At 71.5% G+C, this 112,355-nt stretch carries 104 protein-coding genes and 3 tRNA genes (1 of these 107 only partly in view); 39 read left to right on the forward strand and 68 right to left on the reverse strand.

Annotated features, from left to right (window positions below; genetic code table 11):
* Both QWJ90_RS09335 and gabT read right to left on the reverse strand, forming a co-directional pair.
* Nucleotides 1–745: the 5' portion of a flavin monoamine oxidase family protein gene (locus tag QWJ90_RS09335; protein ID WP_290107491.1), read on the reverse strand. The gene continues 614 nt to the left of window position 1, outside the view; the window shows 745 of its 1,359 coding nt (coding positions 1–745); the start codon lies at nt 743–745; its stop codon lies off the left edge, out of view.
* A 23-nt stretch (nt 746–768) separates the two neighbouring features.
* The gene (gene gabT / locus QWJ90_RS09340) at nt 769–2,124 is read right to left on the reverse strand and encodes a 4-aminobutyrate--2-oxoglutarate transaminase (RefSeq protein ID WP_290107492.1); all 1,356 of its coding nucleotides are present in this window, start codon (nt 2,122–2,124) and stop codon (nt 769–771) included.
* Nucleotides 2,125–2,208: 84 nt separating this feature from the next.
* Here gabT and QWJ90_RS09345 point away from each other — a divergent pair, with 84 nt between their 5' ends.
* Nucleotides 2,209–3,717: a PucR family transcriptional regulator gene (locus QWJ90_RS09345; protein WP_290107493.1), complete on the forward strand. Its 1,509-nt coding sequence runs from the start codon at nt 2,209–2,211 to the stop codon at nt 3,715–3,717.
* A 75-nt stretch (nt 3,718–3,792) separates the two neighbouring features.
* Nucleotides 3,793–4,977: an NAD(P)/FAD-dependent oxidoreductase gene (locus QWJ90_RS09350; RefSeq protein ID WP_290107494.1), complete on the forward strand. Its 1,185-nt coding sequence runs from the start codon at nt 3,793–3,795 to the stop codon at nt 4,975–4,977.
* 6 nt (nt 4,978–4,983) lie between these two features.
* Here QWJ90_RS09350 and QWJ90_RS09355 read toward each other — a convergent pair whose 3' ends face one another.
* The 3 genes from QWJ90_RS09355 to QWJ90_RS09365 all read right to left on the reverse strand — a co-directional run bounded on the left by QWJ90_RS09355 (nt 4,984) and on the right by QWJ90_RS09365 (nt 7,851).
* Nucleotides 4,984–6,291, reverse strand: coding sequence for a signal peptidase I (locus QWJ90_RS09355; RefSeq protein WP_290107496.1), 1,308 nt, complete (start codon nt 6,289–6,291; stop codon nt 4,984–4,986).
* A gap of 38 nt (nt 6,292–6,329) precedes the next feature.
* On the reverse strand, nt 6,330–6,941 hold the full coding sequence (locus QWJ90_RS09360; protein WP_290107498.1) for a hypothetical protein: 612 nt from the start codon (nt 6,939–6,941) through the stop codon (nt 6,330–6,332).
* A gap of 145 nt (nt 6,942–7,086) precedes the next feature.
* Nucleotides 7,087–7,851 carry a universal stress protein gene (locus QWJ90_RS09365; protein WP_290107499.1) on the reverse strand — a complete coding sequence of 255 codons (765 nt, stop codon included), beginning with the start codon at nt 7,849–7,851 and terminating at the stop codon, nt 7,087–7,089.
* A 94-nt stretch (nt 7,852–7,945) separates the two neighbouring features.
* On the opposite strand from QWJ90_RS09365, the gene QWJ90_RS09370 reads away from it, so the two are divergent.
* From QWJ90_RS09370 to QWJ90_RS09390, 5 genes are all read left to right on the forward strand, one after another.
* The gene (locus QWJ90_RS09370) at nt 7,946–9,592 is read left to right on the forward strand and encodes a GAF domain-containing sensor histidine kinase (RefSeq protein ID WP_290107500.1); all 1,647 of its coding nucleotides are present in this window, start codon (nt 7,946–7,948) and stop codon (nt 9,590–9,592) included.
* On the forward strand, nt 9,589–10,251 hold the full coding sequence (locus QWJ90_RS09375; protein WP_290107501.1) for a response regulator: 663 nt from the start codon (nt 9,589–9,591) through the stop codon (nt 10,249–10,251). Before QWJ90_RS09370 ends, QWJ90_RS09375 begins: the two co-directional genes overlap by 4 nt.
* Nucleotides 10,252–10,388: 137 nt before the next feature.
* Nucleotides 10,389–11,183, forward strand: coding sequence for a glycosyltransferase (locus QWJ90_RS09380; protein ID WP_290107502.1), 795 nt, complete (start codon nt 10,389–10,391; stop codon nt 11,181–11,183).
* Entirely contained in the window at nt 11,180–12,010 is an 831-nt protein-coding gene (locus QWJ90_RS09385) for an endonuclease/exonuclease/phosphatase family protein (protein WP_290107503.1), read from the forward strand. Before QWJ90_RS09380 ends, QWJ90_RS09385 begins: the two co-directional genes overlap by 4 nt.
* A complete protein-coding gene (locus QWJ90_RS09390) occupies nt 12,007–12,645 on the forward strand; it encodes a hypothetical protein (protein ID WP_290107504.1) in 639 nt (212 codons plus the stop codon). Before QWJ90_RS09385 ends, QWJ90_RS09390 begins: the two co-directional genes overlap by 4 nt.
* Here QWJ90_RS09390 and QWJ90_RS09395 read toward each other — a convergent pair.
* From QWJ90_RS09395 to QWJ90_RS09435, 9 genes are all read right to left on the reverse strand, one after another.
* Entirely contained in the window at nt 12,615–13,694 is a 1,080-nt protein-coding gene (locus tag QWJ90_RS09395) for a hypothetical protein (protein WP_290107505.1), read from the reverse strand. The genes QWJ90_RS09390 and QWJ90_RS09395 overlap by 31 nt on opposite strands.
* The gene (locus QWJ90_RS09400) at nt 13,691–14,509 is read right to left on the reverse strand and encodes a hemerythrin domain-containing protein (protein WP_290107506.1); all 819 of its coding nucleotides are present in this window, start codon (nt 14,507–14,509) and stop codon (nt 13,691–13,693) included. Before QWJ90_RS09400 ends, QWJ90_RS09395 begins: the two co-directional genes overlap by 4 nt.
* Before the next feature lie 95 nt (nt 14,510–14,604).
* Entirely contained in the window at nt 14,605–15,750 is a 1,146-nt protein-coding gene (locus QWJ90_RS09405) for a glutamate--cysteine ligase (RefSeq protein ID WP_290107618.1), read from the reverse strand.
* Between the two features lie 5 nt (nt 15,751–15,755).
* On the reverse strand, nt 15,756–17,195 hold the full coding sequence (locus QWJ90_RS09410; protein WP_290107507.1) for a M20/M25/M40 family metallo-hydrolase: 1,440 nt from the start codon (nt 17,193–17,195) through the stop codon (nt 15,756–15,758).
* 189 nt (nt 17,196–17,384) lie between these two features.
* Nucleotides 17,385–17,458 (reverse strand) — tRNA-Met (locus tag QWJ90_RS09415).
* A gap of 23 nt (nt 17,459–17,481) precedes the next feature.
* A tRNA-Thr gene (locus QWJ90_RS09420) sits at nt 17,482–17,553 on the reverse strand.
* Between the two features lie 82 nt (nt 17,554–17,635).
* Nucleotides 17,636–18,847 carry a M23 family metallopeptidase gene (locus QWJ90_RS09425; RefSeq protein ID WP_290107509.1) on the reverse strand — a complete coding sequence of 404 codons (1,212 nt, stop codon included), beginning with the start codon at nt 18,845–18,847 and terminating at the stop codon, nt 17,636–17,638.
* 206 nt (nt 18,848–19,053) lie between these two features.
* Nucleotides 19,054–19,845 carry an inositol monophosphatase family protein gene (locus QWJ90_RS09430; RefSeq protein ID WP_290107510.1) on the reverse strand — a complete coding sequence of 264 codons (792 nt, stop codon included), beginning with the start codon at nt 19,843–19,845 and terminating at the stop codon, nt 19,054–19,056.
* Nucleotides 19,846–19,972: 127 nt separating this feature from the next.
* Nucleotides 19,973–20,956, reverse strand: a complete 984-nt coding sequence (locus QWJ90_RS09435; protein WP_290107511.1) for a hypothetical protein — start codon at nt 20,954–20,956, stop codon at nt 19,973–19,975.
* A gap of 201 nt (nt 20,957–21,157) precedes the next feature.
* Here QWJ90_RS09435 and QWJ90_RS09440 point away from each other — a divergent pair.
* A tRNA-Tyr gene (locus QWJ90_RS09440) sits at nt 21,158–21,239 on the forward strand.
* 59 nt (nt 21,240–21,298) lie between these two features.
* On the opposite strand, the gene QWJ90_RS09445 is transcribed toward QWJ90_RS09440, so the two are convergent.
* On the reverse strand, nt 21,299–22,438 hold the full coding sequence (locus tag QWJ90_RS09445; RefSeq protein ID WP_290107512.1) for a glutathione-independent formaldehyde dehydrogenase: 1,140 nt from the start codon (nt 22,436–22,438) through the stop codon (nt 21,299–21,301).
* A gap of 346 nt (nt 22,439–22,784) precedes the next feature.
* On the opposite strand from QWJ90_RS09445, the gene treS reads away from it, so the two are divergent.
* The 3 genes from treS to glgB are packed head-to-tail and all read left to right on the forward strand — an operon-like array spanning nt 22,785 to nt 28,203.
* The gene (gene treS, locus QWJ90_RS09450; RefSeq protein ID WP_156243034.1) at nt 22,785–24,554 is read left to right on the forward strand and encodes a maltose alpha-D-glucosyltransferase; all 1,770 of its coding nucleotides are present in this window, start codon (nt 22,785–22,787) and stop codon (nt 24,552–24,554) included.
* Entirely contained in the window at nt 24,551–25,984 is a 1,434-nt protein-coding gene (locus QWJ90_RS09455) for a maltokinase N-terminal cap-like domain-containing protein (RefSeq protein ID WP_290107513.1), read from the forward strand. The genes treS and QWJ90_RS09455 overlap by 4 nt, the downstream gene beginning before the upstream one ends.
* Nucleotides 25,981–28,203: a 1,4-alpha-glucan branching protein GlgB gene (gene glgB / locus QWJ90_RS09460; RefSeq protein ID WP_290107514.1), complete on the forward strand. Its 2,223-nt coding sequence runs from the start codon at nt 25,981–25,983 to the stop codon at nt 28,201–28,203. Before QWJ90_RS09455 ends, glgB begins: the two co-directional genes overlap by 4 nt.
* A gap of 77 nt (nt 28,204–28,280) precedes the next feature.
* Here glgB and QWJ90_RS09465 read toward each other — a convergent pair whose 3' ends face one another.
* The 4 genes from QWJ90_RS09465 to QWJ90_RS09480 all read right to left on the reverse strand — a co-directional run bounded on the left by QWJ90_RS09465 (nt 28,281) and on the right by QWJ90_RS09480 (nt 31,736).
* Nucleotides 28,281–29,396: a PQQ-dependent sugar dehydrogenase gene (locus QWJ90_RS09465; RefSeq protein WP_290107516.1), complete on the reverse strand. Its 1,116-nt coding sequence runs from the start codon at nt 29,394–29,396 to the stop codon at nt 28,281–28,283.
* Between the two features lie 98 nt (nt 29,397–29,494).
* Nucleotides 29,495–30,943: an MFS transporter gene (locus QWJ90_RS09470; RefSeq protein WP_290107517.1), complete on the reverse strand. Its 1,449-nt coding sequence runs from the start codon at nt 30,941–30,943 to the stop codon at nt 29,495–29,497.
* Between the two features lie 206 nt (nt 30,944–31,149).
* A complete protein-coding gene (locus QWJ90_RS09475; protein ID WP_290107518.1) occupies nt 31,150–31,401 on the reverse strand; it encodes a hypothetical protein in 252 nt (83 codons plus the stop codon).
* Nucleotides 31,398–31,736, reverse strand: a complete 339-nt coding sequence (locus QWJ90_RS09480; protein ID WP_290107520.1) for a DUF7882 family protein — start codon at nt 31,734–31,736, stop codon at nt 31,398–31,400. Before QWJ90_RS09480 ends, QWJ90_RS09475 begins: the two co-directional genes overlap by 4 nt.
* A 133-nt stretch (nt 31,737–31,869) precedes the next feature.
* On the opposite strand from QWJ90_RS09480, the gene QWJ90_RS09485 reads away from it, so the two are divergent.
* Together QWJ90_RS09485 and QWJ90_RS09490 are read left to right on the forward strand one after the other, a co-directional pair.
* Nucleotides 31,870–32,439: a MarR family transcriptional regulator gene (locus QWJ90_RS09485; protein WP_290107521.1), complete on the forward strand. Its 570-nt coding sequence runs from the start codon at nt 31,870–31,872 to the stop codon at nt 32,437–32,439.
* A gap of 99 nt (nt 32,440–32,538) precedes the next feature.
* Nucleotides 32,539–33,561, forward strand: coding sequence for a zinc-dependent alcohol dehydrogenase family protein (locus QWJ90_RS09490; protein ID WP_290107522.1), 1,023 nt, complete (start codon nt 32,539–32,541; stop codon nt 33,559–33,561).
* Between the two features lie 34 nt (nt 33,562–33,595).
* Here QWJ90_RS09490 and QWJ90_RS09495 read toward each other — a convergent pair whose 3' ends face one another.
* The gene (locus QWJ90_RS09495; RefSeq protein WP_290107524.1) at nt 33,596–33,994 is read right to left on the reverse strand and encodes a DoxX family protein; all 399 of its coding nucleotides are present in this window, start codon (nt 33,992–33,994) and stop codon (nt 33,596–33,598) included.
* A complete protein-coding gene (locus QWJ90_RS09500) occupies nt 33,991–34,482 on the reverse strand; it encodes an FBP domain-containing protein (RefSeq protein WP_290107525.1) in 492 nt (163 codons plus the stop codon). Before QWJ90_RS09500 ends, QWJ90_RS09495 begins: the two co-directional genes overlap by 4 nt.
* 81 nt (nt 34,483–34,563) lie before the next feature.
* Between QWJ90_RS09500 and QWJ90_RS09505 the strand changes: the two genes are divergently transcribed.
* On the forward strand, nt 34,564–35,052 hold the full coding sequence (locus QWJ90_RS09505) for a YajQ family cyclic di-GMP-binding protein (RefSeq protein WP_290107527.1): 489 nt from the start codon (nt 34,564–34,566) through the stop codon (nt 35,050–35,052).
* A 29-nt stretch (nt 35,053–35,081) separates the two neighbouring features.
* Here the strand turns inward: QWJ90_RS09505 and QWJ90_RS09510 are convergent, their stop codons facing one another.
* Together QWJ90_RS09510 and QWJ90_RS09515 are read right to left on the reverse strand one after the other, a co-directional pair.
* Nucleotides 35,082–36,059, reverse strand: coding sequence for an acetylxylan esterase (locus QWJ90_RS09510; RefSeq protein ID WP_290107528.1), 978 nt, complete (start codon nt 36,057–36,059; stop codon nt 35,082–35,084).
* A 264-nt stretch (nt 36,060–36,323) separates the two neighbouring features.
* Complete coding sequence (locus QWJ90_RS09515; protein WP_290107529.1) at nt 36,324–36,608, reverse strand: hypothetical protein; 285 nt, start codon at nt 36,606–36,608, stop codon at nt 36,324–36,326.
* 237 nt (nt 36,609–36,845) lie between these two features.
* Here QWJ90_RS09515 and QWJ90_RS09520 point away from each other — a divergent pair, with 237 nt between their 5' ends.
* A complete protein-coding gene (locus QWJ90_RS09520; protein ID WP_290107530.1) occupies nt 36,846–38,489 on the forward strand; it encodes a DEAD/DEAH box helicase in 1,644 nt (547 codons plus the stop codon).
* A 456-nt stretch (nt 38,490–38,945) separates the two neighbouring features.
* Here QWJ90_RS09520 and QWJ90_RS09525 read toward each other — a convergent pair whose 3' ends face one another.
* Genes QWJ90_RS09525 through QWJ90_RS09540 form a run of 4 tightly spaced genes read right to left on the reverse strand, consistent with a single transcriptional unit; the run spans nt 38,946 to nt 42,832 of the window.
* Complete coding sequence (locus tag QWJ90_RS09525) at nt 38,946–40,319, reverse strand: FAD-dependent oxidoreductase (RefSeq protein ID WP_290107531.1); 1,374 nt, start codon at nt 40,317–40,319, stop codon at nt 38,946–38,948.
* Between the two features lie 34 nt (nt 40,320–40,353).
* Entirely contained in the window at nt 40,354–41,415 is a 1,062-nt protein-coding gene (locus QWJ90_RS09530; RefSeq protein WP_290107532.1) for a polyprenyl synthetase family protein, read from the reverse strand.
* 46 nt (nt 41,416–41,461) lie between these two features.
* On the reverse strand, nt 41,462–42,238 hold the full coding sequence (locus tag QWJ90_RS09535; protein WP_290107534.1) for a class I SAM-dependent methyltransferase: 777 nt from the start codon (nt 42,236–42,238) through the stop codon (nt 41,462–41,464).
* A 48-nt stretch (nt 42,239–42,286) separates the two neighbouring features.
* The gene (locus QWJ90_RS09540) at nt 42,287–42,832 is read right to left on the reverse strand and encodes a DUF402 domain-containing protein (protein ID WP_290107535.1); all 546 of its coding nucleotides are present in this window, start codon (nt 42,830–42,832) and stop codon (nt 42,287–42,289) included.
* Between the two features lie 58 nt (nt 42,833–42,890).
* On the opposite strand from QWJ90_RS09540, the gene QWJ90_RS09545 reads away from it, so the two are divergent.
* Nucleotides 42,891–44,147, forward strand: a complete 1,257-nt coding sequence (locus tag QWJ90_RS09545) for an isochorismate synthase (RefSeq protein WP_290107536.1) — start codon at nt 42,891–42,893, stop codon at nt 44,145–44,147.
* A gap of 27 nt (nt 44,148–44,174) precedes the next feature.
* On the opposite strand, the gene QWJ90_RS09550 is transcribed toward QWJ90_RS09545, so the two are convergent.
* The 5 genes from QWJ90_RS09550 to QWJ90_RS09570 all read right to left on the reverse strand — a co-directional run bounded on the left by QWJ90_RS09550 (nt 44,175) and on the right by QWJ90_RS09570 (nt 49,782).
* Nucleotides 44,175–45,425: an FAD-binding protein gene (locus QWJ90_RS09550; protein ID WP_290107538.1), complete on the reverse strand. Its 1,251-nt coding sequence runs from the start codon at nt 45,423–45,425 to the stop codon at nt 44,175–44,177.
* A gap of 51 nt (nt 45,426–45,476) precedes the next feature.
* Nucleotides 45,477–46,622, reverse strand: coding sequence for a glycerate kinase (locus QWJ90_RS09555; protein ID WP_290107539.1), 1,146 nt, complete (start codon nt 46,620–46,622; stop codon nt 45,477–45,479).
* Between the two features lie 71 nt (nt 46,623–46,693).
* Nucleotides 46,694–47,563 (reverse strand): polyphosphate kinase 2 family protein, encoded by an 870-nt coding sequence (locus QWJ90_RS09560; RefSeq protein ID WP_290107540.1) that lies wholly within the window; start codon nt 47,561–47,563, stop codon nt 46,694–46,696.
* A 91-nt stretch (nt 47,564–47,654) separates the two neighbouring features.
* A complete protein-coding gene (menD, locus tag QWJ90_RS09565) occupies nt 47,655–49,340 on the reverse strand; it encodes a 2-succinyl-5-enolpyruvyl-6-hydroxy-3-cyclohexene-1-carboxylic-acid synthase (protein ID WP_290107541.1) in 1,686 nt (561 codons plus the stop codon).
* Between the two features lies 1 nt (nt 49,341).
* The gene (locus tag QWJ90_RS09570) at nt 49,342–49,782 is read right to left on the reverse strand and encodes a PLD nuclease N-terminal domain-containing protein (protein WP_290107542.1); all 441 of its coding nucleotides are present in this window, start codon (nt 49,780–49,782) and stop codon (nt 49,342–49,344) included.
* A gap of 110 nt (nt 49,783–49,892) precedes the next feature.
* Between QWJ90_RS09570 and QWJ90_RS09575 the strand changes: the two genes are divergently transcribed.
* On the forward strand, nt 49,893–50,174 hold the full coding sequence (locus tag QWJ90_RS09575) for a DUF4229 domain-containing protein (protein WP_290107543.1): 282 nt from the start codon (nt 49,893–49,895) through the stop codon (nt 50,172–50,174).
* A 566-nt stretch (nt 50,175–50,740) separates the two neighbouring features.
* On the opposite strand, the gene QWJ90_RS09580 is transcribed toward QWJ90_RS09575, so the two are convergent.
* Genes QWJ90_RS09580 through QWJ90_RS09595 form a run of 4 tightly spaced genes read right to left on the reverse strand, consistent with a single transcriptional unit; the run spans nt 50,741 to nt 54,634 of the window.
* On the reverse strand, nt 50,741–51,694 hold the full coding sequence (locus QWJ90_RS09580; protein WP_290107544.1) for a 1,4-dihydroxy-2-naphthoate polyprenyltransferase: 954 nt from the start codon (nt 51,692–51,694) through the stop codon (nt 50,741–50,743).
* A 51-nt stretch (nt 51,695–51,745) separates the two neighbouring features.
* Nucleotides 51,746–52,870 carry an AMP-binding protein gene (locus QWJ90_RS09585; RefSeq protein ID WP_290107545.1) on the reverse strand — a complete coding sequence of 375 codons (1,125 nt, stop codon included), beginning with the start codon at nt 52,868–52,870 and terminating at the stop codon, nt 51,746–51,748.
* Nucleotides 52,871–52,898: 28 nt separating this feature from the next.
* Entirely contained in the window at nt 52,899–53,807 is a 909-nt protein-coding gene (locus QWJ90_RS09590) for a 1,4-dihydroxy-2-naphthoyl-CoA synthase (RefSeq protein WP_290107546.1), read from the reverse strand.
* 23 nt (nt 53,808–53,830) lie between these two features.
* Nucleotides 53,831–54,634 carry an LLM class F420-dependent oxidoreductase gene (locus tag QWJ90_RS09595; protein ID WP_290107547.1) on the reverse strand — a complete coding sequence of 268 codons (804 nt, stop codon included), beginning with the start codon at nt 54,632–54,634 and terminating at the stop codon, nt 53,831–53,833.
* Between the two features lie 112 nt (nt 54,635–54,746).
* On the opposite strand from QWJ90_RS09595, the gene QWJ90_RS09600 reads away from it, so the two are divergent.
* Nucleotides 54,747–55,760: an o-succinylbenzoate synthase gene (locus QWJ90_RS09600; protein WP_290107548.1), complete on the forward strand. Its 1,014-nt coding sequence runs from the start codon at nt 54,747–54,749 to the stop codon at nt 55,758–55,760.
* A gap of 7 nt (nt 55,761–55,767) precedes the next feature.
* On the opposite strand, the gene QWJ90_RS09605 is transcribed toward QWJ90_RS09600, so the two are convergent.
* Nucleotides 55,768–56,403: a TetR/AcrR family transcriptional regulator gene (locus QWJ90_RS09605; RefSeq protein WP_290107550.1), complete on the reverse strand. Its 636-nt coding sequence runs from the start codon at nt 56,401–56,403 to the stop codon at nt 55,768–55,770.
* 151 nt (nt 56,404–56,554) lie between these two features.
* Between QWJ90_RS09605 and QWJ90_RS09610 the strand changes: the two genes are divergently transcribed.
* The 4 genes from QWJ90_RS09610 (at nt 56,555) to QWJ90_RS09625 (ending at nt 63,321) form a co-directional block, all read left to right on the forward strand.
* Nucleotides 56,555–59,317: an MMPL family transporter gene (locus QWJ90_RS09610; RefSeq protein ID WP_290107551.1), complete on the forward strand. Its 2,763-nt coding sequence runs from the start codon at nt 56,555–56,557 to the stop codon at nt 59,315–59,317.
* Complete coding sequence (locus QWJ90_RS09615) at nt 59,314–61,890, forward strand: YhgE/Pip domain-containing protein (RefSeq protein WP_290107552.1); 2,577 nt, start codon at nt 59,314–59,316, stop codon at nt 61,888–61,890. Before QWJ90_RS09610 ends, QWJ90_RS09615 begins: the two co-directional genes overlap by 4 nt.
* A gap of 74 nt (nt 61,891–61,964) precedes the next feature.
* Nucleotides 61,965–62,408 carry a YdeI/OmpD-associated family protein gene (locus tag QWJ90_RS09620; protein ID WP_290107553.1) on the forward strand — a complete coding sequence of 148 codons (444 nt, stop codon included), beginning with the start codon at nt 61,965–61,967 and terminating at the stop codon, nt 62,406–62,408.
* 103 nt (nt 62,409–62,511) lie between these two features.
* Nucleotides 62,512–63,321 (forward strand): arginase family protein, encoded by an 810-nt coding sequence (locus QWJ90_RS09625; protein WP_290107554.1) that lies wholly within the window; start codon nt 62,512–62,514, stop codon nt 63,319–63,321.
* A 64-nt stretch (nt 63,322–63,385) separates the two neighbouring features.
* Here QWJ90_RS09625 and QWJ90_RS09630 read toward each other — a convergent pair whose 3' ends face one another.
* Nucleotides 63,386–64,384 (reverse strand): LacI family DNA-binding transcriptional regulator, encoded by a 999-nt coding sequence (locus QWJ90_RS09630; protein WP_290107555.1) that lies wholly within the window; start codon nt 64,382–64,384, stop codon nt 63,386–63,388.
* 140 nt (nt 64,385–64,524) lie between these two features.
* On the opposite strand from QWJ90_RS09630, the gene QWJ90_RS09635 reads away from it, so the two are divergent.
* A complete protein-coding gene (locus QWJ90_RS09635; protein ID WP_290107556.1) occupies nt 64,525–65,586 on the forward strand; it encodes a Gfo/Idh/MocA family oxidoreductase in 1,062 nt (353 codons plus the stop codon).
* On the forward strand, nt 65,583–66,389 hold the full coding sequence (locus tag QWJ90_RS09640; RefSeq protein ID WP_290107558.1) for a TIM barrel protein: 807 nt from the start codon (nt 65,583–65,585) through the stop codon (nt 66,387–66,389). The genes QWJ90_RS09635 and QWJ90_RS09640 overlap by 4 nt, the downstream gene beginning before the upstream one ends.
* 80 nt (nt 66,390–66,469) lie before the next feature.
* Here QWJ90_RS09640 and QWJ90_RS09645 read toward each other — a convergent pair whose 3' ends face one another.
* Genes QWJ90_RS09645 through QWJ90_RS09655 form a run of 3 tightly spaced genes read right to left on the reverse strand, consistent with a single transcriptional unit; the run spans nt 66,470 to nt 70,324 of the window.
* On the reverse strand, nt 66,470–68,515 hold the full coding sequence (locus QWJ90_RS09645) for a PTS fructose transporter subunit IIABC (protein WP_290107559.1): 2,046 nt from the start codon (nt 68,513–68,515) through the stop codon (nt 66,470–66,472).
* Between the two features lie 46 nt (nt 68,516–68,561).
* On the reverse strand, nt 68,562–69,548 hold the full coding sequence (locus QWJ90_RS09650; RefSeq protein ID WP_290107561.1) for a 1-phosphofructokinase family hexose kinase: 987 nt from the start codon (nt 69,546–69,548) through the stop codon (nt 68,562–68,564).
* Nucleotides 69,545–70,324, reverse strand: a complete 780-nt coding sequence (locus QWJ90_RS09655) for a DeoR/GlpR family DNA-binding transcription regulator (RefSeq protein WP_290107562.1) — start codon at nt 70,322–70,324, stop codon at nt 69,545–69,547. Before QWJ90_RS09655 ends, QWJ90_RS09650 begins: the two co-directional genes overlap by 4 nt.
* A 109-nt stretch (nt 70,325–70,433) precedes the next feature.
* Between QWJ90_RS09655 and QWJ90_RS09660 the strand changes: the two genes are divergently transcribed.
* Complete coding sequence (locus QWJ90_RS09660; RefSeq protein WP_290107564.1) at nt 70,434–71,876, forward strand: glycosyltransferase; 1,443 nt, start codon at nt 70,434–70,436, stop codon at nt 71,874–71,876.
* Here the strand turns inward: QWJ90_RS09660 and QWJ90_RS09665 are convergent.
* The 7 genes from QWJ90_RS09665 to QWJ90_RS09695 form a co-directional block, all read right to left on the reverse strand.
* On the reverse strand, nt 71,809–73,008 hold the full coding sequence (locus QWJ90_RS09665; protein WP_290107565.1) for an acyltransferase family protein: 1,200 nt from the start codon (nt 73,006–73,008) through the stop codon (nt 71,809–71,811). The genes QWJ90_RS09660 and QWJ90_RS09665 overlap by 68 nt on opposite strands.
* Nucleotides 73,009–73,043: 35 nt before the next feature.
* A complete protein-coding gene (ccsB, locus tag QWJ90_RS09670; protein ID WP_436836697.1) occupies nt 73,044–74,066 on the reverse strand; it encodes a c-type cytochrome biogenesis protein CcsB in 1,023 nt (340 codons plus the stop codon).
* A gap of 38 nt (nt 74,067–74,104) precedes the next feature.
* Nucleotides 74,105–75,796, reverse strand: coding sequence for a cytochrome c biogenesis protein ResB (resB, locus tag QWJ90_RS09675; protein ID WP_290107567.1), 1,692 nt, complete (start codon nt 75,794–75,796; stop codon nt 74,105–74,107).
* Nucleotides 75,793–76,578 (reverse strand): cytochrome c biogenesis CcdA family protein, encoded by a 786-nt coding sequence (locus QWJ90_RS09680; protein ID WP_290107568.1) that lies wholly within the window; start codon nt 76,576–76,578, stop codon nt 75,793–75,795. Before QWJ90_RS09680 ends, resB begins: the two co-directional genes overlap by 4 nt.
* 19 nt (nt 76,579–76,597) lie before the next feature.
* Nucleotides 76,598–77,233 (reverse strand): TlpA family protein disulfide reductase, encoded by a 636-nt coding sequence (locus tag QWJ90_RS09685; protein WP_290107569.1) that lies wholly within the window; start codon nt 77,231–77,233, stop codon nt 76,598–76,600.
* Nucleotides 77,234–77,316: 83 nt separating this feature from the next.
* Entirely contained in the window at nt 77,317–77,946 is a 630-nt protein-coding gene (locus QWJ90_RS09690; RefSeq protein ID WP_290107570.1) for a histidine phosphatase family protein, read from the reverse strand.
* A gap of 20 nt (nt 77,947–77,966) precedes the next feature.
* Entirely contained in the window at nt 77,967–78,635 is a 669-nt protein-coding gene (locus QWJ90_RS09695; protein ID WP_290107571.1) for a DedA family protein, read from the reverse strand.
* A gap of 147 nt (nt 78,636–78,782) precedes the next feature.
* On the opposite strand from QWJ90_RS09695, the gene aspS reads away from it, so the two are divergent.
* The gene (gene aspS, locus QWJ90_RS09700; protein WP_290107572.1) at nt 78,783–80,555 is read left to right on the forward strand and encodes an aspartate--tRNA ligase; all 1,773 of its coding nucleotides are present in this window, start codon (nt 78,783–78,785) and stop codon (nt 80,553–80,555) included.
* Nucleotides 80,556–80,614: 59 nt separating this feature from the next.
* On the opposite strand, the gene QWJ90_RS09705 is transcribed toward aspS, so the two are convergent.
* The 6 genes from QWJ90_RS09705 to QWJ90_RS09730 all read right to left on the reverse strand — a co-directional run bounded on the left by QWJ90_RS09705 (nt 80,615) and on the right by QWJ90_RS09730 (nt 82,496).
* Complete coding sequence (locus tag QWJ90_RS09705; protein ID WP_290107573.1) at nt 80,615–80,917, reverse strand: Dabb family protein; 303 nt, start codon at nt 80,915–80,917, stop codon at nt 80,615–80,617.
* 16 nt (nt 80,918–80,933) lie between these two features.
* On the reverse strand, nt 80,934–81,194 hold the full coding sequence (locus QWJ90_RS09710) for a glutaredoxin family protein (protein ID WP_290107574.1): 261 nt from the start codon (nt 81,192–81,194) through the stop codon (nt 80,934–80,936).
* A gap of 7 nt (nt 81,195–81,201) precedes the next feature.
* Entirely contained in the window at nt 81,202–81,495 is a 294-nt protein-coding gene (locus tag QWJ90_RS09715) for a rhodanese-like domain-containing protein (protein ID WP_290107575.1), read from the reverse strand.
* 71 nt (nt 81,496–81,566) lie between these two features.
* The gene (locus QWJ90_RS09720) at nt 81,567–81,665 is read right to left on the reverse strand and encodes a 30S ribosomal protein bS22 (protein ID WP_003792170.1); all 99 of its coding nucleotides are present in this window, start codon (nt 81,663–81,665) and stop codon (nt 81,567–81,569) included.
* A 136-nt stretch (nt 81,666–81,801) separates the two neighbouring features.
* Nucleotides 81,802–82,005, reverse strand: a complete 204-nt coding sequence (locus QWJ90_RS09725; RefSeq protein WP_156242965.1) for a helix-turn-helix domain-containing protein — start codon at nt 82,003–82,005, stop codon at nt 81,802–81,804.
* 74 nt (nt 82,006–82,079) lie between these two features.
* A complete protein-coding gene (locus QWJ90_RS09730; RefSeq protein WP_290107576.1) occupies nt 82,080–82,496 on the reverse strand; it encodes an ArsR/SmtB family transcription factor in 417 nt (138 codons plus the stop codon).
* Between the two features lie 68 nt (nt 82,497–82,564).
* Here QWJ90_RS09730 and QWJ90_RS09735 point away from each other — a divergent pair, with 68 nt between their 5' ends.
* Both QWJ90_RS09735 and QWJ90_RS09740 read left to right on the forward strand, forming a co-directional pair.
* Nucleotides 82,565–84,004 (forward strand): TrkH family potassium uptake protein, encoded by a 1,440-nt coding sequence (locus QWJ90_RS09735; RefSeq protein ID WP_290107578.1) that lies wholly within the window; start codon nt 82,565–82,567, stop codon nt 84,002–84,004.
* Nucleotides 83,997–84,668, forward strand: a complete 672-nt coding sequence (locus tag QWJ90_RS09740) for a potassium channel family protein (protein WP_290107579.1) — start codon at nt 83,997–83,999, stop codon at nt 84,666–84,668. The genes QWJ90_RS09735 and QWJ90_RS09740 overlap by 8 nt, the downstream gene beginning before the upstream one ends.
* Before the next feature lie 4 nt (nt 84,669–84,672).
* On the opposite strand, the gene proC is transcribed toward QWJ90_RS09740, so the two are convergent.
* Nucleotides 84,673–85,512 carry a pyrroline-5-carboxylate reductase gene (gene proC, locus QWJ90_RS09745; RefSeq protein WP_290107580.1) on the reverse strand — a complete coding sequence of 280 codons (840 nt, stop codon included), beginning with the start codon at nt 85,510–85,512 and terminating at the stop codon, nt 84,673–84,675.
* Between the two features lie 81 nt (nt 85,513–85,593).
* Here proC and QWJ90_RS09750 point away from each other — a divergent pair, with 81 nt between their 5' ends.
* From QWJ90_RS09750 to QWJ90_RS09760, 3 genes are read left to right on the forward strand one after another with little or no spacing between them, the layout of a single operon-like run.
* Nucleotides 85,594–86,559: a cation diffusion facilitator family transporter gene (locus QWJ90_RS09750; RefSeq protein WP_290107581.1), complete on the forward strand. Its 966-nt coding sequence runs from the start codon at nt 85,594–85,596 to the stop codon at nt 86,557–86,559.
* Between the two features lie 29 nt (nt 86,560–86,588).
* Entirely contained in the window at nt 86,589–87,512 is a 924-nt protein-coding gene (locus QWJ90_RS09755) for an LLM class F420-dependent oxidoreductase (protein ID WP_290107582.1), read from the forward strand.
* A gap of 23 nt (nt 87,513–87,535) precedes the next feature.
* On the forward strand, nt 87,536–87,826 hold the full coding sequence (locus QWJ90_RS09760) for a DUF4287 domain-containing protein (protein ID WP_290107583.1): 291 nt from the start codon (nt 87,536–87,538) through the stop codon (nt 87,824–87,826).
* A 56-nt stretch (nt 87,827–87,882) separates the two neighbouring features.
* Here QWJ90_RS09760 and QWJ90_RS09765 read toward each other — a convergent pair whose 3' ends face one another.
* A complete protein-coding gene (locus tag QWJ90_RS09765) occupies nt 87,883–88,314 on the reverse strand; it encodes a nucleoside deaminase (protein WP_290107620.1) in 432 nt (143 codons plus the stop codon).
* A 94-nt stretch (nt 88,315–88,408) separates the two neighbouring features.
* On the opposite strand from QWJ90_RS09765, the gene upp reads away from it, so the two are divergent.
* Entirely contained in the window at nt 88,409–89,041 is a 633-nt protein-coding gene (gene upp / locus QWJ90_RS09770) for a uracil phosphoribosyltransferase (protein ID WP_290107584.1), read from the forward strand.
* Between the two features lie 7 nt (nt 89,042–89,048).
* On the opposite strand, the gene QWJ90_RS09775 is transcribed toward upp, so the two are convergent.
* Nucleotides 89,049–89,825, reverse strand: coding sequence for a GNAT family N-acetyltransferase (locus QWJ90_RS09775; RefSeq protein ID WP_290107585.1), 777 nt, complete (start codon nt 89,823–89,825; stop codon nt 89,049–89,051).
* Nucleotides 89,822–93,373, reverse strand: coding sequence for a TM0106 family RecB-like putative nuclease (locus tag QWJ90_RS09780; protein WP_290107586.1), 3,552 nt, complete (start codon nt 93,371–93,373; stop codon nt 89,822–89,824). Before QWJ90_RS09780 ends, QWJ90_RS09775 begins: the two co-directional genes overlap by 4 nt.
* A gap of 97 nt (nt 93,374–93,470) precedes the next feature.
* Between QWJ90_RS09780 and QWJ90_RS09785 the strand changes: the two genes are divergently transcribed.
* Together QWJ90_RS09785 and QWJ90_RS09790 are read left to right on the forward strand one after the other, a co-directional pair.
* Nucleotides 93,471–94,292 carry an SMP-30/gluconolactonase/LRE family protein gene (locus tag QWJ90_RS09785; RefSeq protein ID WP_290107587.1) on the forward strand — a complete coding sequence of 274 codons (822 nt, stop codon included), beginning with the start codon at nt 93,471–93,473 and terminating at the stop codon, nt 94,290–94,292.
* 89 nt (nt 94,293–94,381) lie between these two features.
* Complete coding sequence (locus tag QWJ90_RS09790) at nt 94,382–96,439, forward strand: NAD(+) synthase (RefSeq protein ID WP_290107588.1); 2,058 nt, start codon at nt 94,382–94,384, stop codon at nt 96,437–96,439.
* Between the two features lie 68 nt (nt 96,440–96,507).
* Here QWJ90_RS09790 and QWJ90_RS09795 read toward each other — a convergent pair whose 3' ends face one another.
* On the reverse strand, nt 96,508–97,071 hold the full coding sequence (locus tag QWJ90_RS09795) for a hypothetical protein (RefSeq protein WP_290107589.1): 564 nt from the start codon (nt 97,069–97,071) through the stop codon (nt 96,508–96,510).
* 113 nt (nt 97,072–97,184) lie between these two features.
* On the opposite strand from QWJ90_RS09795, the gene QWJ90_RS09800 reads away from it, so the two are divergent.
* Entirely contained in the window at nt 97,185–98,630 is a 1,446-nt protein-coding gene (locus tag QWJ90_RS09800; RefSeq protein ID WP_290107590.1) for a lipase maturation factor family protein, read from the forward strand.
* Between the two features lie 10 nt (nt 98,631–98,640).
* Here QWJ90_RS09800 and QWJ90_RS09805 read toward each other — a convergent pair whose 3' ends face one another.
* On the reverse strand, nt 98,641–98,820 hold the full coding sequence (locus tag QWJ90_RS09805; protein WP_290107591.1) for a hypothetical protein: 180 nt from the start codon (nt 98,818–98,820) through the stop codon (nt 98,641–98,643).
* A gap of 127 nt (nt 98,821–98,947) precedes the next feature.
* Complete coding sequence (locus QWJ90_RS09810) at nt 98,948–101,284, reverse strand: HNH endonuclease signature motif containing protein (protein ID WP_290107592.1); 2,337 nt, start codon at nt 101,282–101,284, stop codon at nt 98,948–98,950.
* A 239-nt stretch (nt 101,285–101,523) separates the two neighbouring features.
* Between QWJ90_RS09810 and QWJ90_RS09815 the strand changes: the two genes are divergently transcribed.
* The 3 genes from QWJ90_RS09815 to QWJ90_RS09825 are packed head-to-tail and all read left to right on the forward strand — an operon-like array spanning nt 101,524 to nt 103,213.
* The gene (locus QWJ90_RS09815) at nt 101,524–102,471 is read left to right on the forward strand and encodes an aldo/keto reductase (protein WP_290107593.1); all 948 of its coding nucleotides are present in this window, start codon (nt 101,524–101,526) and stop codon (nt 102,469–102,471) included.
* A gap of 41 nt (nt 102,472–102,512) precedes the next feature.
* On the forward strand, nt 102,513–102,830 hold the full coding sequence (locus QWJ90_RS09820) for an ArsR/SmtB family transcription factor (RefSeq protein ID WP_290107594.1): 318 nt from the start codon (nt 102,513–102,515) through the stop codon (nt 102,828–102,830).
* Nucleotides 102,827–103,213 carry a VOC family protein gene (locus QWJ90_RS09825; RefSeq protein ID WP_290107595.1) on the forward strand — a complete coding sequence of 129 codons (387 nt, stop codon included), beginning with the start codon at nt 102,827–102,829 and terminating at the stop codon, nt 103,211–103,213. Before QWJ90_RS09820 ends, QWJ90_RS09825 begins: the two co-directional genes overlap by 4 nt.
* Before the next feature lie 45 nt (nt 103,214–103,258).
* On the opposite strand, the gene QWJ90_RS09830 is transcribed toward QWJ90_RS09825, so the two are convergent.
* From QWJ90_RS09830 to QWJ90_RS09860, 7 genes are all read right to left on the reverse strand, one after another.
* Nucleotides 103,259–106,252: an AAA family ATPase gene (locus tag QWJ90_RS09830; RefSeq protein WP_290107596.1), complete on the reverse strand. Its 2,994-nt coding sequence runs from the start codon at nt 106,250–106,252 to the stop codon at nt 103,259–103,261.
* Nucleotides 106,249–107,406, reverse strand: a complete 1,158-nt coding sequence (locus tag QWJ90_RS09835) for an exonuclease SbcCD subunit D (RefSeq protein WP_290107597.1) — start codon at nt 107,404–107,406, stop codon at nt 106,249–106,251. Before QWJ90_RS09835 ends, QWJ90_RS09830 begins: the two co-directional genes overlap by 4 nt.
* Before the next feature lie 69 nt (nt 107,407–107,475).
* Nucleotides 107,476–107,868 (reverse strand): nitroreductase family deazaflavin-dependent oxidoreductase, encoded by a 393-nt coding sequence (locus tag QWJ90_RS09840; protein WP_290107598.1) that lies wholly within the window; start codon nt 107,866–107,868, stop codon nt 107,476–107,478.
* Between the two features lie 257 nt (nt 107,869–108,125).
* A complete protein-coding gene (locus tag QWJ90_RS09845; protein ID WP_290107599.1) occupies nt 108,126–109,097 on the reverse strand; it encodes an SDR family oxidoreductase in 972 nt (323 codons plus the stop codon).
* A 39-nt stretch (nt 109,098–109,136) separates the two neighbouring features.
* Nucleotides 109,137–109,574 (reverse strand): pyrimidine dimer DNA glycosylase/endonuclease V, encoded by a 438-nt coding sequence (locus tag QWJ90_RS09850; protein WP_290107600.1) that lies wholly within the window; start codon nt 109,572–109,574, stop codon nt 109,137–109,139.
* A 13-nt stretch (nt 109,575–109,587) separates the two neighbouring features.
* Nucleotides 109,588–109,878 (reverse strand): GNAT family N-acetyltransferase, encoded by a 291-nt coding sequence (locus tag QWJ90_RS09855; RefSeq protein ID WP_290107601.1) that lies wholly within the window; start codon nt 109,876–109,878, stop codon nt 109,588–109,590.
* A 63-nt stretch (nt 109,879–109,941) separates the two neighbouring features.
* The gene (locus tag QWJ90_RS09860) at nt 109,942–110,547 is read right to left on the reverse strand and encodes a TetR/AcrR family transcriptional regulator (RefSeq protein WP_290107602.1); all 606 of its coding nucleotides are present in this window, start codon (nt 110,545–110,547) and stop codon (nt 109,942–109,944) included.
* Nucleotides 110,548–110,636: 89 nt separating this feature from the next.
* On the opposite strand from QWJ90_RS09860, the gene QWJ90_RS09865 reads away from it, so the two are divergent.
* Entirely contained in the window at nt 110,637–111,962 is a 1,326-nt protein-coding gene (locus tag QWJ90_RS09865) for a glycosyltransferase (RefSeq protein WP_290107603.1), read from the forward strand.
* Nucleotides 111,963–112,355: the final 393 nt, after the last annotated feature.

Raw genomic sequence — 112,355 nt, forward strand, 5'->3', positions numbered from 1 at the left:
CCTCCGCCACCACGCCCTCCGCACCCCAGCGCAGCGTGCGCACCGGAGCATCGAGGTGCACGTCGTCGCCGAGGCGCTCGGCGAGGAGCTGCGGCACCTGCTGCAGGCCGCCGACGACCCGCTTGTCGAGGATGAAGTCGGCATCGACGAGGTTGGAGAAGCTGCCGGCGCTCGCCGCCATGTGCAGCGCCTGCAGGGTGGAGAACGCGTGCGCAGGCTTGGTGAGCATGGCGCCGGCGATGAAGAGCGCGATATTGTCGCGCGCCTCCTGGTCATCCGTCTCACGCGCGAGCCAGCCCTCGAAGGAGATCGTGTCGAGCTCCTCCGCGTCGGGGTGCGACCAGGGGTGAGCCGGGTCGATCTCGGCGGTCATCCGGTCGAGCTTCTCGATGAGCTCGACCATGATCTTCTCGGTGGCGGGGGCGACAGGGAAGATCTCGCCCGTGAAGCGGGTGAGCTCGCCGTCGGGGCCGATGTAGACGCTCTCACCCTCGCGGTAGCGGCTGTAGGTCTCGAGCCCCAGCTCGGCGATCGTCTCCTTCAGCGCGTCCTGGTCGGGCGACACCCACTGGCCGCCGATTTCGAGGGTGGCGCCGTCGACGACGTCGGTCCACAGTCGCCCGCCGACGCGGTCGCGCGCCTCGAGGACGGCGACCGACAGCCCGGCCTTCTTCAGCTCGTTCGCCGCGGTGGTGCCGGCGGCGCCCGCACCCACGATGACGACGTCGCGTGTGATCTCGGTCATGTCGTGCTCCTTCGTCGAGGGGATCAGGCCGCGGCGAGCGCGTCGGCGACGACGGACAGGCCCTCGGCCAGCAGCTCGTCGCCGATGGAGAGCGGCGGGAGGAAGCGGATGACGTTGCCGAACGTGCCGCAGGTCAGCACGATCACGCCGGCGGCGATGGCCGCCTTCGCGACGGCGCCGGTGAGGGCGGCGTCGGGCTCGCCGGTGGCGGGGTCGACGAACTCCACCGCGACCATCGCGCCGATGCCGCGGACGTCGCCGATGCGCGGGTCGCGCGCCTGCAGCTCGCCGAAGCGGCCGGTGATGAGCGCGCCGATCTCGCGCGCGCGCTCGACGAGACCGTCGTTCTCGAACGCGTCGATGGCGGCGAGCGCGGCGGCGCAGGCGATCGGGTTGCCGCCGTACGTGCCGCCCAGGCCGCCAGCGTGCGAGGCGTCCATGATCTCAGCGCGGCCGGTCACGGCCGCGAGCGGCAGGCCCGCGGCGATGCCCTTCGCCGTCGTGATGAGGTCGGGGACGATGCCGAAGTGCTCGCTGGCGAACATCGCGCCGGTGCGACCGAAGCCCGTCTGCACCTCGTCGGCGATGAAGACGACGCCGTTCGCGCGGCACCAGTCGACGAGGGCGGGGAGATAGCCCTCAGCGGGGACGATGAAACCGCCCTCACCCTGGACGGGCTCGATGATGACGGCGGCGAGGTTGTCGGCGCCGATCTGCTTCTCGATCTGCTGGATGGCGCGCTTGGCGGCCTCTGCACCGGTGAGACCGTCGCGGTAGGGGTACGAAGCCGGCGCGCGGTAGACCTCGGGGGCGAACGGACCGAAGCCGCTCTTGTACGGCATGGACTTGGCGGTGAGCGCCATGGTCAGGTTCGTGCGGCCGTGGTAGCCGTGGTCGAAGGCGACGACGGCCGAGCGACCGGTGTGCTTGCGGGCGATCTTGACCGCGTTCTCGACGGCCTCCGCGCCGGAGTTGAACAGGGCCGACTTCTTGGCGTGGTCGCCGGGGGTCAGGCGGTTCAGCGCCTCCGCGACGGCGACGTAGGACTCGTACGGCGAGACCATGAAGCAGGTGTGCGTGAACGCGGCCACCTGCGCCTGCACGGCCTCGACGACCCTGGGGTGCGCGTTGCCGACCGTGGTCACGGCGATGCCCGAGCCGAGGTCGATGAGCGAGTTGCCGTCGGCGTCGACGACCACACCGCCGCCGGCCGCGACCGCGGAGATCGGCGCGGTGTGACCCACGCCTGCAGCGACGGCCTCGGCCTTGCGGTCCAGCAGCTCCTGCGAGCGCGGTCCGGGGATCGAGGTGACGAGGCGGCGCTCCTGCGGCAGGGCCGGTCCGCCGACAGCGGTGGTGGCGAGGGAAGTGGTGCTCATGCGGCGAGCGTACGACCGGGCGCCTGACGCCTGCATTCGCCGTTCTGTACACTTTCGCCCGTCGCGCTATACGCTCTGTACACGATGTCTGAGTCCGCGCCAACGTCTCCCACCCTCCGCGCTCTGCTGTCCCGCGCGGACCTCGGCCTGCGCCTCGCCCCCGGAGAGCGGCCGCCCGCCGCCATCGAGCAGCCCATCCGCTGGGTGCACAGCTCGGACCTCGCCGACCCCACCCCGTTCCTCGCCGAGGAGATGGTGATCCTGACCACCGGCACGCAGTTCTCGGGCGACGAGCGCGAGCAGTACGAGGAGTACGTGCGGCGGCTGGCGCACCGCGGCGTCGTCGCGCTCGGATTCGGCACCGAGGTGGCGCGCGCGGGCATCCCCGAGGCCCTCGCCCAGGCGTGCGAGGAGTACGTCGTCCCCCTGTTCGAGGTGCCCTACCGCACTCCCTTCATCGCCGTCGCGCGCGCGGTCGCCGAGGCCATCGCCGCGGCGGCATATGCCCGCCGCACGTGGGCGCTGTCGGCCCAGCGCGCGGTCGCGCTGGCCGCGCTGCGGCGGGACGGCCTGGGCTCGGCGGTCTCGGAGCTGTCCCGCCAGCTGGGCGTCTGGGCGGGGCTGTTCGACTCCGCCGGCGCGCTCGTCCGCGCTTCAGGTGCCCTCGAGGGCGAGATCGCCGACCGCGTGCAGAGCGAATGCGAGGTGATGCTCGCGCGCGGGGCGAGCGCCGCCGGCGTGGTCCGTGTCGAGGAGCGCTCGGTCACCCTGCAGACGCTCGGCCCAGGCGGGAGCCTCCGCGGCGTGCTCGCCGTGGCGGCGGAGGGGCTCGACGAGGAGGCGCGCAGCGTCGTCACGGCCGTGGTCGCCATGACCGGGTTCGCCCTCGAGCAGAACGAGGCGCTCGCTCGTGCCCGCGGCACCCTGCGCGCGGGGGTGGTGCGCGCGCTGCTCACCGGTGACACGGCTCTGGCCAGTGAGATCGCCGACGCCACATGGGGTGGATTTCCCGCCGACCCGGTGGTGGTGGGTCTCACGAGCGATGCGCCGGATGCCCTCGTGGCGTTCCTCGAGCTGCGCGCCGGCCGCGAGCACGGCAGCTTCTTCTTCGGGCCCGATGCGTCCGGCGGCATCGCACTCGTGCAGTCCGCCGCGGCGCCGCTCGCGTTGGATGAGCTCGCGGAGCGCTTCGACGTCGCCATCGGACTCTCGGAGCCGACGGCGCTGGCGGCGTTCGCCCCCGCGCTCGAGGAGGCCCGGATCGCTCGCGACCGCGGTGCCGGCGTGGTCCGGTTCGGCGACGTCGCGTCGGCGGGCGTGCTCAGCACGCTCTCCCCCGACGCGGGGAGCGTCGCGCGAACGGTCCTCCTGCCCATCGCGAGGCACGATGAGACGCACGGCACCGCCATCCTCGACACACTGCGCGTCTGGCTGCTGCACGACGCGCGATTCGACGACGCCGCCCGCGCGCTCGGGGTGCATCGGCACACCGTCCGGACGCGCGTGCGGCTCGCAGAGCGCCTGCTCGATCGCGACCTGCAGTCGTTCGCGGCGCGGGCGGAGATCTGGGTCGCGCTGCTCGCGGCGCGCTGAGCGTCGCCACTAGGTCGGATGGCGCCGCTCCGCAAGCCCGCGCCCGTCGGCGCGAGGTCGTCCTAGGGTGCCCGCATGGACATCCCCAGGCATGATGTGGTGGTCATCGGCGCCGGCAACGGCGGCGTCTCGGCCGCGGCTCGGCTTCTGAAGCGCGGCTCCCGCGACGTGGCGATCGTGGAGCCCGCACAGGAGCACGTGTACAAGCCCCTGCAGAACTACGTGGGGGCGGGGCTCGCCAGGCCCTCCGCGCTCACGCGCCCGCAGGCGAAGGTCATGCCGAAGGGTGCGCACTGGTATCGCGCCGCCGCTGAGCGCATCGACGCCGTACGGCACGAGGTCGTGCTGTCGGACGGGAGCATCATCCGCGGCGGCGACATCGTCATCGCCTGCGGGGCACCGACCGATTGGGACGCCCTGCCGGGCGCGCGGGAGGCGCTCGCGAACGGCCCCGCCTGCTCCACCTTCGAGTCCTCCCTGCTGGAGCAGACGTGGGAGCGGATCTCGGCGCTCACGGCGGGCACCGCCGTCTTCACGTTCCACGAGCAGCCGGCGTCGGGGCGGGAGACCGCCCTGAAGCCGCTCTTCCTCGCGTGCGACCACTGGCGCCGGCGCGGGGTGCTGGAGGCGATCGACGTCATCCTGGTGCACGACGGCGAGGGCCTGCATCCGGTGGCGGAGATCGAGTCCGCCGTCCGTCGCGAGCTGCAGCGGTACGGCGTCACCCTGCGACTGCGCACCCGGGTCGAGCGGATCGAGGGCGGCGAGATCACACTGTCGGGGCCGGATGGCGCGGCGACGATGCGACCGGACCTGCTGCATCTGCTGCCGCCGTACGCCGGCCATCCTCTGGTTCGCTCGTCCGGACTCGACGCTCCCGACACCGACGGCTTCGTCGCGGTGGACCGGGAGACGCTGCAGCACCGCACGCACCCGCACCTCTGGGCGATCGGCGATGCGGCGGACCTCGACGACGCGCGCACGGGCGGCGCGCTGCGTCATCAGACTCAGACCCTGGTCGAGAACATCCAGCGCCGCCGCACCGGGCGAGCGCTGTCGCACTACGACGGGTACACCGTCGCGCCGATCACCACGTCGCGCCGCTCTCTCGTGTTCGGCGAGTACGACGCGCGTACGCGCCGCGCCGTGAGCACCATCCCGCTGCTCGACACGTTCGCGCCGCGGCCCTGGTGGTACGTGCTCGACCGCTATCTGCTGCCGCAGCTGTACTGGCACGGCATCGTGAAGGGGCGGCTCTGAGAAGAGCTACGGCGCCGTGATGAGGTAGCGGCTCGCGCTGATGGATCCGTTGAAGGAGACGAGGCGGCCGGTGAGCGTCGCGGTGTTCGCGGTGATCGAACCGTCCGCGAGGACCGTGCCGCGCAGCGTGCTCGTGTTCAGCGTCGCGCCCCCGCGGATGCGCCAGTAGACGTTGGCCGCGCTCGCACCGTTGGCGAGCACGACGTTGGTGTTGTTCGCCACCGTGAGACTGCTTCCGATGAAGACGAACCGCGCGCTCGAGTCGCCACCGGCGTCGAGGGTGATCGTGCCCGAGGCGCTGAGGGCACCTGCGGAGTAAGTGCCCGGTGTCACGCGCCCGGTGAGGGAGTTGGCGCGCGGGGCAGCGGGGCGCGCTTCAAGCGACGTCGCGAGGGTGCGCGCGTCTGTCATGGCGTTCCGGGCGGCAGCGGTGTTCTTCTCGATCGCCCCGTGGCTGTCGGGGAAGGAGACGTTCGTGACGTTGGTCCCCGGCGTCGTGCCGATATCGCCGGCGATCTGCGTGAAGGTCAGCCAGCCGTCCGTCACGCTGTTGGCTGCGAGCAGCGAGAACGGCGCGAGGCGACCGGGCGCGATCGCCGGGAGAGCTGCGGCGTGCCACGACGCGGCGGTGCCGGTGCGGGTCGAGAAGGCGGCGTACGCGTGCACGGATGGAGACGCGCTTCCCGCTGCCACGGCGGCGAGCGCGAGCACGGCCACCGTCGCCTGACCCGGACGGCGGGGGCCAGGGGACGGCGGGACGGCGAGACCGACGGCGACCAGGGTCGCGAGCAGCCATGCCGCGAGAGCAGGCAGGTCGTGGCCCATCCAGTAGACCGGCGAGCCGATGAAGGGGACGAGCAGGCGACCCGCACCGCGGACATCCGCTTCGATGCGCACGCCCGAGTCGCGGTCGGCGTTCGCGTCGCCCTGCGTGACGAAGCCGTCGTCGCGCACCTCGGTGATGCGGTGCACCTTGACGACGGGCTGGTCTTCGACGCTCACGGTGTCGAAGGCGATGACCATGCCCTCGCCGTAGGTCTCACCCTCGGGGACATCCGAGACGAGTACGACGTCGCCGGGAGAGACCGTCGGCTCCATCGAGCCGCTCAGGATGACCATGGGCCGCCAGCCGAGGAGCAGCGGCAGCACGGCGACGACGATCAGGGTCGCCATCACGAGGAGGTAGCCCCGCGAGACCAGCATCAGCGCGAAGCGCGGCCAGCCGTCCCGCCCGAGGACACCGGCCAGCCGACGAGGAGCGGTGCGCTCCTCAGCGGCTGAGCCGATGTTCTGCGCGGGGACGGTCGTGGCCATGTGCTCGCCTCGCGGCTCTCCTCCTCGGAAGGGACGAATCAGTTGTCGGTGGTCTGCAGCTCCCACACCACGTCCAGGCCGGTGCGCGCGCCCTGCAGCGCGTCGATCTCAGCCTGGGTCATGCCTGTGGTGTCGAAAGTCCACGTTGCGCGGTAGGTGCGCGACTCCCCGGGCGTTCCGGTCGTGTCCCACGAGTTCGCCCCCGAAGCCCAGTCGGTGTCCGCCGTCGCGAGCTGGGCGAGCGTGCCCGTGGCGCCGTCCGCCTCCGGAATGAACCCGGTGCAGTCGTTGAACGTGCCTCCGGTCCCGGACTCGATTGTGATCTGGATGCGGTTCTCCAGTCCGCGGTCGGCGAGCAGGTCCTCAACGTAGGTCCGCACCTCACCGGGCACGTTGGAGTTGGAGGTCACGACGATGCACTTGGAGCCGGTGTCGCCGGGAACCATGTTCTCGACGGTGACGGCCGCGGCACCGCGGTCGTCATCGCTCAGGGCGACGCGTCCGGTGCTCCAGGAGTTGCCCGAGTTCTCGGTGCGAGCGGAGAACGCGGCGTAGGAGCTCTGCCACACGAGACCGCCGGCCAGCAGGACCGAGACGGGGACGACGGCGAGGGCGGCGATGGCGCGGTTGCGCCGAGGGGAAGCGGACATGGCGGTGCCTTTCACATGTGGCTGGAATGCCGGAGGGGGTGGTGGGTGACGCTTCAGCGTCAAGAGGTCTGAGCGGATGATCCCGCTCGGTAGTTGAAAGATATGGGAATCAGAAGCAGCGGAACAGGGACCAAGGTCCCGTGGATCACGTCGGCGGGAGAAGCAGCACGGGCGCGGTCGCGTTCATGAGAACCGCGTGCGTGACGGTGCCGATCGGCGCTCCGGAGGCCGCTCGAGAGGCGCGCCCCAGGACCACCAGCTCCTTGTCGAGGGCCGCGTCCAGCAGGGCGTCCGCTGCAGCACTCGCGAGCACGCGGCGCCGCACGACCAGGTCTGTGTCATGCCCGGCGAGCTCCTGCTCGGCCGCATCCAGGCCATCCGTGCAGTGCCCGGTGCACCCGCCGTGCACGAGCGTGAGAGGCGCGCCGTTGCGACGGGCTTCGGCGAGCGCCCCGGTCGCGACGACGGGCGCGGACTCCGGGCGTCCGATGCCGACCACGATCCCGCGACGGAAACCCAGGTCGAAGTCGGGGATCACGGCGACCGCGCAGGGTGCCGTCATCGCGAGCTGGACGCTCAGGGCGCCGCTCACCCGCCCGCGGACGAGGCCCGTCTTGTCGGTGCCGATAACGAGGGTGTCCTCGGCACGAGCCGCAGCGCTGAGCACTTGCCAGACGCGGCCCTCAAGGCGCAGCGACTCGATGGCGAGGTCGGGATCCTCGGCGCGGATGAATCGCCGAGCCTCGGCGAGGACCGCCTCGCCTGCCTCGCGCTCGTGCGCGACGTGCACGACGACCAGGGGCGCGCGGTCGTCGCGGCTGCGCGCGGTGGCCCACCGCAGGGCGGCACGGCTCGGGGCGGAGCCGTCGACGCCGACGATGCGGCGCGGGAAGGAGTCGATGTTCTTCATGGTGTGGTGCCACTCTCGCGCCACGGCGATCTTGTCAATAGGGTCCAAGGTCCCGTGAGGTCGGGATACCGTCATGCGCAGAGGGGGTGATCTGGTGTCGGGGGACCTGGATTTCATCGATCAGCCGCGATCCGAACTCGAGCGGTCGCTGTCGGAGCTGATGCAGCACGCGCAGCACGTGCTGCAGACCGAGAGCCGCTTGCGAGGACTGCTGCAGGCGTATCGCTCCGTCATGGAGTCGCTCGACATCGACGATGTCCTGCGGCGGATCGCGGGCGCGGCCGTCTCGCTCATCGACGCCCGCGAAGGTGCCATTGCGGTCTTCGACGAGCACGGCGGCGTCGAGCGCGTGCTGGGGCGCGACTCCGAGAGCGAGCTGGTCGCGACTCTCCAGCGCGGCGACCTCGCACCGCTCGCGTGGATCGAGCGCGACCCTCGGCATGCGGGTGTGCCGCTGGGCGACGGCGGGGCCTTCCTCGCCGTGCCGGTCCGCTCGCACGGTGACGCGTACGGCGCGCTCTACCTGCTCGCGCGGGGTGAGTGCTCGTTCTCCCGCGAGGACGAGGAGCTCGTCACCGCGCTCGCCGGGACGGCGGGCATCGCTCTGGAGAACGCGCGCCTGTATGAGGAGTCCCGGCGGCGGGTGCGCTGGAGCGCAGCCCTCGCGGAGGTCTCGTCGGCGCTGCTGTCGGAAGACGTCTCCGACAGCATCGGCGTCGTCGCCGCCCGCGTGGGCACCGTGGTGTCCGCCGACCTCGTAAGCGTGGTCATCCCCGACCCCGACTCCGACCAGCTCCTCATCCACACCGCCCGCGGCGCCGGCGCCGAGCGCTTCGAGGGACGTCGCTATGAGCGGGAGGCATCGCTCGTAGACCGATCGCTCCGCGGCGGTCAGGTCATCCTCGCGACCGCCAGCACGGCGTCGGTCTCCGTCGAGGCGGAGATGGGTCCGACGATGGCGCTGCCCGTCGTCGTCACGGGCGAGGCGGTCTGCGCGCTGACGCTCAGCCGCGCGGCCGGCAGTACGGCCTTCACCGCGCTCGACGCGGACATGGCCGCGGAGTTCGCCACCCAGGTGGGGATCTCCATCGAGCTCACGCGTGCCCGAGCCGACCGGCACCGGCTGGAGCTGGCGGACGAGCGCGGTCGGATCGCCCGCGACCTGCACGACCACGTCATCCAGCGCCTGTTCGGCACCGGCCTGTCGCTTCAGGCGCTCGCCGCGCGATTCCCTCGGGCGGAGACGGACCTCCTGGAGCAGGTCGACACGATCGACGCCGCGATCGGTGAGATCCGCACCGCGGTGTTTGCACTGACCGCACGCCCTCGCGCGGCGACCGGCACGACCCGGCACCGGATCCTCGACGTCGTCGGTGAGCTGGCCGACGCGCTGCCGTCGAGCCCGCAGTTGACCTTCCGCGGACCGATCGATCTGCTCCTCACCGGTGCCGTCGCCGACGACGCGGTGGCGGCCGTACGCGAATGCCTCGCCAATGTCGCCCGGCACGCGCAGGCGGGGTCGGTGTCGGTCGACGTCGCCGCCGAGGGCGACGAGGTGCGCGTCGAGGTCGTCGACGACGGGATCGGTGTCCCGGCGGACGCGACCCGCAGCAGCGGCACGGGCAACCTCGAGGACCGTGCTCGCCGTCGCGGCGGCGACTTCGCGCTGACCCCGCGGGATGGCGGTGGCACGCGAGCCGTCTGGCGCGCGTTGCTCTCGGGAGAGAGGGGCCGCGCATGACCCGCGTGTTCCTGGTCGACGACCACGAGATCGTCCGCAACGGCGTGGCCGCCCTTGTCGACGCGCAACCCGATCTCGAGGTCGTGGGCGAGGCGGGGACGGTGCAGCAGGCGCTCGCGCGCGTGCCCGCGACGTCGCCCGACGTCGTCGTGCTCGACCTGCGACTGCCCGACGGAGACGGGATCGAGCTGTGCCGCGCCATCCGATCGGCCCAGCCGCAGATCCGCTGCCTCATGCTGACGGGCCATGACGACGACGCTGCCACCGTCGCCGCGGTGCTGGCGGGCGCGTCCGGATACGAGCTGAAGAGCATTCGCGGCCACAACCTGACCGGTGCCATCCGCCGTGTCGCCAGCGGTGAATCGCTCGTGCCACGGCGGGTCGCCGAGCGCGTCGTCGCGGCCATGGCGAGCGCGCCGGTGCAGGAGGACGCACCGGGCGCTGTCCCTGTGGCCGACCTCACCCTGCGTGAGCGGCAGGTGCTGCGCGCGATCGGCGAGGGCCTGACCAATCGGCAGATCGGCGAACGCCTGGGCCTCGCGGAGAAGACGGTGAAGAACTACGTCTCGGGGCTGCTGGCGAAGCTCGGCATGGAGCGCCGCACGCAGGCGGCGGTCTACGCGACGTCGGCAGGTGCCGCCGGGCGTGGGGGGCTGTGACGCCGCCCGCTCGGTCGCACCGCGGTCGCGCTACTCGTGCGAGGCGTCCCGATTGCGCGAAGCCGAGGGCCTGGCAAGGGCTGGAACGCGGGGACCGACCGAGGTAGGACTGAAGGACACCCCCGATCGGAGAACCCGTGCCGTCAGCCGCCCCTCACTCCCCCGCCGGCGACGCCCGCGTCTCGGTCGTCATCCCCGTGAAGGACGACGCACCGCTGCTGCGCCGATGCCTGCAGGCGCTGGCCGCCCAGACCCGCGTGCCCGACGAGATCGTCGTCGTCGACAACGCGTCGCGCGACACCAGCGCGTCCGTGGCGCGGGAGGCGGGAGCACGCGTCGTCGTCTGCGCCATGCCGGGAATCCCGGCCGCGGCCGCAACGGGGTACGACGCCGCCAACGGCGACGTCATCCTCCGCCTCGACGCCGACTGCGTCCCGCCGTCCGACTGGGTCGAGGCGATGACGCGGGCGTTCGGTGACCCCGCGGTCGTCGCGGTCACCGGAGCCGCGCGCTTCATCGACGGCCCGCCCGCACTGCGCGCTCCCCTCCTCGCCGCGTACCTCGGGTCGTACACCGCGGTGAGCGCGCTCGCGCTCGGCCACCGTCCGCTGTTCGGGTCGAACATGGGCTTTCGTCGGGACGCGTGGCGTCGCGTGTCTGCGCGCGTGCACCGCGACGACCCGGAGATCCACGACGACTTCGATCTCTCCTTCCACCTCGGCGAGCATCACCGCATCCGCCGCGTCGCCCATCCGGCCGTGGGGATGTCGATGCGGCCCTTCCGCGACCGTCGCGACTTCCTCCTCCGGCGCGTGCCGCGCGGGTTCCGGACCGTCTTCCGCCACTGGCCCGACGACCTGCCACCCGTCCGCTGCACGCGGCGAGCGCTGCGCGCGGCGCGGCGGCGAGCGCGGATCGGAGCATCGACGTGACCACGCCGCTCATCGGACCGCGGGCGGCACCCGATCTCGCGGTGATGACCTTCAACATCAGAAGGCCGATGGATGGCCGGCTCACCTCGCGCGCGGATCGCTGGAGCCACCGTCTCCCCGCTCTCCAGACGCTTCTGCGCGCCGAGCGTCCGGCGCTCGTCGGTGTCCAGGAGGCGCTCCCCCGCACGGGCGAAGCGGTCCGGGCTGCGCTCGGCGACGGGTATCGCCTCCTCGGGCGCGGCCGCAACGCGAAGGGGCAGGGCGAGGGTGTGCCGGTCGTGTACGACTCCGAGCGTCTGGAAGCCGAGTCGTGGTCGCAGGAGGCGCTGTCCGACCTGCCGCACACCGCGGGGTCGATCGGCTGGGGCAACCGCATCCCGCGCGTGCTCGTCGCCGCGATCTTCCGCGATGTCGCGACCTCCGCCCGGTTCCTCGCCGTCAACACCCACCTCGACGTCTTCTCCGCGCGGTCACGTGCGCGGGCGGCCCGTGCCATCCGCGAGCGCATCGCCGCGCAGCCGCTTCCCGCCCTCGTGATGGGGGACATGAACGCTCCGGAGGACTCGCCCGCGATCGCGGCTCTGCTCGAGAACGGCCGCCTCGTCGACGCGTGGCGCAGCGCGGCCCTCCGCCTCACTCCGGCCTGGGGCACGTACGGCGCGTACCGCTCCCCGCGGGAGAACGGGAAGCGCATCGACTGGATCGTCGCCACTCCCGACGTCGACGTGCGGGAGATCGCGATCGACGGGCGGCCCGTGGACGGGCGCTGGCCATCCGATCATCTGCCGGTATCTGCCGTGGTGCGGATGCCCGGAGGCGCGTCATGAAGGAGAACTTCTTCCGTCGTCCGGCGACGACGACCGAGTGGATGGCCGACGGTCTGCGGGCGGCGGCGGTGCTGGGGGTCCTCGTGGCCGCGCTGGTCTTCACCCCCACCGACGTCGGCATCGTCGCACTGGCGTCGCCCGCGGTGATGCTGCCGCGCATCCTCGGGATGCGGGCCGGGTTCGACCTCGCTCACGGCGCGATCGTGCTCACGGCGGCGTGGAGCAATGTCTTCGGGCTCTACACGTCGGTGCCTCGGTGGGACCTCGCGGTGCACATGCTCTGCACGGGCGTGCTGTCGGTGATCGCCTACGTGTGTCTCGCACGCGCCGACGTGCTCCCCGATCTGCGCGGCGGGGTCGTGCGGCGGCGCATTCCGGCGTTCGTCGTGCCGATCATCGCCCTCGCGATCAGCGCGCTGTGGGAGATGCTCGAGTGGGCAGGATGGCGCTACATCAGCGATGAGATCTACGTCGCCTACCAGGACACGATCGGCGACATGATCCTCGGCGCCCTCGGCGGTGTCGTGGCCGGGATGCTCGTCGCCGTCGTGCGCGTGGAGCGGGTCGACGAGACGTCGCACGCGCGGGCAGCACTTCCCGCCGATCAGCCGCGCCGCCACGTCGCGCTGGAGTGATCCCGGCACCATCCGACCCGTCCGCCGTCGCCCCCGCGCACGACGTCGGCGAGCCAGAGAGTCGCATCGGGACCCCAGCCCGCGATCATCGTCGCGGACTCGTCATCCACCCGGATGGCCCTGGTCGCGGCGCGGAGGTATGCGGCGACGGTGAGGTGGACCGCGTCCCACTCCCCCGCCACCCGCCGCCAGTCCGGGATCAGCCATCGGCCATCTCGCCCGGTCACCCGATACCAGTCATGTCTTCGTGACGCGGTGACCTCCAGCGGGAAGCGGCGGCAGAGCTCGGCCCAGTCCTCGGCTCCGCGGATCTCGAAGGTGCGCCCGACGCCGCGGACCGGGATGGCCGCCGCCTCCTCCCAGCCGAGCGAGTCCTCCACGAGGCGCAGGCCGACGGGCTCACCGTCCGACGTCGTGCCGGTCGTCATCAGGGCGCTGGACGGCGCGACCCACCACGTGCCGCTGTAGCTCGCGACCGGGTCGACCGGCCGGTCGATCCGCGCCCGCGCCTCGTCGCACGCCGTGACCTCGCCCCACTCTGCGAGCATGCGCGCCGAGTCGCCGTCGAGCGTCACCCGATCGCCGGGGTCGTGCCATTCGATCGCCCACTGCACGTCGCGGCGCGGCTCCGACCACCAGGGCGGGGCCATCCGCACCACCTGCTCGGCGAGCGGGCGCAGCGCGGCCACGACGACGGGGAGCGCCGCCAGGATGTCCTCGCCGTCCGGCTCCTGCCAGTACCGCGCGAAGTCGACCGAGAGGCCGAAGGCACGGTGGACCGCGGCGGGCGTGATGGCGCTCACGTCGACGCCGGCGAGCAGCCCTTCGAGCGCCTCGAGCGTCGCGGGCGAATGGGGTTCACCGCCGTCGTCGGCCGCAAACGTGAACCGCACACGGGAGCTCCCCGATGCCGGATCGAGGCCGTAGGCGAGTTCGCATACCGCGCGACTCACCGCCTCATCGCATTCGGTCGCCAGCTCGAGGCACAGCCGCCGCCCCCGCGGTCCCGCGAGGAGGCCATCCGCGTCGAGCGAGCTCTCCTCCGTCATCGTCGGAATCTATCGCCCCCCTTCCGGCCCCGCCGGGCGAAGGCGACCGGAAGGGCGATGGCGGCCGCCACCGCACCGGCGACGACCAGCCATGGGCGACCGGGCTTCGGGTCGACGCGCGTGGACACATCCTCGCCGCGCCGCATCGCCGGAAGGTGCTCGATGGTGTGCGCGGCCCGGGTCAGCGCGTCGGTCGTGAAGCGGATGGCCCCCTCCGCCCCGCCCGCACCGCGCAACCGGATCGCATCGAGACGGTCACGCGTGCGATCGAGCACGGTGAGCGGAAGCGCGGCCACGACGTTCCCCGGGGGGCGACGCGCCACGATCGGGTGCGCGCGGGTCGGCGCGACGCGGTCGACGACCTCCCAGGCGAGCCCGAGCAGGCGCAGCTGCCGGGCCGACACGCGCTCCTGCAGTCGCGGAAAGAGCTCGTCCTCCTCATCGCGGACGTCCTCGCGCAGCACCTCGACGAGACGGTCGATGGCGGCCTGGCGCTCCGGCGTGTTCAGCTCGAGGCCCTCGAGCCTGGTGACGAGCTCGTTCACCTCCTGGTGCTCCTGCTCGACCTGGAGCGTCAGCTCCTCCCCGTCGGGCAGCACGCGGCGCATGACGGGCCAGAGCACCGACTCCTCCGCGAACGCGTGCGGGAACACCAGCCGATAGAGATCGAGCAGCACAGGCAGCTGCTCCTCGTGTGTCGACTCCCCCAGCCGGTGCAGCAGACGGTCCAGTTCGACGTGGTCGCTCTTCTGCCGGGAGAGGACGCTCAGGCGTCCGCCCAGCTCCTCGATGCTCTGCTCGGCGACGGACTTCATGCCATCCTCCTTCTCATCGGTGTGGTCTCATCGTCTCGCGGTGGTCGCGCTGGTGCCTCCCCCTTGCGCGCGACGTCGCGAGGTGCCTGCACCGCTCACACTGCGGCATGCGTCGCCGCGATGGCCAGGGCGATGGCTTCGACGGCGCCGCCCGCCGCGGCGCTCGCCGCGCGCTGTTGCGTCGCGCCCGTTCCACGGGACAGGATGACCTGCAGCCGGCGGTGAACCTGATCTCGCTCGACGCTGGAGTCGAACCCGGCGTCGACGTGCTCGAGGAGCGCGGCGACCACGTCGCGAGCGGGTCGTGGCTTCCCCGAGATGGGGTGCAGCAGATCCTGCTCGACGCCGTACCTGCTCGCCTGCCAGGAGGCCAGCCGGAGCAGGCTGCTCGGCATGCCGTCAGGAGGGATGCCCACGCGCCATTCGGAGACGGCCGTCACGACGAGAGCCCGGACGAGGACCGCGAGCGCCGCTGCGTCGCGCGGCTGCAGGCAGACGTCGGCGATGCGGACCTCGACGGTCGGCACGTGCGCGGACAGTCGGGCGTCGAAATAGATCATGCCGCGGTCGAGCGCGACGCCGGTCTCGATGATGTCGTCGACGACGCGCCGGTACCGCTCCGCGGTTCCGAAGAGGTCGTAAGGGCCCGCGGTCGGCCAGCGGCCCCATGCCTGATAGCGGTAGCTGGCGAAGCCGGTGTCCATCCCCTGCCAGAACGGGGAGTTGGCGCTGAGCGCGAGCAGCACGGGAAGCCACGGCCGGATCCGGTCGAGGACCGCGACGCCCTCGTCGGGCGACGCGATCGTCACGTGCACGTGGAACCCGCAGGTCAGCTGCTCGAGCATCGTCAGCCCAAAGCGCTCCTGCATCCGATCGAAGCGCGGTGAGGAGACGGCGTGCGTCTGGCAGGCGACCGGCGTCGTCGCGATCGCGACCGCGCGCGCACCCACCGCCCGAGCGGCCTCGTCGGCGGCACGACGTCCATCCGCGATCGCCGTGACCAGCTCGTCGAAGCTCGCTCGCGGAGAGCTCACCGCCTCGAGCTGCTCACGTTTGACCTCCAGCTCGAGCGCCGTTCCGGCGAGCGGGATGGCCGAGGCGGCGAGCGAGAGCGCCTCGCCTGCGCGGGGAGCGGGGCACAGCGTGGCCTCATCGACCAGCAGCAGCTCCTCCTCCACGCCGATCAGTCGGCTGAGCAGGCCGTCCGTCTGCCGGGCGGACGGCGGTTCGGGAGCGGCCATGATCGTCACCGGAGGTCCTCGACGTCCATCGCGGCGAGTTCCTCCCAGAGGAAGGCGATCGTGGCGGCGCCGTTCATCATCATCTCGACGTCGACGCTCTCATCGCTCGCGTGCCAGTGGTCCTCGGGAAGGCCCGTCCCGACGAACACGATCGGCGCGTCCAGCGAGCTCGAGAGCAGGTCGGCCGGCCCGCCGCCTGCATTGCCCATGCGCCCGGCGGCGCTCTTGCCGTAGCCGCGCTCTGTCGCGACCTCGAGCGCACGCAGGGCGCCGGTGGCAGGAGTGACGTACGGCTCCTGCCCGTACTCCTCGTCGACCGTGAGCGCGTACTCGACGGTGTCGGGGATCCGGTCGGAGATGAAGCGCCGCAGCTGCTCGGCGACATCCGCCACGCGCTGATCCGGCACCGTGCGGATGTTGAGGGATGCCTCGGCCGTGGCGGGGATGACCGCACGGGACATCGCCGTGGGGTCTCCCGCGAGAAGCGAGAGCACCTCCAACGAGGGTCGCAGCCAGAGTCGCTCCTTGATCGAGTAGCCGTCCTCGCCCGTCATTGCGCGCGTCTCGGTGCGCTCCAGCCAGGTCTCATCGTCGAACGGGAGGTCCTCGATCTCCTTGCGGCGCTGCTCCGTCACGGCGGCGACGGCGTCGTAGAAGCCGGGGATCGCGATTCTGCCTCCCTCGTCGTGCATCGCGCTCAGCACATCGGCGAGCACGTGGATCGGATTGGCCGTCGCGCCCGACGCCGCGCCGCTGTGCACGTCGCGGCCGGGACCCCGCACCGTGAGCGAAGCCGTCAGCATCCCCCGCATCGAGGTGACGACGGCCGGGGCCTCGTCCTTCCACTGCAGGGTGTCGGAGAAGACGATGACATCGCACCGCAGCGCCTCGGTGTGCTCGGCGATGAGATCGGCGAGATGCTGCGATCCGACCTCCTCCTCCCCCTCGACGAGGTACTTCACGTTCAGGGCGGGGCCGTCGACCGCTGCGGCGAGGTGCGCGCGAAGGCCCCACAGGTGCGCCATGACCTGCCCCTTCGCGTCCGACGTGCCCCTGCCGTAGAGTCGGCCATCCCGCAGGACGGGCGTGAAGGGGTCGGTCTCGCTCCACCCCTCCGGCTTCACCGCGCGCACGTCGTGGTGGCTGTACACGAGCACGGTCGGCGCGTCAGGGTCGCCGACCCGCTGGCCGAACACGGCGACGGTGTCGCCGGTCTCGATCAGCTCGACCTCGAGGCCCGCGTCGCGCATCTCTCCCGCGAGCCAGCGCGCCGACCGTTCCACGTCGATGGCCCGTTCGGGGTCCCCGGCCACGGACGGGATCGCCGCCCACTCCGTGAGCCGCCGGATGAGCTCGGGAGCGTTCGTCTTGAGGAAGTCGGCCACGGCGACGTCGCCGGGCGCCGCCTGGCGCGTCGCCGCTTCCGGTGCTGCATCGATCGTCATGGTGCCCCCGCCATGGCGGACCGCCGTGGTCCCCCGCGCTCACCATCCGCGACACGTCGTCGGGAAGCCAGGGCTTGACCGCTCTGCACGGGGCGGGTAGACGAAGCGGGTCTGGTCTCGAGCGGACGCTCACCAGCCTCGCGCAACGAGAAAGTCCCCCCGGCGGAGCCGGGGGGACTTCAGGTCTTGTAGCAGGAGCGGGGCTTGAACCCGCGACCTCACGATTATGAGTCGTGCGCTCTCACCAACTGAGCTACCCTGCCGCGATGCATCCGTGGATGCCGCGAGCCCCGAGTCAGGATTGAACTGACGACCCCTTCCTTACCATGGAAGTGCTCTGCCACTGAGCTATCGGGGCGTGCTGCCTGCAACAGGCAACCAGAAGAGAATACCATCTCCGCGGCGGTTCCCCGAACCCGGGCAACCGCCGCGCGCGTCGGTCAGCCCGCGGTGATCTCGGAACCGAGGAGATCGCCGATGGCGGTCTGCGCGGCAGCCGCCTCGTCGTCTGAGTACCGCGTGTTGGCGTGCTCCTGCAGCCAGGGCAGCGGGTCGGTCGTCGCGCCGTTGATGATGATCTCGAAGTGCATGTGCGCACCGTACGAGCGGCCGGTGTTTCCGGTCAGGCCGACGATGTCGCCGACCTGCACGCGCTGGCCCTGCGTGACGCGCAGCGAGCCGTACTGCATGTGCGCGTAGTGGCTCGTGACGACCTGGCCGTCGATCACGTGGTCGACGTAGACGGTGACGCCGTACGCGCCGCCCGACTCGGTCGCGATGCGCACCACGCCGTCGGCGATCGCCTGAACGGGAGCACCGTCGCCGGGCGTGAAGTCCACGCCCTCGTGCAGACGACCCCAGCGCTGGCCGTAGCCCGAGCTCATGCTCGTGCCGACCGCGAAGGGCCACTGGATGTCAGCGGAGGCGTCGTTCGTGAAGAACGCACCCGAGGTGCTGATGCCGTCGGCCGAAGCGACGGTCGGAACGGTCTCAGCGGAGTAGCCCTGCGCACGCTCGACATCGGCGTTCTGCACGTCGGACGACGCCACGAAGGCCTGGATCTCCTCGTCGCCGAGCTCCTGACTCGCGCCGGCGGCGATGGACACGGCGGCCGAGGCGGACGAGCCGCCGTCCTGAGCGAGCGCGCCGAGCGGCGTCGTCATGCCGACAGCGAGCAGTCCGATGACGCCCATGGCGCCCAGCGAGGCGGTGGTCGTCGCGACGCGACGGAACCCGCGGCCGCGACGCGGCGCGACGTGCTCCTCGACGGCGGGAGCGGGGATCCCCGCGGCGACCGGCTGAGCGGCCGGGGTCACGGGCGTCTCGCCCGTGAACTGCAGTGCGCGGGCTGCGGCGAGGAACTCGTCCGACTCCGCAGAGCCGAGCGGGATGGCGCCGGTCGCGGGAGCGGAGCCGGCCACGTGCTCGGCGACCTTGAGCGGCTCGCCGAAGTCGGCGTCGCCGTCGTCGATGATCTCGGGGGCAGGAGTTGCGGAGGCGAGCTCACGCAGCCGGCGACGGGTCAGGGGCGGCTCGGGAAGAGCCGTGTCCGCGACGGCGGTGCGCATCGTCTGACCCTGCTGGTTCGGCGTGAGCGCGGCACCGGGGGTGCGACGCGAGCGGCGCTGGTGCGCGGCTTCGGCCGTGGGCATGTCAAGCGGCAAGGAGGAGTGCTTTCCGTAGGTCACTGCGAGGGACAGCGAGAAACGTCATCGGGGGGCGATCATCGCTTCGCGGTTCGGGCCGCGAAAGTAACGATCCGGTAAACAACCTACCGGATGATCGCTGAGAGCGCCATCCGCGCTCGGAATCTCACAGGACGAAGGTCCCGTCAACCCCCTGTGCACGAGACGTCGGGTCAGTCGGAGAATACGCCTGCGAGCTGCTCGAACAACGGCTCTCCGGCTGCGACGAGCAGCCGGCGTCCCCACGAATCGACGCCCAGCCATCCAGCCCGCCCGCCCGCCTCGCTCACCAGGAGTGCGCCTGCCGCCATGTCCCACGGCTTCAGTCCGCGCTCGTAGTACGCGTCGAGGCGACCGGCCGCCACGTAGGCGAGATCGAGCGAGGCCGCTCCCGCTCGGCGGATGTCGCGCGCGATGGGCATGACCTTGCGCAGCTCATCGAGCGCGCCGGCGTGCGTCTCCGGGTCGTAGCCGAAGCCGGTTGCGATGAGCGCTCCCGCGGGCGTCTCCATGGTGACCGACAGGCGCCGCTCCCCCAGGTGCGCGCCGTGCCCACGGGCGGCGGAGAACACCTCGTCCAGCACCGGCGCGACGACGACTCCGGCGAGCGGCTCCCATCCGGTGGGCTCCGGCGGTCCGCTCACCGCAGCGATGCTCACGCCGTAGGCGGGCTGCCCGAAGGCGTAGTTCACGGTGCCGTCGATCGGGTCGACCACCCACGTGATGCCCGAGGTCCCTTCCTCGGCGCCCGACTCCTCGCCGAGGAACCCGTCTTCCGGACGAGCTTCCGCGAGGCGCGAGCGGATGAGCGTCTCCACCTCGCGATCGGCCTCGGTGACGATGTCGGCGAGGGTCGACTTGCTCGCTGCGATGGCGACGCCCTCCTGCCGACGTCGCCGCGCGAGATCGCCGGCTTCCCTGGCGATGTCGACGGCGAGGTCGCGGAGCTCGAGTTCGAGAGTCATCCCTCCACGCTAGCCCCGCCCCCGCGCGCGGACTCCCGGGCGCTCCGGCCCCTGGCGCCGGAGATCCCGCGAATCCCGGACCGCTCGGGCCAGAGCGTCCGGGATTCGCGGGATCTCCGTGCGAGCGTCAGGACGCAGGCGGGAGCGGCGGGCGCGGCGGAATCTGCGGCGGATCGGCGGGCTGCTCCGGGGACGACGGCTGGGACTGAGCCGCGGGCCACGCACCCTGCGGGTAGGTGGGCTGACCGGTGTAGTACGCGTTCCAGTCCGGGCTGCCGTCGGGCATCACCGGCAGCGGCGTCACGCCGTCGTAGTACGTCGGCCACTGCTGCGGCTGCGCGTACTGCTGCGGGTAGGACTGCTGGCCGTACTGCTGCTGGCCGTACTGCTGCGGCGCGAGGGATGGCCGGGGCCGCTTGGGTGCGAACAGCGCGTTCAAGAGCGGCAGGAGCGTCGTGCCGACAGCGGCGAGGATGGCGAAGGAGACGACGATGCGCCAGTACAGCTCCTCGTAGTCGAACGAGTCGGGGAACGTGAGGAAGAAGACGAGCATCGCCACAAGCGCGAGGAGGAACACGGTGGTGGCGATCGCGACGGCGCGCGTGAAGGTGGTGACGTACCGGGCGTGCGCACGCCAGAAGAGGCGCAGGTGCAGCAGCGCGAGCTGCAGTACGGCCACGACGAGCAGGAACTCGAAGAACCGCTCGATGCCCTCGCCGTCGTATCCGTAGGAGTAGTAGTCCGACTCGCTCCAGCCATCCGGCACCACGTCGAGCCAGATCTTCACCGCGCCGACCAGGAGGACGACCACCCACGACGCCATGCTGGCGAGCACGAACCAATCGGGTCGCTTGGGCGCGAGGCTCGCGTCGAGCAGGACGACCCCCGCGAACCCGGCGAGGAGGAGCACGGTGAGGAACGCCTTGCCGATGATGCCGTTCTGATCGCCGACGAGCACCCAGATGACGCAGATCACCGCGGCGGCGATGAGCGCGCCGATGGCGATCCAGATGGCACCCCGGATGAGGCGCGACGCTGGTCGCTGACCCGGGGCGGCCGCAGCGGCGGCGTCGCCGTGCGGCTGCTCGTGCGAAGCGTGCGGTGCGGACATCAGCTCCCCTTTCGCCGGAGCGGGCGCTCCGATGCGGCCATCCTTCCATGAGCCGTCTCGTCCCGTCCGGGGCATGTGCGGCGGGTGACGCAACGCGCCCGGTTGCCGGAAGTTCGACGCGATTTCACCTTGCCCGCCGCACGGGGTAACATCGTGTCTCGCGCATCCGGTCGTCTGGTGAAAGTCGGGCGGGCGCGCACTGGCAAGTTGCCCGAGCGGCCAAAGGGAGCTGACTGTAAATCAGCCGCGTCATGCTTCGGGGGTTCGAATCCCTCACTTGCCACAGCAGAGGGCCCCGGTCGGAAGACCGGGGCCCTCGCCGTCTCCGGCGGCGCGACCGCGTCAGCGGCTCGGGTGGAGGACCACCTTCGTCCAGCCGTCGACGCGCTTGTCGAACTGGTCGAAGCCACGCACGGCGTCATCGAGGGGCAGCTCGTGCGAGACGATGTCGCCCGGTGTCGCGCGTCCCTGGGTGATCAAGTCGCGCAGCTCCCGGTTGTACGCCTTCACCGGGCACTGACCGGTGCCGATGCTGAGCCCCTTGGTGAACGCCGTGCCGAAGTCGAAGGCGATGCGGCCGTCCTTCGCCTCCTCCGTCGCGGCGTCGGGGTCGACGGGGTTGTAGACACCGACGACCCCGATCGCGCCCGTGGCGCGGACGACGCTGACGAGGTTGTCCATCACGAGGGCGGGGTGCTCGTTGCCGGCCGGATCGTGGGCCTGGTAGCCGACGGCCTCGACGCCGGAGTCGACGCCGAACCCGCCCGTCGCGTCCATGATCGCCGCCACGACGTCGACCTCGCCGGCGTCGATCGACGTGGCGCCGTACTTCTCGGCGAGCGCGAGCCGGTCCTTCTGGTGGTCGACGACGAACACCTGAGCGGCCCCGCGCAGATACGCGCTGTGCGCGGCCATGAGCCCCACGGGCCCCGCGCCGAAGACCGCGACCGTCTTGCCCGGAGCGACCTTCGCCATCTCGGTGCCGTGATAGCCGGTGGGGAAGATGTCGGAGAGCATTGTGTAGTCGAGCTCGTGCTCGGTGCCCTCGGGGAGCTTCAGCAGGTTGAAGTCCGCCCACGGCACCCGCAGCAGCTCGGCCTGACCGCCCCAGTAGGGGCCCATGGCCGGGTAGCCGAAGCCGGCTCCGGGCTGGCCGGAGGGGTTCGCCCGCAGGCAGGCGGAGGTGAAGCCCTGGTTGCAGTTGCGGCAGGTGCCGCAGGCGAGGTTGAACGGCACAGACACCCGGTCGCCGACCTTGATGCGGTCGACGCCCGCGCCGACCTCTTCGACGATGCCCATGTTCTCGTGCCCGAACACCATGCCGGACTCGAACTCGACGCGCCCCTCGTAGGGGTGCAGATCGGATCCGCAGATGTTCGCCGAGGTGATGCGGATGACGGCGTCGAGCGGCCCCTCGATCTTCGGATCGGCGACGTTCTCGACGGCGACCTCGTACGGCCCCTTGTACACGACAGCCTTCATGATGTCCTCCTCCATGTCGTTCCCGACGCTCGGCCGACTCAGCGGATCCCGCGCAGCGGCACGCTCTCATTCTTCGCGGCGGATGGCCGTGCGGGGCCGAATCGGCGGATCCCGCGGAGGGGGTTGCGCGGGCGGCTGCGAGAGCGCATCCTCCGCCCTCGCGAGGAAGGAGATCGGCGACGGTTACACCCTCCTCGAGCGCGGACGCAAGGGGTGATCGGATGCTGGCCCTCGTCGGAGGCATGTGCCAAGTTGGGCACATGGCCGGACGCACCCCTGTCGACGTCGTGCGCTCGTCGGCGTCGGATGACCGCCGCGGCCTCGACCGGAGCGTGAGGAGAACCGCATGACCGCCGCCCCAGAGCCCGCGCCCTACACCGCGTCGATTCCGATCCTGACGCAGGAGCCGTTCCCCGACACCCCGGGCAGACCCGAGCCCGAGTGGTTCAAGACGGCGGTGTTCTACGAGGTGCTCGTGCGCTCGTTCAAGGACGGCGACGGCGACGGCATCGGCGACTTCCGCGGCCTCATCGACAAGCTCGACTACCTGCAGTGGCTCGGCGTCGACTGCCTGTGGATCCCGCCGTTCTTCCCGTCGCCGCTGCGCGACGGCGGCTACGACGTGGCGGACTACACCGGCGTGCAGCCGGACCTCGGCACGACCGCCGACTTCCAGGAGTTCCTCGACGCCGCGCACGCGCGCGACATCCGCGTGATCATCGACTTCGTCATGAATCACACCAGCGACGAGCACCCGTGGTTCCAGGCCAGCCGCAACGACCCGGATGGCCCCTACGGCGACTTCTACGTGTGGAGCGACACCGATCAGCTGTATGAGGACGCGCGCATCATCTTCGTCGACACCGAGCCCAGCAACTGGACCTGGGACCCGGTGCGCAAGCAGTACTTCTGGCACCGCTTCTTCTCCCACCAGCCCGACCTCAACTTCGACAACCCGAAGGTGCACGAGGCGATGCTCGAGGCCATGCGGTTCTGGCTCGACATGGGCCTCGACGGCTTCCGCCTGGACGCCGTGCCATACCTCTACGAGCGCCCTGGCACGAACGGCGAGAACCTTCCGGAGACGCACGACTTCCTGCGGATGGTGCGCCGCTTCGTCGATGAGAACTACCCGGGCCGCGTGCTGCTCGCCGAGGCCAACCAGTGGCCCGCCGACGTCGTGGACTACTTCGGCGACGCCGAGGTCGGCGGCGACGAGTGCCACATGTGCTTCCACTTCCCCGTGATGCCGCGCATCTTCATGGCCGTGCGGCGCGAATCGCGGTACCCGATCAGCGAGATCCTCGCCGACACCCCGGCGATCCCCTCGGGCTGCCAATGGGGCATCTTCCTGCGCAACCACGACGAGCTCACCCTCGAGATGGTCACGGACGAGGACCGCGACTACATGTGGAACGAGTACGCGCAGGACCCGCGCATGAAGGCCAACATCGGCATCCGGCGGCGCCTCGCGCCCCTGCTCGACAACGACATCGACCGGATCGAGCTGTTCACCGCCCTGCTGCTGTCGCTGCCGGGATCGCCGGTGCTCTACTACGGCGACGAGATCGGCATGGGCGACAACATCTGGCTCGGCGACCGCGACGGCGTGCGCACGCCCATGCAGTGGACGTCGGACCGGAATGCGGGCTTCTCGACGGCCAACCCGGGCAAGCTCAGCCGCCCCATCGTGCAGGACCCCGTGTACGGGTACCTGTCGGTCAACGTCGAGGCGCAGCAGGAGGACCGCTCGTCGCTCCTGCACTGGACCCGGCAGATGATCCAGGCTCGCAAGCGGCACCCCGCGTTCGGCCTCGGCAGCTTCAATGATCTCGGCGGCTCGAACCCGTCGGTGCTCTCGTACTCGCGCGAGCACACGAACGAGGACGGCACGGTCGACGTGATCGTGTGCGTCAACAACCTGTCGCAGTTCCCCCAGCCGGTCGAGCTCGACCTGCGCCGCTTCGAGGGGATGGTCCCGGTCGAGCTGGTCGGCGGCGTCCCGTTCCCGCGCATCGGGGAGCTGCCCTACCTGTTGACATTGGGCGGACACGGGTTCTACTGGTTCCAGCTGCACGCACCGGCGGACGACACGGAGGAGGTGGGGCTGCTGTGACTGCGATCGATCATGCCCTTCTGGAGGGGTATCTGGTACGCACGCGCTGGTTCGGCGGCAAGGGCCGGCCGTTCCAGGTGACGGAAGTCCGCACCATCGCCGAACTGCTCGGCAGCACGCAGCGTCCGGACACGGCGCTGTACCTGGTGACCGTCGCGTACGCCGACGAGGAGGGCGGCACCGAGCAGTACCAGGTGCCGCTGTCCTCGTACGACGAGATCGAGGAGCGGATCGGGCACGCGTACGTGGGCCCGATCGAGACGGATGGCCACGTGCGTCATCTCTACGACGCGGTCCACGACCGCGACGCGATGGCGCTCTGGCTCGACGGCTTCGTCGCCGCCGAGGGCGACGGCGTCTCCGGCAGCGGGAGCATCCGCTTCCGACGTGTGTCGGCCGGGCCCGCTCTCGACCCCGCGCTGCGGTCGTCGCCCCTGACCGGCGAGCAGTCGAACTCGTCACTGCGCTTCGACGACACCGCCATCATGAAGCTCTTCCGCAAGGTGAGCCCCGGCGTGAACCCGGACATCGAGATCCACGCGGAGCTCACCCGCGCCGGGTCCGAGCACATCGCCGAGCTGTACGGGTGGGTGGAGGCCGACGTCGACGGCCAGGTCATGCACCTGGCCATGCTGCAGGAGTTCCTCCGCACCGCGGCCGACGGCTTCGAGCTCGCGACGGGCAGCGTCCGCACGCTGCTCGCCGATCCCGAGCAGAGCATCGACGAGTCCGGCGGCGACTTCTCCGGCGAGGCGGCTCGCCTCGGCGAGGCACTGGCCGAGGTGCACGCGGTCCTGCGCGAGCGCTTCCCGGCCGAGCACCGCGGCCCGGGGAGCACGGTGGAGCTCGCCAGCGCGATGGCGGAGCGGCTCGACCGCGCCCGGCGCACCGTGCCGGAGCTCGAGCCGTACGCGGCCCGCCTGCAGAGCGCCTACGACGCCGTGGCCGCGCTCGACGGCCTCGACATCCAGCGCGTGCACGGCGACCTGCATCTCGGCCAGACGCTCCGCACCTCTCACGGATGGCGGATCGTCGACTTCGAGGGCGAGCCCGGCCGTCCCTTCGCGGAGCGCGCGCTCCCCGACTCGCCCTGGCGCGACGTCGCGGGGATGCTGCGCTCGTTCGACTACGCACCCGGCGTCGTGGAGATGTCGCTGGCCAGCCACGGCAGCGAGGACGACGAGCAGGCCCTGCGTGCGGAACGCGCGCAGGAGTGGTCGCAGCGTGCTCGCAGCCGCTTCCTCGCCTCCTACGTCGCCGCACTCGGGCAGTCCGAGGCGGCCGACGGCGAACTGTCCGAGGACCAGCGCACGCTGCTTCAGGCGTATGTGGCGGACAAGGCCGTGTACGAGGCCGTCTACGAGAAGCGCAACCGGCCATCCTGGATCGGGATCCCGCTGGCCGCGCTGGAACGGATCGGAGGAGCATGACGACCCTGCAGGCCCTGCCCGTCGACCGCGACACCCTGGCGGCGGTCGCAGCCGGAGCGCACCACGACCCCCACTCCGTGCTCGGACCCCACCCGCATGAGGGCGGCGTCACCTTCCGCGTGGTCAGGCCGCTGGCCGCGTCGGTCGCCGTCCGGTACGCGACCCCCGACGGCTGGGCGGACCTCCCGCTGCAGCATGAGCACGAGGGCGTCTGGACCGGGGTGCTGCCCCTGCCGCCCGGTGCGAAGCAGGACGTCCCGACGTACCGTGTGGAGACGACCTACGAGGATGGCGGCGGCCACGTCCGCGACGACCCCTACCGTTTCCTGCCCACCCTGGGCGAGGTCGACCTGCACCTCATCGGCGAGGGCCGTCATGAGGCGCTGTGGCAGGCGCTCGGTGCGCACGTGCGCCGGTTCGACGGGCTGGGCGTCGCGCCCGACGTCACCGGAACCGCGTTCGCCGTCTGGGCGCCCCGGGCCCGCGCGGTGCGCGTGAAGGCCGACTTCAACGACTGGGATGGCCGCGGGCACCCGATGCGGAGCCTCGGCTCCTCGGGCATCTGGGAGCTGTTCGTGCCCGATGTCGGCAGCGGCACGCACTACAAGTACGAGATCCTCGGCGTCGATGGCGTCTGGCGCGAGAAGGCCGACCCGATGGCGCGATACGCGGAGAAGCCGCCGCTGACGGCCTCCGTGGTGTTCGATTCGTCGTACCGCTGGGGCGACGAGGAGTGGATCCGGCAGCGCACGGAGAACGCCGCCCGCGGCCAGGTCGACCGCCCGATGGCGATCTACGAGATGCACCTCGCCTCGTGGCGGCGAGACCGCACCTACGAGCAGCTGGCGGACGAGCTCGTCGCCTACGTCAGCGACCTCGGCTTCACGCACGTCGAACTCATGCCGGTGATGCAGCATCCGTTCGGCGGCTCGTGGGGGTACCACGTCACCTCCTACTACGCTCCCGACAGCCGCTTCGGCGACCCCGATGGCCTGCGCCTGCTCGTCGACCGACTGCACCAGGCCGGCGTCGGGGTCATCCTCGACTGGGTGCCCGGCCACTTCGCGACGGACGAGTGGGCGCTGGCGCGCTTCGACGGCGCTCCCCTCTACGAGGACCCGAACCCGCAGCGCGGCTGGCACAAGGAGTGGGGATCGCACATCTTCGACTTCGGCCACCGCGAGGTGCGCAACTTCCTGTACGCCAACGCGCTGTACTGGCTCGAGGAGTTCCACGCCGACGGGCTCCGCGTCGACGGCGTCGCCTCCATGCTCTATCTCGACTACGGGCGTCAGCACGGGGAGTGGACGCCGAACATCCACGGCGGGCACGAGAACCTCGAGGCCGTGCAGTTCCTGCAGGAGATGAACGCCACCGTCTACCGTCGCGTCCCCGGCGTCGTGACGATCGCCGAGGAGTCCACCTCGTGGCCCGGTGTGACGCGGCCGACGTCGACCGGCGGGTTGGGCTTCGGCTTCAAATGGAACATGGGGTGGATGCACGACACGCTCGACTACGTCGGCCGTGACCCCGTGTACCGCATGCATCACCACCACGACATGACGTTCGCACTCACCTACGCGTGGAGCGAGAACTATGTGCTGCCGCTGTCGCACGACGAGGTCGTGCACGGGAAGGGCTCTCTGCTGCGCAAGGCCCCCGGCGACCGCTGGCGTCAGCTGGCCACGCTGCGCGCGTACCTCGCCTTCATGTGGGCGCACCCGGGCAAGCAGCTGATCTTCATGGGCGACGAGCTCGCCCAGGAGTCGGAGTGGGCGGAGTCGCGCGAGCTCGACTGGTGGCTGCTCGACCTGCCCGATCACCGCGGGGTGCAGCAGGCCGTGCGCGACCTGAACGCCCGGTACCGGGAGACGCCCGCGCTGTGGGCACTGGACGCGGAGCCCGCGGGCTTCGAGTGGCTCGTCGCCGACGACGCGGGTGCGAACATCTACGCCTTCGTCCGCCGCGACGCCGAGGGCTCGATGCTCGTCTGCGTCAGCAACTTCTCCGCCGCGCCGCACTCGCACTACCGGCTCCGCTTCCCCGCGTCCGGCGTGTGGGACGAGGTGCTCAACACCGACGCCGCGGACTACGGCGGCTCCGGCGTCGGCAACCTCGGCCGCGTCGAGGTCGCGCCCGACGGGCACGCGCTCATCGCGATCCCGCCGCTCGGCACCGTCTGGTTCCGTTTCCGCGAGTCGGTGGAGGAACCCGGCTGACGCGCGGCTCCTGGTACGCCGGCTCGAGTGACGCGAGGGGCTCCATCCGCAGCGCGGATGGAGCCCCTCGCGTCTCGTCAGCGCAGCCCCAGCGCGATGATCCGATCGTCTCCAGGGCGCGGCGCACCGCGGCCATCGGTGTTGTTCGTCAGGATCCAGACCTCGCCACTCGGCGCCAGGGCCACATCGCGCACGCGCCCCACCTCGCCCACGAGGTGATCGACCGCGGCCGCCGGGTCATCGAGCGGCACCGCCCTCAGACGCGCCCCGCGCAGGTTCGCCAGGTAGAGGGTGTCCCCGACGATCGCGATGCCGCTCGGGCTGGCCTCGGCGGGCCTCCACTGCAGGATCGGGTCAGCCATCCCGTCGCGTCCGGCGACGCCCTCCGTCTCCGGCCATCCGTAGTTCGCGCCCGGCTCGATGACGTTGAGCTCGTCCCACGTGTCCTGCCCGAACTCGCTCGCGTAGAGCGTGCCGTCAGCCGCCCACGCGAGGCCCTGCGGATTCCGGTGCCCGTAGCTGTAGACGAGCGAAGCGGCGAACGGGTTGTCCGCCGGCACCTCGCCGTCGGCCGTCAGCCGCAGGATCTTTCCTCCCAGCGATTCCCGATCCTGCGCCGCGTCCGGCTGTCCCGCGTCGCCGACCGTCGCGTAGAGCATCCCGTCCGGCCCGAAGGCGATGCGTCCGCCGTTGTGATTCCCGGCAGCGGGCAGTCCGCCGAGGATCGTCTCGCGCGCGCCGAGCTCGAGCGCGCCGGGCTCGCCCACGAGCTCGTACCGCTCGATCCGGTTCTCGGCACCCGCCGTGAGGTAGACGTAGAGGTGCTCCTCGCGCACGGCGAGACCGAGCAGCCCGCCTTCGCCGTGCGCCTGCACGCCCGGGATCGTCCCGACCTCCCGTGTCGCGCCATCCATCACCTCGAGCACGCGGCCGGTGTCGCGCTCGCTGACGAGCGCCCGGTCGCCGGCGAATGCGATGGACCAGGGCGCGACCAGATCCTCCGCGACGACGCGCCGCTGGTCGGGCACGAGAGCGGATGGCGGTGGCGACGCGGGCGCGGAAGGCATCGGAGATGACGACGCGGGCGCGGATGGCGCTGCCGACGGCGAGGAGGTCGGCTCCGCGGCCGGCGCACACGCGGTGAGGAGCGCTGCCGCCAGTGCCAGGGCGGCGATGCCGCCGTGCCTCGTCATGCCCCGACCATAGGCGTCTCCCCGCGCACGCGGAAGGCCCCGGTCCCGAGGACCGAGGCCTTCCCGAACGAGGTGCGCGTCGCTCGTGCCCGACCGGGCTACTGGCGACTCGAGCGCCCCCTCGATTCCGGCACCGCGCCATCCGGCGTGATCCCGCCCTTCGCCTGCTCGACGAGGGAGAGGGGGTCGGCGATGTCCTCGAGCGACTTCCCCGCGGCGCTCACGCCGAACACGCCGGAGATGACGCCTCCCGCGACCATGACGCAGGACCCGAGCACGTAGCCCCAGAAGAGCGGCCCGCGATCCGTGCCGTCGCCGATGAGCGAGCCGTAGAGCGTCGGCGCGATGGCGCCGACGAACTGGCCGATCGAGAAGACGTACGAGATGACCTGGCTGCGCAGCTCCAGCGGGAAGATCTCGCTCACGGTGAGATACGCGGCCGATGCCCCCGCCGATGCGAAGAAGAACGACAGGCACCAGAACAGGGTGTGGGTCGTCGCGTTGAGAACGCCCGCGTTGAAGAGGAACGCGCTCGTGAGCAGGATGAGCCCCGCCAGCACGTAGGTGCCGAAGAGCATCCGGCGGCGTCCCCACGTGTCGAAGAAGTGGCCGAGCACGAGGGCGCCGAGCAAGTTGCCGGCGGCAAACACGATGAAGTACTGCGACGCCGACGCCGGCGGCACGTCGTAGAAGTTCTCCAGCACGAGCGCGTAGGTGAAGAAGATCGCGTTGTAGAGGAACGACTGCGTCACCATCATCGTGATGCCGACCAGGGTGCGCCGCGGGTACTGGCGGAACAGCACCTTCGCGATGACGAGGAACGGCACCCGGCCGTACTCCTTGACCACGATCGCACGCGACTCGTCGACGGGGCCGACCTCGTGCCCCTCATCGCGGATGCGCTGCTCGATCGCGTCGACGTTGCGCTCGGCCTCCTCCTCGCGGCCGTGGGTCATCTGCCACCGCGGGCTCTCGGGGATGTGCCGGCGCAGGTAGATGAGGAGCAGACCGAGAACCGGTCCGACGAAGAAGCTCAGCCGCCATCCGAGGTCCTGGTCGAACACCTCGGTGTTGAGGAAGAACATGCTGGCGACCGCACCGAGCGCAGCGCCGCCCCAGTAGGTGCCGTTGATCGCGATGTCGACGCGCCCGCGGTACTTCGAGGGGATGATCTCGTCGATGGCGGAGTTGATGGCGGCGTACTCGCCGCCGATGCCGGCGCCGGCGACGAAGCGCCAGATGTAGAAGAACCAGGGCGCGAAGGCGAAGCCCGCCACCGCGCTGCCGACGAGGTACACCGCCAGCGACACGAGGAAGAGGTTCTTGCGGCCCAGGCTGTCGGCGAGGCGACCGAAGACGAGCGCGCCGAACACCTGCCCCAGCAGGTAGAACGTGCCGGCGAGGCCGACCTCGACGGGCCCCATCCCGAGGGTGTGCGCGTACCCGTTGGCCGCGACGATCTGCACCTCGAGGCCGTCGAGGATCCACGAGAACCCGAGCCCCACGACGATCAGCCAGTGGAACCGCGACCACGGGAGCCGATCCATCCGCGCCGGTACGAGCGACCGGACCTCTTTGACCTGCGACATATGAGCCGCACCCCTTTCTGCGACCCGGCGTCGGGCCGCCCATCTGTCCTACCGGCGGGTTTCATGGCCGGACCAGCGATTGACGCCGTGACGGCGACGGGCTACAGAGCACCGTGGAATGCGAGAGGGGCGCCCTGCGGGCGCCCCTCTCGCGTCGTCTTCGCTCAGACGCCGGCGAGCTGCCTGGTCGGAACGTCGCTCGCGTGCGCCTCGACCTCGGCCATCGCCTGGGCGATGTCGAGGAAGGCGCCGATGATCTGCCCGCGCCCGTCGAACGCGAGGAAGCGGCCCTCGCTGTCGGTGTCGACGACCCCCACGAACTCGCCGCGGCGGCTCGCCACGTGGAAGCCGGCGTCGACGACGGCCCAGGTCGTGGGTCGGCTGCGTAGGCGCTCGCTCAGGCTCTGGCGCCTCATGCTGCTGCCCTCAGCACCGGACGAGCCGGACGGGTGAGACGGCGCACCGCGTCGTCGGTCAGGTCCATGCCGTGGTGGGAGTTCGCCGCGTCGGCGAGATGCCGCAGCAGCTGCGCGTCGGTCCGCTCGCTCACCTCGTCGCTGTCGAGGACGAACCGCAGCAGCAGCGACGCGTGGACCCAGAGGGTCTCGCGTCCGCCCGTTGCGGTCTTCCACGTCAGTGGGAAGGACTCCCCTCGACGCAGCTTGGTGATGATCACCTTCTGCACGTGGGCGAGGAGCATGTCGTCGACCTCGACGACCTGCTCGCTCGTCCCGTAGAACAACTTGCCCATGCCCATCCTCCCGCTCCTCGAAATCCTCGTCGGCCCGTCCTCAGCGACCGGGGCCGAGACGACATTACTGCCGTGACTAGCTAATCGGGCGATTAGTGTTTCGGGGCTTGAGATGTTCAATACGATGGGGTACATGGTCACCGCGGATACTGCTGCCTCGTCGTACTGGTACGGCTCCGGCGACGACGAGCACACCGCCGCCGCCCTGCTGGCCGCGTTGCGCGACTATCGCGCCGCCGAGGCCGACCTGCAGCGGCGCACCCAGGCGCAGATGCGTCTGAGCGACAACGAGCTGCTGGCCGTGGGCATCGTCGCGCGATCGGCGCAGGCCGGCGATCTCCTGCAGCCGGGAGAGCTCGCGCGGCAGCTCGGGCTGTCGACCGCCTCCGTCACGGGCCTCATCGACCGCCTCGAGAAGGCGGGGTACGTGGAACGGCGACCCCACCCATCCGATCGGCGCAAGCTCGCCCTCGCACCGACGTCGCACGCGGATGCGCGTGCGACGCTCTCCGGTGTGCACGAGGGGATCATCCGCGCGGTGGAGGAGCTCGCGCCCGACGAGATCGCGGGTGCGATGAAGTTCCTGGAGCACATGACGCGCTCGGTGCAGGACATCCTCGTCGCGACTCAGGCGATTCCGACCGTGCTGGACGAGTCCGCTCGCGCGGAGCCCGTTCGCGGAGAGTCCGCGCGCTCCTCCTGACCCCCTATCGCGCTTCGCGCCCCGACGACAGGGGGTTCCGTGTCGCCGCACCGCGGGGTCTGATGGATCTCGGCGACCATCCCACTCGAAGGAGCGATCATGCGCGCAGTCATCATGCACGGCCCCGGCGACGTCCGTGTGGAGGACGTCGACAAGCCGACCCTCGTCGAGGCGACCGATGCGATCATCCGCGTCACCTCGACCTGCGTCTGCGGTTCGGACCTGTGGCCGTATCGAGGGGCGCAGCAGTCCCGCGGGCCGGCGCGGATGGGCCATGAGTACGTCGGCGTGGTCGAGCAGGTCGGCGACGCGGTGCGCGACGTGGCGATCGGCGATCTCGTCGTCGGGTCGTTCGTCGCCTCCGACAACACGTGCGAGATCTGCCAGGCCGGGTTCCAGTCGCGCTGCAAGCACCAGGTGATGATGGGGTCGGTGGGCACGCAGGCCGAGTTCGCCCGCATACCGCTCGCGGACGGAACGCTCGTGAAGGTTCCCGGCGATCCGACGCCCGCGCAGATGCGCAGCCTTCTGGCGGCGTCGGATGTGCTCGGCACCGGCTGGTTCGCCGCGGTGGCCGCGGAGGCGGGGCCGGGGAAGACGGTCGCGGTGGTCGGCGACGGCGCGGTCGGCCTGCTCGCGATCCTCGCCGCGCAGCGCCTCGGCGCGGACCGGATCATCGCCATGTCGCGTCACGCCGACCGGCAGGCCCTGGCACGGCGCTTCGGCGCGACCGACATCGTCGAGGAGCGCGGCTCCGAGGGCGTCGCCCGCGTAAAGGAGCTCACCGACGGCTACGGCGCGCACTCGACGGTGGAGGCCGTGGGCACGCAGGAGTCGATGATGCAGGCCATCCGCTCGACCCGGCCCGGCGGACACGTCGGCTTCGTCGGCGTCTCGCACGGGGTGGAACTCGACGGGCGCGATCTCTTCAACGCGACCGTGAGCCTGCTCGGCGGGCCCGCGCCGGTGCGCCGCTTCCTGCCCGAGCTCATCGATCTGATCATGGCCGACGAGATCGATCCGGGCGCCGTCTTCGACCTCGAGCTGCCGCTCGAGGAGGCCGCGGAGGGCTACCGTGCCATGGACGAGCGCCGCGCGACGAAGGTGCTGCTCTCGATCTGAGTAGCGGCGCTCTCGTGCTGGACCGCGACGAGACTCAGGCGCCGCGTCGGCGAGGGGAGCGGGTCGACCACAGGGCGAGGGCGACGAGCACGGGCTGGAAGAACAGCCGGCCGAAGCGCTTGCCATCGGTGTCGAGACCGAAGGCAGGGCTCCGATGCAGCCACTGCGCGACGTTTCCCGGGAAGACCGCCGTGAAGAACAGTGCGGCGATCTTGCCGACGAGGCTGCGACGGCGGTGCGCGAAGAGGAGCGCGGCGCCCAGGCCGACCTCGACCACGCCCGAGGCGACGACGGTCGTGTCGGGATCGAGCGGCACGAAGTCGGGCACCTGCGCACGGAACTCGTCGCGCGCGACGGTGAGGTGCGTGATGCCGGCGAAGGCGAGAGCGGCCCCCAGCGCGACGCGGCCGATGGTCCGGGCAGTCGAGGTCATACCGCTTCCTCGAGGACGCGCTCGACGAACGCGCGCGAGCGCTTGGCGGTGCCGTCGATCTTGCGATCGACGCTGGCGCGGTACTCGTTCGGCGCGAGCGGCAGGGCGAGCCGCACGTTCTCGTGGCACGAGAGGTCGGCGCAGATGTACGTGCCGACGCTGTCGCCCTTCTCCCCCGCGGCTCCGGCCTTGCGCGCGGTGAACATCGTCACCTGGTTGCCGGGCTGCATCGTGCGGCAGATGTTGCAGATGCCGTGGCGCGCGCTCGACGTCGTCGAAGCCGCGCGCAGGACGACGCCCGTGGGCTCGCCGTCGATCTCCGCGACGATGTATCCGCGGCTGCGCGTGTTCGGGTCACGCCAGGCCAGGAAGTCCAGGTGGTCCCACTCGGTCAGCACGAAGTCGTGGGGCAGTTCGACCAGCTTGAGCTCCCGGTCATCCGCGTTCACGAACGATCCGAGCACGTCCTCCTGTGTGAGCGGGCGCATAGCCATCCTCCTCGCCTGAGATCTCGCGGGCTATTCTACGAAGCCCTCGTCCCGCGGGGCCGGGTGGGTAGGCTTTTCCGCATGGCCGACAGCTCATTCGACATCGTCTCCAAGATCGACCGTCAGGAAGCGGACAACGCCCTGAACCAGGCGCGCAAGGAGGTCGAGCAGCGCTACGACTTCAAGGGAACCGGCGCCTCCATCGAGTGGAGCGGCGAGGCGATCCTCATCAAGGCGAACAGCGAGGATCGCGCCAACGCCGTGCTCGACGTCTTCCAGTCGAAGCTCATCAAGCGCGGCATCTCGCTGAAGAGCCTCGAGTCCGGCGAGCCGCAGGCTTCGGGCAAGGAGTACCGCCTCACCTCCACCCTCAAGGAGGGGATCTCGCAGGAGAACGCCAAGAAGATCGGCAAGATCATCCGCGACGAGGGCCCGAAGGGCGTGAAGTCTCAGATCCAGGGCGAGGAGCTGCGGGTGTCGTCGAAGAGCCGCGACGATCTGCAGGAGGTCATCCGGCTGCTGAAGGCCGCGGACCTCGAAGTCGACCTGCAGTTCATCAACTTCCGCTGAGGCGGGGCGCCGGGGTGACTCCGGCGCCCTCAGCTCTGCGAAGTCAGACTCGCCTCGATGTGGCGGCGGGTCGCCGCGTGGCAGCGGGCGAGAGTCTCCTGGAGCCCGGGGTACTCCGCGTGCCCCGCGGGAAGCACCTCGAGGTCGAGGTCCTGCACCGCATCGGCGACAGCGAACTGCCCGGGTGGCGGGACCACGCCATCCCACAGCGCGCACTCCGCTCGCACCGGGATGCGCGCGAACAGCGCTGCCGTCGAGGCATCGAAGAAGCGCAGCACCTCGCGCGCCTCGGGGTGCTGCGCGACGTGCTCGCGGACCAGCTCGCCACTCCCCTCGCACGGCAGCTGCAGGCGCAGGTCATACTGGCCGAAGCTCGGCACGATGAGGGTGGCGCCGACGAAGCGATCGTCCCACGGCACGGCGAGCGCGCCGATGCCACCGCCGAAGCTCTCGCCGACGTAGTACAGCGGCACTTCGCCGACGAGCTCCCGCAGCGCGTTCGCCGCATGCCACAGGTCGGCCGCGCACCAGCCGAGGACGTAGTCGTCCACGGACTCGATGCCGAAGAGCACGTGGCCCTCCTCCGGGAGCGGGGCGCCGACGCGCGCGTTCAGAGCACCGAGGCCGCGCGCGACCGGGAAGAGCACGGCCGCGTCGTCGGGCACGCGGTCGAAGTCGAGGGCATCGCGACCGCCGTAGCCGTGCCCGAAGACGACCCCCACCCGAGGTGGCCTCCCGTCGACAGGTCGCGCGAGCCATCCGCGCAGCCGCAGCCCGCCGGCGGCCGTGTACTCGACCTCGAAGACCTCACGCCCGGCGCGCTGGCCGAGCGGCGTGAGCACGGCGTCCGCGGGAGCGCCCCCGGCATCGACGTACCGGCAGCGCCAGAAGTCCTCGAACCCGGGCGGCGGGGCGACAGGCTCCACCGCGCGCAGGGCGTCCAGGTCGTACCCGTACGTCCCGTCGCGCACGGCGTCGGGAAACCACTGGGTGTACGGATGAGCCATGCGAACCTCCTGCAGGGACCGTTGCCCCACTCCGCGGCAACCACGTCGACGACGGGCGCATTCCGCGGCATCGGTCTTCGACCCGCGTAGCACCTCTTTCGCGCGAAGGAAAGCCCCGGCGCCGAATCCGCCTCGTCTCGTAGGCTCCTTCATGAGGAGTTGGTCCGGGGGGACCTCGCCTATTGCAGCTCACGGATTCGGGTGCCGAAGCTGCTGAGCGGGACGCTGATCAGGGACAGCGTCCCGCTCCTTCTCTTTCCGGGCTCAGCGCGTCGGCGGCGCGGATGGCCCGCCCGCAGGTCCCGCACCCGGTGCGGAAGGACCACTCGGGTAGCCCGGATGCTGCGGGTACTGCCCGCCGGGTCGCTGCGGGATGCCGCGTGCGGCTCGCGCCTCGTCGGCGAGCAGGATGCCGTTCTTCACTGCCGTGCGCATGATCAGGTATCCGATCCAGAGCACGAGCGCGAGAATCGCGAGGTAGAGGATGATCCCGAAGATCAGCACTCCCACCCCGAATCCGGCCATCCATCCATAGTCGTCCTGGTACATCGGACCCCCTTCGTCAGTGGACTGCTGTCTTCTGCACAGTACCGAGCATCCGAGGCCGCCTCACAGGGGCGGGTGTTAGAGTCGGGGTCTGCGCGACTTCTGTCGCGCGTCGTCGTGTCTTGATCGCGCCAGCGGGAACATCCCGCCCAGCGCCTCGCGAACATCCTGCCGCGGCGAACGGATCCGGCACCCGCCGAGTTCGCCATCTGCCGAAGCGCCCGCGATCATCCGCGTTCCATGTGCGCGACGGCACCCTCTCGAAAGCAGTCATCTGTGACCACTGCGACCACGCAGCCCGAGACCACCTTCGCCGACCTCGGCGTTCCCGCTCACCTCATCGACGTGCTCGTCGCCGAGGACCGCCCCACCCCCTTCCCCATCCAGCGCGAGACGCTGCCCTCGACCCTCGCCGGCCGCGATGTGCTCGGCCGCGGCAAGACGGGTTCCGGCAAGACGCTGGCCTTCGCCATCCCGCTCGTCGCGCGTCTCACCGAGGCGAAGCCCAAGCGGATGTCCGGACGCCCGTCCGCGCTCATCCTCGCGCCGACCCGCGAGCTCGCCACGCAGATCGCCCGCGTGGTGACGCCGCTCGCGACCGCGTCGAACCTCACCGTCACGACCATCTTCGGCGGCGTCTCGCAGAAGCCGCAGGAGACCGCGTTCCGGAACGGCGTCGACATCGTCGTGGCGTGCCCCGGCCGCCTCGAGGACCTCATGAGCCAGGGCGTCGTCGACCTCTCGCGCGTGGCGGTGACCATCCTCGACGAGGCCGACCACATGGCCGACCTCGGCTTCCTCCCCGGCGTCACGCGCATCCTCGCGAAGACCCCGGCGGATGGCCAGCGCATGTTCTTCTCGGCGACCCTCGACAACGGCGTGGACAAGCTCGTCACGCGGTTCCTCAAGAACCCGGTGCGCCACTCGATCGACTCCGCTGAGTCGCCGGTGCCCGCGATGACCCACCACGTGTTCGAGGTGGCCGACGAGGACAAGAACGAGCTCGTGCGCACCCTCGCCTCGGGCGTCGCGCGCCGCATCCTCTTCACCCGCACCAAGCACCAGGCGAAGAAGCTCGCCAAGCAGCTGACCTCGCGCGGCATCCCCGCTGTCGATCTGCACGGCAACCTGTCGCAGAACGCGCGCGACCGCAACCTCGCCGACTTCTCGACGGGCCGCGTGCGCGTGCTCGTCGCGACGGATGTCGCCGCCCGCGGTGTGCACGTCGACGGCGTCGAGCTCGTCGTCCACGTCGACCCGCCCGCCGAGCACAAGGCGTACGTGCACCGCTCGGGCCGTACCGCCCGCGCGGGCTCGGCCGGCGACGTGGTCACGGTCATGCTCCCCTCGCAGCGGCAGGACACCAAGCAGCTGCTCCGCAAGGCCGGCATCGCGGCCCAGCCGCAGCGTGTGACGCCCGAGAGCGCGGCGGTCGTCGCCCTCGTCGGCGAGATCGCTCCTCACGTCACGCCGGTCGCCGGCGGTCCGGGTTCGGGCAACGCCCCGGTGCAGGCCGCGGCCGGCACCTCGCAGGGCGCGAACGCCCGTCGCAAGCGCGCCGCGCGTGAAGGCGGCGAGGGCCAGCGCTCCGGCGGTCGCCCTGCATCGTCCGGGCGCTCCGGCGCCGGTCGCACCGCGGATGGCCGTGGCGGCGACGCGGGCAAGCAGGGTGGACAGGGCGGACGCGGCGGCCAGGGCGGACGCGGTGGCCAGGGCGGCCGCGGTCGCCAGCAGTCCGCCGCCCCGCGCACCTACTCGACCTCGACGGGCGACACCGCGCCGCGCACGCACGTAGCCGGCACCGAGGGCACGTCGTCGTCGCGTCCGCCGCGTCGTCGCGAGCCGCGCCGCATCTCGGCACCCGCGCAGTCGACCCAGCGCTGATCCCGCGCACGACGCCCCGGCCATCCCTCGCGGATGGTCGGGGCGTCGTCGCATGCGTGGCCCGCGGCTTGCTCTGAGGCTGCGGCGACGCTCGGACCCGGCGCCGGCGCTCCGACACAGCGTGCAACGCACGCGACACGCGAGCGGACGCGCCAGCTGGGAGTGCGGATGCAGGGCCGGAGCGAGGGCGCTGGCTCGGAGCGAGGGCGCTGGCTCGGAGCGCAGACGCAGTCTCGACCCCGCTCCGCAGGGCCCTACCGCCCGAACGCTCTGAAACCGCGCGCCGCGCACGCAGTCTGAGAGCGAGGGCGCAGGCTCGGAGCGCCGGCGCTGTCTCGGCGCCCCTATCCGGAGCGACGGTGCAGATTCGGAGCATCCGCGCAGTCTCGGCACCCCGCGGGGCACGCCCCAGCGCCACGCGCGGTGCCGGAGCCCCGACGCGCTGCGCTCCCCGGACTACTCCCCGCGGGAGATGCGCACCATCTCGTCGCGGGGCACGACCTTCACACGCGCGCGGCCCTGCGGCTGGCCGAGGGCGACCTCGTGCTCATCCAGGCGGTGCCAGCCGGCGAGGTCGGTCCAGGCGACGCCGCGCTCCGCGAGGAGGTCCGGGATGGCCTCGTCCGACGAGTCCTCGGGCTGCCACCAGGAGCCCTGGTCGTTGACGATGTGCTGCACGGTCTCCATCGCGTCGGACTTCGTGTGCCCGATGAGCCCGACGGGTCCGCGCTTGATCCAGCCGGTGGCGTACAGGCCGGGGAAGCGCTCGTTCGACTCCTCGTGCAGCACCTGGCCCTCGTGGTTGGGGATGACGCCGTGCTTCTCATCGAACGGCACGCCGGGAAGCGGCGAGCCGAAATAGCCGACGGCGCGATAGAGCTGCCCCATCGGCACCTCACGCAGCTCGCCGGTTCCGACCACGCCGCCCTCGCCATCCGGCCGGGTGCGCTCGTAGACGAGCGCGGCGACGCGGCCCTCGGCGTCGGTCTTCACCTCGACCGGCTTCGCCCAGAAGTGCAGGTGCAGACGGCGCGAGGCGGTGCCGCCCGCTTTGTTGACGCTCGGGCGCGTGCGCCACTGCTGCAGCACGCGGTCGATGACCTTGACCTGCTTGTTCGACGCGATCGCGGCCTTCGAGGCCTCGTCGTAGTCGAAGTCCTCGTCGTACACGACCATGTCGACGTCGCGCAGCTCGCCGAGCTCGCGGAGCTCCAGCGGGGTGAACTTCACCTGAGCCGGCCCGCGGCGGCCGAACACGTGCACGTCGGTGATGGGCGAGGCGTCGAGGATCTCGTGGACGTTCTGCGGGATCTCCGTCGGCAGCAGATCCTCGGCGTGCTTGGCGAGGATGCGCGAGACATCGAGCGCGACGTTGCCGTTGCCGATGACGCCCACCGACGAGCTCGTGAGCGGCCACGTGCGCGGCACGTCGGGATGGCCGTCGAACCAGCTCACGAAGTCGGCCGCGCCGAACGAGCCGTCGGCGTCGATGCCGGGGATCGCGAGATCGGCGTCGCGGATGGCGCCGGTGGCGAAGAGCACGGCGTTGTAGTGGCGCTTGAGGTCGTCGAGCGTGATGTCCTCGCCGAAGCGGACGTTGCCGAAGATGCGGATGTCGCCGCGGTCGAGCACCTCGCGGAGAGCGCCGATGACGCCCTTGATCCGCGGATGGTCGGGAGCCACGCCATAGCGGACGAGGCCGTAGGGCGCGGGGAGCTGCTCGAAGAGGTCGATCGACACGTCGAAGCTGCGCTCGGTCTTCAGCAGGATGTCGGCCGCGTAGATGCCGGCGGGGCCTGCGCCCACGATCGCCAGACGGAGCTTGGTCATTTCGGTCCCTTCGTTCGCACCGCGGGTGCGGGCGTCAGCTGGATCGGATGGCGAGGCTCTCGGCGAAGCGCGTGAGCGCCTCGCGCACGGTGCCGCGCGGGAGCACGTCGAGCGCGTCGACCGCGTCGCGCGTCCACTTCAGCGACAGCTCGCGCGTCGCCTCGGTCACGTCGTGGTCGCGCAGCTCGGTGAGCGGTCCGTCGAGGATGGCCGGGTCCGCCCCGTCGGCGATGCGCGCGACGCCCTCGTCGATGCGAGCGAGAAGCGCACGCGACTCGTCGTCTTCACGACGCGCGAGCAGCAGGTACGGCATGGTGGGAACGCCCGCGCGCAGATCGGTGCCGGGCACCTTGCCGGTGTCGGCGGGGCTCGCGGACAGATCGATCACGTCGTCGGCCAGCTGGAACGCGACGCCGACCTTCTCGCCGTAGACGCGCAGCGGCTCGGTGTACTTCTCGTCGGCGTCGGAGAAGAACGCGCCTGCCTGAGCGGCCGCCGCGATCAGCGATCCGGTCTTGTCGGCGAGCACCTGGATGTAGAACTCGATGGGGTCGTCGCCCGGCTGCGCGCCCACGGTCTCGTGCATCTGGCCGAGCACGAGGCGCTCGAAGGTCTCCGACTGCAAGCGCATGGCCTCGTCGCCGTTCCGCGACATGATGACGCTCGCGCGCGAGAGCAGGAGGTCGCCGGTGAGGATGGCGACGCTGTTGCCCCACACCTGGTGAGCGGCCTGCACGCCACGGCGGCGGTCCGCGCCGTCCATGACGTCGTCGTGGTACAGCGACCCCAGGTGCATGAGCTCGAGCGCCTTCGCGGCGTCGACGACGCGCTGGTTCGCGCCGCTTCCCAGTTGGGCGGTGAGGAGCACGAGCATGGGGCGCACGCGCTTGCCGCCGGCCTCGTACAGGTAGCGGCTGGTGGCGTCGACGAGCGGGTCCGCGGCCTTCAGCTCGACCGCCAGTTCGCTCTCCACCTGCTCGAGCCCCTGCTCGATCTTCGCGGCCAGGCGCCGCGCGAGGGGACCGGCGAAGACGCGGTCACTCAGACCGAAACGGCTCGCCAGTTGCGAACCCGGCGCAGTGGGGCTCGGAGTCACCCGTCAAGCCTACCTGTCGCGGCCGGGGCGACGGTCATGGATGCCTCTAGGCCGAGGCATCTTCCGCCGGGGCATCCGCCGCCGACGCGCCCTGGCCATCCGAGGGCTTGACGGCGTGATGCAGCGCGACGATGCCGAAGGTCAGGTTGCGGTACCGCACGTCGGTCCAGCCGGCGTCGCGGATCCACGCCGCCAGCGTCGTCTGGTCCGGCCAGTGGCGGATGGACTCGTTGAGGTAGTCGTACGCCTCGCCGTTCGAGCCGATCACCCGCGCGACGCGGGGCAGCACGCGGTCGTTGTAGAACCGGTAGAGCCCGCGGAACCGGCGGTCGGGCGGAGTGGAGAACTCGTTGACGACGAGTCGGCCACCGGGCTTCGTCACGCGGAAGAGCTCGGCGAGCGCCTTCTTCGGCCGCTCGACGTTGCGGAGTCCGTACGACATGGTGACCGCGTCGAACTCGCCGTCGGCGAACGGCAGGTCGGTCGCGTCGGCCTGCACGAACGAGAGGTTGCGGAGCGTCCCGTGGCGCCGACGCCCCTCGGCGAGCATGCCGGGCGAGAAGTCGGCGGCGACGACCTCGGCGCCACTGCGCGCGAGCGACGCGGACGACGAGGCGGTGCCGGCGGCGAGATCGAGGATCCGCTCCCCCGGCTGCGGCGCCACCGCGCGGGTCGTCGCCGCACGCCACAGCGCGTCATTGCCGAACGTCATCGCCACGTTGGTGATGTCATAGCGGGCGGCGACCTGGTCGAACATCCCCGCGACGCGGGCGGGGTCCTTGCCGAGGTCGGCGCGATTGGGTTCCTGCGGTGCGGCGCTCACGCCGCGAGTCTACGCGCGGCGCGCATGACGAGCTCTGGCGCGGCCCCGTCAGGTGAGTTCGAGATCCGCGAGGACGGCGAACCAGCGATGGGCGGTGGCGTCGTCGAAGGGCGCGACGTCTTCGCGCACCTCGCGCTCGAGCACGGCGGTGACGGCCTCGATGCTCTCCTGCACATCCGCGGGATAGCCGTACTGCGCGCGATGCTCGTCCCACTCGTCGCGGTCGTCGATGTAGAGGCCGCGCTCGTCGAGACGGTGCACGACGTCGAGGTCCATGTCGATGGCGGTCGGCTCGCCACGGCCATCCCACTTCGCCTCCCACGCGAGGTCGATGTAGACCCGCGTCGGCGACGGGAGCGCGTTGCGCGTGAGCGTCCACATCTCCGACCCGGCCGGCAGGAGCACGACGCAGGCCGCGTCCAGCGTGACGTCGCGTCCGGGACGGAAGCTCCGCCATCCGGGCAGCTGACCGAACCAGTCGCCCCACTCGTCCGCCCCGAGGTAGACGCACTCGTGCACCCAGTGGGGGGAGCCGTCCCACTTGCGCCAGCGGAACAGCAGTCGGGTGCCCACAGCGGGACGATCGGAGGTCATCCTGCCGAGTCTAGGCGCGCACGACCCGCGCCCAGCGGGACTCCCTAGGCTGGAAGTCGTGCCCGACCCGCTCTCCCTCCCGCGCCTGCGCGCCGTCACGCGCCCGATCCCCGCCCCCGAGGACCCGCTGCTGTTCGCCTCCGCAGACGATCCGCTCGTCTGGCTGCGCCGCGGCGACGGAATGGTCGCGGCCGGTGCCGAGGTGCTGCGGATCGACGTCGGCGAAGACGGTCGTCTCGACGCGATCGCGGACCTCTGGCGGGCGATCGCCTCGGCCACCGATGTCGACGACACCGTCGGACTGCCTGGCACCGGTCTCGTCGGCTTCGGCGCGTTCGCGTTCGACGACGCCTCCGCCGCGCCCAGCACGCTCATCGTGCCGAGCATCGTCATCGGGCGCCGCGGCGGCCGGGGGTGGGTCACCCGCATCGGCCGACTGGATGGCCCCGCTCCGGTCGATCCGGAGGCGCACGGCTACGGACCGCACTGGTCTGCCACCCTCGGCCCCGGCGAGCTGAACCCCGCCGCGCACGTCGAGGCCGTGGCGGACGCGCTCGCGGCGATCGGGGCGGGCGAGGTGGAGAAGGTCGTCGTCGCACGCGACATCGCCGGCACGCTTCCCGCGGACGCCGACCTGAGGCGCCTTGTGCGCGCCCTCGCGGAGGGCTACCCCGACACGTGGGCGTACGCGGTCGACGGCATCGTCGGCGCGAGCCCGGAGACGCTCGTCACCGTCTCCGGCGGCACCGTCACCGCACGGGTGCTCGCCGGCACCCGCGCGCGCGGCGCGAACGCCGACGAGGACACCGCGATCACCGCCGAGCTCGCCACCACCCCCAAAGACCTCGACGAGCACCGCTACGCCGTGCAGAGCGTGCTCGCCGCGCTCGAGCCGCACACCTCCGCGCTCGTGGCGGCCGAGCAGCCGTTCACGCTCAAGCTGCCGAACGTCTGGCATCTCGCGACGGATGTCGAGGGCACGCTGGCGAACGGCGACTCCGCTCTCGACATGGTGCGGTCGCTCCACCCGACCGCGGCGGTCGCCGGCACCCCCACGCCCGCCGCGCTCGCGGCCATCCGCCGCATCGAGCCGTTCGACCGCGGCCGCTATGCGGGACCGGTCGGCTGGGTGGACGGGAACGGCGACGGCGAGTGGGCGATCGCCCTCCGTTGCGCGCAGATCGGCCCCGCCGAGGGCGCGCACCGCGCGGTCACCGCACACGCCGGCGGCGGCATCGTCGCGGGCAGTCAGCCCGAGGCCGAGCTGCTCGAGACGCGCGTGAAGTTCCGCCCGATCGTCGACGCGCTGGCGTAGATCACCGTTCCAGCTCGCTCCGCCCGCTCAGCGTCCGGAGGCGGTCAGCACCCGGTCGAGGAACGGATTGCGCATCTTGCCCGCGGGATCCCAGCGGCCGGCCAGTTCCGCGAAGTCGCCCAGCCGCGGCCAGACCGCGGCGAGCACGCGCGGGTCGAGGCGAGTGAGCTTGCCCCAGTGGGGGCGCGCCCCGAACGGCTCGAGCGCCTGCTCCAGGATCGCGACGGCGACCTCGACCTCGCTCTGCCGCGGCAGCCAGGTGAAGTGCAGGCCCACGGTGTCCTGCTCGTAGGCAGGGCTCAGCCACAGCCCGTCCGCTCGCATCGAGCGGATCTCCATCACCTGCACGAGCGGAGCGAACTGCTCAGCGAGCCCTCGCACCACGCGGAGCGCGTCGACCGCGTACGCGCGGGGCACGAGCATCTCCGACTGCAGCTCGTCGCCGTTCGACGGCGTGTGGCTGAGCTTGAAGTGCGCGAGGCGATCGAGCCACGCGCCTGCCTCGCCGCGCTGCGGCGTGGTGGCCTCCGGCGTGACACCGGCGAGCATGTGCACCTGCTCGGACGCCTCCGCGATGCCGACCGGCAGCCGCGGTGCCTCGTCGCCGCGCGCCTTCGTCCACACCTGGTCGACCATGTCGGGGTCGTCCCAGCGATGGAAGAGGCTCACGCTGTAGGCGGCGCCCATGATCGCGTCGAACTCGGCGAGCGCGACCTCGAGCGGCAGCTTCTCGTACACACGCTGGCGGATGGCGAAGGTCGGCTCGATGTCGAGCGTCACCTCGGTCACGACCCCGAGCGCGCCGAGTGAGACCACCGCCCCGTCGAAGTCCGCGTCGCCGCGCCGCAGCTCGCGCACCTCGCCGGCGGGCGTGACGAGCTGGAGCCCGACGACGGCGGACGACAGCGTGCCGACCGCGTCGCCGGAGCCGTGAGTGCCCGTGGCGATCGCCCCGGCGATGGAGATGTGCGGCAGCGAGGCGAGATTCGCCAGCGCCCACCCCTCCGCCTCCAGGGCCGGGGCGAGCTCGCCGTACCGCATGCCGCCGCCGACCGTGACCGTGCGCGCCTCGGTGTCGATGCGCGGCGCGGTGATGAGGCGGGCGGTGGACAGCAGCGTGTCGTCGGTGTCGGCGATGAGGTTGAACGAGTGCGCGGACCCCAGCGCCCGCACGCGCGTCGCACTCGCCAGCATCTCCCGCACCTCGTCGACGCTCGCGGGCGTCTCGACCCGCTCTGCGCCGAAGCGCACGTTCCCCGCCCAGTTGGCCAGTGCCATCCGCTTCTCCCTCATCGCCGTCGACCAGCCTTCAGTATCGTGCGTGCGATGTCAGAACGCCGCGGCGAGCGCGGCCCCGGCCGCACGCAGGTGGGTCGCGGGGTCCGCGATGGCGGCCTCGGCGGAGCCCGCGAGCTCGGTGAGCGAGAGCGCGTGGGCCACGGCGGAGGTGTCGGCGGCGATGCGCCCCGCGACGATCGCGACCTGCGCGCCGGCGGCGTCGGCGAGCTCGGCGACATGCGCGGGCGCCTTGCCGGAGGCGGACTGGCCGTCGTACGACCCCTCGCCGGTGATGACGAGGTCAGCACCCTCGAGCGCGGCACTCAGACCGGTGAGCTCGGCCACGCGCATCGCGCCCGGCACGATCTCGGCGCCCCACACGAGCAGCCCGTAGCCCGCGCCGCCCGCGGCTCCGGCACCGGGCGCCTCGGGGTCGGCGACACGGGCCAGCGACGAGGCGACGGTGTCGCCGCCCAGGCCCTTCAGCACCTCCGCCAGTCGCGCGAGCCCCGCATCGGCTCGGGCGACGCCCGCCTCGTCCAGCCCCTTCTGCGGGCCGAAGACAGCGGCCGCGCCGCGCCCGCCGAGGAGGGGGTTCGTGACGTCGCACAGCACCTGCACGCCGCGCTCGGGCAGCGGGCGCAGGCGCGAGAGGTCGACCTTCGCGACGTCGTCGAGCCCCGATGCTCCGGGCGCGATGGAGGTGTCGTACGCGTCGGTGAAGCGCGCGCCGAGGGCGGTGAGGAGGCCGACGCCGCCGTCGGTGGAGGCACTCGATCCGATCCCCAGGATGAGCTGCGAGACGCCGGCGGTGAGTGCGGCGGCGATCGCCTGGCCGAAGCCGACGGTCGAGGCCTCCCACGGGCGACGCGCGTCGCCGAGCAGCTCGATTCCCGAGGTCGAGGCCAGCTCGACCACGCCGATCCCACCCGGGGCGTCCTCGGTCGCGGGCAGCCGCAGCCAGCTCGCGTCCACCGCGAATCCGGTCGGACCCGTCACCCGCACGGGAACGCGCACCGCGCCCTCGACCGCCTCCGCGAACGCCGCCAGCGTGCCCTCGCCGCCGTCGGCCATCGGGCGCGCGACGATCTCGTCGTCGGGGCGCACGCTCCGCCATCCCTCGGCGAGCGCGGCGGCGACGTCGGCCGCCGCGATCGTGCCCTTGAAGCTGTCCGGTGCGATCACGATGCGAGCCATGCGTCCATCCTCCCGCATCTCGAGGCGCCCTCCACCCCCGGCCCAGGCCATCCGGCCCGGGGCCATGCGGCTCAGCCCATGGTGGCGCGCAGACGCTTCTTCTCGGCCGCCACGTCGAAGTCCGCGGCTGGCCACTGCGGGTCGATGGCCTCGAGGGTCTCCAGGAGGAGCTCCTGCACCGCGAGCCGCGCGAACCACTTCCGATTCGCCGGCACCACGTACCAGGGTGCGGCCTCGGTCGACGTGCGGTCGAAGACCGCCTGGTACGCCTCCTGGTAGGCGGGCCACTGCGCGCGCTCGTCGACGTCGCCCGGGTTGTACTTCCAGTGCTTGTCGGGGCGCTCGAGGCGCTCCATGAGGCGCTCGCCCTGCTCGTCGTAGGAGATGTGCAGCATGACCTTGACGATGCGGGTGCCCTGCTCGACGAGCTGCGCCTCGAACTCGTTGATCGCGTCGTACCGGCGCTCGATCTCCTTCGGCGAGGCGAGCTCGCGCACACGCGCGATGAGCACGTCCTCGTAGTGCGAGCGGTCGAAGACGCCGATGTAGCCCGCGCGCGGCACACGCTTCTCGATGCGCCAGAGGAAGTCGTGCGCGAGCTCGGTGGGCGTCGGCGCTTTGAACGCGGCGAGCTCGATGCCCTGCGGGTCCACGCCGCCCATGACGTGCCGCACGATGCCGCCCTTCCCCGCCGAATCCATCGCCTGCAGCACGAGCAGCACGCGATCGGCCGCATCTCCGCCGTGGCTAGCCGCGTAGAGCCGCTCCTGGTACTCCGCCAGCTGCGCGAGGCCCGCAGCGAGGTCGACCGCGCCATCCTTCTTGTCGCCCGTGTAGCCGGGCGTCGCTCGCGGGTCGAGATCTGGGAGCCGGAACCCCTCCCCTGCGCGCAGCGCCGTCAGCGCGTCATCCGTCCACTTCACCTGGCTCTTCGCGGTCATGGCCCCATCCTGCCGCGGGCACGGCCGACGACACCAGGGCGGATGGCCGGGGCCGGCCTCCCGAAGACCCTGTCCGTCGCGGACCGCGCGCTCAGCGGGCGAGCGGAACCTCGATGATCTGCCGCCGGCCGACCGTCGAGGTGAGCGCCTGATCGAGAGCCCCGCGGGTCGTGACGCGGTGGTGCTCCCATCCGTACGCCATGGCGAGCTGCTCGATCCGCACGGACTGCGGCGTGTACTGCACGCGCGACATGTCCTCCGTCGACGCGGCGCCGGCGACCTCCAGCCCGTCGAAGATGGTGCCGCCGCGGTCGTTGCCCACGACGATCTGCACGCGCGGCTCGTCCTCGATGTCGGGCAGGAGCAGCGCCCCCACGTCGTGGAGGAAGGTCAGGTCGCCCAGCAGCACCCGCGTCACCCCCGCGCGCGCCGCGCCCTGGCTCGCGAGCGCGACGCCCATGGCAGTGGCGACGGTGCCGTCGATGCCGGCGAGGCCGCGGTTGGCGTGCACGGGCACCTTCTTGCCCGGCAGCAGCGCATCGGCGACCCGCACGAGGCGCGAAGAGCCGAAGACCAGCCGGTCGTGGGGCCAGGTCGCCGACCACACCGCGGCCACCAGTTGCGCGCGGTCGAGCGGACGCCGCACCGCCTCGAGCTCTGCACGCACCGCCTCGCCGCGCTGACGCGGATCGTCCGACTGCAGGCCCTCGATGTCGGGCGCGGGCGGCGCGAGGTCGGGCAGGTGCGCCTGCGAGAACCGCAGCCAGGCCGCGCGCCAGTCGTCGTCGCCCGGGCCGTCCGCCACTTCGACGCCCCACACGGCGCGGCTCGCGCCGTTGAGGTTCAGCTCCTCGCCGCCGCGACGCACCGCCACGACCTCCACCGAGGGGTCCGACAGGAGCGCAGACACCTCACGGCTGAGTGTGGGGTGGCCGAGCACGATCGCGCGCTCCACGCGGCCGCCGAGCTCCGGCTCGCGCAGCGCCTCCCGATAGCCGTGCACGACGTTGCGTCCGAAGCGAGCGCCGCTCACGATCTCCGCGATCAGCGGCCATCCGCCCTCGTGCGCGATCTGCTCGGCCGCGGGGCCGGCATCCGCGCCGGCGACGACGACCGTGCGCGGTCCGCGCGGGATGGTCGTGGCCGGGCGGGAGGGGGCGGGCGCGTCCTGCGCGGGAGCGACAGCGTGCTCCACGGCAGGCATGGCCCCGGCGAGCGGCTCCCGGTAGGGCAGGTTGAGGTGCACGGGGCCGGCGGGCGCCTCCCCGGCCGCCCCGACCGCGCGGGCGAACGCGGACGACGCGAGCTCGGCCATCCGCTCGCCCTCGCACGCGGCGCCTGCGGGCGTCTCGGCGTCCACGGAGAAGCGGGTGATCGCGTCGAACAGGCCCGGCTGGCGCATGGTCTGGTTCGCGCCGATGCCGCGCAGCTCGGGGGGCCGGTCGGCGGTGAGGAGCAGCAGGGGGACGCCGGAGTGATGCGCCTCGAGCGCGGCGGGCAGGAGGTTCGCGACGGCCGTGCCCGATGTGCAGATGACCGCCGCCGGAACGCCGAGCTCCCGCCCGATGCCGACCGCCGTGAAGCCCGCCACACGCTCGTCGATGCGCACGTGCAGGCGGATGCGACCCTCGCGCTCGAGGCGGGCCGCGGCGAGCGCGAGCGCCTGGGAGCGCGAGCCCGGGCTCACGATGACATGGGTGACGCCCTGCGCGACGAGTTCCGACAGCAGCGCCCACGCGGCCTGCGAGGCCGGCGACGCGATCGCCTGGTCCGTCATGTCAGCCGCGCGAGCCGGATGGGTCTCGGCCGTCGCCCTCGCGCTCGTCGTCGGAGCGCCCGTCGTCCTCGGGCTTCGGCTTCGGCTCGGGGCTCCGCTTGGACTCGGGGTTGCGCTTGGACTCGTCCTCGTCGTCGAGCTTGGCGAGCTCCTCCTCGAGCTGGCGGATGCGCTCGTCCTGATCCGGGAACGCGCCGAGCGTTCCCAGGAAGGTCGGATCGTCGTCGGGCGCGACGGGCCCGCGACGCTGGGCGTCGGGCCGAGTGCGGCCGATCGCGAACCAGAGGATGCCCCCGATGACGGGGATGAGGACCACGATGACCAGCCACGTGTTCTTCGAGACGCCGCGGTGGCGGGCCGGCGACTGCACCGCGCAGTCGACGATGCTGAAGACCCAGAACACGACGGCGGCGACCGCTAGGAGGATGAGAGCGCGGGCCATCTCCTCATCCTAGGCGTCGGCGGCGCGCGCGGCCTGGGCGCCGCCGGAACGCGTGCGCCCAGCAGGCGCCGCCCCGGGTGCGCTCAGGCTGCCGCTTCTAGGATGGAGGGATGAACATCCGCTCTGTCGTCGTCTACTCGGTGCTGCGTCTGCTGGCGTTCCTCGTGCCGTTCGGCGTGCTGATGATCTTCCCGGTGTTCCAGCAGCTCTGGTGGCTCGCGGCCCTCTTCGCGGCGCTGATCGGGCTGAGCCTGTCGATCCTCCTGCTGCGGCGCCCGCTGGAAGAGGTCTCGACCGGGCTGTACGAACGCCGTCAGGGCAAGCGGGTGCGCCGCCCCTCCGGCCGCGAGCTCGACGCAGAAGCCGAGGACGCCGTCACCCGCGAGGACTGACCCGCGCTTCGTCGCGTCCCGCAGGGCTCCCGCCTCGCGCCAGGCACCCATGTCTCACTCCGGGCGGCCACCCACCCCGGATAACCGCGGCAAGTGAGACACGCCCACCCGCGCCAGACACCCATGTCTCACTCCCCGCGGCCACCCACCCCGGATAACCGCGGCAAGTGAGACACGCCCACCCGCGCCAGACACCCATGTCTCACTCCGGGCGGCCACCCACCCCCGATAACCGCGGCGAGTGAGACACGCCCACTCGCGCCAGACACCCATGTCTCACTCCGGGCGGCCACCCACCCCCGATAACCGCGGCAAGTGAGACACGCCCACTCGCGCCAGACACCCATGTCTCACTCCGGGCGGCCACCCACCCCCGATAACCGCGGCAAGTGAGACACGCCCACCCGCGCCAGACACCCATGTCTCACTCCGGGCGGCCACCCACCCCCGATAACCGCGGCAAGTGAGACACGCCCACCCGCGCCAGGCACCCATGTCTCACTCCGGGCGGCCACTCACTCCGGATAACCGCGGCAAGTGAGACACGCCCCTGAGGACTGACCGCGTCAGCCGATGAAGGCCCAGGCGAGGAACACCGCGTAGGCCAGCGACGCGAGCGACGTCAGCGCCAGTGCGAGGATGAGCTCGCGCGCGGTCTGATACGTCCACACGATGACGACGGCGGGGCCCGCGGCGAGCAGCGCCAGGAGCGCCAGCCATGCGGGCGGGTAGAAGAACGCCAGGTACGCGGCGATCGCGAACGCGAGGACGACGAGCACCGTGAAGAGCACCTGCGTCGTGCGGCGTCCGATGAGGACCGTGAGCGTGCGCTTGCCCACCTTGCGGTCCTGGTCGATGTCGCGCAGGTTGTTGGCGAGCAACACAGCGCACGCGAAGAAGCCGGACGCGACCGCCCCGAACCACGCCTCCTGCGGCAGGGCGAGCGCCTGCACCCAGGTCGTGCCGAGAGTCGCCACGAGGCCGAAGAAGACGAAGACGAACACCTCGCCGAGCGCGTTGTACCCGTAGGGTCGCTTGCCGCCGGTGTAGAACCACGCGGCGACGATGCAGAGCGCGCCGACGACGAGCATCCACCACTGCTGCGTGCGGATGACGATCGCGAGCCCCGCGAGGGCAGCGACCCCGAAGAACATCAGCGCGACGATGAGGACCGACTTCGGCGTCACCCGCTTCGAGGCGGTGAGTCGGGCAGGACCCACGCGGTGATCATCAGTGCCGCGCACGCCATCCGAGTAGTCGTTGGCGAAGTTCACGCCGATCTGCAGCGCCACCGCGACCACGAGGCACGCGAGCGCGATGACCCAGTGGAACTCGTCGCCGACGAGCACCGCGGCGCCCGTGCCGATGAGGATCGGGGTGAGGGCGAGCGGCAGGGTGCGCAGCCGTGCTGCGCCGACCCAGTCCCCGAAGGTCACCGGCTTCGACACCGGCGCCGCCGTCGCGCTGCGCTTGGCCGGGTTGCCGCTGACGTTCTTCCTGCGATTCTTCGGCTGTGCCACGGAGTCCGATCCTACGACCCTGCGCTGTGCGGACGGCGGAAGTCGTCCGCCTCAGCGCACCAGCCCGTGGATGGCTCGCCGGTCGGGCTTGCCCGACGTCAGCCGCGGCAGCGCGTCGACGAAGACGAGCGCGGATGGCCGTGCCGGCTTCCCGAGGGCGGCCTCCACGGCGTCGCGCACCTCCGCGAGCTCCGGCGCATCCCCCGCGCGCGCGGCGACCACGACCGGCGTCTCCCCCCAGCGCTCGTCCGGCGCCCCGACGACCACGGCCTCCGCGAGCCCCGGCAGCTCGCGTACGATCCGCTCCACGCGGTCGAGCGACACGTTCACGCCGCCGGACACGATGACGTTGTCGATCCGCCCGGTGACCGACACCCGGCCATCCGTCACCGCGCCCGCGTCGCCCGTCCGGTACCAGCGCACGCCGTCGCCATCCGTTGCGAACGCGCGCGCGGTGAGCTCGGAGTCGCCGACGTATTCCTCCGCGAGCATGGGGCCGGCGATCCGCAGCTCGCCATCGAACTCGGCGACTCTCACGCCGTCGAGGGGCAGCCCGTCGTACACGCACCCGCCGCTCGTCTCCGTCGAGCCATAGGTGCGGACGATCCGCGCGCCCAGCTCGCTCGCACGCTCGTGCAACGCCGCAGGCAGCGCCTGCCCGCCGACGAGGATGGCCTCGAACGACGCGAGCGCGCGGCGCACCTCGGCATCCTCCGCGGCGTCGACGAGGGTCTGCAGCTGCGCGGGCACGAGCGAGGTGTACGTCGGCACCCGCACTCCCCCGCGCGACGAGCGCATGCCCGAGACGACATGTGCGAACGCCGCGGCGGAGAAGCGGCCGGAGAGGATGGCCGGCTCCGTCCCCTCCACGAGCCCGCGCACCAGCACCTGGATGCCGGCGATGTACGTCGCCGACAGCGGCAGCAGCCACTGCCCTGCGCCGATCCGCGCGCTCGTCGCCATGGCGCTCGCGGTGAGCGCGTGCCGCGACAGCCGCACGCTCTTCGGCACTCCCGTCGACCCCGATGTCGTGAGGACGACCGCGGTTCCGGGCGGCACATCCGCCGGCAGCTCGCGCGCCTGCCCGACGGCGATCGCAGGCCCCGCGCCGAGCGCGCGCCGCAGCGCCCGGAGCAGGTCACGCGGCTGGTCGCCCTCGAACCGCTCGAGCCTCATCGCGGCGCTCCGGCCGGGCGCATTCCCGTCAGAAGTGCCACGGGAACGGCGACCAGTCCGGGTCGCGCTTCTCGAGGAACGAGTCGCGCCCCTCGACGGCCTCGTCCGTCCCATACGCGAGCCGCGTCGCCTCGCCGGCGAACAGCTGCTGCCCCACGAGCCCGTCGTCGACGGCGTTGAAGGCGTACTTCAGCATGCGGATGGCCGTGGGCGACTTCCCGAGGATGGTGCGGGCCATCGCGATCGCCTCCCGCTCGAGCTCGGGGTGCGGCACGACGCGATTCACCGCTCCCATCTCGTACGCGCGCTGGGCGGAGTAGGTCTCGGCGAGGAAGAAGATCTCACGGGCGAACTTCTGCCCGATCTGGCGGGCGAAGTACGCGGAGCCGTAGCCGGCGTCGAACGAGCCGACGTCGGCGTCGGTCTGCTTGAACTTCGCGTCCTCCGACGCGATCGACAGGTCGCACACGACGTTGAGCGAGTGCCCGCCGCCGGCGGCCCATCCCGGCACGACCGCGATGACGACCTTCGGCATGAAGCGGATGAGACGCTGCACCTCGAGGATGTGCAGGCGCCCGGCCCGCGCGGAGTCGGTGACCGCACCGTCCTCTTCGGAGTACTTGTAGCCATCCCGCCCGCGGATGCGCTGATCCCCGCCCGAGCAGAACGCCCAGCCGCCGTCCTTCGGGCTCGGGCCGTTGCCGGTGAGCAGCACCACGCCGATCCGGGGGTCGGTGCGGGCGATGTCGAGCGCGCGGTACAGCTCGTCGACCGTCGCCGGACGGAACGCGTTGCGCACCTCGGGCCGGTCGATGGCGACGCGCGCGATGCGCCCGTCCTTCGACACGTGGGCGGTGATGTCGCGATACCCCTCGGAACCGGGCGCGGCATCCCACTCGGACGGGTCGAACAGCTCGGATACGAAGGCGTCGCTCACGATTCCAGCCTATTCCCGCAGCGTCAACGGCCGTTCCGCGCGTCACGCCAGGCGAGCCAGCGTCGCACCTCGTCGAAGTCGAGCTCGGGGCCGGTGATGCCGAGCGTGAACAGGCGCACGCCCTGCTCGAAGAGGGCGTCGGCGCGGGCCTCGTCGCGCTGCTTCAGCTCGTTGGAGATCACGAGCCCCGACAGGTCGCGCTCCTCCTTCTCCCCCCACGCCGCGAGCACGTCGAGCTTGCGCGCGAGCTCCTCGCCCTCCGTGAAGGAGTGCCAGATGTCGGCGTGCCGGGCGACGAGCCTCAGCGTCTTCTGCTCGCCCTTGCCGCCGATCATCACGGGGATGCGGCGCGTCGGCGCGGGGTTCAGCACGTCCCACCGGCGCTCGATGCGGCCGAGCCCCTCGGCGAGCGCCCTGAGCCGCGACCCCGGGGTGCCGAACTCGTACCCGTACTCGTCGTAGTCGCGCTCGAACCATCCGGCGCCGGTGCCGAAGATGAAGCGTCCGGTGTCGCCGCCCTTCGCGGAGATGTGGTCGACCGTCCGCGCCATGTCGGCTTGGAGGTCGGCGTTCCGGTACGAGTTGCAGTTCACGAGGCATCCGAACTCGACGCGCTCGGTCTGCTCCGCCCACGCCGCGAGCATCGTCCACGCCTCGAAGTGCAGCCCGTCGGGCTCGCCGGAGAGCGGGAAGAAGTGGTCCCAGTTGAACAGGATGTCCACGCCCATGTCCTCGAGCCGGCTCACGGCGTCGCGGATGGTGGCATAGGTCGAGTGCTGGGGCGCGATCTGCACGCCGAGGCGCACGGGGGTGTCGAGAAGCGGCATGCCGCCAGCCTAGGGTCGAGCGGATGGCCGGGGCCGCGTCCAGACGAGAGCGAGCGGATGGCCGGGGCCCCGGTTCCGCGCGCCGCGCGCGCGGGAGAGGCAGGATGGTCGCATGACCGCTCCGCTGCCCGCCCTCGACGAGATCCTCGCGTCGACGCGCATCGTCTCCCTCCCCCTCGCCACGCGGTTCCGCGGGGTCGCCCTTCGGGAGGCGGCCCTGTTCGAGGGTCCCGAGGGCTGGGCGGAGTTCTCGCCGTTCCTCGAATACGACGACGCGGAGGCGTCGACGTGGCTCGCGTCGGCCATCGACTTCGCGTTCAATCCGCAGCCCGCCGCGCATCGCGACAGCATCCCCGTGAACGCGACCGTACCGGCGGTGACCGCCGACCGCGTGCCGGAGATCCTCGCCCGTTACGACGGCTGCCGCACCGCCAAGGTCAAGGTCGCCGAAGCCGGCCAGGGCCTGGATGACGACATCGCCCGCGTCCGCGCCGTGCGCGAGGCGATGGGCATCGAGGCCCGCGTCCGCGTCGACGCCAACGGCGGGTGGAACGTGGACGAAGCCGAGCGCGCTCTCCACGCGCTGTCGGAGTTCGATCTCGAGTACGCCGAGCAGCCGTGCGCGAGCGTCGAGGAGCTGGCGGAGATCCGGCGCCGCCTGCGCGACTGGGACATCCCGATCGCCGCCGACGAGAGCGTCCGGAAGGCCGCCGATCCGCTGCGCGTCGCGCGCGCGGGCGCCGCGGACATCCTCATCGTCAAGGCGCAGCCGCTCGGCGGCACTCGCCGCGCGCTCGACATCGTGCAGGCGGCGGGGCTCCCCGCCGTCGTCTCCAGCGCGCTCGACACCTCGATCGGCCTCGCACAGGGCGCCGCGCTCGCGGCCGCGCTCCCCGTCCTCGAGTTCGACTGCGGCCTCGGAACCGCGGCCCTCCTCGCGGCGGACGTCGCCGAACCGCGCCGCGTGCCGCAGGGCGGGGCCATCCCCGTCACGCGCGTCGAGCCCGTGCCCGACCTCCTCGACGCGCACGCGGCATCCGACGAGCGCGCCGCATGGTGGCGCGAGCGCCTCTCGCGCTGCTACTCCGCGCTCGTGCGCCCATCGGTCGCCGACGCGCTGCTCTAGGGGGCGCTCAGCCCCGCTCCAGGACGAGCTGCACGACGCGGCCCACCTCGACGCTGCGGATCTCGCGCGCGGCCTCGCCCTCGAGTCCCGCGATCGCGACGCGGCGCGAGACCTCCGACCACACCGCGAGGATGATGCTCGCGGCCTCGGGGGCGGGCAGTCGCAGCGCGAGCCCCTCCGCCTCCACGATCTCCTCGACGAGCTGCACGACCTCGGCGACGATGTCGTCGAGCTGTGCCGCATAGGCGGCGGCGAACTCGGGATCGCGCATCGCGTGGATCTCGATCTCGTGCATGAGAAGCGTGGTGACGCGGTCGTCGTCCATGACGTCGAGGACTCGGATGATCGCGGCCGCGTTCTCCGCCTCCGCGCCCAGACCCGCGCCGATGTCCATCTCCGCGACGCGCACACGCACCGCCGCCACGCGCTCCTGCGCGACCGCCTTGGCGAGCTCGAGGAACATCTCGTCCTTCGACGCGAAGTTCGAGTAGAACGCGCCGCGCGTGAAGCCCGCGCGCTCGCAGATCCGCTCCACGGACGCCTCGCCGAGGCCCACCTCGGCGAACACGGCCGCGGCCGCCTCGAGCAGGCGCGCACGCGTGTTCTCGCGACTGCGCGTGGTCGCGCGCACCTGGTCCGCCACGTCGGCGCTCCTCCCGGCGGGCACCTCCCGCGTCGTTCACCATCTCACACGGCAGACCCAGCCTCGGCACCGCGCTCATCGACTACGATACACATCTGTATCGGATACAGCGCTGTATCGAACCCCGTCCGCCATCTCCCGGAGGCGCCTCGTGTCCACCCTGCTGTACTCGCTCGGCCGCTGGTCCTACCGCCACCCCTGGCGCGTGCTGGGTTCGTGGCTGATCATCCTGCTCGTGATGGGCGGCGCGGCGCTCGGGCTCAACAAGGGCTTCGACAACAGCTTCTCCATTCCGGGCACGGAGGCCCAGGAGGGTCTCGAGCAGCTGAGCCGCACGTTCCCGCAGGTCTCCGGCACCGCCGCGCAGTTCATCGTCGTCGCCGCCGACGGCGACGACATCGAGGACGAGGCCTACCGCGGCCCGATCGAGGACAAGGTCGACGAGCTCGTCGACTTCCCCGGCGTCGAGGGATCGACCTCCCCCTACGACGAGATGGTGACAGGGCTCCTCTCCGACGACGGCACGGCCGCCATCGTGCAGGCCCAGTTCTCCGGCTCGAGCTCGGAGATCAGCGACGAGACGAAGGACGACTTCGCCGCCGCCGTCGACGAGCTGCGTGACGAGCTGCCGGAGGGCGCTCAGGTCGCGCTCGGCGGCGACCTCTACGCCACCGAGCTCCCCACCGTCACGATCACGGAGGCCGTCGGCGTCGTCATCGCCCTCCTCGTGCTCATCGTCACGTTCCGCTCGTTCGTGCTCGCGGGCCTGCCGCTCGGCGTCGCCCTGCTCGGTGTCGGCGTCTCGATGCTGGGCATCGTCGCGGCGACCTCGGTCGCCACGGTCTCGGCGACGACCCCGCTGCTCGCGCTCATGCTCGGCCTCGCGGTGGGCATCGACTACGCGCTCTTCATCGCCGCGCGACATCAGGATCAGGTGCGCGAGGGGGTGGATCCGGAGGAGTCCGCGGCGCGTGCGACGGGCACAGCGGGCTCCGCCGTGACGTTCGCCGGCGCCACCGTGCTCATCGCCCTCATCGGCCTGAGCTTCGCCGGCATCCCGTTCCTCACCACCATGGGCATCGCCGCGGCGGTCGCCGTGGCCATCGCGGTGCTCATCGCCGTCACGCTCACCCCGGCGTTCCTCGGCTTCGTGAAGGGGCGCGCGGTCGGGCGCGTGCGCCGTCCGAAGAAGACGTCGGATGCCCGTGCCGCGGTTCGCGAGAACGGCTTCGCCGCGCGCTGGGTGCGCGGCGTCACGCGTCATCCCCTCGTCACGACGATCGCCGTGGCCGTCGGACTCGGCGTCGTCGCCATCCCCTCGGCCCAGCTCGGTCTGGCTCTCCCCAACGCCGGCGTCCTGCCCGCCGACAGCGAAGCGCGCCAGAGCTACGACCTCGTCGGAGAGCACTTCGGCGAGGGCTTCAACGGCCCGCTCATCCTCACCGGCACGATCGTCACGTCCGATGACCCGCTCGGGCTGATGGAGGACATCGGCGACGAGGTCGAGAAGATCGACGGCGTCGCGGAGGTGGCGCTTGCCGTTCCCAACGAGACCGCCGACACCGGCATCGTCCAGATCGTGCCCGAGGCGGGGCCATCCGACCCCGCGACGAGCGAGCTCGTGCGCGAGCTGCGCGCGCACCACGACGAGTGGCTCGACGAGTACGACATCGATCTCAAGGTCACCGGCTTCACGGCCGTGGCCATCGACATCTCCGACCGCCTCGGCGCGGCCCTGCTGCCGTTCGGCATCTTCGTCGTCGGCCTGTCGTTCGTGCTCCTCATGATCGTGTTCCGGTCGATCTGGGTGCCGCTCAAGGCCACGCTCGGCTACCTCCTGTCGATCCTCGCCGCTTTCGGCGTGGTGAGCGCGGTGTTCGAGTGGGGCTGGGGCGCCGACCTGCTGCACGTGGCCAAGACCGGCCCCGTCATCGCGTTCATGCCGATCGTCGTCATGGGCGTGCTCTTCGGTCTGGCGATGGACTACGAGGTGTTCCTCGTCTCGCGGATGCGCGAGGACTTCGTCCACACCGCGCGTCGCCTCGGCCGCACCGACGAGGTCGCCGTGGGCGCCGTCCGCTCGGGCTTCACCGCCTCCTCGCGCGTGGTCACCGCGGCGGCCATCATCATGTTCGCGGTGTTCGCCGCGTTCGTGCCGGAGGGCGACAGCAGCATCAAGCCGATCGCGCTCGCGCTGGCCGTCGGCATCGCGGTGGACGCGTTCCTCATCCGGATGACGCTCGTTCCCGCCGTGATGACCCTGCTCGGCCGCCACGCCTGGTGGATGCCGGCATGGCTCGAGCGCGTGCTCCCCCACTTCGACATCGAGGGCGAAGCCGTCGAGCGCGAGCGCGAGCTCGCGGACTGGCCGGAGCCCGGCTCGACCGCGGCCGTCGCCGCGGAGGGCGTCGTCATCGCCGAGGGTGACGAGGAGGTCGCATCCGACGTGAGCCTCCGCGCGGACCCGGGCGACGCGCTCGTCGTGACCTCCCCCGATCCGCGCCGCACGCGCGCGGTGCTCCTCGCCGTGGCCGGGCGCATCCCGATCGCGGATGGCCGACTGCGGGTCGCGGGGCACCTCCTGCCGGGGCGGGGGGCGTGGGTCCGCACCCACGTCGGCGTCGCGCTGTTCGACAGCGGCGACGACCCCGTCGCGACCCTCCGCGAGGCGCTCTCCGGTGGCACGCGGCTGGTCGTCCTCGACGCCCTCGACGCGCTGGCACCCGCCGCGGTCGACCGGGTCGCCGAGCTCCTCCGGGCGGCGCGCGACGCCGACCCGGCCAACCCGCTCACCGTCGTCGCATCCGCGCACGACGCGCAGCGCGCTCGCGTGCTCCTCGCCTCCGCGGGCTTCCGCGTGCGCGAGACCACTGCCATCCTCAGCCCCTCCGAGATCCTCGAGGTGACCGCATGACCCGCTTCCGCACATCCGTCGAACGCGCCGAGTCGCGAGGGCGCGTGACGTGGCTGAGCTTCCTCGGCGTGCTGCTGCTGCCCGCCGTCGTGGGCGGTGTGCTCGTCGCGTCGCTCGAGAATCCGACCGACCAGCTCGAGAACATGAGCGCCGCGATCGTGAACGACGACGACGGCACCGAGATCGACGGCCAGACCGTGCCGCTCGGCCGCCAGCTCGCCGCCGGTCTCGTCGAGGGCTCCGACGACCTCGACAGCAACCTCGACTGGGTGCTCTCCAACGAGGACGACGCGGCCGAGGGCATCGCCGACGGCACCTACCAGGCCGTCATCACCATCCCGGAGGACTTCTCGGCCGCCGCGATGTCGTCGGCGAAGTCGCTCTCGGGCGAGGATTCCGACCCCGAGCAGGCGAAGATCGAGGTCACCACCGCGCCCGACGCGCGCATCGTCGACGGCGCGATCGCGTCACAGGTGGCGCAGGTCGCGGCCTCCACGCTCGGCTCCACGCTGTCGGAGTCGACGCTCGAGAACGTCTTCATCGGCTACACCACGCTCGGCGAGCAGCTGGGCGACGCCGCCGACGGCGCCACGCAGCTCGCCGACGGCGCCACGCAGGCGCAGGATGGCGCCGTGCAGCTCTCCGACGGGGCCGCCCAGCTCGCCGACGGCATCGGCCAGTTCGGCGAGGGCGCGGGCCAGCTGGCCGACGGCGCGGGCGAACTCGCGGGCGGCGCGACGGACGCGAGCGCGGGCGCCAGCCAGCTGGCAGATGGCGCGCACCAGCTCGCCGACGGCGCTGCGGGCCTGCAGTCGGGCGCGGCGCAGCTGACGGACGGGGCCGGGGCGCTCGCCACCGGCGCCGATCAGCTCGCGACCGGCGCGGGTCAGGCCGCGGACGGCGCCTCCGCCCTCGCAGACGGCGCGCGACAGAGCGCCGATGGCGCCTCCTCGCTCGCGGACGGAGCCGGTCAGCTCGCCACCGGCGCCACCGGCCTGTCCGACGGCGCTTCGCAGCTCTCGACCGGCGTCTCCGCGCTGGCCGACGGCATCCGCCAGTCGCAGACCGGCGCGGCCGAGCTGCAGTCGCAGCTCGCCGCCGGCGCCGACCAGCTCGTGGAGCAGGGCCTCGTCCCCGCCGAGCTCACCGCCGCCGCGGACGGCAGCGCGCAGGCGACCGCGGGCGTCGCGCAGGGCCTCGCCGCCCTCAGCGAGCAGTGCGGCGCGTCGGGCGCCGCACCCGAGTTCTGCGCGGGCGTCGCGGCCCTCGTCGACCCGGCGACGCAGGCGCAGGCCGCCGCGGCCGGCACGGCGGAGGGGCTCGCGGGTCTCGCCGCCCAGGCCCCCGAGCAGATCGCGGGCCAGCTGCGCGCGGCATCCGACGGCGCCGGCCAGCTCGCGGGCGGACTCACCCAGCTCGCCGACGGCGCCGACCAGTCCGCCACCGGCGCCTCGAGCCTCGCCGACGGCGCCGGCGAGCTCGCCACCGGTGCGACGGGCGTCTCCGACGGCGCGAACCAGCTCGCGGCCGGCGTCGGCCAGCTCGCCGGCGGTGCCGATGACCTGTCGTCCGGTGTCGTCGCCCTCGCCGACGGGGCGAACAGCCTCTCCGGCGGCGCGGCCCAGCTCTCGGGCGGCACCGCGCAGGTGGCGGACGGCGCGGGTCAGCTCGCCGACGGAGCCGGCACGCTCGCGACGGGCACCGACGACCTCGCCACCGGCATCGCGGCGCTTGCGGGCGGCGCCACCCAGCTGTCCACCGGCGCCCAGCAGCTCGCTTCGGGTGCCGGTCCCCTCGGCGACGGCGCGACGGAGCTCGCGACCGGTGCGGGCGATCTGGGCGACGGCATCGGCGAGCTCGCGGACGGCGCCAACACGCTCGGCGAGGGCCTCGGCACCGCGGTCGACCAGCTGCCGTCGTTCACCGACGGCGAGGCGAGCTCCCTCGCCTCGGTGGTGGCCGCTCCCGTCGACGCGGACACCGATCTGAACCTCTTCGGCACATCGGCCATCCCGCTGCTCGCGGCGGTCGTGCTCTGGTTCGGCAGCCTCGCCACCTTCGTGGCGCTGCGCTCGGTGACGAGCCGCGCGCTGACGTCGCGCCGCGCGTCGGCCCTGCTGGCGGGCGGGACGCTGCTGCCGGCCGCGCTCATCGGCGCCCTGCAGGGCGTGATCATGGCGGTCGTCGTCGAGATCGCAACGGGGTACGAGGCGCCGACCTTCTGGGCGTTCCTCGGCATCAGCGCCCTCGCGGGCGTCGGGTTCGCCGCCGTGAATCAGGCGCTCGTCGCCGTGTTCGGCGGCGCCGGGCGCTGGATCTCCGCCGTTGTGGGCGCCCTCTCGATCGCCACGGGCATCGTCTCGACGACGCCCGGCGTGCTCGCCGACATCGCCGCCGTGCTGCCGACGGCGCCCGCGTACCGTGCGCTGCTCTCGGTCGTGACCGACGCGGGGGGCGCCGGTGGCGCGATCGCGGGCCTCCTCATCTGGGGAGTGCTCGGGTTCATCGCCACGACGCTCGCCGTCACCGCCCGACGGACGATCTCCGTGAAGGACGCGCTGAAGACCGCCTGATCCCGCACCATCCGGCGCCCGGTCTCCTGTGGGAGGGCGGGCGCCGTGTCGTCCGGCCCGCCTACACTCGCCCCATGACCGCCATCCGTCTGCGCACCGTCATCGAGAAGACCGGTCCCGCGGCGGCGATCCTCCTCGATGACGAGCAGGTCGCCGCCCTCGGCTCCGCGAAGAACCCGCCCGTCGTCGTGACCGTCGGCGGCAGGAGCGCCCGGTTGCGCATCGCGCGCATGGGCGGGCGCAACATGCTCGGGCTCAGCAAGGCCGCTCGCGCCGAGCTCGACATCGAGATCGGCGACGAGGTCGACGTCGAGATCGACCTCGACACGGCCAAGCGCGAGGTCGAGGTGCCGGAGGTGCTGGCCGTCGCCCTCACCGCGGACCCGACGGCGCGAGCGGCGTACGAGGCGCTGTCGTACACGCGGCAGAAGGAGATCGCGCGCTCCATCGCGGAGGCGAAGCAGGACGCCACCCGCGACCGGCGCCTCGAGAAGGCCCTCGCCGACCTGCACGGCTGACGCTCTCGCCGCCTTTCCGCCCCACGACCATCCGCCCCGACGGAGCCGATTGCCGTCCGACCGTCGGCACCCGCCAGGATGGCAGGCGACGGAGGGAACGAACATGGAGCACTCGCTGATCGTCTCGCAGGGGCGGGTCGCCGATCGAACGGGCGGAGCGCTCGTCGGCGCCCGCCTCGCCGGGGACGCGCTTTCGGCTCTGCTGGGGGTGGACGCGCAAGTGGTGGGCGCGCCGTCCGCACCGGTCGAGGACGACTGGACGGAGAGCCTGCCCGCCGCGGTCGGCACCCTGCGCGAGCTGCGGTCGGCGCTCTCGGCGGGACTGGATGCCGGGACGGTCCCGGTGCTGGCGACCAACACGTGCGCCGCGAGCCTCGCCACGCTGCCGGAGGTCGCGGCCCGCTACCCCGACGCCGTGGTGCTGTGGATTGATGCGCACGGGGACTTCAACACCCCCGACACCACGGGCTCGGGGTACCTCGGGGGGATGGTCCTGGCCGCCGCCTGCGGACTGTGGGACAGCGGTCACGGGGCCGGCCTCGACCCGACCCGCGTCGCGATCGTCGGCGCGCGAGACATCGATCCCGCCGAGCGCGAGCTGCTGGACAGTGCGGGAGTGCGCACACTCTCCCCCGCCGCGAGTACCCCCGACGCGGTGCGCGAGTTCGTCGGCGATCGCCCGGTGTGGATCCACGTGGACTGGGACGTCCTCGAGCCGGGCTACATCCCGGCCGCCTACCGAGTGCCCGATGGTCTGCTGCCGCACCAGGTCGCCGCGATCTTCGCAGCTCTCCCCGCCGACGCCGTGCGCGGGGTGGAGCTGGCGGAGTTCGAAGCGGGCGAGCCCGACATCCCCGAGCACCTGAGCATCGAGCTCATCCTCGAGGCGTTTCAGCACCTCATCCGGACCTGAGGAGTGGCCGCGCGAGCTGAGCGGATGGCTGGTCCACCCTCGAGCGGGCCTACGGCTCGGGTGCTCATTCGCGGGGAGCCGGTCCGCTCGTCCGGCGCACGATCAGCTCAGGGGTCTCCCGGTGCTCGACGACCGGCGCGTCCGGTTCGTCGATCCGACCGATCAGCGCGTCGAGCGCTGCGCAAGCGAGGCGGACGGGATCGTGGCGCACGGTCGTCAGCTGTGTGTACGGCAGGCGCGCGACGGAGCTGTCGTCGAAGCCGACCACGGAGACCTCCTCGGGCACCGTGACGCCCGCGGCCACGAGCGTGGCGAGCACGCCAGAAGCGCACCGGTCGTTGGCGCCGATGATCGCCGTCGGTCGAGATTCCCGAGCGAGAAGCGCCTCCGCCGCCCGAGCGCCGGCCGTCTCCGTGTAGGCGGCTTCCACGACGTCGGCCTCGAGCGCGTGACAGCGCATCGCGCGCTGGTACTGCCTCCGGCGGGACTCGGCGTTCGGTCCAGAGCCGCCGGTCACGTGGGCGATGCGGCGATGACCCAGGTGGACGAGGTGATCTACGAGGAGCCGAATGCCGACGGCATTGTCGGCGCGGACATCGTCCACCGGTCCGTCACTGCGTGGGCCACCGAGCTGGACGACCGGGATGCGGTCGGGCAGACTGTCGATGCGCGCCCCGCCGCCGTCGGCAGCGAGCACCACGAGCCCTTCGATGCGCTGTCCGAGCAGCTCCGGGATCACATCGCGGTGCGATCGCGCCGGGGTCAGCGGCCCCAGGACCAGCGAGAAGCCGCGCTCCGCGGCGCCCGTGAGCAGCGCCTCGACGAGATCCACCTCGAACGGCTCGTGCATGGTGAACATGACGCCGAGCTGAAAGCTCCGGTTGCCGCGCAGCACTCGCGCTGAGGAGTCGGGGTAGTACCCCATCTCCGCTGCGGCGTCACGCACGCGTCGGCGCGTCTCCGCACTGGCGCCGGGCAGATCGCGCAGGACGAGGGACACGAGCTGGCGTGAGACGCCGACGCGATCGGCGACATCCTTCATCGTCGGTCGCTGTTCGGGCACGATTCATCGTTGCATGCGGGGACACAGCCCTGGAGATTCGGACAGCCCCGGCCGTAATGGCACGTGCTAGTTGCTCGTGCTAGTCTCGCGCTGCGGCTGTTGCAGAGGGCACTGCCACACGACGACGTGCTGGAGGCATGATGACGATCCCCACCCCGCTTCACGAGACCGCCGGCGAGCACGGCCAGCCGGTGCGCATCGGCCTCATCGGGTCGGGCTGGATCGGCGCATTCCATGCGGAGACCATCGCGCTGCGGATCCCCGGCGCCGTTCTCGCAGCCGTCGCCGATCCGGTGCCGGGCGCCGCCGAGCGCGTCGCCGAGAAGTACGGCGTCGGGAGGGCCTTCCTTGACGCGGCGGAGCTCATCGCCGACCCGGAGATCGACGGCGTCGTCATCGCCTCCCCCGCCTTCACGCACACCGACCTCGTCGTCCGAGCTGCCGAGGCCGGAAAGGCCGTGTTCGTCGAGAAGCCGATGGCTCTCACAATCGAGGACGCCGACCGGGCGATCGCCGCGGCTTCCGCCGCGGGCGTGCCGTTGCAGGTGGGATTCAACCGCCGCTTCTCGACGGACTTCGCCGCGGCGGGTCGCGTCGTGCAGGAGGGCGGGATCGGCACGCCCCAGCTGCTCCGCTCGCTCACACGCGATCCGGGCCTGGCGAACCCCGGCGCGGTGAAGCCGTGGACCATCTTCAACGAGACGCTCATCCACGACTTCGACACGCTCAACTGGTTCAACGGCACCGCCAAGCCGGTCGAGGTCGTCGCACTGGCGGACGCGCTCGTCGCACCCGAGCTCAAGGACGGCGGCCTGCTCGACACCGCGATGGTCACCATCCGGTACGACAACGGCGCCCTCGCCGTCGCCGAGGCGAACTTCTCGGCCGTGTACGGCTACGACGTGCGCGGCGAGGTGTTCGGAGACGCCGGCATGGTGACCGCGGGCGACGTGCGCGCCACGAGCATGCGCCACTACGGCGCCGCCGGCCAGTCCGCCGAGACGACCCGACTCAACATCGACCTGTTCCACCAGGCCTACGCGGACGAGCTCGTCTCGTTCGCCCAGGCGATCCGCAGCGGCGAGGTGTCCGGCGCCCGCGGCGAGGATGCCCGCTGGGCCCTCGCGATCGCGCTGGCCTGCCGGGCATCCGTCGAGCAGCACGCGATCGTTCGCCTCGACGACGAAGGCCGCGTGGTATGAGCGTGACCACGCGCACCGACGAGCTGCCCCTCGCCGCTTCGGCGGAGATGCTCTTCACCGAGCTCCCCCTCGTCGAGCGCGTGCGCGCCCTCGACGAGCGGGGCTTCCAGGTCGAGATCTGGGATTGGACGGCGAAGGACCTCGACGCCCTCGCCGCCACCGGCGCGACCTTCTCGTCGATGACCGGGTACGTGACCGGAAACCTCACCGATGTCGACGGCATCGCCGACCTCCTCGCGACGGCTGAGCAGTCGCTCCGCGCCGCGGCCGTGATCGACAGCCCTCGGCTGAACCTCCACGGGACCGGCCTGGACGAGAAGGGGCTGCCCGTCATCCCGCGGGAGGTCGTGAGCCCCTCGGACTGGCTGACCGCCGCCAGAACTCTCGAGCGCGTGGCCGCGCTGGGCGAGCGATACGACCGCGTCTTCACGCTGGAGAACCTCAACACGGCGGTCGACCATCCCGGCACGCCGTTCGCGCGGGCGGCCGACACCCTGGCCCTCGTGGCGGCGGTCGACAGCCCGCATCTGCGGCTGAATCTCGACCTGTACCACGCGCAGATCGGCGAGGGGAACCTCACCGACCTCGTCGAGCGCGCACTCCCCTTCATCGGCGAGATCCAGGTCGCGGATGTGCCGGGCCGCTGCGAGCCCGGCACCGGCGAGATCGCCTACCCGGCGATCGCCGCAGCGCTGCGGAGGATCGGGTACACCGGCGTCGTGGGACTCGAAGGATGGGCGCGGCACTCGACCGAGGACGCCCTCGCCGCCTTCCGCTCGGCATTCGGGATTCCCGCCCCCTGACGCCGTTGCCGCATGCGGCGGCCCAGAGACGAGGCGGCCCCGCGGGTCTCCCGCGGGGCCGCCTCGTCTCGTGCGGAGGATCAGGCGGTGACGAGCGCCGCCTCGGGGGCGACGGCGTCGGCGCGACGCCCGAAGCGCTTGAGCGCCACGACAGCCAAGCCCGTGACGACGGTGCCGGCGAGGAGCGCGACCGCGAAGCCCCAGATGGGGTCGATCGCGAAGGCCACGAACAGTCCGCCGTGCGGGGCGCGCGAGCCGACCGAGAACAGCATCGAGAGGCCGCCGGTCACGGCTCCGCCCAGCATGGACGCGGGGATCACGCGCAGCGGGTCGGCCGCGGCGAACGGGATGGCGCCCTCGGAGATGAACGAGAGGCCGAGCAGCCAGGCGGCCTTGCCGTTCTCGCGTTCGGGGGCCGTGAACGCCTTCGGAGCGAGGATGGTCGAGGCGAGAGCCATGCCGAGCGGCGGCACCATGCCCGCCGTCATCACCGCGGCCATGATCAGGTACGGCACGGAGTTCGACTCGGAAGCCGCACCCAGGCCGGCGACGGCGAACGCGTAGGCCACCTTGTTCACCGGGCCGCCGAGGTCGAAGCACATCATGAGGCCGAGGACGATGCCGACGACCACGATGAGGCCCGACGCTGCCAGGCCGTTGAGGCCATCCGTCATCGCATTCATGAGCGCGGCGATGGGCCAGCCGAGGAAGAGGATCATGAGGCCCGACGCGACGATCGACCCGAGCAGCGGGATGATGACCACGGGCATGAGCCCTCGCAGCCAGCGCGGAACGCGAAGCGATCCGAGCCACCAGGCGGCGATCCCGGCGAGGACGCCGCCGACGATGCCGCCGATGAAGCCCGCGCTCATGAGCACGGCGACCGACCCCGCCACGAAGCCGGGCGCGATGCCCGGTCGGTCGGCGATGGCGAAGGCGATGTACCCGGCGAGGGCGGCGACCAGGAAGCCCATCGAGATGTTGCCGATCGTGAAGAACACCGCGCCGAGGTAGGTGAGGAGTCCGCCGTCGGGCAGGTTCCACAGCGCGTTGCCGAGGACGATGTCCTGCGCGTTCTCGGTGATGTCGAACCCGCCGAAGAGGAAGCCGAGGGCGATGAGGAGCCCGCCACCGGCGACGAACGGGATCATGTACGACACGCCCGTGAGCAGCACGCGCTTCACGCGGGCGCCCGGGGACTCCTTCTGAGCCGGTGCGGACGCGGCCTCGGCGCTGCCGCCGACGCGGTCGGCGCGGGGATCGGCGGCCGCCTCGACGGCGGAGCGGATGAGCGCATCGGCGTGCTCGATCCCCGCCTTGACCGAGCGGCGCACGACGGGCTTTCCCGCGAAGCGCTGCGGCTCGCGCACGTCGACGTCGGTCGCGAAGACCACGGCGTCGGCCTGCGCGATGGTGTCGGCGTCGAAGCGGTCGAAGCCGCTCGAGCCCTGCGGCTCCACCGCGAACTCGACGCCCGCCTTCTTCGCGGCGGCGGCGAGCGCGTCGGCGGCCATGTACGTGTGGGCGATGCCGGTCGCGCACGCGGTGACCGCGACGACGCGCGCGGGGCGTCCGTCGATCTGCAGTCCGTCCACGCCTGCTGCGGATGGGCGTGCGGCCGTGGGTGCGGCCGTCGCCGCGCTGGGGGCGGCCGGTGCAGACGCGCCCTCCCCGCCGTCCTCGCCGATCGCGGCGCGGACGACGGCCACGGCCTCGTCGGCGTCCTTCGCGGCGCGCAGCGCGGCGAGGAAGTCGTCGTCCATGAGGTGCCGGGCGAGCGTGGACAGCACAGCGAGGTGCTCCTCGGCCGCGGTGTCGGGCGCGGCGATCATGAAGACGATGTCGCTCGGGCCGTCGAACGACCCGAAGTCGACGGCGGGATCGAGCCGGGCGAAGGCGAGCGACGCCTGCGTCACGGTCGCGCTCTTCGCGTGCGGGATGGCGATGCCTCCGGGAAGGCCGGTGGCGTCGGTTTCCTCGCGCGCCCACGCGGCGGCGAAGAGCGCGTCGGCGTCGACGGCGCGGCCCTCGGCGACGAACCGGGCCGAGAGCGAGCGGAGCACGGCCGCCTTATCGGCTCCGAGGTCCTCGTCGAGGCTGACGAGCTGGGGGGTGATGGTGGACACGGTGCCCTCCTGGATGGGTGGGTGCGGGATGAGAGGGATCCGGCGCTCAGGCGAGCGCGCGGACGGGGATGTCGCCGGTCGGGAGATCGGCGGGGGCCGCCAGCGCGGTCCCCGGCAGGGACGCGGTGGCCGAGCCGTAGCGCACGGCGCTGCGGAGGCACTCGCCCGCAGCGGCCTGAGCCGTGGCGGCGAGGAGGAAGCCGGCGAGCGAGCTGTCGCCGGCGCCGACGGTGCTGCGCACGCGCACGCCGGCGGGGATCCCGGCCTGCCACGCGCCCTCGCCGGTGATGAGCACCGCGCCGTCGCCGCCGAGCGTGACGAGCGCGGCGCGGACTCGGTGCGGAACGAGCTCGCGGGCGAGACGGGCGGTCTCCCCCGCCGGATCGGCCGAGATGCCGCGGAGAAGCTCCGCCCCGTCGCGCGACGGATCCAGGTCGACGAGCGCCTCGACGAGCTCGTCCTCGTTGGGCTTGATGAGGTCGACCGGTCCGATCTCGGGCCCGGCGGCGAGCACGGCCACCAGCGCGGCGCCCGACGCGTCGACGGCGATGCGCGGCGGCCGCGCGGCGCGCTCGCGGACCGCGCGGACCACCCGCGCGTAGAAGTCGGCGGGCACCCCGGTCGGCAGCGACCCGCAGATCGCGAGCCATGAGGCCCCGTCGGCCGCCTCGACCGCGGCGTCGACGAGCGCCGTCAGCACCGCCTCGTCGGGCCGCCCGCCGGCGAGGTTGATCTTCGTGGTCTCGCCCGCGCCATCCGTGAGGGTGATGTTGACGCGCGCGTGAGCGCTCGCCGACACGGCGCGGATGGTCCCGGCCCCGTCGAGGAGGGCGGCGTACGGATCGTCGGAGGCCAGGGGCAGGACCGCGCAGGTCTCCGCGCCGGACGTGTGCAGCACCCGCGCGACGTTGACGCCCTTGCCTGCTGCATCCTCGCGCGAGGACGATGCCCGATGCACCGCGCCGGGGACGAGCGCGGTGTCGAGGTCGATCGTGCGATCCAGCGCGGGGTTCACGGTGAGCGTGACGATCATGCGACCCACACCTCCACATCGGCGGCCGCGAGCGCGTCGGCGAGCGCGGCGTCCGGGTGCTCGTCGGTCACGAGCACGTCGATCTCGTCGAGACGGGCGAAGCGCTGCAGCGACTCGTCGCCGAACTTCGACGCATCGGCGAGGAGGACGACCCGGCGCGCGGAGCGGACGATGGCGCTCTTCACGTCAGCCTCGTCCGGGTCCGGCGTGCTCGCGCCGAAGGACGCGGAGAGCGCGTTGGCGCCGACGAACGCGACGTCGGGGCGAAGCGCCTCGACGGCCTCCACGGTGCGGGCGCCGACCGCGGCCCCTGTCACGCCGCGCACGCGACCTCCGACGACCGACAGCGCGACGCCATCCGCCGCCGACAGCGCGGCCGCGATGGCGACGGCGTGTGTGACCACCTCGACGCGGCTTCCCGCGATGCGCGCGGGCAGCGACTCGGCGAGCGCCGCCGTCGTGGTGCCGGCGTCGAGGAGCAGCGAGCCGGTGAAGCCGTGTGCCAGCGCGTCGAGGGCGCGGACGGCGATCGCGCGCTTCGCGGCGCTCTGACGCCCCGCACGCTCACGCAGGTCGGTCTCGGCGAGGCTGCCGCGGTGGTTGAGCACGGCCCCGCCGTGCACGCGGCGCAGCACGCCGGCGTCTTCGAGCACGGCGAGGTCGCGGCGCACGGTCTCGGTCGTGACGCCCAGCCGATCGGCGAGCTCGGACACCGCCACGCGGGAATCAGCCGCCAGCGCCTGCTCGATGAGCTCTCTGCGCTCCGTCGCGTACATCGCACCCTCCTTCGGATTCCCACACGTTACAACACAAACCCACACGAAACAACATCCCCTCGTCGCCGCCGTTCACGCGAAGTTCCCCGCGCCCGCTTATGCTCGCGACGTGGTCCCGTTCCGCACGATGCTTCCCGCCGGCCGGCAGTACGCCCTCACCTGGGCGGTGGAGGACTCCTGGGGCGGCATGACCTCGGCGATGCTCCATCGCAGCCGTGCCTTCGTGCGCCTCGGGCGCCACCCGGTCTCGGTGCTCACGTTCGATCCCGACCCCGACTACCCCGCGCGCGAGACGCGCCTGCGGGCGGATGGCCGGCTCGTCGAGGGCATGAGCCTGCTGAACCTGTGGGACTGGCTGCGCGAGCATCCGCTGCCGGGTGGTTCGCTCGCGCTCGACAAGCACCCCTTCACTCCGCTGTCGGAGCTGCCCGAGGCCTCCGGCGAGACGCTCGTCGAGCGGCGGCGCGGCGACGTCGTCCTCAGCCGAGTGCGACGCTCGGCCTCCGGCGAGATCCTGCAGACCGATCACTTCCGGCTGGACGGGAGCCTCCTCCTCTCCGAGCGACGCGACGTCGCGGAGCGGGGCGTGCTGGGCGGCAAGGCCGTCGTGCTCTGCGACCGCGACGGACACCCGGCGCGATCATGGGGCCGCACCGCGCACCTGTACCGGGCCTGGCTCGACGCGCTGACGCGACGCCATCCGTCGTTCCTCGTCGTCGACAGCAAGACCGTCGCTCGCTGGGTTCTCGAGTACCGCCGCGCCCACGCGGTGACCGTCCACGTGGTCCACGCGTCGCACCTCGTGGGGCTCGAGCGCCCGCACGGCAAGCTGCGCGAGTCGCGCCGCGCGGTCTTCGAGAACCTCTCGGCGTTCGACGCGGTCGCCGTCCTCACCCCGCGCCAGCGCGATGACATCGTCGCCCTGCTCGGACCACACGACAACCTCGAGGTCGTGCCGAACAGCCGCGATCTGCCCGCCGCTCCCCGACTGACGGGTCGCCCGGCAGGAGCGGGCGTCATGCTCGCCAGCCTCACCGCCCGCAAGCGCGTGCAGCACGCCATCGAGGCGGTCACCGGGCTGCGGGCGCACGGTGTCGACGTCGAGCTCGACGTCTGGGGCGAGGGCGAGGAGCGGGAGCAGCTCGCCGCGATCGCCGACGACGGCGTCCGGCTGCGCGGGCACGCTCCGGATGCCGCCGCCCGCCTCGAGGGGGCGTCGTTCCTGCTCTCGACATCGGCCTCGGAAGGGTTCCCCCTCGTGCTCGTCGAGGCGCTCGCGGCCGGGTGCATCCCGATCGCCTATGACGTCCCCTACGGCCCGGCCGACATCATCGAGGACGGCGTCAACGGGTTCCTCGTCCCGGCGGGGGATGCCGATGCGCTCGCCGACGCCGTGGCGCGTTTCGTCGCGATGCCCGAGGAGAGGCGCGTGCGGATGCGGGCGGCGGCGGTGAAGAGCGCGCGGCGCTTCACCGACGAGAACATCACCCGCGAGTGGGGTCGGGTGATGCGTCGCGCGCGTCGTCGGAAGCTCCGTCACCCCGACCGCTGAAGCGCTCGAACGCCTCCTGCGCGCGGTGACCCGCCGCCCGCGCCGCGCGGTGCGAGGGCCGCTCGACGAATCGGAAGAACGCCCACGCCACCACGAGGCTGAGAGGCACGCCCACGAGCCCCACGAGCGCCCATCGGTCGTCTCCCCAGGCGAAGGCGAGGGTCGCGAGGATCGGGGCGTGCACGAGGTAGAGGCTGAAGGAGACGTCGCCGAGCCAGCGGAGCGGGCGCGCCTGCATCACCCGGTCCGCGACCGGCGAGCAGATGGCGACGAGGATGAGCCCCGCCGCGCCCGCTCCTGCGAGCCCCCACAGCGCATCGCCGAGCACGCTGGAGCGCGGGATGAGCGGGCGGGTCCACCACGAGGCGATGAGGACGAGCGCCGACGCGAAGGCCACAACCGCCCACAGCGCAGGCCGCGGTCTCGCCCGAGCCCAGGCGATCACCTCATCCAGCCGCACGGCGATCAGGCAGCCGAGGAGGAACGTCGGCAGGTAGACGAGGGCGTCGAGGTCGAACGGGCGCCCGTCGAAGACGCGGCCGACGACCATCGCGGCGACGCACATCGCGGCCGCGGTCCACGCCCAGCGGCGCAGCAGCAGCGCGACCGCCGCGAAGACGGGCAGCAGCAGGCTGAAGATGATCTCCCAGCGCAGCGACCAGAGGGTGTTGACGGTGTCGTAGCTCGTGAGCACCAGCGTGGCCTCGCGCAGCGCGAGCACCCAGTCGGGGAAGACGATGTTCGCGTGCAGGATCCACTCGTCGGGGGTGACCTGCGCGGGGTCGCGCGGAATCGCCACGACGAGCAGGACGGCAAAGAGGATCGCCGCCCACACCGGGAGGTAGAGCCGCACGAGCCGGGAGGCGAAGTAGGCAGGCCACGAGAAACCCGCGCGCAGGGCCGGCAGTGTGACGACGAGCCCCGACAGCACGAAGAAGACCTGCACGGCCTCCGTGCCGGCGAACCCCAGCTTGAGGGGCGTCTCCGTCGCGGTCTCCCAGACGGCCTCCGCCGTGCCACCGTGCGCGAACGGCTGCGCGATCAGGCTGACGTGGTAGAAGACGACGACGAGCGCCGCCACCCCTCTCACCCCGTCGAGGGCGTGCAGTCTGCGGGGTCTCGACGGGGCCATCCGATCAGCCTATGCACGCGGACCCCGATGAGCGCTCAGCTCAGGCCGCTGTACGCGTGCAGCCCTTCGAAGAACATGTTGACGATCGTGAAGTTGAACAGCACCGCGGCGAACCCGACGATGGCCAGCCACGCCGAGCGCGTCCCGCGCCAGCCGCGCGTGGCGCGGGCGTGGATGTAGCCGGCGTACAGGACCCAGATGATGAAGGTCCAGACTTCCTTCGTGTCGAAGCCCCAGTAGCGGCCCCACGCGTCGTTGGCCCACACCGACCCGGCGATGAGCGTGAAGGTCCAGAAGATGAAGCCGATGATCGCGAAGCGGTACGCGAGCCCCTCCAGCGCCTCCGCGTCGGGGATGGTCCGCAGCATGCTGCGACGCGACGGCGCCTCGGTGGCCGCCACGGCCATCCGCTCGCGTCGCGCCTGCAGCAGCTGCAGGACCGAGATGGCGAAGGCCAGCGCGAAGAACGCGGTGCCGAGAGACGCGACGAAGACGTGGATGATGAGCCACACCGACTTCAGCGGGTCCATGAGCGGCGTGATCTCGACGTAGAACAGCGACGAGGCGCCCAGCAGCAGCGAGACGATGCCGGTCATGAACGCGCCGAGGAACCGCAGGTCGCGCCAGAACAGCACGCCGAGGTACACCGCCGTGATGAGGAGCGTGCCCGTCATCGCGAACTCGTACATGTTCGACCACGGCACGCGACCGGCGGCGAGGCCGCGCAGCAGCGTCGCGCCGAGGTGGAAGACGAAGCCGAGCCACGTGAGCGACGTGCCGATGCGACCCCAGAGGTACCGGGGCGGGGCGGCGGCAGCCGCGGTGGCGCTCGCGCCGGCGACATCGGGCGCGTCGCCGCCCGCCGTCCCGCGCGCGCCCACGCCTGCCAGCTGCTTCGCGACGGCGCTCTTGGCCGCGGCGTCCCTCGCCGCAAGCGAGGCCTGCGAGCGGTTCGCGAGATCGACCGCGTACGCGAGGAAGCCGAGCACGTAGAGGGAGACGGCCGTCCAGACGAGCACGACGGAGAAGCTGTCCATCGTCACGGGGTCGAGCTGCATGGTGTCCATCCTAGTTTTCAGGGGGTGCCGGAGGGCGCTCAGCCCTCGAGCGCCTCGCGGTGCTTCCGGCTGAGCTGCTCGACGGCGTCGGGCAGCGTCGGGTCGTCGCCGCGAGCGAGGGCCGCGTACTCCAGGCGCACGCCGTCGGAGTCGGGGGTGGCCTTGACCCACATGCGTCGCCGCGGCACGAACAGGGCGACGAGGAGGCCGAGCGTGGCGAGCACCGCGAACACGAGCACGCCGAGCGCCGACGGGTCGTGGTGCACCTGCAGCGACGCGAAGCGCTTCACCGACTCGGCGTAGCCGAGCGCGGGGTCGGCATCCTCGGGGGTGACGTCGTCGAAGGTGATCGTGCCGAGGCCATCCGGCAGGTCGGCGGTGTCGCCCGGCGCGAGCTCGATGGAGTCCGTCCCGGTGTCGCCGCCGGTCAGCTGCTCGAGGCCGGTCACGTCGAGCGCGTACACCGAGCGCGGGGTGCCGTCGTCGATGCCGAGGTCGCCCGCATAGACGTTCAGCGTGAGCACCGGGTTCAGCAGGTCGCCGTACGCCGACGCGAACGCGCCCGAGTCGAGCGGCACCTGGGTCGGATAGAAGAATCCGACCATCCCGAGCTGCTCGGGCAGTCCGTCGGTGACCTTGATGACGCCGGTGGAGGTCATCGCGGTGTCCTGCGGCAGGAACGGCACCGAGTCGCTGTAGACCACGTCGCCGTCGGCGTCGCGCACGGTGATCGTGGGCGCGTAGCCGTTGCCGAGGAGGTAGATGCTGTCGCCGTCGAGCTTGAGCGGATGGTTCACCCGCACCGCATCCTCGGACGTCGAGCCGTCGGTGTGCGTGACGGAGACGTTCGCGGAGAAGTCGCCGGCCTGCCCGGAGCCCGCCTCGCCGTACGGCTGGTAGGTGACGTCGAACGAGTCCAGCTTCATCGCGTAGGGCGACAGCGCGGCGTCGTCGACGAACCGGCCGCGGTTCATCGACGAGTAATCGAGGAGGGAGTTGACGAACGTCGTGCCCTCGACGACCACGCGCTGGCCGGTGTAGGCGAAGCCGCCGCCGATGCCGACGGTGAGGAGCACGCCGACGAGCGCGGCGTGGAAGACGAGGTTTCCCGTCTCGCGCAGGTAGCCGCGCTCGGCGGACACGGAGAAGGCGCCGCGGCCGTCGTAGCGCTCCACGCGGTAGCCCTGCGCCTTCAGCTGCCGGCCGGCGAGGTCGATCGCGTGCGCGGCGTCGACGCCCTCGACCCGCTCCTCGCGGAAGGCATCCAGTCGGCCGAGGCGCGCCGGCGTGCGCGGCGGGCGGGTGCGGAGGGCCTTCCAGTGGTGCTTCGTGCGCGGCAGGATGCAGCCGATGAGCGACACGAACAGCAGGATGTAGATGGCCGAGAACCAGGCGGACTGGTACACGTCGAACATCTGCAGGCCGTCGAGCACGGGGAAGAGGCCCGGGTTGTCGCTCTCCCACTGCGTGACGCCGTTGGGATTCGCCATCCGCTGCGGAAAGATCGAGCCCGGCACCGCGGCGATCGCGAGCAGCAGGAGCAGCACGAGCGCGGTGCGCATGCTCGTGAGCTGCCGCCACGCCCATCGCAGCCACCCGACCAACCCGAGCGCGGGCTGCGTGATCGTTTCGTCGGAATCGACGTGATCGGACGGGCGCAGCGGCTCGCTGCCGTCGCGCGCGGGCGCGGTGCGCTGGTCGGTCACGGGGTCCTTCCGGTCGGTGGTCACAGCGGCGGCTCGATCGTGGCGAACAGCACGCCCAGGCGCGACATGATCTCGCTCCACAGCCCCGTCGCCATGAGGAGGCCGAGGACGATGAGGAGCACGCCGCCGACGATGTTCACCGCGCGGATGTGCCGGCGGAGGAACGCGGTGGAGCGGGTGACCCAGCCGAAGCCGAGCGCGACGAGGAGGAACGGGATGCCGAGCCCGAGGGAGTACGCGAGCCCGAGGAGGGCGGCTCGCCAGGCGTCGCCCTGGAGGTACGCGATGGACATGATCGCGGTGAGCGTGGGGCCGATGCACGGCGCCCAGCCGAGGCCGAGCGCGACGCCGAGGAGCGGCGCGCCGACGAGCCCGAGCCCGCTCTTCACCTGGGGACGCGCGATGCGCTGCGCGAACCCGACGAAGCCGATGAACACGATGCCCATGAGGATGACGACGACGCCGAGGATGCGCGTGATGAGGTCGCCGTAGAGGAGGCCGAACCGCGCCGTCGCTCCCCCGGCGAGGCCGCCGAGCACGATGATCGTGACGAACACGAGCGTGAAGCCGGCGATGAAGAGCAGCACCCCGCCGAGGAGGCGACCGCGCGATCCTCCCGGCACCGCGCCATCCGCCGACGCGCTATCCGCCGACGCGCGCGGCGCGACCGCACCGCCGATGAAGCCGAGGTAGCCCGGGATGAGCGGCAGGACGCACGGCGAGACGAACGACACGAGTCCCGCCAGCATCGCGATCGGGATCGCGAGCCAGAGCGCCCCGCCGAAGACGACGGCGTCGAGGGTCACGACGCCGCGCCCGCGGCGCTCACGCCGACTCCGCGAGGGTGTCGGCCACGAGCGTCGAGAGCACCGATGCGCCTTCGAGCTGGCCGATGAGGATGGCGGCGATGCGCCCCTCCCGGTCGAGGACGAGCGTCGTCGGGGTCGCCTGGATCGACGTGGCGCCGGCGAACGCCAGCTTCACCGCGCCGTCGTTGACGTCGATGACGCTCGGGTACGTCACGCCCCACCGCTCCGCGAAGGAGCGGGCGGTGTCGGCCTGGTCGTACGTGTTGACGCCCACGAAGGAGACGTCGTCGCCCTGATGCTCCTGCCAGACCGACTCCAGGTCGGCGGCCTCGGCGCGGCACGGGCCGCACGCGGCGTACCAGAAGTTCACGACCGTGACGTCGCCCGCGGTGTCGTCGCTGGAGAGCTCGTCGCCCGTCTCGGTGACGCCCTCCCACTCGACCGGCTCGCCCCGCTCGTCCTGCGGGATCTCCTTGACGCGGAAGTCGCTCGCGATGAAGCCGGCGTTGTCGTTCTTCAGGTACTGCTCGGTCACCGGGTCGGCGGAGCAGGCCGCGAGACCTCCGGCGAGCGCGGCGATGGCCACGGCCGCGACCGCTCGAACACCGCGGATGGCGCGGGGAGACGTGGTCGGAACGGCTGGCTTTCGCACGGCTCAATCCTACGTTCCCGCCTATGCGTCACCTGGGGCGACGCTGTACGAGGACCGGTGGGGCCGCGCGCTGGGTCGGCGTCTCAGACCGCGCCGACGTCGACCGCGTCGTCGGTCGCGGCGGGCTCCGCGTACCCGACCTCTCGCCAGACATCGCCCTTGCGCTCGAACGAGGTCACGCTCGACAGCGCGCAGCGGCGCGTGCGGGGGTCGTGCCGCAGCGGCAGCCCGGCGACCGAGAGGTGCGTGATCCAGATCGGCGCCTGGTGCGTGACGATGGCGACGTCTCCGCCGTCGGCCGCATCCCAAGCCGCGTCGAGCGCCGCGTGCATGCGCTCGGCGACGTCGCGGTACGGCTCGCCCCAGCTCGGCTGCGACGGGTTGCGCAGATGCCACCAGTTCTGCGGGATGAGCACCGCGCGGCTCATCCGCTTGCCCGCGAACGCGTTCCAGGGCTCGATGACGCGCTCGTCCGCGCGCGGTTCCATGTCGAACAGGTCGGTGAACGGCTCCGCGGACTCGCGCGTGCGGTCGAGCGGCGAGCAGACGAGCTCGGCGAGGGGACGATCGAGACCGCGGACGTGCTCGGCGGCGGCCCTGGCCATCCGCTTGCCGTCCTCGCTGAGGTGGAAGCCGGGGATGCGCTCGTAGAGCACGCGGCGGGGGTTGAAGACCTCGCCGTGGCGGATGAGGTGGAGGCGTTCGGCGGGCACGACGTCAGTCTACGAAGCGCTCAGTCGGTCGCGGCCGCGCGGCGCTGCTTCCGCAGCGCCCGCAGGCGGACGACGACGAACCAGACCACGGCGACGACGACCGCGACGATGACGACGTTCTGCACGACGTCCATGTACTGCTCGACGATGTGCCATCCGCTGCCGAGGTACCAGCCCAGCAGGATGAAGATCGTGTTCCAGATCACGCTGCCGGCGGCCGTGTAGAGCGCGAACCGCCACACGGGCATGCGCACCACCCCCGCCGGGATGGAGATGAGGCTGCGGAAGATCGGGACGAACCGGCCGAAGAACACCGCCTTGCCGCCGTGGCGGTCGAACCACGCGACCGTGCGGTCGACGTCGTCGGCCGAGATGAGCGGCAGGCGCTTCGCGATCCACCGCAGGCGATCCACGCCGAACCACGCGCCGATGCCGTAGAGCACGAGCGCGCCGACGACGGAGCCGACCGTCGTCCAGACGATGGCCTCCCACAGCGCGAACGAACCGCGCTGGGCCGCGAGGCCCGCGAGCGGCAGGATGGCCTCGCTCGGCAGGGGCGGGAAGAGGTTCTCCGCCGCGATGGCGACGCCTGCGCCGTACGGGCCGATCACGTCCATGAGGCCCACCACGTGGTCTACGAGCGCGGAGAGCCAGGAGCCTCCGCCGGCGGCGGCCTCGGTCGTCGTCATCGGCATGGGCCTTTCCGTCATTCCGGCGGGTGGTCGGCTCGAGAATATCGGCGCCGCATCCGGGTTCCCTGTGGAAGGACGCCGGGAAGCCGCCGAGCCGTCGCGCCTAGAATGGACGGGTTCCCTTTCCTACCAGGAGGATTCTTCGTGCTGCGCACCCACACGGCAGGCTCGCTGCGAGCCGAGCACATCGGTCAGACCGTCACCCTCACGGGCTGGGTCGACCGCCGGCGCGATCACGGAGGAGTCGCCTTCATCGATCTGCGCGATGCATCCGGCATCGCTCAGATCGTCATCCGCGATGAGGAGATCGCACACCCGCTGCGCAGCGAGTTCGTCCTCAAGGTGACCGGCGAGGTCTCGCAGCGGCCTGAGGGCAACGCGAACCCGAACCTGCCCACGGGCGAGATCGAGGTCATCGCGGCCGAGGTGGAGGTGCTGAACGAGTCGGCGCCGCTGCCGTTCCAGGTGTCGACCGCGCTCGACGGCACCGAGACGATCGGCGAGGAGGTGCGTCTGAAGCACCGCTACCTCGACCTGCGTCGCCCGGCGCCCGCCGCCGCACTGCGTCTGCGCTCGAAGGCCTCCGCGGCTGCGCGCCGCGTGCTCGAGGAGCACGAGTTCGTCGAGATCGAGACGCCCACGCTCACGCGCTCGACGCCCGAGGGCGCCCGCGACTTCCTCGTGCCCGCGCGCCTCAACCCGGGCAGCTGGTACGCCCTGCCGCAGTCGCCGCAGCTCTTCAAGCAGCTGCTCATGGTCGCCGGCATGGAGCGGTACTACCAGATCGCGCGCAGCTACCGCGATGAGGACTTCCGCGCCGACCGCCAGCCGGAATTCACGCAGCTCGACATCGAGATGAGCTTCGTGGATCAGGAGGACGTGATCGCACTCGGCGAGCAGATCGTCCAGGCGCTGTGGCGTCTCATCGATGTGGAGATCCCCACGCCGATCGAGCGCATCACCTTCGCCGACGCCATGCGCCTTTATGGCTCGGACAAGCCCGACCTGCGCTTCGGCAACCCGATCGTGGAGCTGCGCGAGTACTTCGCCGACACGACGTTCCGCGTCTTCCAGCAGGAGTACGTCGGCTCGGTCGTGCACCCGGGTGGCGCCTCGCTCCCCCGTCGCCAGTTCGACGCGTGGCAGGACTGGGCGAAGTCCCGCGGCGCGAAGGGCCTGGCGTACGTCACCTTCGGCGAGGACGGCACGCTCGGCGGCCCCGTGGCCAAGAACCTCTCCGACGCCGAGCGCGAGGGCCTCGCCGCCGCGACCGGCGCGCAGCCGGGCGACGCGGTGTTCTTCGCCGCGGGCGCGACCACGCAAGCGCAGGCGCTCCTCGGCGCCGCGCGCGTGGAGATCGCCAAGCGCACCGGCCAGATCGACGAGAACGCCTGGGCGTTCGTGTGGGTGGTCGACGCTCCGCTGTTCAAGCCGACCGGCGAGGACGACGACGTCGACCTCGGCCACTCGGCCTGGACCGCCGTGCACCACGCCTTCACGTCGCCGAAGCCGGAGTGGATCGACCGCTTCGAGGAGGCGCCGGGCGAGGCGCTCGCCTACGCGTACGACATCGTCTGCAACGGCAACGAGATCGGCGGCGGCTCCGTCCGCATCCACCGTCGCGACGTGCAGGAGCGCGTGTTCGACGTCATGGGCATCGGGCCCGAGGAGGCGCAGGAGAAGTTCGGCTTCCTACTCGATGCCTTCGCATTCGGCGCCCCGCCGCACGCCGGCATCGCCTTCGGGTGGGACCGCGTCGTGTCGCTGCTGGCCGGCATGCCGTCGATCCGCGAGGTCATCGCCTTCCCGAAGACCGGGAACGGCTACGACCCGCTGACCGCCGCGCCCGCGCCGATCACACCCGAGCAGCGTGCCGAGGCCGGCGTCGACTACGAGCCCGAGGACGACGAGGCCTGAGCCGAGCCGGATACGACGACGCCCCCGCCGCGCGGCGGGGGCGTCGTCGTATCCGAGCGTCAGACCTCGAAGTCGATCGCGGCTCGGTCGCCGCGGATCGTGCCGATGTACTCCGCGACCTCGATGTGGGCGGGGTGCGTTCCGTACGCCTCGAGCGCAGCCAGGTCGGGGAAGAGCGCGTCGAGGGCGACGTCGAAGTTCTGCTCCTCGTAGGCGACGTTGCGCACGACGGTCATCTCGAGCAGGTCGGGCACGACGCCGACGAGCCCCTCGAGGCGCTCCTTCATCTCGGCCGCGTGCGCGTCGCGCGTCTTCGCATCCTTCGCGGCGAGCTGGAACAGGACGATGTGGCGGATGGCCATGGCGATGCCTTTCGGGTCAGGTGGCGGAGACGAGCGCCTCGCGCAGGCGGTCCGGCGACACGCGCCAGTGCGCGTGCAGGCGGCCGTCGATGAGGACGACGGGGATCTTCTCCCACCACTGCGCGTGCAGCTCGGCGTCGTCGGCGATGGACCGCTCGACGACGTCGATCCGGTCGGCGGCCTCGTCGGGAAGGTCGGCGATCACCTGCTCGACGACCTCGCGCGCGACGTCGCAGAGGTGGCAGTCGGGCTTGCCGATGAGGGTGACCTGCGTCATGCGGCGCTCAGGCCTCCACTTCGAGGCCGGCCGCGCGCCACGCGCTGGTGCCGCCGGCGACGTTGGTCGCCTCGTACCCGCGCTCGGTGAGCACCTCGACCACACGACCCGAGCGGCCGCCGACCTCGCAGATGACATCGAAAGGCTCGGCGGGGAGCTCGCCGAGGCGAGCGCCGAGCTCGGACATCGGCAGGTTGACGGCTCCCGGCACGTGGCCGGCGGCGAATTCGTGCTCCTCGCGGACATCGATGAGAGGCACGCCCTCGCGCGAGCGCAGCTCCTGGACCGTGATCTCGTTCATCACCCCAGTATCGCCCGGAAACCAGAAACGCCGGCCCGTGGATCACGGAGCCGGCGTTCGCGGGAAGCCGCTTACTTCTTGTTGCGGCGCTGGTGGCGAGTCTTGCGAAGCAGCTTGCGGTGCTTCTTCTTCGCCATGCGCTTGCGGCGCTTCTTGATGACAGAACCCACGGAAACCTCGCTATGTCAGGGGTTGGATATCCGGCGCGACCGATGTCGCGGACATCCGGGATCGGGCACCGTGAAAAGTGCCTCAGAGCATTCTAGCCCATCGCGGGAGGAAGGGCGGAACCGGCTGCTTCGGCGGTCAGCCGACGTCGGCGATCCGGCGCTCCGAGGGCATCTCCAGCATGGCGGTCACGGCGGACTCGGGCACGCGGTAGCTGCGACCGAACCGGACGGCGGGGAGCTCGCCGGAGTGGACGAGTCGATAGACGGTCATCTTCGAGACGCGCATGATCTCTGCGACCTCGGCGACCGTGAGAAACCGCACATCCGGCAGTTCAGCCATACGTCCCACGACCCTCTCTGTTCGATCCTGACAACTCTACGGGCAAACGGAGAGGAGTGTATACCGAGCGGATCTCACGCCCCCAGGCGTCGCAGCGCGGACTGCACGACGTTCTTGGCCGACGCCGCCGCCCGCCCGACCGACTCCGCCATGCGGGCGGCGGGCTCGGGGAGCGCCCCGGGAAGCTGGGCGGCGACCTCCTCGGCGAGCTCGGCCTCGTCGACGAAGAACGGCACGAGCCAGTCGTCCACCGCCTCGAGGGGCGCCGGCGAGAGGCTGTAGAAGCGGTGCTGCCCGACCTCGCGCACCGATACGAGTCCCGCCTCCCGCAGCACCTTGAGGTGCTTGGAGATGGTGGGCTGGCTCACGCCGATCTCGGCGACGATCTCCGACACGCTCGTGCCCTCATGGCCATCCGACGACCGGCGGAGCAGCAGCTGCAGGATCTCCCGCCTCGTGCCGTCCGCGATCACGTCGAAGATGTCCGCCATGCCGATAGGTTAGCCGCGCGCGCCGCGGAGTACCATGATGGGCGACTTCGGCGCGAAGGGGGATGAGGATGGCGACGAGCCGGTCTGCGGCGTTCGCCGATTCTCTCGAACGCACCTCCCGCGCAGCCGGCGGCTACTTCCGGGATTTCACGACGTCGTCGCCCGCGCGGTTCGCGCTGCTCGTGTTCGTCGCGCTGACGCTCATCTTCACGGCACTGCTGGCCCTGCCGATCTCCGCGGCAGGAGACCGGACCACGTCGCTGGCCGACGCGCTCTTCACCGCCGTGTCGACGATCTGCGTGACCGGGCTCGTCACGGTCGACATGGCAGAGCACTGGTCGCCGTTCGGCAAGGCCGTCCTCTTCGTCGGCGTCAACATCGGCGGGATGGGCGCCCTCACGCTGGCGTCGATGCTCGGCCTGGTCGTCTCCAAGCGGCTCGGCCTGCGCGCGAAGCTCCTCGCGGCGGGCGACACCAACCCCCTGCGCTCGCACGGCGGGCCGGTGAACGAGAGCCAGGCGGTCCGGCTCGGCGAGGTCGGCCAGCTGCTGCGGACCGTCGCCCTCTCCACGGTCGTCATCGAGGCCGCGGTCTCGGTCCTCCTCTACCCCTCCATCGTCGCCGCGGGGTACCCGTGGCACGACGCACTGGGGATCGCGCCGCTCTACGCGGCGATGTCGTTCACGAACACCGGCTTCACCCTCAACGACGGCGGCCTCGCGCCCTTCGACCACGACTACGTGTTCCTCACCGTGCTCATGCTCAGCGTGTTCCTCGGCAGCATCGGCTTCCCCGTGATCTACGCGCTCTCGAAGAACCTGCTCCGGTGGCGAGGCTGGGGGCTGCACGTCAAGCTCACCCTCGTCACGACCGTCGTGCTCTTCTTCGCCGGGGCGGTCGCCTTCCTCGCGCTCGAGTACGGGAACCCGGGCACGTTCGGCTCGATGAACGCCGTCGACACCGTGTTCCAGTCGTTCTTCCTCTCCGCGATGACGCGCTCCGGCGGCTTCGCGGTGGTCGACGTCGGCGACATGTACGACTCGAGCCTGCTGGTCGGGTCCATGCTCATGTTCGTCGGCGGCGGCTCGGCGTCGACCGCGGGCGGCATCAAGGTCACCACCCTCGCCGTGCTCGCCCTCGCGGTGTGGTCGGAGGCGAAGGGGCGCCCGAGCGTGGAAGTCTTCGGACGCCGGATCCCCAGCGACGTGCAGCGCGTCGCGGTGGCGGTCCTCGCCTGGGGGGCGACGGTGGTCGCACTGTCGACGATCATCATCGCCCAGATCACCCACGCACCCCTGGCGGAGGTGCTGTTCGATGTGATCTCCGGCTTCGCGACCGTGGGGCTCTCGACCGGGCTCACCGAGCACCTTCCCGACTCCGCCACCTATGTCCTCGCCGCCACGATCTTCATGGGCCGCGTTGGTACAGTGACCCTCGCCGCGGCCGTGGCGGCGACCTCCCGGTCGCAGCACTACGCGCTGCCTGTCGAAAGGCCCATCGTTGGTTGAGCAGATCCGCAGTGACGCTCCGGTTCTCGTCATCGGCCTCGGCCGGTTCGGCGCCGCCTGCGCCGGCGAGCTGGACAGACTCGACCGTGACGTGCTCGCGATCGACGCGAACCTCGAGCTCGTGCAGAAGTGGTCGGAGCGCGTCACCCACACCGTGCAGACCGACGCACGCAGCCTGGAGGCGCTGCAGCAGATCGGCGCGGCCGACTTCCAGGTGGCCGTCGTCGCGGTCGGCTCCTCGATCGAGGCATCGGTGCTCATCACCGCGAACCTCGTCGACCTGAAGGTGCCGCAGATCTGGGCGAAGGCCGTCTCGCAGTCGCACGGCAAGATCCTCGCCCGCGTGGGCGCGAACCACGTCATCTACCCCGAGCGCGAGGCCGGCGAGCGCGTCGCGCACCTCGTCAGCGGACGGATGCTCGACTTCATCCGCTTCGACGACGACTTCGTGCTCGCGAAGATGTACCCCCCGCGGTTCATCCGCGGCCGGGGCCTCAACGAGTCGGGCGTCCGCTCGAAGTACGGCGTCACGGTCGTGGGCGTGAAGAGCCCCGGCAAGCCCTTCCGCTATGCGGAGGCCAACACCGTCGTGACGAACCACGACCTCATCATCGTGTCGGGCACGAACCAGGACATCGAGAGGTTCGCCGGCCTCGACCGCTGAGCGCCTATGCGCCCGCGGCGAGCTCCTTCGCGCGCGCGATCGCTGCGTCCGCGGCGCGCTGGAAGACGGTCGCGAGCTCGGCCTCCTGCAGCACGGCGACGGCGCGCTCGGTGGTGCCCTTCGGGCTCGTCACCCGCCGCCTCAGCTCGGCGGGCTCCTCGTCTGACGCGTCGAGAAGCGCCGCCGCGCCGATGAACGTGCCCTCGACCATCCGTCGCGCATCACCCTCGTCGAAGCCGAGCGCGGCCGCCGCACGGGTCAGCTCCTCGATGAGGAGGAACACGTACGCGGGGCCCGAGCCGGAGATCGCCGACAGCGCGTCGATCCGCTCCTCGGGCACCTCGATGACCGTGCCGACCGCGGCGAACAGCTCCCGCACGAGCGCCGCGTCCTCGTCGGTCGCCGCCGCGCCGCGTGCGAGCCCGGTCACGCCCTTGCCGACGAGCGACGGGGTGTTGGGCATCGAGCGCAGCACCGACACGCCGTCGCCGAGGATGCGCTGGAACGTCTCGAGCGTCACGCCCGCGGCGAGGCTGACCACGACCGCGTCGTCACGCAGCACCGGCGCGACCTCCGCCAGGAGCGCGGGCACCATGGCTGGTTTCACGCCGACGAGCACGATGCGCGCGGCGGCAGCGGCACGCATGTTCCCCTCCGGCTCGTCGGCGAGCGCGATGCTCGTGACGCCCGGCAGGTCGGCCAGCGCGGCGGCCTTCTCGGTGGTGCGGTTCGTGGCGAAGACACCGCCCTCGACCGCCGGGCCGTCGGCGACGAGGCCGCGCAGGATCGCACCGCCCATCGAGCCGGCACCGAGGAACGCGACGGATGGCAGGGGTCGAGACATGCCCTCATCCTACGGATCGACGCGTGCGGCCATCCGCCTCGTCGCCCCGTGGAGCAGAGGCGCCCCGCATACAATTCCTGCATGAGCGCACACGGCGGCAGCAAGGCGATCCTGGCGGCATTCGCGGCGAACCTCGGCATCGCGATCGCGAAGTTCATCGGATGGCTCATCTCGGGTTCCGCGTCGATGCTCGCGGAGGGCATCCACTCGGTCGCCGACTCGGGCAACCAGCTGCTGCTGCTCCTCGGCGGGAGACGCGCCAAGCGCGCGGCCGACCGCGAGCACCCCTTCGGCCACGGCCGGGAGCGCTACGTGTACGCGTTCGTCGTGGCGATCATCCTCTTCTCGGTCGGCGGCGTCTTCTCGATCTACGAGGGCGTCGAGAAGCTCACTCACCCGCACGAGCTCGAGCAGGCGTGGCTGCCGATCGTCATCCTGCTCGTGGCCATCTGCCTCGAGGGATTCTCGCTGCGCACGGCGATGAAGGAGAGCAACGCGGTGCGCGACCGCGGCCAGTCGTGGGTGTCGTTCATCCGCCGCGCGAAGGCGCCCGAGCTGCCCGTGGTGCTCCTCGAGGACACCGCCGCGCTCCTCGGCCTCGTCTTCGCACTGCTCGGCGTCGGCCTCACCGTCATCACCGGAGACGCCGTCTTCGACGCGATCGGCACGCTGTGCATCGGCGTGCTGCTCATCCTCGTCGCGATCGTGCTGGGCATCGAGACGAAGAGCCTGCTGGTGGGCGAGGGCGCGACAGAGGCGGACTTCGACCGCATCGTCAGAGCCATCGAGTCGGGCCCAGAGGTCGAGAAGCTCATCCACGTGAAGACGCTCTACCTCGGCCCCGAGGAGCTGCTCGTGGCGGGCAAGATCGGGCTGCCCAAGGACGTGACCGTCGCGGCGGCCGCGCACGACATCGATGCCGTCGAGGCCCGCATCCGCGAGGCGGTGCCCGCGGCGAAGGTCATCTACCTCGAGCCCGACGTCTACCGCCCGCCGCACGAGCAGGGCCCGCCGACGGAGACCTTCATCTTCAAGTCGTCGAACTGACCCGCGACGCCCGCTGGCAGACTGAGCCCATGGAGTTCTGCGTCTTCACCGAGCCCCAGATGGGGGCCAGCTACGACACCCAGCTCGCGTTCGCGCAGGCGGCCGAGCGTGCGGGTTTCGACGGCTTCTTCCGCTCGGACCACTACCTCACGATGGGCGAGGACGGGATGCCCGGGCCGACCGACGCCTGGACCACTCTGGCCGGGCTGGCCCGCGAGACGACGCGGCTGCGACTGGGGACCCTCGTCTCATCGGTGACCTACCGCTGGCCGGGGATACTCGCGATCCAGGTCGCCCAGGTCGACCAGATGTCGGATGGCCGCGCCGAGCTGGGACTGGGAACCGGCTGGTTCGAGGCGGAGCACCTCGCCTACGGCATCCCCTTCCCCCAGAAGCGCTTCGGGCTGCTGGCCGAGCAGCTCGAAATCGTGAACGGCCTCTGGGCGACGCCGGTCGGCGAGCGCTACACGTTCGAGGGCGAGCACTACCGACTCGTCGACTCCCCCGCACTGCCGAAGCCCGCGCAGGAGCGCGTGCCCGTGATCGTCGGCGGCGCCGGCCTCAGCCGCACGCCCGAGCTCGCGGCGCGGCACGCGACCGAGTTCAACATCGCGTTCCAGCCGGAGGATGTCATCGCCGACCGCTTCTCGCGGGTGCGTGCGGCGTGCGAGCGAGTCGGCCGCGACCCTCGGAGTCTGAAGCTCAGCGTGGCGCTCACGACCCTCGCCGGCGGCAGCGATGCCGACCTCGAGCGTCGCGCGGTCAACACGGGCACGGATCTTTCGGCCTTCCGCGCCGGGCACAGCTTCGCCGGCTCGGCCGATGAGATCGTCGAGAAGGCGTCGCGGCTCAAGGAACTCGGCGCCGGCCGCCTCTACTTCCAGCTCATGGACATGAGCGACCTCGACCACGTCGCCTACCTGGGCGAGGAAGTGCTCCCCCGCCTCCGCTGAACCGCCATCCGAGAGGAACGACGATGTCCTTCCAGAGCTACCTCGACAACATCGAGACGAAGACCGGGCTCACGCCGCGTCAGTTCATCGGCCTCGCCGCCGAGCGCGGATTCGGCCCCGGCACGAAGGCCGGCCCCATCCTCGAATGGCTGAAGGAGGACTACGGCCTCGCTCGCGGGCACGGCATGGCGCTCGTGCACGTCATCACCAAGGGGCCGCAGATCGGCGACGGGCACGTCGGAAGCACCGGCAGCCATGCCGACGCGTCGGACACGCTCTGGCTCGAGGGACGCGCGAGCAATCCGAATCGCTGACCGGCGCGTGCGGTGACCGACGCCTCCGCTGACCGCCTCGAGCGCCGGCCAGCAGCTCAGCGACGCGCGGTGAAGAACGCGCGCAGGCGCTGCACGGCCTCGTCCTCTCGCACGCCGCCCACCACCTCCGCGCGATAGGGCAGCCGGCGGTCGCGCACGACGTCGTACATGGAGCCGGCCGCGCCGGCCTTCTCATCCCAGGCGCCGAAGACGAGGCGCGCGAGGCGTGACTGCAGCACCGCGCCCGCGCACATGAGGCACGGCTCGAGAGTCACGACCAGCGTGCAGCCCTCGAGGTTCCACGAGCCGACCGCCGTCGCCGCCGCGCGCATCGCCACGATCTCGGCGTGGGCGGCGGGGTCGTGCGTCTCCTCCCGGAGGTTCCGCCCCTCCCCCAGGACGCGGCCATCCGCCCCCAGCACCACGGCGCCGACGGGGATGTCCCCGTGAGCTGCGGCCTCATCGGCCAGCGCGAGCGCGCGGTCCATCGCGGCACGGTCGGCGGCGGAGACGTTCACGCTCCGAGCCTAGATCGCGACGCGCTCACTGCTTCCCCGCACTCCACCCCGGTAGCCTTGCGTTATGCGCCTGCACGTCGCCGACCATCCGCTCATCACGCACAAGCTCACGGTGCTCCGCGACAAGGCCACGCCGTCGCCGGTCTTCCGCCAGCTCACCGAGGAGCTCATGACGCTCCTCGCGTACGAGGCCACGCGCGACGTCCGCGTCGAGCCGGTGACGATCGACACCCCCGTCGTCCAGACGCAGGGCGTGCGGATCGCCGATCCGAAGCCGCTCGTCGTCCCCATCCTGCGCGCGGGCCTGGGCATGCTCGAGGGGATGACCAAGCTCGTCCCGACTGCGGAGGTCGGGTTCCTCGGCATCGTCCGCAACGAGGAGACCCTGCTCCCCGCCACGTACGCCGAGCGCCTGCCCGACGACCTCAGCGGCCGGCAGTGCTTCGTGCTCGACCCGATGCTCGCGACGGGCGGCTCACTCGCCGCCGCGATCGAGTACCTCTTCGAGCGCGGTGCGACCGATGTGACCGCGGTCTGCCTGCTCGGCACGCCCCAGGGCATCAAGGCGATCGAGGCGCTCGGCGACGACCGCGACGTGACGCTCGTGCTCGGTGCGCTCGACGAGGGCCTCAACGAGAACGGGTACATCATCCCCGGGCTCGGTGACGCCGGCGACCGCCTCTACGGCACCGTCTGACCCGCTCTCAGCTCAGCTCGAGACGCCAGGCCCGCTCCTCGCCGTAGGAGCGGAAACCGGCGCGCGCGAGGATCGGCGCGGAGGTGGCCACTCGCCCCTTGACGAGGGCGGTGGTCGCCCCGAGCTCGCGCGCGAGACGGAGCCGCTCGGCGAGCACCGCGCGGTACGCGCCTCGACCGCGCGCGCTCTCCACCGTCGCGGCGCCCCACAGGCGCACGAACTCGTCGACGACGGTGGCACCGCCCGTGCTCACGGGGCGGCCGTCGATGCGGGCGAGGACACGGAACCCTCGCCCGGCATCCCACTCCGCGACGACCTCCCGCAGCTCCTCGTCGAGCGCGTCCCCGTCGAGTGGCGCCTGCTTCCAGACCGGCACGTTGACCGCGTCCATGTCCTGCACCTGCGCGCGCGTGCGGACGACCTCCACCGTCATGCCCGCGGACGGCGCAGACGGCCATGGCTCGTCGAGGGGCAGCGCGAACACGGTGACGGTGTCGTCGTGCACGGCGCCGCGTCGTCGCAGCTCCGCCTCGAGCCCGGCGGGTCGGTCGGACTCGCCGATCCAGAACGTGACGCGCGACTCTCCCCACGCCCTCGTCTGAGCGACGACCGCGTCGATGGCGGCTTCGGGAGGTCCGGGATGGGCGAACGCCGAGACGCGGACGCCGCCACCGAACCGGGCGGGGTAGCGGACCATGACGCTGCCGTCGACGGCGTGCTCGGAGCCCCGCGGCAGCCACGTCCACTGGGCCGCGGCGCGGCGGATGTCGTCGGCGCTCGTCATCGCGCGTCTCCTCTCGAGACCAGCCGCGCGAAGGCGCTCATGCGCGCTACGCCGGCGGGCGTGTAGGGCAGGTCGTCGAGCAGCGCGGGCGAGTGGATGAGGAATGCCGCCACCATGGCGCGCGAGATCGCGACGTTGAGGCGGTTCTCCAGCAGGAGGAACTCGGTCCCGCGAGGGGCGTCCTTCCCGGAGGACGCCGCGAGCGTGACGATGGAGATCGCCGCCTCCTGTCCCTGGAACCGGTCGACGGTCCCCACCCGCACGCGCGACCACCCGGCCGCGCGCAGCGTCTGCTCGACGAGCTGCTGCTGCGCGTTGTAGGGCGCGACGACGATGATGTCGTCCTCCGTGAGCGGGCGCGGCGGGCAGACGTCGGCGTTGCCGTCGTCGTCGATCTCGATGCTCGTGAACGCGCAGCCCACCGCGCCGCTCACGATCCGGACGACCTCGTCTGCCTCGGCCTGCGACTCGGTCGCGTCGCCGCGATGCCGGATGGGCACGGGATGCAGTCCGGGAGCGATCCCCTCGATCGTGCGCTGCTCCGCACCCTCGCGCGACGCGAGCCGGCCCGCGTACGACAGATGGGAGACGGCTTCGGCGACCGCGGGATGCATGCGCCACGATCGCGCCAGGAAGTAGCCGTGCGTCTCGGGCAGCACCTGGCGGCCATCCATCACCCAGCCGAGCGCCGAGGTGTCCACCGGCGCGGGATGGACGCCCTGACTGACCTGCGGCAGCTGCTGCGGGTCGCCGAGCAGCAGCAGATTGCGCGCGGCCGTCGAGACGGCGATCGTCGAGGCGAGTGAGAACTGTCCGGCCTCGTCGATGACGAGCAGGTCCAGCGATCCCCGCGGGATCCGTCCGGTGTGGGTGAAGTCCCACGCCGTGCCGCCCACGACGAACCCGCCGCGCTGCTCGGATGTGAACCGGGCGACGCCGTTCTTCGCGATCGCGGTGAAGGACGCCTCGCGCGGCTCTGCGCCGGTCTTCGGCGCCTTCGCCACGCGCGCGCCGTCGACGCCGGCCGCGACCACGCGATCGAGCATGTTCTCCACGACGGCGTGCGACTGCGCGACGACGCCCACGCGGTAGCCGTGCTCGTTGACGAGGCGCGCGATGACGTGCGACCCCACGTACGTCTTCCCGGTGCCGGGCGGACCCTGCACCGCGACGTACGACCGCTCGAGGTTCTGCACCGACCGGACGATGGCCGTCACATCGTCACCCTGCGCGGGGACGACACCGCTACCGCGCGGCGGACGCCGCCGCAGGATGTCGGTGGCCGGGTCCTCGGGGAATCCGCCCGACTCCCCTGCGCGCACCACCGTCTCGGCCCAGACGTCGATGGCACCCTGCTGGTTCCCGGCGCGGGGCGGCGGGGCGGGGGTGAGGGCGACCGGCAGCTCCTGCCAGGTCTCGCCGTCGGCCGCGCGCTCCTCGATCACGGCGCCGTCGTCGAGCACCTCGATCACGCGCGCCTGGCGCGGCACGTGCATCCACCGCGGCGACGCCTGGTTCGCGAACGGCGCCGGCCGCGCGTAGAGGAGGAACGGCTCGCCGCCCTCGCTGAGGCGCGTTCCCGGAGCCAGCTCGCCGTGGAGCTCGACGACCCGCCGCAGCGAGCGCGCCCCCTCCGGTCGGTCCCAGTCGTCCACGACGCGGCAGCGCGCGACGTCGATGGCGAGCACGTCGCGGGTGTCGATCCACAGCCCGACCGGCTCACGGAGCCGCTGGAAGTGCCCGTGCCAGAAGCTCTTCGCCTCGCGCGGGTAGTAGTCGATGGCGGCCGAGGCCAGGCGCAGCGCCTCCTCGTCGGCGCTCGGCGCCGAGAGCGGGTCCGCAGCCGCGCGCGCATCGCGCCGTGCGCCCGCCTGCGCATCGAGCGCCAGCGCGAGCGGAGACGGTGCGTACGCGAACTCGTCTGGCACCTCCGGTGGCGCCGGCGTCACCCCCGTCTGCCGTGCACGCTCGACGAGCCAGTCGCGCAGCCGCCGTGTCGAGACGCAGTCGTAGCGGTTGTAGTCCGCGAGGTCATCGAGGATCTCCTGCGCGGCGTCGGCGCGCCCTTCCGCCTGCAGCGCGCGCGCCTCGACGTACCGGACGATCGAGTCGTCGCCCTTCTGCACGTCCTGCGTCCGCACCTCGGCGCCCATGTAGAGCGGCTCGAGCTTCTTGATCGAGTACGACCGCGACCCGACCCGCAGCGCCCGGCGCACGATGGGGTACAGATCGACGAAGAGCTCGTCGCGGAGCATTCGATCGACGTCGGCTTCGCGCACGCCGTGGCGGGCGGCCATGGCGGCCAGATGCGTCGGCTCGTACGGCGCGTAGTGGTAGATGTGCATGTCGGGGTGCGCCGCCCGACGGGCCGCCACGAAGTCGCAGAAGCGCTCGAGCGCGACCTTCTCCTCCGCCAGCGTGTGCGCCCAGAGCGCGGAGTACTGCTCGCGCATGTCGACCCATCCGAACAGGTAGTCGATGCCCCAGGCTGCGGCCGAGCCGACGCGCTCGCTGTACAGCGGGTCGCCCTCGAAGTCGAAGAACACGTCGCCCAAGCTCGGGCGCGGCATCGCGCCGAGTGCCATCGGCTGCACGACCTCGTAGGCGGGAATCGGATGCTCGCCCACGGGCTCGTCTCCCGGGACGCCCGCCGGGCTCGCCAGCTGCAGGCGCGCCTGCGTGCGCAGCGACGCGAACACGTCGGAGTTCATCTTCGCAGGACCGGTCTCCGCCGCCGCGAGATCGTCGATGGTCTCGATGCCCGCGTCGCGCAGCCGCGCACGCTGCGACGGGCGCATGCCCGCGACCAGCAGCAGATCGCGGTGCGCGACGACCTCGAGCTCGCACGTGGCGCACCGCCCGCACGCGGTGATCTGCAGCTCGCCGCGCTCGTCGCCCCAGCGGACGGCCTCGCCTGCGGCGCCGAGGTCGAGCCGGCGGTCGGCGATGAGAGCCCGCAGGCGCGCGCGACGCACGTCGAACATGGGCATGAGATCGGCGATGCGATGCGTGGATGTCGTGCCGTCGCCGAGCAGGAGGTCCACCTCGTCGGACGTCGGGATGCCCAGCCGCTGCAGCTGGTCGACGTATGCGGCGAGCTGCATGAGCGCGGTCACCCGTGCCGTCCGCGCGAGCTTGCTGTCCTGAACGCGCCACCGGCCATCCGCTTCGCGCACGATGAAGTCGGCGAACCCGACGAACTCATCGGCCGCGAAGGCCGCTTGGAAGAGCACTGCGGCATCCGAGCGCAGCGCCTCGACGGTCTCGGCGACCGCCGCGGCGAGCGCGGGCTCGTCCCGCGACGAGACCTTCTCGATCTCGACGACCCGGTCGCCGAACGTGTCGCGGTAGGCCTCGAGCACGCGCTCCTCGTGGCGGTCGCCGAGGCGGGCTGCGCGCTCGAGCATGGCATCCTCAGGGTCCTCCACCGCCGCGATGCGCCCCGCCTTGGCGTCGATGGCGCGCAGCCAGGCGAACTCGCACTCGGCGGCCGCCTTGAGGTCGCTGGCGCTCCAGATCACGCGCTGCTCGGTCGGGAGGTATCTCACGCCTTCGACGCTAGTCGGGGTCGCCGACATCGGCCCGCGCGCCGGGGCCGCCTCCGCCCCGCGTAGCATCGGGGGCACGCGAACGGAAGGCAACGGCATGCAGAGCACGTCACCCTGGACCCGACTGACCCGCGGCCCGTACCCGCTCGGCGAGGGCCTCCGCCTCGTCGACGGCGTCGTGCACTGGGTCGATCTCGAGGGCGGCGTCCTGCATGCGTGGACGCCCGAGGGCGGCGCGGCCGACACGCACCGCCTCGATATGCCGATCGGCTTCGCCGAGCGCGCGCCCGACGGACGCCTCATCGCCGCGGCGGGCGCGGGCGTCGTCGAGCTCAGCATCTTCGGCGACCACACCCGCCTCGCCGACACCGGGCTCGACCCCGAGCACCACCGTGTGAACGACGGCGCCTTCGCGCCCGACGGCTCGCTCTGGTTCGGCACCATGGTCCGCGGCGACGAGCCGGCCGAGGGCTCCGTCTGGCGGTGGGATGCCGCGACCGGCGAGGTGACGCGCCTGCTCACCGACATCGACATCCCGAACGGCCCCACCTTCCTTCCCGGCGGCGAGCACGTCCTCATCGCGGACACGACGAAGGGACGCATCCTGCGCGCGCCCGTCGCCGACGTGACCGCCATGGAGCCGTTCGCCGAGGTCGACGGCGGTTCGCCGGATGGCCTGCACGTCGACCCGCAGGGACGCATCTGGAACGCGATCTACGGCGGCGCGCGCCTGGACGTGTATGCCGTCGACGGCACTCTTCTCGCGCAGGTGCCGGTGCCCGCGCAGAACCCGACGAGCGCGCTCGTCACCCCCGGCGGTGCTGTCATCGTCACGAGCGCGAGCAACGGACTCGACGAGCCCGGCGAGTTCGACGGCCACACCTTCGCCGCGCCGCTCGCCGCCGTCCTGCCCTCGTAGCCCTGGCCATCCCGCCGCGCTTTCCTCGACGGCGCCGCGCGCGTCAACCCCTGGCACCCGACCCGCGCCCTGGTGCCAGACTGGTCGACGTGAGCGAGTACGCATTCGAGAGCGCATACGGCCATGGCTACGCCCGCGTGGCGGCGGCGACGATCCCCCTCGCGATCGCGGATCCCGCGGCGAACGCGGCCTCGGTCATCGAGAGCGCGCGCGAGCTGAGCGATGACGCGGTCGCGGTGGTCGTCTACCCGGAGCTGTGCCTGTCGGGGTACTCGATCGAGGACCTGGTCCTGCAGGATCCGCTCCTCGACGCGGTGCACGCGGCCATCCAGACGATCGTCGAGGCCTCGGCGGATCTCCTCCCGGTGCTCGTCGTCGGCGCGCCGCTCGCACACGGCAACCGGCTCTTCAACACCGCCGTGGTGATCCATCGCGGCGAGATCCTCGGCGTCGCTCCGAAGTCGAACCTCCCCACCTACCGCGAGTTCTACGAGCGCCGTTGGTACGCGCCGGGCGACGACCAGCGCGGCACGATCACCGTCGCCGGCCGCGAGGTGCCCTTCGGCCCTGACCTGCTGTTCGACGCCACCGACATCCCCGGCCTCGTCATCCACGCGGAGATCTGCGAGGACATGTGGGTGCCGGTGCCGCCGTCCTCCCTCGCGGCGCTGGCCGGCGCGAGCGTGCTCCTGAACCTCTCCGGCAGCCCGATCACCATCGCGCGCGCGGACGACCGCCACCTCCTGTGCCAGTCCGCATCGGCGCGCTGCCTGGCGGTCTACGCGTATGCCGCCGCGGGCCTCGGCGAGTCGACGAACGACGTCTCGTGGGATGGCCAGACGATGATCTACGAGGGTGGCACGCTGCTCGCGCAGACCGAGCGCTTCCCGGATGGCCCGCGCTATTCGGTCGCGGACGTCGACCTCGATCGGCTGCGCCAGGACCGCATGCGCGCGGGCACCTTCGACGACAACCGTCGGACGCACGCCGACAAGCTGGAGTTCCGCACCATCCGCTTCGAGCTCGACCCGCCGCGCGGCGACGTCGGCCTGCGGCGCGTGCTCGACCGCTTCCCCTTCGTTCCGGATGACCCCGCTCGCCTCGCGCAGGACTGCTACGAGGCGTTCAACATCCAGGTCTCCGGCCTCGTGCAGCGCATGCGCGCGATCGGCGATCCGAAGCCCGTGATCGGCGTGAGCGGCGGGCTGGACTCCACGCATGCGCTCCTCGTCGTCGCCCGGGCGATGGACCGGATGGGGCGTCCGCGCAGCGACATCCTCGCCTACACGATGCCCGGCTTCGCGACGAGCGAGCACACGAAGTCGAACGCGATCGCTCTCGCGGAGTCCGTCGGCGCATCCATCGAGACCATCGACATCCGCCCCGCCGCGACCGAGATGCTCAAGCAGATGGGCCATCCGTTCGGGCGCGGCGAGGCGGTCTACGACGTGACGTTCGAGAACGTGCAGGCTGGCATGCGGACCGATTACCTGTTCCGGCTCGCGAACCACCACGGCGGCATCGTCGTCGGAACGGGCGACCTGTCGGAGATCGCCCTCGGCTGGTCGACCTACGGCGTGGGCGACCAGATGAGTCACTACTCGGTGAACCCCGGGGTGCCGAAGACGCTCATGCAGCACCTCATCCGCTGGGTGATCGCGCACGGCGAGGGCGTCTCCGAGGCGGAGCGCAAGGTGCTGCAGTCGGTGCTCGACACCGAGATCAGCCCCGAGCTCGTGCCCGCCGGGCAGGACGGCAAGACCCAGTCGACCGAGAGCACGATCGGCCCGTACGCGCTGCACGACTTCACGCTCTTCCACATCCTGCGCTACGGTCTGCGCCCGTCGAAGATCGCATTCCTGGCGCAGCATGCCTGGGCAGATGCGAAGTCCGGCGCCTGGCCTCCGGGCTTCCCGGAGGACGAGCACTACGCGTACGACCTCGCCACCATCGTGAAGTGGGAGCGAGTGTTCCTCAAGCGCTTCTTCGGGTTCGCGCAGTTCAAGCGCTCCGCCATCCCGAACGGGCCGAAGGTGTCGCCCGCGGGCTCGCTGTCGCCCCGCGGCGACTGGCGCGCCCCCTCGGACGGCAACGCGCGCGCCTGGCTCGCCGAGCTGGAGGCGGCGCTCCCCGACCTCGTCGACTGACGCGTGGCCGTCCGCCCTCGTCGACGAGCGCGGACCGCATATGCCGCCCGCCAGCGGGCGGGGGCGGGCTAGGAGGCGGGCTCGGATGGCGTGACGCGGTCCCGAAGGCCGACTCGATCGGGGATCTGCATCGCGAGGCCCGGCAGCCAGTTCGCCGGAGCGGGCCAGGGGCGCGAGGTCGGCAGGCTGCGGAGCATCCGACGCAGCGCATCGACGCCGGACGCCTCACGCACGGGGAGCACGCGGCGGGGCGCACGGTAGCCGAGGGCGCCGCACCACCAGTGGCGCCAGATCTCCGGGGCGTCGTCGGGCTCGAGCACGAGGTAGTAGTCGGGCATGAGCGCGTGGCCTCGCTCGAAATGCCCGAGCGCGTCGTCGATCTCGGCCTCGAGGGCGCCGAGCGTCGCACGCTCCTGGAAGAACTCGATCCAGGCCGATGCGACGTGCTCGAGCGGATCCGCGTCGTGGACGACCCAGGGCGTGCCCGAGGCGGAGATCCGGTGCGACGCGATCGCAGGCTCGGAGCCGCGCAACGAGAGCGCCGAGACGCCGCCGAGCACGTCGGCGGAGGCGAGCACATCGTCGGCACCGGGGCCGACGACGGCGACGATGGTTCCGGTGGTGCTGTCCATGCCCCAATATATGCGCGCCGGGTTCCGCACGACCAGCCCCCTTGACCACAGCCTCGCGGTGCGCTTCTCGTCAAGCCCATGACGCCGTCTCGTCGCCGTCGTAGCGTGTCGGCATGGACGGCTTCGCTGCGGTCGATTTCGCCTTCGCGCGCGAGGTGCTCCAGCGCGGCATCGCGGCGCTGTACCTCGTCGCGTTCCTGTCGAGCCTGAACCAGTTCCGGGCGCTGCTCGGCGAGCACGGTCTGCTCCCCGCTCCGGAGCTGCTCGAATGGGCGCGCTCCTCCGACCGCGCGAAGAAGGCCGTGCGTCCGACCCTCTTCCGCTGGGCGCGGTACACGGATCGGCGACTTGCGGCGCTCTGCATCGGCGGGATCCTCGTGAGCGCGCTCCTCATCGCGGGTCTCCCGCAGCTCGGGCCGCCCTGGGTGCCGATGCTGTGCTTCCTCGCGATCTGGTTCGGCTACATGTCGATCGTCTCGATCGGCCAGACGTTCTACGGTTTCGGATGGGAGATGCTGCTCCTCGAGGCCGGGTTCCTCGCCGCGTTCCTCGGGTCGAGCGACCAGCCGCCCGCGACCGCCGTCATCGTGCTCTTCTGGTGGCTCGTGTTCCGCCTCGAGTTCGGTGCGGGAATGATCAAGATCCGCGGCGGACAGGAATGGCGTGACCTCACCGCGCTCACCTTTCACCATGAGACGCAGCCCATGCCCGGTCCGCTCAGCCGTCAGGCGCACCTGCTGCCGCGGTGGTTCCACAAGCTCGAGGTGGTGGGCAACCACTTCGCGCAGCTCGTCGTGCCGTGGCTGCTGTTCGTGCCGATCCTCGGCCTCTGGCTGCCCGACGACATCCCGCTGCTGGTCGGAGCCGTCGCCGCAGCCATCGTCATCGCCACGCAGCTCTGGCTCGTGCTCACCGGCAACTTCGCATGGCTGAACTGGGCGACCATCGTGCTCGGCTTCTCGGCGATCGGCATCCCCGGCGACGCGAGCGGGACCATCCCGCTGTACTGGATCGTCGTGACGTCCGCCGTCGCGCTGCTCTACATCGTGCTGAGCTGGGCGCCGCTGAAGAACCTCTTCGCCCGCCGTCAGCTGATGAACGCGAGCTTCAACCGCTGGAACCTCGCCAACGCGTACGGCGCGTTCGGCACCGTGATGAAGGAGCGCGTCGAGTACGTCGTGGAGGGCACGCTCGACGCGAACCCCGAACTCGCCGAGTGGAGCGAGTACGGGTTCCGCGGCAAGCCCGGCGACGTGCGACGGACCCCGCCGCAGTGGGCGCCGTACCACCTGCGCCTCGACTGGCTGATGTGGTTCCTGCCGCTGGGGTATCGGCTCGAGGACTGGTTCCTCGTCTTCCTGGTGCGGCTGCTGCAGTCGGATGGTCCGACGCTGCGACTCCTGAGGAACGATCCCTTCCACGGCCACCGGCCGCGGTTCGTCCGCGTCGTCTCATACCGCTACCGCTTCGCGACGCGCGCCGAGCGCAAGGAGACCGGTGCGGTCTGGGTGCGCGATCGCCGCCGCGTCCTCGTGCAGCCGCTCTCACTCGAGGGCTGACCCCGTCGCGTCAGTCGCGGCGCGAGCTGAAGAGCGAGCGGATGACGAAGAAGACGATCACCGCGACGACGGCGACGACCAGCAGCTTGAAGACGAACGCGAGCACGGAGAACAGCACGTTCACCAGCCACCAGGCGATGATGATCGCCAGGATGCCGCCGAGAACGCTCCAGATGGTGCTCTTGTTCATGCCCTCCACAGTAGTGGGCGACTCTGCCGCTTACACACGGCAGGAACGGCGCCGCCTCTGGCGGGGAGGCGCGAGCGCGAGCACCAAGCCGAGACGCTAGGTGCGGGCGCCGGTGCGGACACACCGTTCACGGGCGCCGCGCCGCTGCGCCGGTGACGATGGTGAAGCGGACCTGTGGGAGGGGGCAGTCGACGTATCGTCGGCCGGCGGGGCTGGTCCATTCGAGGACGCCGGGGCGGATCTGCCGCACGGTCCAGGGGGTGTGGTGCTTGTCCTGGTGGCATCCCGGGCAGAGGGCCTCGAGGTTGGACACGTGGGTGTTCCCGCCTTGGGAGTACGGGATGGTGTGGTCCAGGTCGGCGTGGGCGGCGAGGTTCTCACACCCGGGCGTGCGGCACATCTCGTCCCGCGCCCGGAGGAACCGCTTCTGGGCAGGGGTGGGGGTGTACCTGTCCACGGTCTCCAGCGCGCCGGTGTCGGGGTGGAGGAACAGCCGGTCCCACCCGGGTTCCTCCCGGGCGAGACGCCTGGCGGTGTCGGGGTCGACGGGCCCGTTCCCGGTGAGAAAGGCCGTGGTGTCGTCCACCCCGGCGAGGGTGGTGGCGAGGACGGTGACCTGGATGTTCGCCTGAATGGCACCGAGGGCGAGGTCTTCCCCGTTCATCCGGGCATGCGCATCGACCGTCCCGGTGAGGAGCAGCTCCAACGCCATGTCCGATGCGACCTGCGCCCGGTTGCGCTCATCCGCCCACGCCTCCGCCCGCTGCCTGTAGACCGCGACCCTCTCAAGCTCAGCAGGCTCCGACACCGCCCTCGCCAACGACCCCGCAGCGCCAACGCCTGGGGCCGAGTCGCTGTCGTTCGGGGCCGGGAGCCCGGTGTCCGCGCACCATGCTGCATACAAAGCGTCGAGTTCGTCGATGCTGAGATCGACCTCCTCACCGTTCGGGCCGGCGTCGTGTGAGTCGATGTCGTCCGGGTCGGGATCGGGGGAATCGGGCGGCCACCACGGATCTCCCGGTTCGGCTTCGAGGATCCGGTCCTGGATGGACTGCAACCAGTCCTCCACCTCCTGCACACTCGCGACCGCCACGAAATCGACATCCCCTGATTCGTCGTCCGGCCACCCATCCAGCGGCACCCCCTCGAGCGGTCCGTCGACGAGGGGGCCGGCAGGACGAGTGCCGTTCATGCTTCCAGGGGAATCGGTCCCGTCATCTCCTCCGGTTCGCATGCCGTACCGGGTATCGGGTTGCGTGGCCGTTCCGCGGAGCCGTCCGCCGTTGCCGGTGCACGACGCCTCGAGGAGCTCACCGAACAGCTTCTCGTCCTCCTCAGACACGTTCAACCACCACCGATCCACCCCCGATCTCGCCCCCCTCGCGTCGCTCGCGGACTGCGAGGGCTCCGAGGCTTCTGAGGAATCCGAGGGCTCCGACGAGTTCGCGTTCTGCGCGTCGCGCCCCGCCGACTGCTGCGCTTGCGGGGAAGAGGCTTCCGCTTGTGCCTCACTAAATCCCGCCTGCTCGGACGCCTCACGCTCCGGCTCCTCGCGCTCGAAGGACTCGCGTTCCTCGCGCTCCTGTTCCGACTGCTCGTGCCCGGCTTCCGCGCGTTCAGCAGCCTCCCGTTCCGCGCGCTCCCGTCCGGCTTCCTCACGCTCGGCCTGACCCCGCTCACGCTCGGCCTTCTCCCGTTCGGCGCGTTCGCGTTGGGTTTGTTCCCCCTCGCGTTGCTCCCGGTCGGCGCGCTCAGCCTGTTCGCGCTCCCGTTGGCGTTCCTTCGCGCGCACGTACCGGGTGTACGCCCGCGCCATCCGCTGCAACCGGTCCCGGACGGCGTGGATCTTCACCGCATCCCCCACCACGTGCAGCTCCGCGAGCCCGTCGGGGAGGTCCTCCGACCACACCGTCCGCCGCTTCAACGCATCCTGGTGCCGCTCCCGGAACGACCGCGGATGCAGCTGCTCCGCCACCCGGATCGCGAAATCCCGCAACACCCCTGGTGACACCTCCTCCGCCACTGGAAGAAGAGCCCCCTCGAACAGCCCCCACACCTCCGCGGGCAGGTCCTCCCCGACCCGGCGGATCACATCCGCATGCCGCAGCGTGATCCGCCCCTCCCGCAACGCCTCCACGGTGGCGGGGAACCGCTCGGCGAGGACATACGCGTCCGACATCCGCGCCTGGGTGCGGCCCTTCGACTCATGCACCGCCGCAGCGATCTCTCCCGCCATCGACCGCATCGGGAACACGAACCGCGAATCCGACTCCGCCCGCCCCATCTGCGCCCACGCGATCCGCGACGCCTCCGCGAGAGCATCGACCTCCATCGCATCCGCCACCGCCCGCAACCGGCGCGCCTCCACCAACCGGTCCAGCAGGTGCAGGGTCGCGGAGATCTCAGCGTCCGTGGGCTCCCACGGAACCCCCGACACCACACCCCGCTCAGTCCCCTTCGACATACCCCCACGCTAAAAGCCACCACCGACATTCCCGCAAGTTATCCACAGGCCAGAAGCAGAGGAATCGGAAATGTCCCCCGGGCGTCTCGTCTCGCTCCGCTCGCTCGACGAACGAGATGGACGCCCGACGCGCAGAGCGGGCGACCTCGACGAACAGGTGCTCTCCGCGGCACCCGAGCCCAGACCATCCGATCGCTCATAGCCTGGACATTCGGGTTTCCTCACGAAAGGACTGCACTATGGCACGCATCGGCACCAGTGACCTCGATGTCTTCCCCCTCAACCTCGGCGGCAACGTCTTCGGGTGGACCGCGGACCGCGATGAGTCGTTCCGGATTCTCGACGCGTTTGTCGAGGGCGGCGGGAACTTCATCGACACCGCCGATTCGTACAGCGCCTGGGTGGAGGGCAACACCGGTGGCGACAGCGAGCGCATCATCGGCGCGTGGCTCGCCGACCGGAAGCCCGCGAACGTCACCGTCGCGACCAAGGTCAGCCAGCACCCCGAGTTCAAGGGGCTCTCGGCCGCCAACGTGCGCGCCGCTGCGGAGGCCTCGCTCGAGCGCCTCGGCGTCGAGCAGATCGACCTCTACTACGCGCACTTCGATGACGAGTCGGTGCCGCTCGAGGAGACGGTGGCCGCGTTCGGCAACCTCGTCGCCGACGGCCTCGTGCGGTACACGGCGGTATCGAACTACTCGGCGGACCGCATTCGCGAGTGGATCCGGATCGCTCGCGACCTCGGCGTCGCGGAGCCCGTGGCCGTGCAGCCGCACTACAACCTCGTCGAGCGCGGCATCGAGGAGACGATCCTTCCCGTGGCGGAGGAGTTCGGCCTCAGCGTCTTCCCGTACTTCTCCCTCGCCAAGGGCTTCCTCGCGGGCAAGTACCGCTCGGCCGACGACGCGGGCTCGCCCCGCGCCGGCGCTGCCAAGGAGTACATCAACGAGGAGAACCTCGCGCTCCTCGACGCCGTCGAGCGCATCGGACGGGCACATGATGCCTCGATCGCCACGACGTCGCTGGCGTGGCTGCGCTCGCGTCCGGCCGTTCTCGCCCCGATCGCATCGGCATCCCGTGTCGACCAGGTCGCGGACCTGCTCGCCGCGGGTCGCCTCGAGCTCACCGAGGACGATCTCGCCGAGCTCGACCGTCTCTCCAGCCGGACGGTTGCGCAGAGCGCCTGACCCGGTTGACACGCAAGCGCACGCTTGCCTAACGTGAGCGCATGGCCGATGTCTTCAAGGCCCTCGCGGACGGGACGCGCCGCGCCATCCTCGACGAGCTGACCGAGCGCGACGGGCAGACGCTCTTCGAGCTGTGCGGTCGGCTCGCGATGCGGTACGGCATCGCGTCCTCACGCCAGGCGGTCTCTCAGCACCTCGACGTGCTGGAGGCCGCCGGGCTCGTCCGGACGCGTCGGGAGGGGCGCTACAAGTTCCACGATCTCGACACGGGCCCGCTCGCGAGCATCATGGAGCGCTGGCTGACGCCATCGGACAGCGGCGGCCGCTCCGCCCAGGAACAGGAACGAGGATCGACATGAGAATCAACCTGACGAGCGTGTTCGTCGACGATCAGGAGAAGGCGCTCCGCTTCTACACGGATGTGCTGGGTTTCGTGAAGAAGGACGACGTGCCGGTCGGCGAGGACCGCTGGCTGACCGTGGCGTCGCCGGAGGACCCGGATGGCGTCCGCCTGCTTCTCGAACCCAGCGGACATCCCGCGGTGGGACCGTACCGCGACGCCCTCGTCGCTGACGGGATCCCGCTGGCGCAGTTTGACGTCGAGGATGTCGTCGCGGAGCACGCGCGCCTGGCCGCGCTCGGCGTGCGATTCACGCAGGAGCCGATGGAGATGGGCCCAGTGACCACGGCTGTCTTCGACGACACCGTCGGCAACCTCATCCAGATCGCCCACATGCGCTGAGCTTCGGGCGGGGGGTTGCTCCTCCGCCCGAACGCGCACCGCACGCTACTGAGAGACGGTGCTCCAGCCCTGCGGCGTGCGGTCGACCCGCAGCTGAGCCGGGATCTGCTCCTTCATCGCCTCGACGTGACTGATCACGCCGACTGTGCGCCCGCCCGCGCGCAGGCCGTCGAGCGTACGCATGGCGGTCTCGAGGGTCTCGCTGTCGAGGGACCCGAAGCCCTCGTCGATGAAGAGCGTGTCGAGCGTGATGCCGCCGGCGCGGTTGGTGACGACCTCGGCCAGACCGAGCGCGAGCGCGAGGGAAGCGAGGAAGGTCTCGCCGCCGGACAGCGACCGCGGCGAGCGCGGCTGCCCCGTGAACCGATCCAGCACCTCGAGGCCGAGGCCACTGGCCGCATTGCGATACGCCAGCGCGTCGGTGTGCTGCAGGGCGTACCGGCCATCCGACATCTCGTCCAGGCGTCGGTTCGCCGCTTCGACGATCCCCTCGAGCTCGGCGGCGAGCACGAAGGTCTCGAGGTCCATCTTCTTCATATTCCTGCCAGCGACGGCATCGGCGAGGTCGCGGATCACTGCGGCTTCCCGTGCCGCACCGGCGATCCGCGCATGCACATCGTCCGCCCGGTGAAGAGTGTCTGCGAGCGACGTCGCGAGTTGCCGCATGGACGACAGGTGGGCGACGGCGGCATCGCGCTCGTCCTCCGCCTGCGCCAGCGCCGCACGCGCTGCGTCGACGTCGATCTCCTCGTCCGGAAGCACGAGCAACTCGAGTTCGACGAGCGCGGCCTTCGTGCTCTGCATATCGGCGTCGTACGCGCTGATCGCGCGCTCCAGACGCTCCTGGGTCGCGCCGTCGCGGATGGCCGAACGCGCCTTCTCGACATCGGCGAAGCCGGCCTCTGCGACGGCCTCGGCGAGCGCTTCCGCTGCTTGTGCGGCCGCGCCCTCCGCCCGCGAGGCCTCGCGCTGCCCTTCGGCGAAGCCGGAAGCGGCGGCGGCACGGCTGCGCTCGACATCCAAGCGCGCCGCGACGGAATCGGCATCTCCGCGCGCTTCCGCGATGGCGGCGCGGCTCTTCTGCAGCTCGTTCTCCGCCGAGCGGATGGCTGCGAGAAGCTCGGAGTTCTCCTCCTCGGCGGCTGTCCGTGCGTTGCCGAGCCGCTGCTCCTCCGCAGCGAGCGCGCTCTGGGAGGCTTCGAGATCGGACAGCTCGCCTGCCGCGGCTTCGGCGTCCTTCTGCTGCGCGAGCGCTGCATCCCGCTCAGCCTCGAGATCGGCGAGGGTGCGACCGCCTGCTCTCGCCTCAGCCTCGGCGAGAGCCCGCTGTGCGTCGCGTCGCTCGTCGGAGGCCCTCGACTCCGAGCGAGCAGCGGCACTCTTCCGCTCCTCCGCGGCATCGATCTCGTCCGCCGTGACGTGCTCGTCAGCGCGCTCGGCCGGAGCAGGATGCGCGGTCGACCCGCACACCGCGCAGGGGATGCCCGCGACGAGCTCAGAGGCGAGTTCCGCCGCGTACCCGCCGAGGCGACGGCGATGCAACTCGCCGAGTTCACGATCAGCCTGGTCCCGCGCCTGCCGCGCTTCCTCAGCTCGGCGAGCCACCCGCTCGTACTCCTCCAGGAGTCGGGAGACCTTGCGGGCAGCGTCGAGCTGCGCGGTCAGTGCGGTCACACGCTCCTCGGCGTGCTGGCGTCCCGCGGCGCGCTCGGCCGCCGACCGCGCGTCCGACTCCAGACGCTTCCGCTGCTCGGGGATGGCCGCGAGCTGCGCCGCAAGTTCGTGTCGTCGAGCGGCGATCTGCTCCGCCTCCGTCCGGAGGCGGTCGAGCGCAGTCTCTGCTTCCGGAAACCGCTGCTCGACCTCGAGCATCGGCTGCCACGCGCCGATGCGCTGCTGCGCCTGCTCGACCACCGCATCCAGCTCGTCGGGCGCGCTCGCACCCGAGGCATCGACCTCCTCCCACACCGCCCGAGCACGCTCCAGCGTCCTAGCGGCCGAGGTCACCGAAGCGAGCGCCCGCGTCGCGGCGTCGAGAGCGCCCCGCACACTCTCTGCGCGCCGAGCCGCCTTCAGCTCGGCACGTTCGCCTTCGATCGACGCTGCACGTGCGTCGAGCTCCTCGAGCTTCCGCCGCAGTTCGTCGCGCTGACGCTGCTTCTCCCGCTCGCCGCGCAACCGCTCGCACTCGGCAGCCGCGGACTCCCGAATGCGCCGAGCCGCCACCTCGGCGGCTTCCGCGACCTCCACCTCATGCCGCGAACGGTGCTCGGCTCGCGAGAGCCCCGTGAGCCGAGCTTCCTCGGAAGCCGCACCCGGGCCATCCGTCGACCCGATCTCGCTGCCGTCGGTCTCCTCGCGCGGCGGCAGGCCGGCGGCGATCGCGTCGGCCTGATCCAGCACGACGGAGAGGAGCTGCCGTCCTTCCGACACCGACGCCTCGGCGGCGCGGCGACGCTGGTCGAGCTCGTTCTCGTAGTCCTCGAAGCGGCGGGAGCCGAAGAGCGTGCGCAGCAGCTTCTGCCGGTCGTTGTTGTCGGCGAGCAGAAAGCGGGCGAACCGTCCCTGCGCGAGGAGGATGACCTGCAGGAACTGCTGCTGGTTCAGTCCGACCACCTCGGCGACGAGGTTGGCGACGTCGCGGTCCTTCGCGGCCTTCCACTCGACCGTGCCGCCGATGACCTCGCCCATCTGCGCGCGTGCGGGGGCGGTCGTCATGCCGCCGCCGCGCTTCTTCGGGCGCTCGTACTCGGGTGAGCGTTCGATGCGCCAGCGGGTGCCGCCGGTGGTGAACTCCACGGCGACGCTGGTCGGGTCGTCGGGTTCGCAGTGGTCGCTGCGCAGGCGCTTCTCGCCGCCCTCGTAGCGCGGAACGGATCCGAAGATCGTGAAGGTGATGGCGTCGAGGATGCTCGACTTGCCGGCACCGGTGCGCCCGCCGATGAGGAAGAGCCCGTCGACGGCGTACGCGTCGAGGTCGATGACCTGTCGTTCTCGGAACGGCCCGAAGCCCTCGATCTCGACGCGGTGGATTCTCATGCTCGCGTCTCCGCGGCGGCGTGGATGGAGACGACCTCGCCGATGATCTCGCGCTCGGCATCCGTGGCGCTCTCCCCGTTGCGGACGTGCGCGAGGAAGTCCTGCACGAGATCGCCATCCGACCGCGCATTCTCGACCCGCTCGCGGAAGGTGCGGCCGTCCGCCTTCACGCCGCCCGCGGGCGCGAGCTGGATGGTCGCGCACCCGTCGAACCGCGCACGCAGCTTGCGCATGGGCTCGAGCGGCGGGTTGACGTCGGTGAGCACCGCGCAGACCCAGGCGTCCTCGTGCTCGGCGAACCGCTCGTCCGCGAGGAGCTCGTCGAGTGTTCCGCGCAGGGTCACGAGACGGCGCGGGATCGGCAGGTCGAGCCACTCGACGCTCTCCACGCCGTCGGCACCGAGATCGACGATCCACGCGCCGCGCGGCTTGTCGCCTTCACCGAAGCTGTAGTGCAGCGGCGCCCCGGAGTAGCGGACGTTCTCGGCGAGCCGCGATCGCCCGTGGATGTGCCCGAGCGCGACGTAGTCGGGGCCCTCGAAGTCGACGAGTGGCACGACGTCGAGCGACCCCTGGCGGATCTCCCGCTCGACGCCCGCCGTCGGCTCGACATCGCCCGCGAAGCAGTGCGATGCGACGATCGAGCGTCCGCGGCGCTCTGCTCGATCCGCGTTCACGAGACTCATGGCGTGGCGGATGGCCTGCTCCTGCGTGCGCAGGTCGGCCTCCGGCCAGACGGTGCGGACGATCTGAGGCTCGAGGTACGGCAGCCCGTAGAAGTGGACGGGGCCGTGCTCGTCGTCGATGGTGATCGGAGTGCCGACCGATCGCGGGTCGGTCACGATGTGGACGCCGGCCACGCCGAGCAGTGGCGCCTGGAAGCCCAGCCGTGCGGCGGAGTCGTGGTTGCCGCTCGTCACGACGAGCTGCGCTCCCGCCGCGCGGATGCCCCGGAGGGTGTCGGTCAGGAGCTCGAACGCGGCAGCGGCCGGAGTGCCGGAGTCAAACACGTCACCGGCGACGACGACGACGTCGACGTTCCGCTCGCGCACCTCGTCCGCGAGCGCGGTGAAGACGTCGCGCAGGGCGTCGAGCGTGGAGAACCCGTGGAAGGTGCGCCCGATGTGCCAGTCCGAGGTGTGGAGGATCCGCATGCCTCCACGGTAAAGAGGGCGTCGGACATTGCCGCGGAGCACCGCCGCGGGGCGGCCGACCCGCGCGCCTCAGCCCTCTGATGCGACCCGTAATAACCGGAACTCCCGCCTCCGCAGGAGGCGCAGGATGGCGGACCGGAAGGGACCGAAGGCGCGGAGGCCCGCACGCACGGCGTAGGGCTCGACGGCGGTGATCCGGAACCACTCGCCGCGATACAGCACCCGTCCCCCGCCGGCCACGACGTTCCGATACCAGTTCACGTCGGAGCCGTAGGTCAGCTCCGTGACGAACCCCTCCGGCACGCGCGCGAGAATGACCGGCGCCTCATAGGTGCGGCCGGTGCGACGGCCGACGTGCTCGACGAGCGCGAACGGACCGCGCCCGCTGTGCGCGGCGCGAAGCGTGAGCGGATTCAGCGTGCGGTTCAGCACCTTCAGGAACGCGCTCTTGAAGCGGCCCATGACGCCTCCTTCCCGAGATCATCTTGCGCCGTTTCGACTCGCTTCGCTCGCTCAACGTCCGAGCGTGGGTTGCGCCGTTTCGACTCGCTCCGCTCGCTCAACGCCCGAGCGTGGGCAGCACCGTCTCGACTCGCTCCGCTCGCTCAACGTCCGAGCGTGGGCAGCACCGTTTCGTCTCGCTCCGCTCGATCAACGCCCGAGCGTGGGCAGCACCGTTTCGTCTCGCTCCGCTCGCTCAACGCGCGGGTCGTGGGGCCCTACGCCCCGTACTTCTCCACCAGCCGGTCGAACGCGGCATCCAGCTCCTCGTCGACGACCTGGCGCGCGCCATCGGCCAGATACCACTCCACGATCTCGCGCGCGCCCTCGGAGAAGGGGGTCGTCGCCACCCATCCAGGCACGAGCTGCTTGATGCGCGTGTTGTCGAAGATCACCGAGTGCGCCTTGTCACCCACCAGCCCCGGGCCCATCGCCGGGATCTCGCGCGCGATCGCCTCCGACGTCACGTGCACGATCTCGGGCTCACGGCCGAGAGCGCGCCCGAGCTGGCGTGCGATCTCATCCCACGTCAGGCTCTCGTCGCTCGTGATGTGCACGGCCTGCCCGACCGCGTGCGGGTTGCCGAACAGCCCCACGAACGCGCGGGCGAAGTCGCGGGAGTGCGTGAGCGTCCACCAGCTCGTGCCGTCGCCGTGCACGACGATGGGTCGGCCATCCTTCATGCGCTGCAGCGTGGTCCAGCCGCCCTCGAGCGGGATGAGCGACGACCCGTACGTGTGGCTCGGCCGCACGATCGTCATCGGGAAGCCCGACTCGCGGTAGGCGGCGACGAGCAGGTCCTCGCTGGCGATCTTCTTCCGCGAGTACTCCCAGAACGGGTTCCGCAGTGGCGTCGACTCGACGATCGACACCTGCGCGATGGGCTTCTGGTAGGCCGAGGCGCTGGAGATGTAGATGTACTGCGCGGTCCGCCCGGAGAAGATGCGGATGTCGTCGCTCACCTGCTGCGGCGAGAAGCTGCGGAAGTTCGCCACCACGTCGAAGGTCTCGTCGCCGATCGCCTGCTCGATCGACGCGGGATCGCCGGCGTCGCCGATCAGCGAGCGGACGCCATCCGGCACCTCGCTCTTGCCGCGATTGAGCACGGCCACGTCGTGACCGCCCTCCACCGCGAGCGCGGTGACGTAGGAGCTGATGTTGCCGGTGCCGCCGATGAGGAGGATGCGCATGCGCGCCACGCTACCGCGGCGAGCGCGCACCGGGACGGGTCAGGGCCGTTCCCAGCTCTCGATGGGCCCGGGGATGATCGTGAAGAGCGGATGGGCCGTGGGGCCCGGAAGCGTGGCGTGCGCTGTGTGCAGGTCGGGCGCGCGGACGGCGAGCTTCCGCAGGAGGTGCTCCCACTCGTACTCGAGCTGCCCGGACGTCGTGTAGATCGTGGCGAGGGGATCGGCGGGCGGCGGCTGCACGATCCGCGACGCGTCGAAGCTGTACCCCCGGCGCTCGGCCTCGGCCCGCACCTCGGCGAGGTAGGCGCCGATGGCGGCGGTCGGATGCGCATGCCGACGGAAGCGATGCAGCTGCGGATGCTGCGTGTAGCCGCGCGTCTTCCCCAGCAGCACCGCCTGAGCGAGCAGGCCCTCGCGCCACTCGGCGACGAGGCCCGTCCGATCGAGCAGCGAGGGGTGGATGGTCCACAGCCGCATGCGTTCGCCCGGCCTAGCGGGCGGCGAGCACGCCGGTGCGCTCGGGGTGCGCGGCGAACCAGTCCGCGACGTACCAGCACACCGGCAGCACGCGGCGATCCCCCTGCGCCTCGATCTCGGCGACGGCGCGGTCGGTGACGATGGCGGCGTACCCGTGTCCGCGGTGCGCGGGGTTCGTGTAGGCGCGGGTGAGCGCGACGGTCTGGCCGTTGTCGCGGTAGTCGAGGACGCTCACGAGATCATCGCCACGGCGCAGCTCGTAGCGGGATGCCTCGGGCGCGTGAGTGAAGCTGAGCTCGGTCACGAATCGAGACTACGCCCGGCGGGATGGACGAGGGCCGGGGGCAGCGCGGCCGGCGGCGGGCGCTCACCCGGCGAGGAGGAGACGGCGAGCCGAGTCGATCCACCATTCGAGGTAGGCCTCCTCGCTCCATCCGAAGTCGAGGACGAGCAGCTGGTAGGGATCGAACCCGCTGAGCAGAGCGAGGGTCGCCCCGAGCTCCTCCACCGTCCGGTCCGTGCGCAGGACACGGCGTTCGGCGAGTGCGGCGGCGAGCATCTCGTGGTCGAGGCGCCGCCGGTCCATCAGCCCGCGGTAGAGCGCCGAGACGCTCTCGTCGAGGTTCGCCGCATCCTGCAGCGCCCGCCACATGCCGATGCCATCGCTCTGGATGCGCAGAGCGAACCGCGCGAAGGCGCGGAGCATCTCCTCGACGTCGTCGATCACGAGCATCCCGGTCAACTCCTCGCGCCCGCTGACCGGGTCCGCCCCCTCGCGTCCGGTGAACGCGAGCTCGAACGCCGCGAGCAGGAGCGACGCCTTCGGCCCATTCGCCGCGACCGACTCCGCGGACACCTTCGCCTCCCGCGCGATCTGGGCGACGGTCGTGCCCGAGTACCCGCGCTCACGGAAGCAGCGGGTGGCCGCTTCGAGGATCCGACGCCGCGTCTGCTGCGCCTGAGCCTCGCGCAACGGAGATCGGTAGGCGCGCTTCGTCGGCGATTCGGAATTCGTGCTGGACTTCGCGGCCATATCCACTACAGTAGCACCCAATTCAATACATGCCCCTGTACCGAAAGTCGCTCATGCACCTTCTGCTCTGCTCCTCGCCCATCTACGGACACGTGAAGCCCCTCACCGACATTGCCCGCGACCTGACCCGCCGGGGGCATCGGATCACCTTCCTGACCGGCGGCAAGTACCGCCCGCTCGCGGAAGCCGCGGGCGCCGAATTCGTCGCGCTCCCGGCGGACGCCGACTACGACGACGCCGACCTCGACGCGTGGCTTCCCGATCGATCCAGCCGTCGCGGACTGCAGGCCGTCGTCTACGACCTCACCGGCATGTTCGTGAAGCCGCTCGTCGCGCAGCATCGCGCGGTGCAGGATCTCCGCCGACGGCATCGCTTCGACGCCATCGCCGGGGAGAGCGCCTTCCTGGGGCTGCTGCCGACGCTCCTCGCCGAACCCCGCGCGCGGCGGGAGCCGATCATCGGAGTGTCAGCACTTCCGATGACCATGTCGAGCGTCGACACCGCGCCGTTCGGCCCGGCACTCGCGCCCGGGCGCGGCCCCCTGGCCCGGCTGCGGAACCGGGCTTTGAACCGCGCCCTGTTCGCGGGACCCTTCAAGCCGCTGACGAGGGCCCTCGATGCCGCTCTCCACGAAGCCGGCGCACCCTCATACGACGGCGGGTTCTTCGACGTGCTCACCGAATACGACGTCACGCTGCAGCTCAGCGTGCGCGAACTCGAGTACCCGCGGCGGGAGATGACCGAGGCCATTCGATTCGTCGGACCGCTGCGCACGCCGCCCGGCGCCTTCGACCTGCCCGAGTGGTGGAACGACCTGGACGGCCGGACCGTCGTGCACGTCACCCAGGGCACCATCGACAACGCAGACCCGTCCCGGCTGATCGTGCCGACCATCCGCGCCCTCGCCGGAGAGGACGTCCTCGTCGTCGCGTCAACCGGCGGCGCACCCCTCGAGCGTGTCGAGGATGCCTACGGCGGACCGCTGCCCGCGAACGTCCGGATCGCGGCGTTCCTCCCGTACGCCGAGCTCCTGCCGCGGACGGATGTCGTGGTCACCAACGGCGGCTTCGGCGGCGTGCAGCAGGCGCTCGCGGCCGGGGTTCCGCTGGTCGTCGCAGGAGCGACGGAGGATAAGCCGGAGGTCGCCGCCCGCGTCGCGTGGGCCGGCGTCGGGGTGAACCTGCGTACCGGCACACCGACTCCCGCGCGCGTGCGCCACGGTGTGAAGGCAGTGCTTCACGGCGGCCACGCCGCGGCGGCGCAGGAGATGTCGCGACGGATGGCACTGCTTCCGGACCCTCTGGAGGAGATCGCGCGCACCTTCGAGGCGGCGGTGGGAGCCCCAGCGAGCTGATCCGCTTCCGGGGAACGCGCGGGGTCGGGATGGCCGAGGACCGGTGGGCAGATCGCCTTGCGAAGCGCGTCGCTGGCCGTCAGATCGGTCACGTTTCGTCACGAAGTCCGTCACATGCGGTCTCCGTTTGACATGCGCCGACACGCCCGGACATAATCGGCGACATGACTGACAGCACACAGCCCTTGTCCGCCCAGGAGGCGAACGGGACTGCCGGCATGATGATGGCCGGCTGTGTTGTCACGTGCTGTCGAATGTGCCGCTGACTCGGATAGCCCCTCAGCAGCACCGCCAGGGCACAGCGAGATCCGCATGAGCGCCTTGCCCCCGAACTCCGATCCCCTCGGAGCGTTCGACACCGCCGCACCCGGCACCGGCCGTACTCCAGATCAG

The organism is Microbacterium oryzae, from assembly GCF_030406385.1.
GTDB classification, from domain to species: Bacteria; Actinomycetota; Actinomycetes; order Actinomycetales; family Microbacteriaceae; genus Microbacterium; species Microbacterium oryzae_A.

Coding starts and splice junctions, on each gene's coding strand:
- gabT (WP_290107492.1), bottom strand. CDS start 2,124: ATGAGCACCACTTCCCTCGCCACCACCGCTGTCGGCGGACCGGCCCTG.
- QWJ90_RS09345 (WP_290107493.1), top strand. CDS start 2,209: ATGTCTGAGTCCGCGCCAACGTCTCCCACCCTCCGCGCTCTGCTGTCC.
- QWJ90_RS09350 (WP_290107494.1), top strand. CDS start 3,793: ATGGACATCCCCAGGCATGATGTGGTGGTCATCGGCGCCGGCAACGGC.
- QWJ90_RS09355 (WP_290107496.1), bottom strand. CDS start 6,291: ATGGCCACGACCGTCCCCGCGCAGAACATCGGCTCAGCCGCTGAGGAG.
- QWJ90_RS09360 (WP_290107498.1), bottom strand. CDS start 6,941: ATGTCCGCTTCCCCTCGGCGCAACCGCGCCATCGCCGCCCTCGCCGTC.
- QWJ90_RS09365 (WP_290107499.1), bottom strand. CDS start 7,851: ATGAAGAACATCGACTCCTTCCCGCGCCGCATCGTCGGCGTCGACGGC.
- QWJ90_RS09375 (WP_290107501.1), top strand. CDS start 9,589: ATGACCCGCGTGTTCCTGGTCGACGACCACGAGATCGTCCGCAACGGC.
- QWJ90_RS09390 (WP_290107504.1), top strand. CDS start 12,007: ATGAAGGAGAACTTCTTCCGTCGTCCGGCGACGACGACCGAGTGGATG.
- QWJ90_RS09395 (WP_290107505.1), bottom strand. CDS start 13,694: ATGACGGAGGAGAGCTCGCTCGACGCGGATGGCCTCCTCGCGGGACCG.
- QWJ90_RS09400 (WP_290107506.1), bottom strand. CDS start 14,509: ATGAAGTCCGTCGCCGAGCAGAGCATCGAGGAGCTGGGCGGACGCCTG.
- QWJ90_RS09405 (WP_290107618.1), bottom strand. CDS start 15,750: ATGGCCGCTCCCGAACCGCCGTCCGCCCGGCAGACGGACGGCCTGCTC.
- QWJ90_RS09410 (WP_290107507.1), bottom strand. CDS start 17,195: ATGACGATCGATGCAGCACCGGAAGCGGCGACGCGCCAGGCGGCGCCC.
- QWJ90_RS09425 (WP_290107509.1), bottom strand. CDS start 18,847: ATGCCCACGGCCGAAGCCGCGCACCAGCGCCGCTCGCGTCGCACCCCC.
- QWJ90_RS09430 (WP_290107510.1), bottom strand. CDS start 19,845: ATGACTCTCGAACTCGAGCTCCGCGACCTCGCCGTCGACATCGCCAGG.
- QWJ90_RS09435 (WP_290107511.1), bottom strand. CDS start 20,956: ATGTCCGCACCGCACGCTTCGCACGAGCAGCCGCACGGCGACGCCGCC.
- QWJ90_RS09445 (WP_290107512.1), bottom strand. CDS start 22,438: ATGAAGGCTGTCGTGTACAAGGGGCCGTACGAGGTCGCCGTCGAGAAC.
- treS (WP_156243034.1), top strand. CDS start 22,785: ATGACCGCCGCCCCAGAGCCCGCGCCCTACACCGCGTCGATTCCGATC.
- glgB (WP_290107514.1), top strand. CDS start 25,981: ATGACGACCCTGCAGGCCCTGCCCGTCGACCGCGACACCCTGGCGGCG.
- QWJ90_RS09465 (WP_290107516.1), bottom strand. CDS start 29,396: ATGACGAGGCACGGCGGCATCGCCGCCCTGGCACTGGCGGCAGCGCTC.
- QWJ90_RS09470 (WP_290107517.1), bottom strand. CDS start 30,943: ATGGATCGGCTCCCGTGGTCGCGGTTCCACTGGCTGATCGTCGTGGGG.
- QWJ90_RS09475 (WP_290107518.1), bottom strand. CDS start 31,401: ATGAGGCGCCAGAGCCTGAGCGAGCGCCTACGCAGCCGACCCACGACC.
- QWJ90_RS09480 (WP_290107520.1), bottom strand. CDS start 31,736: ATGGGCAAGTTGTTCTACGGGACGAGCGAGCAGGTCGTCGAGGTCGAC.
- QWJ90_RS09485 (WP_290107521.1), top strand. CDS start 31,870: ATGGTCACCGCGGATACTGCTGCCTCGTCGTACTGGTACGGCTCCGGC.
- QWJ90_RS09490 (WP_290107522.1), top strand. CDS start 32,539: ATGCGCGCAGTCATCATGCACGGCCCCGGCGACGTCCGTGTGGAGGAC.
- QWJ90_RS09495 (WP_290107524.1), bottom strand. CDS start 33,994: ATGACCTCGACTGCCCGGACCATCGGCCGCGTCGCGCTGGGGGCCGCT.
- QWJ90_RS09500 (WP_290107525.1), bottom strand. CDS start 34,482: ATGCGCCCGCTCACACAGGAGGACGTGCTCGGATCGTTCGTGAACGCG.
- QWJ90_RS09505 (WP_290107527.1), top strand. CDS start 34,564: ATGGCCGACAGCTCATTCGACATCGTCTCCAAGATCGACCGTCAGGAA.
- QWJ90_RS09510 (WP_290107528.1), bottom strand. CDS start 36,059: ATGGCTCATCCGTACACCCAGTGGTTTCCCGACGCCGTGCGCGACGGG.
- QWJ90_RS09515 (WP_290107529.1), bottom strand. CDS start 36,608: ATGTACCAGGACGACTATGGATGGATGGCCGGATTCGGGGTGGGAGTG.
- QWJ90_RS09520 (WP_290107530.1), top strand. CDS start 36,846: ATGTGCGCGACGGCACCCTCTCGAAAGCAGTCATCTGTGACCACTGCG.
- QWJ90_RS09525 (WP_290107531.1), bottom strand. CDS start 40,319: ATGACCAAGCTCCGTCTGGCGATCGTGGGCGCAGGCCCCGCCGGCATC.
- QWJ90_RS09540 (WP_290107535.1), bottom strand. CDS start 42,832: ATGACCTCCGATCGTCCCGCTGTGGGCACCCGACTGCTGTTCCGCTGG.
- QWJ90_RS09550 (WP_290107538.1), bottom strand. CDS start 45,425: ATGGCACTGGCCAACTGGGCGGGGAACGTGCGCTTCGGCGCAGAGCGG.
- QWJ90_RS09555 (WP_290107539.1), bottom strand. CDS start 46,622: ATGGCTCGCATCGTGATCGCACCGGACAGCTTCAAGGGCACGATCGCG.
- QWJ90_RS09560 (WP_290107540.1), bottom strand. CDS start 47,563: ATGACCGCGAAGAGCCAGGTGAAGTGGACGGATGACGCGCTGACGGCG.
- menD (WP_290107541.1), bottom strand. CDS start 49,340: ATGACGGACCAGGCGATCGCGTCGCCGGCCTCGCAGGCCGCGTGGGCG.
- QWJ90_RS09570 (WP_290107542.1), bottom strand. CDS start 49,782: ATGGCCCGCGCTCTCATCCTCCTAGCGGTCGCCGCCGTCGTGTTCTGG.
- QWJ90_RS09575 (WP_290107543.1), top strand. CDS start 49,893: ATGAACATCCGCTCTGTCGTCGTCTACTCGGTGCTGCGTCTGCTGGCG.
- QWJ90_RS09585 (WP_290107545.1), bottom strand. CDS start 52,870: ATGAGGCTCGAGCGGTTCGAGGGCGACCAGCCGCGTGACCTGCTCCGG.
- QWJ90_RS09595 (WP_290107547.1), bottom strand. CDS start 54,634: ATGCCGCTTCTCGACACCCCCGTGCGCCTCGGCGTGCAGATCGCGCCC.
- QWJ90_RS09600 (WP_290107548.1), top strand. CDS start 54,747: ATGACCGCTCCGCTGCCCGCCCTCGACGAGATCCTCGCGTCGACGCGC.
- QWJ90_RS09615 (WP_290107552.1), top strand. CDS start 59,314: ATGACCCGCTTCCGCACATCCGTCGAACGCGCCGAGTCGCGAGGGCGC.
- QWJ90_RS09620 (WP_290107553.1), top strand. CDS start 61,965: ATGACCGCCATCCGTCTGCGCACCGTCATCGAGAAGACCGGTCCCGCG.
- QWJ90_RS09625 (WP_290107554.1), top strand. CDS start 62,512: ATGGAGCACTCGCTGATCGTCTCGCAGGGGCGGGTCGCCGATCGAACG.
- QWJ90_RS09635 (WP_290107556.1), top strand. CDS start 64,525: ATGACGATCCCCACCCCGCTTCACGAGACCGCCGGCGAGCACGGCCAG.
- QWJ90_RS09640 (WP_290107558.1), top strand. CDS start 65,583: ATGAGCGTGACCACGCGCACCGACGAGCTGCCCCTCGCCGCTTCGGCG.
- QWJ90_RS09650 (WP_290107561.1), bottom strand. CDS start 69,548: ATGATCGTCACGCTCACCGTGAACCCCGCGCTGGATCGCACGATCGAC.
- QWJ90_RS09655 (WP_290107562.1), bottom strand. CDS start 70,324: ATGTACGCGACGGAGCGCAGAGAGCTCATCGAGCAGGCGCTGGCGGCT.
- QWJ90_RS09665 (WP_290107565.1), bottom strand. CDS start 73,008: ATGGCCCCGTCGAGACCCCGCAGACTGCACGCCCTCGACGGGGTGAGA.
- ccsB (WP_436836697.1), bottom strand. CDS start 74,066: ATGCAGCTCGACCCCGTGACGATGGACAGCTTCTCCGTCGTGCTCGTC.
- QWJ90_RS09695 (WP_290107571.1), bottom strand. CDS start 78,635: ATGACGACGACCGAGGCCGCCGCCGGCGGAGGCTCCTGGCTCTCCGCG.
- QWJ90_RS09705 (WP_290107573.1), bottom strand. CDS start 80,917: ATGGCCATCCGCCACATCGTCCTGTTCCAGCTCGCCGCGAAGGATGCG.
- QWJ90_RS09710 (WP_290107574.1), bottom strand. CDS start 81,194: ATGACGCAGGTCACCCTCATCGGCAAGCCCGACTGCCACCTCTGCGAC.
- QWJ90_RS09715 (WP_290107575.1), bottom strand. CDS start 81,495: ATGAACGAGATCACGGTCCAGGAGCTGCGCTCGCGCGAGGGCGTGCCT.
- QWJ90_RS09725 (WP_156242965.1), bottom strand. CDS start 82,005: ATGGCTGAACTGCCGGATGTGCGGTTTCTCACGGTCGCCGAGGTCGCA.
- QWJ90_RS09730 (WP_290107576.1), bottom strand. CDS start 82,496: ATGGCGGACATCTTCGACGTGATCGCGGACGGCACGAGGCGGGAGATC.
- QWJ90_RS09735 (WP_290107578.1), top strand. CDS start 82,565: ATGGCGACGAGCCGGTCTGCGGCGTTCGCCGATTCTCTCGAACGCACC.
- proC (WP_290107580.1), bottom strand. CDS start 85,512: ATGTCTCGACCCCTGCCATCCGTCGCGTTCCTCGGTGCCGGCTCGATG.
- QWJ90_RS09750 (WP_290107581.1), top strand. CDS start 85,594: ATGAGCGCACACGGCGGCAGCAAGGCGATCCTGGCGGCATTCGCGGCG.
- QWJ90_RS09755 (WP_290107582.1), top strand. CDS start 86,589: ATGGAGTTCTGCGTCTTCACCGAGCCCCAGATGGGGGCCAGCTACGAC.
- QWJ90_RS09760 (WP_290107583.1), top strand. CDS start 87,536: ATGTCCTTCCAGAGCTACCTCGACAACATCGAGACGAAGACCGGGCTC.
- QWJ90_RS09765 (WP_290107620.1), bottom strand. CDS start 88,314: ATGGACCGCGCGCTCGCGCTGGCCGATGAGGCCGCAGCTCACGGGGAC.
- upp (WP_290107584.1), top strand. CDS start 88,409: ATGCGCCTGCACGTCGCCGACCATCCGCTCATCACGCACAAGCTCACG.
- QWJ90_RS09775 (WP_290107585.1), bottom strand. CDS start 89,825: ATGACGAGCGCCGACGACATCCGCCGCGCCGCGGCCCAGTGGACGTGG.
- QWJ90_RS09785 (WP_290107587.1), top strand. CDS start 93,471: ATGCAGAGCACGTCACCCTGGACCCGACTGACCCGCGGCCCGTACCCG.
- QWJ90_RS09795 (WP_290107589.1), bottom strand. CDS start 97,071: ATGGACAGCACCACCGGAACCATCGTCGCCGTCGTCGGCCCCGGTGCC.
- QWJ90_RS09800 (WP_290107590.1), top strand. CDS start 97,185: ATGGACGGCTTCGCTGCGGTCGATTTCGCCTTCGCGCGCGAGGTGCTC.
- QWJ90_RS09805 (WP_290107591.1), bottom strand. CDS start 98,820: ATGAACAAGAGCACCATCTGGAGCGTTCTCGGCGGCATCCTGGCGATC.
- QWJ90_RS09810 (WP_290107592.1), bottom strand. CDS start 101,284: ATGTCGAAGGGGACTGAGCGGGGTGTGGTGTCGGGGGTTCCGTGGGAG.
- QWJ90_RS09815 (WP_290107593.1), top strand. CDS start 101,524: ATGGCACGCATCGGCACCAGTGACCTCGATGTCTTCCCCCTCAACCTC.
- QWJ90_RS09820 (WP_290107594.1), top strand. CDS start 102,513: ATGGCCGATGTCTTCAAGGCCCTCGCGGACGGGACGCGCCGCGCCATC.
- QWJ90_RS09825 (WP_290107595.1), top strand. CDS start 102,827: ATGAGAATCAACCTGACGAGCGTGTTCGTCGACGATCAGGAGAAGGCG.
- QWJ90_RS09830 (WP_290107596.1), bottom strand. CDS start 106,252: ATGAGAATCCACCGCGTCGAGATCGAGGGCTTCGGGCCGTTCCGAGAA.
- QWJ90_RS09835 (WP_290107597.1), bottom strand. CDS start 107,406: ATGCGGATCCTCCACACCTCGGACTGGCACATCGGGCGCACCTTCCAC.
- QWJ90_RS09840 (WP_290107598.1), bottom strand. CDS start 107,868: ATGGGCCGCTTCAAGAGCGCGTTCCTGAAGGTGCTGAACCGCACGCTG.
- QWJ90_RS09845 (WP_290107599.1), bottom strand. CDS start 109,097: ATGCGCATCCTCCTCATCGGCGGCACCGGCAACATCAGCTCCTACGTC.
- QWJ90_RS09850 (WP_290107600.1), bottom strand. CDS start 109,574: ATGCGGCTGTGGACCATCCACCCCTCGCTGCTCGATCGGACGGGCCTC.
- QWJ90_RS09865 (WP_290107603.1), top strand. CDS start 110,637: ATGCCCCTGTACCGAAAGTCGCTCATGCACCTTCTGCTCTGCTCCTCG.